The sequence below is a fragment of the Nocardia nova genome (assembly GCF_002933465.1).
In the GTDB taxonomy this organism is placed as follows: Bacteria; Actinomycetota; Actinomycetes; order Mycobacteriales; family Mycobacteriaceae; genus Nocardia; species Nocardia nova_B.
Map to the genome: position 1 here is coordinate 230,055 of NZ_PSZE01000003.1, position 115,343 is coordinate 345,397.

The window sequence follows — 115,343 nt, forward strand, 5'->3', positions numbered from 1 at the left end:
GCAGGTAGCCGACGGCGGCACCGCCCGCGCGATAGCGCTCGACCTGCGCATCGATACACGAGACGTCGATGATGCGATCGTGCAGCGGCTGGATCACCAGAATCGGGCAGTGCGGGGTGTGCTTCCCGAGCCGCATATCGTCGAACATGTCCCACATCGCGGGGGTGCTCAGTACCTCTTCCAGCGGGTGATCGAGGTATTTGCCGAAGTCGTGGCCGGCGAGCCGAGCCAGCGCCACGATCGGTGGCAGCTGAGCCGCGCGTTCCAGCAGGCATTCCCCGGCGCTGGTGATGTGCTTGTCGAGTACGTCCTCGAGCGCCGGATACACCTGGCGCAGCGCCGAGATCACGATGGCGGGGAAACCGGCGTACCGGCCGCCGTTCAGCCGGATGAACACCTCACCCGGATCGCCGACCGGTGCGCCCAGTACCGCACCGGCGATGGTCAGTTCGGGCGCGTAGATGGGAGCCATCTCGACCAGCCAGGAGCCGGCCATCCCGCCACCGGAGTAGCCCCAGACCACGACGGGGGTGTCGGTGCTCAGCCCCAGCGGACGGAAGTGCATCGCGGCGCGAATGCCGTCGAGCGAGCGGTAGCCCGGTTCCCGGGGCGCGCCGAAACGGCCGTCCGGTCCCTCGTGATCGGCGATGCTGACCGCCCAGCCGCGCCGCAGTGCGTTGGCGACGAGCAGCAGTTCGAGCTGCGTGATCGATCCGGGGACGACGGCCCCGCGGCGGAGGGCATAGGAGGGGGCGCATCGCTCGGTGACGGCGTCGATCGCCGATTCGAAGGCCAGCAACGGGCGGCGTTCGGCCGGATCGGCATCGGCGGGCAGCAGCACCGTGGTCACCGCGACCTCGGCGTCACCGTGCAGATCGTTGCTGCGGTACAGCAGCTGCCACGCCGTCACCCGCTGCGGAATCAGGCCCAGCAGCGCGATCTGCACGGGCCGGCTGCGCAAGACGGTTCCGGGTGCGTGCGCGGCCGCGTCGGCGGGTGCGCGATAGAAGGGGTCCTGCGACGGCGGCAACGGCCGTTCGTTCTTCGTCGCGACGGCGGCGCCGTCGTTACCGATGACGTCCACGCTGACGCTCATCGCAACCTCCTTCGGATCCACGGGCCGGCGCACAGGCGCACGGCCGACCAGGGTCCACACCGCCGAGGCCGCGCACCGGCGGTGCCGCCGGCGGCTTCAGCGTAGGTGATCGAATCCGTGACCCGTTATTTCACCACTGTCGAATTGTGCTGTGCCACAAGCACAACCACCGTTTCACCGGAAAGATTCCCAATTCCGCGCCAATTGCCGCTCATCTGCGGTAATCGTCGAGCCGCAGGACATCGTCGCCGGTCACGGGCTCGGACAAGCGGTTTCATGTGATCGATTACACATCGCTGTGGGGCGCAACGACGGTCGGGCGTGCCGGTGAAAATCCGGTCGGTGCCGACAACCGCCGTGCCTTCTGACAGAATTTGCCGCCGGAAGGGGGATCATCCGTGTCGAGAGCCACTGCAACCAGCGCTTCGCCGGGCTTCGTGAACGATCACGGCGGGCCCGCACCGGAACTCGAGCAACTCATCGCCACAGTGCGCGTCGGCGCCGGGTCCGCACCGGGCATCGCCGATCAGCTGGCGAGCGCGGCCGTGGCCTTCCGGCGGCCGCTGCGGATTCAGGTGACCGGCCGGGCCGGTGCCGGAAAAACGACGTTGTTGCGGGCGTTGGCCCTGATGTCGGCGGAGGAGACCGCGCCGGTGGATCAGCCGGGCGTGCCGAATCCGCTGCTCGACGCCGATCTCGTCGTCTATGTGCTGGCGGGTTCGCTGCAGGCCGCCGATCGCCGCGTCCTCGAATCCTTGCGGCCCGAGACCACGATCGTCGTACTCAACAAGGCCGATGCCGTGGGCTCGCGCTGGGGCGATGCGGTGGTGGCCGCCGACCAGGCGGCCCATGTGCTGGGTGCTCCGGTGGCGCCGATGGTCGCCGAACTGGCCGTCCGCACCCGCGCCGGCACACCGAGCGACGACGATCTGCGCACGCTGCGCCGCCATGCGGCCGGTGGCAGCGCGGCGCTCACGCTCTCCCCGGAACTGTTCGTCGACCAATCGGCCGGGCCCGATGTGGCCGATCGCCGGGCGCTGCTGGAGCGCTGGGGCCTGCACGGGGTGAGCTGTGCCCTGGTCGCACTGCGTCACGAACCGGAGTTGGGACCGCAGCAGTTGCTGCAGCTGCTGCATGCCGTGAGCGGGATCGATCCGGTGCACGCGCGCCTGCACCAGCGCTACGAGCAGATCGCGGCCTTGCGCGGCGGCGATCTGCTCGACGATCTGGCTCGCATCGCTGCCCGCGCGATCCCGCAGGGTGACCGTGGGCGCGCCCGCGACCTGATCGAGGATTACCTGGCCGGTGACGAAGCGCTGTGGACCGCGCTGCAGGCCGGACTGGCTCGCCCGGAGGTCCGTCATCTCGCGGCCGGATATCCGTCCGCGACGCCGACGGACGCCGACGACGCGCTGGTTCGCGCGCAACGCTGGCGCGCGGTGGCCGCCAGCGATATGCCGGCCGCGGCCCGCCGCGCCGCGATCCGGCTGCACAACGGATATATGCGGATGTGGGAGCGGATGAGTAGTGCCGGACTGTGAGGTACCCGGAGCGCCGGCCGAGCTGAACGGTCGGCGGGCGGGCGGCCTGGATCCCGAGGTGCTGGCCGTCGTCGAGCGATGGAATCCACAGGGCGGCGCGCTGCTGCGCGCGGTTCCGGCCGCGCCGGGCCCGAATCCCGCCGCGCCGAACGGAGTCACGGCGGCACATGCGGAACTCAGTGCGGCACAACTCGTTTCGGTCACCGTCATCGGTACGGACGACGCCAACACCACCCTGCTGCGCACCGAACTGGCCCGTTTCGAACCGCGCGTGGCACTCACCGATCCGGTCACCGACCCGGCAACCCTGGTCGCAGCCACCGATTTCGGCCCCGGCAGCGGCCCGCCGGTGGCGCTGGTGCTGGTGGACCCCGGCGCCGCCATGGGTGCCGCACTGCTCGATCCGGTCGCCCGCTTGCAGGCGGTGGGAACGCGAATCCTGTTCGCCATGAACGGCATTCACGCCCATCCCGACTGGCGCACGATACTGGATCGCGATACCGCCATGCTCGCCCAGGCGCTCGGCACCGAGCCCGAGATCCTTCCGGTCTCGGCGCGCCTGGCCGTGGCCGCGCGCGGCAACGGCGACGCCGCGCTGCTGGACCGCTCCGGCCTGGCCGCCCTGCACGCCAAGCTCAGCGCCGCTGTCGGGGCCCGGGTCCGCCCCGACGAACTGGCCGGAGTCACCGCTCGGGTGCTCGCCGACACCCGCGCCCGGGTGCTGAGCCAGATCGAGGCGCTGCGCTCGGGCAGCGCGGTCGCCGCCCTGCGCGCCGAACGTACCGCCGCGCTGGCCGGGCGCGACGGTGGGCGCGCCCAGGCCCTGGCCACCCTGCGCAATCGGCTGCAGTTGGCCCGGGTCGATCTGACGCACGAGGTCGGCGCTCGCGTCCGCACCGTGAACGCCACCGCCCGTGCCGATGTGGACCGGCTCGACCGCCGCTCGGTGCGCGGTTATCCCGAGCTGCTGCAGGCGGCGGTGAATCAGGCCACCGCCGAACTCGACGGCGTGGTCCGCCATCGCCTCGCCGAACTCGCCCGCCAGATCGAGGCCGTGGCGGGTTCGGAACCACAGCCCACGCTCGCCGCACCGCCGACCGATCCCGCACCCCGGGTCGGCTCCGATCCGGAGGGCCGCCATCGCGGTGTCGAGGATCAGCTGATGATCGCCCTGGGCGCGTCGGCGGGTTTCGGCCTCGGCCGGTTGATCGTTGCGCCGTTGTCGCTGGTGCCGGCGTTGGATTACGCGACCGTGCCGATCACCCTGGCACTCGGCGCGGGCGTGGCGTGGTGGGTGGTGCGGGCCCGGGGACATCTGGCCGATCGGGCACATCTGCGGCAATGGGTGACCGATGTGCTGGTCAATGTGAAGGCCCAGCTGGAGCAGCGGGTGGCGACGGCCCTGGTGGAGGCCGAGTCCGAACTAACCGAGCGGGTGGTGCGCGCGAGCACCGCCCGCATGGTCGAGGCCGATCGCCGGGTCGCGGAGCTGGAGGGGCAACTGCGCCGCATGGCCGCCGAACAGCCTGGTCGAGTGGCCGCCTGCGAACGCGATCTGGCGATCCTTCAGGCCGCGGTCGCCGGGTGATTCGGCCCCGGGCGCGGTTTGCTCACTCCGCACAGCGGCGGGCCCGCCGAGGTGGGAAGGTTTCGACCGGGTCCCGAGTGAGCAACCCCATTCCGTACCGACCGTCACATCGCGTTAACCTCTTTACTTAAGGAATCCGGGTGTCCGTCTCGTTCTCGTACGCCGCCCAGCCGGGGCGCGCTGTTCGGCGAGCCGGGCGGATATCCACAGCCAACGGCGGCCTTCCTGGTGTTGAAAGCTGTTTCGGCAGCTCTCTGGCCCGCCGCTCATCTCAGGAGAGTTTTCATGACCTCAGCGACCATTCCTGGTCTTCACGGATCCGATGGCACCGCGCCGACCAAGCATGCCGGACTGCTCGCCTGGGTGCAGGAGGTCGCAGAGCTCACCCAGCCGGAGCGGGTCGTCTGGGCCGACGGTTCCGATGAGGAATGGGACCGGCTGACCACCCGACTGGTCGAGGCCGGCACCTTCCAGAAGCTCAACGAGCACAAGAAGCCGAATTCCTTCCTCGCGCTGTCGGACCCCTCCGACGTCGCCCGCGTCGAGTCGCGCACCTTCATCTGTTCGCGCACCGAGGCCGACGCCGGCCCGACCAACAACTGGGTCGACCCGAACGAGATGCGCGCCACCATGACCGAGCTGTACCGCGGCAGCATGAAGGGCCGCACCATGTACGTGGTGCCGTTCTGCATGGGCCCGCTGGGCGCCGCTGACCCGAAGCTGGGCGTCGAACTCACCGACTCCGAATACGTCGTGGTGTCGATGCGCGTGATGACCCGCATGGGCAAGGCCGCGCTGGAGAAGCTGGGCACCGATCGCCCGTTCGTGAAGGCGCTGCATTCGGTCGGCGCGCCTTTGACGGGCGACGTGGCAGATGTCCCCTGGCCGTGCAACGACACCAAGTACATCACCCACTTCCCCGAGGACCGCGAGATCTGGTCCTTCGGTTCGGGCTACGGCGGCAACGCGCTGCTGGGCAAGAAGTGCTACTCGCTGCGCATCGCCTCGGCGATGGCGCACGACGAGGGCTGGCTGGCCGAGCACATGCTGATCCTCAAGCTCATCTCCCCGGAGAACAAGAACTACTACGTCGCGGCCGCGTTCCCGAGCGCCTGCGGTAAGACGAACCTGGCGATGCTGCAGCCGACTGTCCCGGGCTGGCGTGCGGAGACGCTCGGTGATGACATCGCGTGGATGCGCTTCGGCGAGGACGGCCGCCTGTACGCGGTGAACCCGGAGTTCGGCTTCTTCGGCGTCGCCCCCGGCACCAACCACAAGTCGAACCCGAATGCGATGGCCACGCTCGAGGCCGGCAACACCGTCTACACCAACGTCGCGCTGACCGACGACCAGGACGTCTGGTGGGAGGGGCTCGAGGGCGAGCCCGACCACCTGATCGACTGGAAGGGTAACGACTGGTACCTGCGCGAGACCGAAACCCTTGCCGCGCATCCGAACTCGCGCTACTGCACGCCGATGTCGCAGTGCCCGACCCTCGCTCCGGAATGGGACGACCCCCAGGGCGTGCCGATCTCGGCGATCCTGTTCGGCGGCCGCCGCAAGACCACGGTCCCGCTGGTGACCGAGTCCTTCGACTGGCAGCACGGCGTATTCATGGGCGCCACAATGTCTTCCGAGCAGACCGCCGCGGCCGAGGGCAAGGTCGGCAACGTGCGCCGCGATCCGATGGCCATGCTGCCGTTCATGGGCTACCACGTCGGTGACTACATGAACCACTGGATCAACCTGGGCAAGAACGCCGACGCCACCAAGTTGCCGAAGATCTTCTACGTCAACTGGTTCCGCCGCGGCGACGATGGCCGCTTCCTGTGGCCGGGCTTCGGTGAGAACTCCCGCGTGCTGGAGTGGATCGTCAACCGGATCGAGGGCAAGGCCGAGGCCGAGGCCACCGCGATCGGCAATGTGCCCACCGCCGGCGATCTGGACCTCGAGGGTCTGGACGTGGACCCCGCCGACATCGACGCCTCGCTGAAGGTCGACCTCGACGAGTGGCGCAGGGAGATCCCGCTGATCGAGGAGTGGTTCGAATTCGTCGGCGACAAGCTGCCCTCCGGCGTGCGTGACGAATTCGAGGCGCTCAAGCAGCGTCTGGGCTAGTCGGACGACGCCGTTCCATCGAACGACGAAAGCGAGCCGCCCGCACCGTCTTTGCGACGGGGCGGGCGGCTCGTTATTTCGGCGGTTCCGCGTGTGGAATGGCGCGCTTGTCCTATTCTGAATGTGTTCTGCATCTCACGAATACTCCCTGTGGTTGCGGGGAATTAACTACTCGGCTGAACTGACTGCGTGCAGGTGCTCGTGGATCCGTTGTCTGGCCGACCGGTCGGGGTATGTGGGAGGTGGGCATGACCGAACTCGAGTTCGATGCTGTCTCGGGATCAGCCGGCGCACGGTGGGCCGATCCGGGAATGGACTTCGCGCCGACGGCGGTGAGTACGCCGCTGCAGCGTGCCGCGGCCCGGTTGCAGGCCGTACTACCGCCCGGATGGCAGGTCGACATCGACCTCGCGGCACCGCGCCCGCACGGCGATCCACAGCCGGTGCTGCGAGTTCGCTTGTCCGAGAACTGATTCGACGCACAGTCCCTGGTGTCCCGTACTGCGCGCAGCGGACATCCCGGACCGATCGCCCAGTCGAGAGGCGCGAAACCCTACCTCGCGGTTCGCTTTTCGCAAAACGCACTATTGCGTTTCCCGTGATTGCAGAGCATGCTTAGAGCAAACATTGTCGGACGATTTTACAAATGCAATCGCAGGGGAGTCCGAATCATGGCGGTGCACGTGGTCGGCCGATCGCTGATGACCAGTGATCAGACCCCACATCAGGCAAGGTCCGTCGGTACCGGGGGCTGGGTGGTGTCCTTTCTGCCCGGCCGGACCTTGACGCTCGAACAGGCGACGGCGGCGCTGCAGGCGGCCGAGGCGGTGGCGGCGGTCCGCTCACTCGCCGACCGCGTCGGCCTGACCCCGCTGGAAACCGTCGGCCTGGCCATGCAGGAGCCGCCGTGGAGCGAACCAGCGCGGCGCACGCGCCGGCGGGGGTGGCTGGAGTAGATCCCGGACGCGGTTCAGCGGAGGGGTTTGGCCGCGACGACGACCAGGTTGCTGACCAGTAGTTCCCGCGCGCCCGGTATGCGCGTCACCCACCACGCCCAGCGAGGGTGGTAGCGGGGGAAGGTGGCGAGGATCTGGGCCCGGCCGCCGGTTTTGCGCGCCCATCGCAGCCCGTCGGCGGCGGTGACGGCGAACAGTGAGCTGCCGAAGCGGTTCTTGGGCTGCTTTCCGGTGCGGCGGGTGTAGCGCCGGGCCGCGAACTCACCGCCGAGGTAATGCCACGGGCCCGTCTCGTGTCCGCCGAACGGCCCCAGCCACACCGTGTAGGACAGCACCATCAGACCGCCCGGTTTGGTGATGCGCAGCATCTCGTCGGCCATCACCCACGGCTGCGGCACATGTTCGGCGACGTTCGAGGAAAGGCAGATGTCGACGGCGTCGTCGCGGATGGGCAGCGCCATTCCGGACCCGCGGACCGCGCCCGCCACGGTGAGTCCGGCCGCGTGCATTTCGGCCGGATCGGGTTCGATCGGCAGATAGCGCGCGCCCGCCGCCGCGAATTCGTCCGCGAAGTAGCCGGGACCGCCGCCGACGTCGACGATGACGGTGCCGGTCAGGTCCCGCCCGGTCAGATCACGATAGAAATCGGCTATCAAATCGGCGGTGTCGGCGGCGATACCCCCGTAGAACCGGCCCGGATCGGTTTGCTCGAAGCGGAAGCTGCCCAAAAGGCGCAGGGAGCGGCGGAGGGTGGCCCGGCGCGCGAAGCGTGGACGCGGTCCGGTTGCGTCGGATCGAAGCATGGCCGCGCCAGTCTATGCGGCCACAGCAGCGACCCGGAACGGTCATCGGCGACTATGGTGGAGCCCACTGTCGTCCGACCTGAGCGATCTGGAGAACTGCCTTGCCCGGAACCGGCCCCCGCGAGCGCGCCACCCTGGCGCGGCGCTGCGGACTCGATGCCGGTGGGAGCGAGATGCGGGCCGCGAATGCGGACGTGCGGGAAGTCCTGCTGCTGTGCTGGCGCGATACCGGACATCCGCAGGGTGGCGGGAGTGAGCGGTATCTGGAGCAGGTAGGTGCGCAGTTGGCGGCACGCGGGGTGAAAGTGACGCTGCGGACCGCGCACTATCCGGGCGCGGCGCGGCGCGAGCACATCGACGGCATCGAGATCAGCCGGGCCGGCGGGCGCTTCACGGTCTATCCGCGAGCGCTGGCCGCCATCGCGGCCGGTCGGCTGGGTTTCGGCCCACTGCGCGGGATGCGGCCGGATGCGGTCATCGACACCCAGAACGGCATTCCGTTCTTCGCCCGGACGGTCTCCGGGGCGCCCTCGGTGGTCCTGGTGCATCACGGCCATCGGGAGCAGTGGCCAGTGGCGGGTCGTGTGGTCGGGCGAATCGGCTGGTGGATCGAATCGCGACTGTCGCCACGGGTCCATCGGCGCGACCAATATCTGACGGTATCGCTGCCCTCCGCGGAGGAACTCGCCTCGCTCGGGGTCGATGCGACGCGAATCGCGGTGGTGCGCAACGGTGCCGAACCTGTGCCCGCACAAGCACCGACCGGTGCCGAATCGACCCGCACCCCGTATCCGAGCATCGTCGTGCTGTCGAGGCTGGTACCGCACAAGCAGATCGAGGACGCGCTCGACGTGGTCGCGGGTCTGCGTGAGCGCCTGCCCGGCCTGCGCCTGGACGTGATCGGCGACGGCTGGTGGGCCGACAATCTGAAAGACCGCGCGCATCGCTCGGGTATCGCCGACGCGGTGGATTTCCACGGCTTCGTCGACGAAGCGCGCAAGCACGAATTGCTTTCCCGCGCTTGGGTTCAGGTGCTGCCCTCCCGCAAGGAAGGGTGGGGTCTCGCGGTGATCGAGGCCGCGCAGCACGGCGTCCCGACCATCGGCTACCGCAGTTCACGGGGGCTCACCGACTCCATCGTCGACGGCGTGACCGGGGTGCTGGTGGACGACTCCAGCCAGCTCACCGAAACCGTGGGGGAACTGCTCGCCGACTCCGAGGCACGAATTGTCATGGGGGAGAAGGCTCGTACGCGAGCTCGCGAGTTCTCCTGGGAACAGACGGGTAACGGAGTCAATGAGGTCCTGGCCGCCGCCGCCCGGGGACAATTCGTCTCGGGGCTGGTGACGGGCCGTGCGACGGTGGCGGCGGCGACGTCGGCGCCGCTCCCGGACGACTGCGTCACCCCGACTCTCCGCTGATCGGCAGGCTATCTGCCGGCCTGGCGATGGCGCGACTGTCGATCCGTGCGAGTCATCTCCGCCGTCGCCGGTCGGCCAGGACCGCGGCGAGGCCGGCCAGAAGCAGGGCTGCCCACAGAGCGTGCGCGACGATGGCTGCGGTGCGGTCGGTGGCGGTGGCGCCGGCCACGTCCCGTGCGCCCGGTACGCGGTACAGCGTCAGATCGGCGTCGGAGTACACCGGCTGTAGCCGGCTCAGTGTGGTCTTCGCATCGCCGACCGCTCCCGGCGTGCGGTGTTCGACGAGAATCCACCCGATGCCCTGGGCGGCGAGGTCGGCGGGCGCCGCGCCCCGGAGCAGAAGGTTCTCCACTCGCTGGGCCCGTGCCCCCTCGCCCGCCACCACTCGGCCCCGGACCGGCAGCACCCCTGTCTGCAAGACATCCGACCGCAGCATGCGAGGTGCTGGATCCAGCACCGGAACCCTTCCGCTGTAAGGAAATACGCGGAACATCCCGGCGGGCAGCACGGCGACGTCGCCGGGACCGTCGACCACCGCGGCCACCCGCTGCCACGCCGGTGGGTAGTGCACCGGTCGCAGTGCCCCACCCACTCCCCAGGCCAGGTCGGGAAGGGTGAGGATCAGCGCGGCGATGAACAGCAGTGCGGTAAGAGGTTGCGAGGCACCAGGATCGTTCTGTACCGGCCCGCTGCCGCTCGTCGATGGTTGGTCCGCATCCGCCGCCGGCCGTGCCTGTGGTGCTGCTGCAGGGCTGCGGGTGTGAGTCGTAGCTTCCTGTGGCGCAGCGTGTTTCGTCGGCCACGCGGTGTGTCGTCGGCCGAGTGCGGCGAGCGCGTGGCAGCCCGCCGCCGCGCAGAGGGCGTACGCGGGCATGGCCAGGGCGACGTATTTCTGGGTGTCGCGCAGGAGTCCGGCGCCGGGGATGCGCGCGATCAGGGATTCGCCGATGGCGATGCCCCACCCCGTCGCCCCCAGAGCCGGCAGCAGGATGCAGACGGCGGCCAGCACCAGCAACATCCGCCGTGTACGACGCGTGGACCGCTCACCCCGGGCTGCCACCGCTCGCACGCCCGAGACGACGATCGCCAGCAGAACGAGCGTCGACAGGACCGCGAAAAGCGTTGTCCGCGAATCGGGAACGGCCTCGCCGTTCCAGATTCCGCCCAGTCCGGCCAGGCTCCCCAAGGTGCCGAGCCCCGGTTCGGCCCGCGCGGCGAAGGCCGCCACGCCCGCCGGATCGGACGGTTCGGCTCCGCTACCGGACAGCACCGTTGCCACCAGCCACGGACTGGCGCTGATCAGCCACAACGCCACCGTGCCGACAAGGTTTCGCCGTCCCACCGTAAGAACGGCCACCAGGCCCGCCAGCAGCGAACCGGTCGGGGTCAAACCCGCCGCGGCGAGTACGCCGCCCAGCATCAACCACGGCCCGAGCGGCCCGCGCCGCGGCCGGTGATCGACAGCGCCGGCGTGCTCCGGCGCATCACCCAACGGCATCCGGGCCGAACCGGCCCTTATCCGCTGTGTGAGGACAACGGTCCAGGGCAGCGCAGCGTATCCGGCCAGCAGGCTCCAATGACCCTGGAGAAGTCGTTCGGCGACATAGGGATTCCAGATCGCGACTGTCGCGGCGACGAGCTGCGGTGCCAGGGACGCCCGCAGCAGGGTGCGGGTGAGCCGGGCCGCGCCCCACCCGGCGGCGGTGAGCGCCAGCACCATAATCGCCTTGACGACGATCCCCCCGTCCACCACCACCGACAGTGCGGCCAGCAATCCGTCCTGCGGTACCGCTCGCGGCGCCGCGTCCCCCAAACCCAAGGCCGCATCGGTCGCGTACGACCGGGGCGTGCTCACCCCATCGCGCAGCAGCAGATAGCCCGGCCCCAACAGCGGCCCGACGACGATCAGCGCGAGGACGAGGCTGTAGACCAGGGGCACGAGCCGGGCCCACATCGGCGCAGCGCCTGCCGATCGCAGCTGCGAGTGTCTGGTGTCGTCGCCGCGTTCTCGAGCCCCGGTCACGCTGAGTCACCCTACGTCGGCCGGAATGACGGCGGCGGCCGTCCGGCGTAACCTACATCCGCACAAGTTCGTCCACGGTCAAGGTGGCATCGGGAAGCGCGCGGAAGTAGTCGAGCGGAAATGTGCGGCAGTCCGGCACGGTGAACCGGGTGCGGGCCGCGAAAGCCGGGAGGGTGCGATCACGCGGCGAGACGAGGGGTTGTCCATGGATCGATGCGCCGAATGCGGCTTCGAGTACCGGCCGGCCGAGTCGGCGCAGGCCGCGGGCGCGATCGTCGCGGGCGTCGCCGAGTTGGCGGCGACGGTGAACGACTGCCCCGGCGCGGGGCGTCGCCGCCTTCCACAGCTGTGGTCGCCGCTGGAGTACGGCTGCCATGTCCGCGACGTACTGCTCGTGCAGCGAGAACGGATCCTGCTGGCGCGCCGCGCCGACCGCCCGGCCCTGGTCACCATGGGCCGCGACGAACGTGCCGATCACGACGGCTACGCCGACCAGGACCCCGCCGACGTGGCACAGGAACTACTCGTGTCGGCGCGACTGCTCGCGAATGTGCTCGACCGCCTCGCCGAGGCCGACTGGGACCGCCGCGTTCTGTACAACTACCCCGATCGCGTCGAGCGCGAACTGCGCTGGGTGGCGGCCCACACCGTCCACGAGGTCCGCCACCATCTGCTCGACGTGCGGCGCCAGCTGGCGGACGAGGACTGAGAACACCCGCTCTACGGCACCGCGGGCGCGTACCGGCGGGCCTCGGCTGTTCCGGGCTGCGACGAGGTGGGAGCATGGCGGGATGCCTGCCCTGCGTCGTCTACCCGTGGTCGCGGATATGACCCTGGTGACCGCTGGAGCCATGACCGCGAATATCGCCGGCTATCTGCTGCAACTGCTGGCCGGGCGCTGGCTGGGCGTGGCCGGCTACAGCGCCTTCGCGAGCCTGCTGGCCGTGCAGTTGCTGGCCGCGGTGCCGGCGTTGGCGCTGCAGAATGTGGTCGCGCGGGAGCTGGTGCGCGGCGCCGCGGTGGCGACGGTGCGCGGTTTGACCCGGCGCTGCGCGATGATCGTGGCGGTCGTCGCACTCGCGCTCATACCCCTGGTCGCGGTGCTGTTGCACGTGCGAGCACCCGCCGCGGGCGGGGCGCTGATCGCGGCACCGGTGCTGGTGCTGCTCTCCGGGGAGCAGGGCATTCTGCAGGGAACGAACCGATTCCGTTCGCTCGCCACCGTTCTCGGTGGTTCGGCGGTAGCCCGGGTAGCTCCGGCGCTGATCGCGCTGGCCGTCGGGGCGGGTGCCGCTACCGCGCTCTGGGGCGCGGCCCTCGGCCTGCTGGTGGCCACCGTTGCGGCGAACCGGATCGCGCGCATCGCACACTCGGTGACCGATGCCGGGTCTCACCCGCTGCCGCCGGACGCGGCCGAAGTCGCGCGGGTCCCGGTCGCCGTCGAGGTCGGCAGAACGGGTGCGCGGATCGGGGCGGTGCGGGCCGCCGACGTGGCCGCGGTCCTGCGTGCCGCGCAGGTCCAAGCCGCCTTGATGGCGCTGTCGTCCGCGGATCTGATCGTCGCCCGCATCGTGCTCGACGAGGCGGACGCCAGCCGTTACGCTCTCGGCGCGATCGCCACCAAGATCGCGTTCTGGCTGCCGCAGGCCGTCGGTGTCGTGCTGTATCCGCGCATGGCGCAACCGCAGCATTCCGTGCGTGCGCTGCGTTCCGCGCTGGGCGTGCTGGCGGTGGTCGGCCTGGTCGCCGTGGCGGGTGCGGCCGTGCTGGCGCCGCTGGCCCCGCTGTTCGCCGGCCGTGACTACGCGCCGATCGAGGATCTGCTGTGGCTGTTCGCGCTGGCCGGCGCGCTGTTGGCCGTGCTGCAGGGAGCCCTGCTGTCGGCCATCGCCGCCGACCGTACGGCACCGGCCGTCGTGATCTGGGCCGGACTGGCGGTCGAAGTGGGCGTCGCCGTGCCGTTCGTGCGCAGCCTGCCGGTGTTGATCGCGCTGGCCACCGGAGTCGCCGCGACGGTCACCGCGCTCGTGGTCGCCGTCGTGCTCCGGACCGTACGCCGCGGCCCGGAAGCTACTACCGATGACGCTGTGGGAGAACGACTTTCGCCGCTGTCGGCCGAGTGACTACGAGGTGGGCGCGGCGGGCGCGGTCTATGCGTCCGATTCCGTGACGTCCTCGGCGGTGATGTCCTCGGCGGCGCGCTGGTACGCCGTCCATGTCACGGCGCTGTGCCCCGGCGTCACCGCGACCGCGTCCCGGACCGCCGTCGATGTACCGCCGTGGCTGGTGCAGTCGCCCGAGGATGTGGTGCGCCCGGGCGCGAAAAGCGCCGGCCCGCAATGAAGGCCCGATCGTGCTCACCAGCCGCGCCAACCGGCTGTGGACCACCGCCATGCGGCTGCTGCCGCGCCGAACAGCTCTGACCCTGCTCGCCGATCGAGGAGAACACCATGTCCACCACCACCGACACCGCTGCCATCCGCGCCCTCATCGAGCGCAGCCGGGACCTAGCGGTTCTTACTGATGTCGATCTGCTGCGTCGGAGCCTCCGAGAACGGCTGCCCCGGCTTGTCGCTCGGCGGAGTGGTCTGCGGCTTCTTGACCAGACGGCCCGGCTTCGAGGAGCCGTCGCCGCCGCGCAGGCCCAGGATCAGGCCGGCGATCAGCGAGATCGCGCCCAGCACACCGAAGGTGATCGGCAGGGTGCGACCGTAGAGCGACAGCTGATCCATGTACTTGCGGGCCTCGTCGGCCTGCGAGCGGATGGTGCCGGGATCGAAGGTCAGCGTGGTGTTGATCGCGGTGACCTCGGGCTTGTCCGCGCTGCGCGCGTAGTACTGGTGCAGCTGCTCGGAGCCGTTCACGACGGTGCCGGTCTTCGGCTCCACCCACACGTCGCGGGTGTTGGTGTAGTAGCGGTTCATCGTGACGTCACCCTCGCCTGGGACGCCCCACTTGGCGGCCGGGAAGGTGAGCCGGTTGGTCGGCGCGGAGGTGACCTTCGACAGATCGGTGGGCGGCACCTGCTGGCGGAAGTGGTAGACCTTCAGATCGTTGATCTCGGTCTCTTCCACGAACTTCATATCGAACGACTTGCGGGCGTTGATGTCGAAGTACGGGTAGGTGGTCTTCTCGGTGCCGAGCGGGAAGCGGTACTGGAGGCCGGTGTGCTGCACCGGATCCGCGACGCTGTTGCCCTTGCTGTCGACGGTGGTGGCGATCGAGCCGTTGGGGTCGTCGTCGATCGGCCGGCCGGTCTTGCGGTTGATGGTGACGCGGTCGATGATCGCCGACAGCAGGCCGGTGTCACCGGTCTTGTCCTTGCGGCGCAGCGTCTGACCGGCCTGGATCGTCATGTTGGTCTTGCCCGACGGATCCTCGACGGTGAGGAAGCGCTGTGAGATGAGCCCGACGTTCTTGTCGATCTGCACCGGGCCCTCGCCGGAGAGGAGGGATTTCGCGTCCAGCACCTCGCTCGGGGCGTCGGGCTTGTTGGATGCGATGGTGGTGATCTCGAGGTCGAGGGGAGTTTTGGCCAATTGGCTCACGCCGTACGTCGGGACCAGTATCGCTGCGACGATCAACAGCGCACCGAGTCCCACGAGCAGGCAGGCCACCGTCCTCTTGGTACCGGCACTGAGTGCCATGCAAACTCTCCTCGTCGTCGAACAAGCCTCGTCCGGGTGCGCTCACAACCGGGTGCGGTCATAACACAAGCACTCGTGAGCCCCGACACTAACAGTCCGGCACCTTAACGCGGCGAGCTGAGTGCGGAAAACACTCCGAAAACTACGAGCGTCCGGCGAGTCGCGGCTCAGGGCCGCGACGCGGGGAGCCGCACGAGGCGCCGGCGAACCCGGCAGGGCACACTGGATCGCGATGACCGCAACGCCAGAAATCGCCACATCCAGCACCGACGTGCCGGCTGCCGCGGCGTCGCATCCCGCTCCGGCGGTTCCCGGAACCCGGAAATTCGTTCCCGCGCTGGAAGGGCTGCGCGGACTGGCCGCCCTCGGCGTGGTGCTGACGCACGTGGCCTTCCAGACCGGCGCCACCGCGGCGCCGGTGATCGGGCGGGTGTGGGAACGGTTCGACATGGCCGTCGCCGTATTCTTCGGTCTCTCCGGTTTCCTGCTGTGGCGCCCGCACGCCGCAGCGGCCCGCGGCCTGGGCGCCGCCCCTCGGGCCGGGCGATATCTGCTGCACCGGGCCGCTCGCATCCTGCCCGCCTACTGGGTCGTGGTCTGCGTGGCGCTCACACTGCTGCCGTCGGCGGCGCATTCGGCCGGGCTGCGGGTATGGGGGGCGAATCTGATATTGGTGCAGGTGTTCGTCCCGCTGACGCTGACCGACGGTCTCACCCAGATGTGGAGTCTGTCGGTGGAGGTGGCGTTCTATCTGGTGCTGCCGCTGCTGGCCTGGGCGCTGGTCCGGTTGCGCGGCTCGGCGGCACGGCAGCGGGTGTTCGCGGTGACCGCGATCGGATTGCTGTGCCTGGGCTGGAACTTCCTTCCGGTGCCGACCCCGGATGCCATCCACGCCGACAACTGGCTGCCCGGATATCTGCCGTGGTTCGCGGCGGGCATGGTGCTGGCCGAACTGGCCGAGGTCCTGGCCACGCGGTCCCGCAACGGCGAGGTGGCCCCGCGCTGGCAGCGCCTGCTCGGCGACCGCCGGCTGATGTGGTCGGTCGCCGCGGTCGCGTTCGCGCTCTCGGCCACCGACCTGGCCGGTCCCGCCGGACTGGCCCGCGCCGCGTCGTGGCAGTACGCGATGAAAATGGGTCTAGGGGCCTTGATCGGTTTCGGCCTGCTCGCCCCGCTCGTCGTCGGGGTCACGAGGCACCGCTTTCTGGAGAGCCGCCTGGCGCTGACGATCGGACGCTGGTCCTATGGCATCTTCATCTGGCATCTGGTGGTGTTGGCGATGATGTTCCCGATCTTCGGATTCATCCCGTTCAACGGCGGGTTCCTGCATGTGCTGGCATTGACGGTCGCCTTCACGATGCCGCTGGCCGCCGCGAGTTACGCGCTGGTCGAAGAACCGGTGCGGCAGTGGGTCAAACGCCGGTTCGGTTAATGGAACGCGCCCGCCACACCGGTGCGCGCGCGGGCAGTGCGGCGACGCTCACGGCGACCACGGCCACCAGCGCCGGGAACTGCGCCCACAGCGAGCTACCCATATAGACCTCGGCCGAACGCCACGGCCCGGTCGAGAGTGCGGCTTCACCCAGAATCGTTGCCGCCCCGGCGAGGACCGCGAGCACGAGCGGCGCTCGCGGCAGGACCCGTACCGCCACCAAACCTGTTGCGGCGCATAGTGTTCCGATCGGCCCGGAGATGAGTGAGGCGGCAATCGCGATACCGGCCGCGCCCAGCCACCAGCTGTCCCAGGTCCGAGGCGGGGGGTCGTAGTGGACGGCCGAGGAGGCCGGATCGGGGATGGCTGCCATCAGTTCGTCGGCGTGCCCGTTCGATACGTCGGCAGCGCCGTGCTGCCGGTTCGCCTTGTCGTCGCCGGGTACCTGTGCCGCTGGTTCGGCCGTTAGACGGCGATCGTCGTTGTGCCACAACCGTTTACGCAGTCGTCTCGGAACCGGCAGGGCCAGCAGCGCCAGCGGGATCAGCAACAGCAAACCGCCGAAGATGGCCAGGCGATACCAGCGGTCGATCGGAAATCCCACGGTCACCGGGCCGTGCGCGTCGGCGGGAATCACCCACCCCTGCTTCCAGCCGTCGACCACGACGGGCCGCAACGCGTGGCCGTCCCCGGTATGCGCGGTCCAGCCGACATTGGTACTGAGCGGCAGGACCAGCAGGTGATCGCCGGCCGGCGCATCGATGCCTGCCGGGCGACCCTCGTCTTCGGGCGAGGCGGTCGCGGGGACTTCGGCGGCGGGCGAGGCGGAGGCGTCCGCCGCGAAAGCCGTATTGTCCAAGCGCAGTTCATCGACGGAGAACAGTTCCGTCGGGGCGACGGTGACGTCGACGGAACCGGCCGGAAGGTCGACCGTGCTCGGGGCGCCGCCGTCGCCGGTATCGCCGGGCGCGCACACGGTGGCGGAAACCGGCTTTCCCGTGCGCAGTGCATCGGCCGTCGCGGTCACGCTCGTGTGCAACACCCGCCCGGCGACCGCGATGGTCGGGCCGTGGTCGCAGTCCACCGTCACCGGCCGATCGCCGGGGGCGGGCGCCGGGTAGCCCGGTCCGAGTACGGACATCTCCGCAAGGCCCGGCGGTTGCTCCTGGGTGAGCCCGAGCGCGGTGCGGTCCAGCACCGGCTTCCAGGTATCGATGCTGATCTCGATGTGGTCGGTGACCTGCGGATGCAACTCCAGCCGCACCGGAGTCGGCGGCGCCGACATCGGCGCGGGGGTGTCGGTCGACTTCGGCTGCGGGGCGGGCGCGTCCCGCGGCGGTGTGGCGGTCGGCGAGGTACGGCCCGGTGAGTCGGGCGTCGCCTCCGGATCGCGTCCCTTCGGTGCGGGCGGAACCTCACGAACCTGCGGGCCGTCCCCGAGATTGACCGCGATCGAGGTCGGTCGCGCGGGCAGTGCGCCCATCGGTGGGGTGACCTCGAGGCCGGTCACCAGTTCCGGTCGCGGAAGCTGAATCGTCAGTGTCGGTTTGGCGCCGGTGCGACTGCGCACGGTGTCCTCGGGCGCGATCCAGCTGGTACGTGGATCGCCGTCGGTCGCCGCGAAGGCCGAACCGCGCAGATCGCCGACATCGGCCTTGCCGCGGGCGATGGGCCGCTCCGGATCGGTCAGCAGGCCTTCCAGCGCCGGGCCCTGCCGGGTGCGCAGCGTCAGCCGCGGTGCGGCCGTCACCGGGTCCGGGACACCGAGAGTGCGTTCGAAGGCGCCCGGCTCCTCGGCCGGCAGCGCGAGGCCCTTACTGCAGCGCACCCGATCCGGCGCGTCGAAACATCCGCTGCGGCCGGGGAATTCTTGCCCGAGGTTCCAGCCGCGCACCGGCGTTCCGGCCGGAACGGGCGGTAGCACCGCGCGGTGCCGAATCGTCACGGGTGTCGGCGCGTCACGGTTCGAATAGTCGAACAGCTGAACTTCGCTGATACCGAATTGGCCGCCGCCGGTACCGTTCTCGGTGCGGGTCGCGGTGATGGTGAGCCAGTCGGTACGGCCCGGCGGCAACGAAACCGACACCGGCGCACCTGGTTCCGATATCCGTGCGGCCACCGTGCCGTTGGCGGTGCGCACCTCGATCCACTTCACCGGGTCGCCGATCGCGGCGGGGCTCGTGGTCACCTGCAGTGCGCCGGCTTCGATGGGATGGTCGAGGTCGAGTCGCAGCCATTGTCCGACAGCGTGTTCGGCGCTGGTGCTCAACCACGCGGTGCTCGGATCGCCGTCGAAGGCCGCGGCGGTCGAACTACCGGGCGCCGCTCCGCCGAGCTGAGTGGCATCGGCCGCGGAACTGGAGGCCGTGACGGTGGCGCCGGACCACTGCCCCTCCACCGGTTGGGCGCCGGGCACGGGGTAGTCGGGGACGAGGTTGTGGGTGCGACGGGCGTCGGTGGGCGCGCGCAGCGCCGAATTGTGGTTGTCCACCCGTCCGAAATCGGCCTCCCGATCCATCGGGGTATCGGTGATCGTGGTCGCGACCGGAGTCAGTCCGGCGCGCGCGGCATCGGCGGCCAGCAGCGTGGGCCCGCTCGCGCCGGAACCGCTGCGACGCAGCCGTTCCAGCACTTCGGGACCGCCCTGTACGACCGGCACCGAATTCAGCGGCACGGTCCGTGCCCCGGGGAAATTCGCGGGAGCGCCGGGGCCACTGCGGATCTCGGCCGGTTGCCCGCGGTCGCCGCCGCTCACCCGGTAGATCTCGATCGCCGGATACGTCGGGCGCAGATCACCGTCGCCGACCAGGCCATCACCGTGGCCCACTTCGATCGGGTTGCCGAATTCGGCGACCTTGCTGATGCCGGGCGAACCCTCGATCGCCGCGTGCGCCAGCATCGGCCGGGTGGAGCGGGAGGTATCGGGGTCGAGATCGTTGCGCAGCACCAGAATTCCGATGCCTTGATCGATCAGTGTCGGTGCGAGCCCGGTCGAGGGCCGGCCGTCGGCGATCAGCCGCTGCACCGAATCCATCGCCCGGATCGCGCCCGGCGGCGTGAGCGGCACGGCATCACGCACCGCCCACGGCGTGCGGGCCAGGGCCTGCAGTGGTTCGTCGCGGGTCAGGCCCCAGATCTGACTGCCGAACGGCGCTCCGGGCACCACCAGCGCCCGGGTGTCGGAAGCATTGCGCGCCAGCCAGTCGGCGGTCTGCTGCCAGTAGGCCGGCACCTTGTCGTAGGCGCCGCGCGGGGCGAGTTTGCCGGTCCATGCCAGCGAGGTCGACAGCGCCAGCGCGGCCAGCAGCAGCGCCGCCACCGCGACCATCCGATTGCGTTCGGGATGCGCGAAGGCGCTGCGCCACACCGGCATCGGCACCGTGGCGGGCAGCGGCACCCGTCGCAGCAGATGGGCGAGCCCGATCACCAGCGGGATCCGGATCAGTGGTTCCAGCTTGTGCACATTGCGCAGCGGGGCGCCGCCGGAATCCAGGAAGATCCGCACGGATTCGGCGAACGGCCCACCGAGCTGTCCGGCGTATCCGGCGCAGATGCCGACCAGGCCGGCGATCAGCACGAGCGTGAACCGTCCGCGCCCCGGCATCGATCGCAGCGCCAGCCCGGCCATTCCGGCCGCCGCGAGCACTCCGGTCGCCAGCACTGCCGCGGGCTGGGTGACCAGCACCGCACCCGCGATCCGCTCCGGTGAGACGTACGGCGTCCAGCTGTCGGTGCCGCGCAACACCTCACCCAGTGACGCCCACTGGGTGGTCACGCCGGAGGATTCGATGTAGTCCAGGAACGGCGGGCTCACCTTGCCGAGCACCAGCAGCGGCACCACCCACCAGAAGGTGCCCAGGATCAGCAGCGGAATCCAGGCTCGGGTGAACCGCCACCAGGTGCGATTCGGGCGATACGATGCCCACCACAGTGCCGCGGGCAGAAAGGCGGCCACGGTCGCGACCGCGTTGACCGACCCCATCAGCGCCAGCGCGAGGGCGCTCGCCGCCGGCGAGGTCGCACCTCGCATCGATACCGATTCGGCGGTCGGCCGGTGCGGCAGCAGTCGCCGCCATCCGGACCGGGCGGCATGGATTCGCGGCATCCCGGCCACGCCCAGGGCCGCCGGTGCGAGCAGCACCCAGGGAGCCAGCATCATCGGCAGGGTTTCCGAGGAGATGGATCCGAGCGTGGTCAACACCCGCGGCGACAGCGCGAACGTGACCGCCGCGATCACCCGGGAGCCACGGGTGCCGATGCCCAGCACCTCGCACAGCCGGACGATGCCCCAGAAGCCGGCGAGAATCAGCAGCGCCCACCAGATCCGCTGCGTCACCCACGCCGGAAGGCCCAGCACATGGCCCAGCGAGAAGAAGGCGCCGTGCGGGAAGAAATATCCGTACGCCTGGTTCTGCACCTGGCCCATCGGCGCCTGACTGCTCCACAGGTGGGCGGCACGCTGCAGGAATCCGACCGGATTCTGGGCGAGGTCGTATTTGGTGTCGGCGACGGTATTGCCGGGCGCCTGCAGAAAGGTCAGCAGGAAGGCGGCGAGAACGGTACCGGCGAACCAACGCCGGCCCAGTGGTGCGGTGGCCGAGGAAAGAGAGTCGGCGGAAGGGGCAGCGGCGGGCGCAGCGTCAGCGCGCGCCGTACTCAACGTTGTTCAACAGCGATGACGACGCGTCGCCACTGCGATCCACCTCGGGTCGCGTATTCTGCGCTGTCGCCGTCACGACAATGAATACCGCGATCACACCGAGCAGCGCTCCGGCGACGGCGCTCGCAACCCCCGGGACGGCAAACTTCATCGCGTACTCCCAACATCGACACAGGCGTCTTGCGAGCCAACCTACAACATGGACGCGCCCCGGGAGGCACGCAGCACGACAACCCGCCGGGCGAGCAGCTGCGATCAGCTCGGCTGGTCCGGTACCGGGCAGGCCAGCCCGTTCAACAGAGTGCGCAGTTTCGCCGTCGTCTCGTCGAGTTCGGTGCGCGGGTCGGAGGCCGCCACGATGCCGCCGCCGCCGTAGGCCTGCACGGTGCGTCCGTCCGCGGACAATTCGGCGCAGCGGATCGCGACCACCCATTCACCGTCGCCGCGCGCATCGCACCAGCCGACCGCACCGCCGTAGAAATCGCGCGGCTCCTCGTACGCGGTGATGGTCCGCAGGGCGAGGTCGGTGGGGGTGCCACAGACCGCGGGCGTGGGATGCAGCAGCAGGGCCAGGTCGAGCGCGGTGGTGGCGGGATCGCGCAGGCGTCCGGTGATGGGTGTCGCCAGATGCCAGACCTCGGCGGTGTTGATCAGCTCGGGGCCGTCGGGGATCGCGAGTTCGGCGCAAACGGGGGCGAGTTGTTCCCGGATCCACTCGATGACGAAGGCGTGTTCGTCGCGATTCTTGGTATCGGACAACAACTCCCGCGATCGTTCGGTATCGAGGGCGGGATCGGCATGCCGGGGCAGCGTTCCGGCCAGCGGACGCAGCGTGACCGTGTCACCGTGCCGGGCGACCAGCACCTCCGGTGTGGCGCCGACCAGGTGCGCGCCGGTCCGGCCGGCGGGGGTCAGATCGACGGCGAAGACGTTGGCCCGAGGATGGCGAACCAGCAGATGCGCGGCGACCACCTCGGGCGCGAGCGGCTGCTCGGCCTCGGCGATCAGCGAGCGCGCGGCGACCACCTTGCGTAACGGCTGCGCCGGATCCGACAACTGCTCCACCAGTTTCGTCACCCGAGCCACATGCTCTGCCGGACTGGGAATTTCCGCGACGACCCGAACCTCGGGCAGCGGTGGAACGGCGGCCGGACGCCACGGGCCCGCACTGTGCCGGGCCCGCTGCGGCTCACACAGCGCGGCGGCCTCGCCCGGGTCGAACGCGAGCGCGCCGACGATCAGTTCCGCCGCACCGTCGCGCAGGGCCGTCGCTGCCCGCCGCGCATCGTCGAATGCGCGCCGGATGCCGGTCGTGCGGACCACGCCCCCCGGTTGTGCGAGCAGAAAGCCGTCCATAGTTTCCCGACCATAGTCGTGTGCGGAACCGGCGGCGCCAGGGTAGCGACGCAGATCTCATGTGGGCAGACTCATGCGGAGGGGGCGGCACCCTCACAGCTGACCGGCGAGATCGCTGACCGGTATCGGTTCCTTTCCCGGCGGCACCAGCAGAATCGGCCGATGGCAGTGTTTCAGCACCGCCTCCGCCACGCTCGAATGCAGCAGGGCGCGGATGCCGGTGGAGCCGCGCGTACCGGCGACGATGATGTCGACATTCAGCTCGTCGGCCACGTCGACGATCGCGTTCCAGATGGTCGAGGTGCATTCGGCGGTACGTGGCTCCGCATTCAATCCGGCCAATTTGGCCAACCGTACGCCCTGCGCATTGATCTGTTTCGCGTCGACGTAGGCGATATCCTCGATCTCCTCGTCCGGGAGCCATTCCGGCTGCATCACACCGGAAAGTCCGGACAGCCGCGCGGCCTGGCGCACCATCGGCTCCCATGCCGTGAGCACGACCGCCTTGGGCGCGGACAAAAACCGCCCCGCATATTCCACGGCCCGCTTCGCATTCTCGGATCCGTCGTACGCGATGAGCATCAAGTCGCAAGTCATGCCGACCTCCCGGACATCCGTGCCGTGCGCATGCGGGTTGTTCCGAAACTACCCGCGGCCCCGAGAGTACTCGCGCGATCAGCGTAAATGCGGGATGTCGATCGGTATTCGCCGATTCGATTCCGAACCGTTCCATCCGTCGCCGGATTCGGTCCGGACACGATGCGACCATTCGGTCCGGACCGGGCGGACTGTGTCCTGAACCTCACTCGTGGCTGACAATTCGCGCGTGATTCACCGAATCACGTGTAACTGCTGTGATTTCCGGTATTCACTGGAACAACCGACGAACGGAGCCGGGGCACGGCGCCGGGAGATGGACAGTGAGTGAGGTGCATCGTGCGATTGAAAGAGATTGCTACGCCACAGGATTGGGCGGACACCTACCGGGAGCTGTTCGGATTACCCTATGTGCGCGTCACCTCGCCGGGATATGTGGTGTTACCTCTCGGCGACTCGGTCGCCGCGGTGAATACACCGGAACCGCTCGGTGCGCTGGTACTCGGTGAATTGACCGTGCGCGGGATTCCGGGGCCGGTGCTGGTGCGTGAACACCCGCCGCGTCGAACGTTTATCGCGGTATTCGACGGATATCCGGATGTGGACCGGACACTGCGATTGGAACGCTACGGCGTCGATATCGGATCCCATCGCAGCAATGTCATTCTGCCCACCGGATTCGGGCGGCACACCCATGAGGGCCGGTGGTGGGCGCGCGCGCCCCAGCGCGACGAATCGCTGCCGCTGCTCTCGGAGGTCGTGGCAGCTGTGGAGCGAACCGCCGGGTAGCGCAACCGCTACACCCGCGCGAGGCAGCGCCGCGATCGCGAGACTATCGGCGAGTGCGCAGCTGGTAGCGGCGCTCGGCATAGGCCAGGTCGTCGCGCCAGAGGCGGCCCGCCGCGTGATTGATCAGCGGGCGCAGCACCGGGAGAGCGCGGTGTGCGTGCCGGAAGCCAGGACGAGGCGAGTGTGCGATGACGGCTTCGATCACCGCGGTGCGAGGCCGGCCGTCGGGGCCCGGCCCGAGCGGGGTGGCGTGGGTTTCCACCACGCTGCCCGCGCCCTCGCCGCCGACGATGCGCATGACGATCGTGCGCGGGTCGGAACAGGTGAACTCCGCTTCGACCGGAACGCCGAGACCGCGGGTGACGCGGAAGGTGACGGTGAGCAGGAAGCGATGATCGTCCTCGTCGCGGTGCTCGCGCGGGGGTGTCCGAGTGACATCCAGGCGCGTGAAGGAATACGGGTGGAGCCATCCGCCGTGCCACGGATCGAGCCGATTCGCGATGATGTCGCGAGGCTCGCAGATACCTGTCGATCGATTGACCGCGTGCACCGTGGTGTCGTCGGGCCGGGCGCCGACGACCGGCGCCTCGGTCGGTGTGTGCCCGCCTGCGGTGTCCAGGCGTACCCAGGCCAGCACTCCGTCGTCGAGGCAGGGGAACGGGGACCAACGCGGCCCGCCGTCGGCGCCGATCCGCAGGCCATGCCAGCGGCAGATCAAGGTGCCGTCCTCGACGCGACCGGTCGCGAGCGACGCACCGAGGTGTGGGCAAGCGCCGGGGCCGACCAGCAGCCTGCCGTCGAGGTCTCGCCAGGCGACGATCTCGACACCGCTCACGGTCGTGCCGAACGGCCGCCCCGCGCGGATCGCGCGACTGGCCGCGAACACGTACCAGTTTCCGCCGGGCAATCTCTGTGACCAGTCCAGGGTTGCTTCGATCAGGCCGGGATCGGCCTCGCGATAGGTGGGCCGCTGTCGCGACCACTCTTCGGCGGCGAAACGCCGCAGCGGAAGATTTTTCACCCTGCCGCTGAGCTGGAGCCGATGGTTCACGACGGATTCCTTTCCCGGAGCGCGAGGGTGCGCAGGACGGCCGAGCGGCCACGATTGGGCACCGTCTGCAGTGAATGACCGGCTGCCTGCCACTGTTGTGCCAACGTCGAAGCCGCGATCCAACCGGTCGTCGCGGCGCGTTCCATCAGGGCCACCGGAAGATCGACCCGTATTCCGTCGCCGGCCAACATCAACCGCGGATGAGGGGTGGTGATCTCCGGCCGGGCGGCGAAATCGCCCGGCGCGAAACGGGGGCAGTCCTGGCGCCACAGCGTGCGTTCGGCCACGACGCGCGCATGCCTGGACTCGGGGTAGATCTCGTGCAGTCGCGCGCACAGCCGGTCTCGCACCGCCTCCCGCACGGACGTGTCGGGTAGTTCGGGCGCAGCCGCATAGGCGTGCAGTTCGACGACGCCGCCGCCCCGTTGCCGGGCCCATCGGGCAGCAGCGCTTTCGTAGCGATCGACGACACTGATGTTGTCGATCGGGCTGAGGTTGCCCGTGGCGAGGAAGCTGGGCCGGTCGCGGCGCAACGGCCGGTCCAGCCAGAGCCGATGGACGACGAAGGCCGGGGCGAGCGCCAAGGCGGCGACTCGCTCGCGCCATTCGGCAGTACCCAATGCCGGCGACGCGGCGACGATGTCGCGCAGACCGGCCACGTCGGCGGCGAGTACGACGGCATCGGCGAACAGACCGGACCCGGTGTCGGTGTGCAGCCGGAAACCAGGGCCGTCGGTATCGATTCGGGTGACCCTGACGCCGGTGTGGAAATCGACACGGCCGGGGCGTCCGGTGACGTGCGGCGCGGTGAGATGGTCCCGCAGCGGATTCCACAGGCCCACATCGAAATTGTCCCGAATCGTGTCGAAGACCAAACCCTCGCTGGAGCCCAGGAAGTAGATGTGGAACATCGTCGCCAGTTCGGCTGCCGACATCTGCTGAGGAGCGGCGAAGAAGCTGCGAGAAAAGACGTCGAAGGCCAGATGACGCGCGGCAACCGGAAAATTGATGCGCCGCAGGAAGGTATCGGCGTCCAGGTCGTCGAGTTGCCGATAGATCCACGGCACCGACACGGCGGCCAATGGTGCCGCCGCGCAGGGGTCCATCCGGATCAGGTCGCGCAGCCGGAACGTAGGACTGCGCAACGCGAACGCCACCGCGTTCCAGGGAGGGGTGCGCGGCAGATGCCGGAAACCGTCCCGGCGGCCCTGCGCGTCGATCAGCGGATAGTCGTCGACACGTTGCCATCTGGTCAGCCCGGGATCGCTGCGCGACAACAGCTTTCGCAAATTGTAGTACTGCGGAAAGAAGGCGTGGAAACCTCGGTTCATGGCGAGCGCGGTGCCGTCGGGCAGCGTCTCGGTCCATCCGCCGACGCGTCCCCCGAGATATCGTTCGCGTTCGATCACATCGACTCGAAATCCCCGTTCGGCCAGGCCCGTGGCCGCGGCCAGGCCCGCGATCCCCGCGCCCACCACCGCCACTCGTGGTCGCGGCTGGCCGCCCTCGCCGACATCCATCCGTCCCGGCGCGGCCGGGAGCCGAACCCGCCGCGGATCCCGCCCCAGCCCGTCGTGAGCCGACCGGGTTCTCATGACGGCGATCCTTCCTGCCGTTGCCGCGCCCGCTCCCAGCAGAGCAATACCGCTGTGACCAGGGCGTATCCGAAGAAGAAGTCCTCCACCGGGATATCCCAGGGAAACCGGATTCCGAGTATGTGCTCCGGGTTGTACAGCACGATCGGCGCGTTGAGCTTCGTCAACCACCCGTCGACCGGTATCTGGAAACAGAGCACGATGACCATCGATATCCAGTAGGCGGGACGCCTCAGCAACCCGGTGCGCAGCACGGTCCATTCGGCGACCCACACCGCGGGCACCGCTGCGACAGCGGGCACGGTGTAGGCGAACAGTCCGACGCTCATCGTCTGCCTCGCAGTGCCGGGCGCCGGCCTCGTTCGCTGCCGAGCAGCGCTTCGACGGCGACGAAGGTGAACAGCCCGCAAATCGGAACAACCAGGAAAAACAGCACTTCCTCGAGCGGAATCGCGCCCGGCAGGGTGATTCCGATCAGATAACGGCTGTCGAAACTCCAGACGCCACCGGCGATCGCGAGCAGATCCCAGGTCAGGAAGAGCAGAGCGGGGGGTATCAGCGCGGCCGCCAGTAAGCGCGGCCGGCGATACACGCCGCGGCCGAAGCATTCCAGTGGCGCGGTGAGCGCCAGACAAGCCATGAGGAGGAACAGGTAATGCCAGTGCGCCATGTCGACTCCTACCGTCGTTCATCGATCCTGTGTCCGCGTTCCGTCCGGCGGCGGGCCCACGTCGCGTGCGCCAGACCGGTGGCACCGATATACGCCCGGCGAAGCTTGCCGACGGTGGCGCGCTGCCCGAACACTTCGAACCCGCCGTGTTCGATGCGATCCAGAATCTCCGAATAGAGCTGTAGAGCCGTCGCCACGCACGGGCGGGAACGGGGTGCCAAGAGTTCGATCCCGCCCCGAGCGTAGGCATACATTTCCCGGGTGCGGGCATGTTGCTCGGCCAGCGCGTCACGCACCCGGGAATCGCTGTGCCGTTGGTTCCGGCACCACATCAGCAGATCGCGGTCGACGCCGTGCGCCGCCAGTTCATTCGCGGGCAGGTAGATCCGGCCGCGCGCCAGATCCTCGTCGATATCGCGCAGAAAGTTGGTGAGCTGGAATGCCTTTCCCAAGGCGGCGGCGTAAGGCTCGGCTGCCGCCGCGGGGCCGACAGTCCCCAGTATCGGCAGCAGTTGCAACCCGATAGCCTCTGCCGACCCGTAGATATAGCGGTCGAGCGCGTTCCGGTCCGGATAGTCGGTGACCGTCAGATCGAGGCGCATGGATGCCAGGAATGCGTGGAACAGTTCGGCGCGGATGTGATGCCGGTGGGCGGTATGCAATACCGCGGCCAGCACCGGATCGGCATCGCCGTCACCGGCCTCGAGTTGCGTTGCCAACTGTGTCAAACGCGCCTCGCGGCGGTGAACGGTCCAGGCCGGATCGAATTCGTCGAGTACGTCGTCGACGCGGCGGGCGAATCCGTACAGCGCGTGCACCGCGGGGCGCTGATCGGGCGCGAGCAATCTGGTTGCCAGGAAGAACGTCTTGCCGTGGCGAGCGTTGAGCGATCGGCAATACCGATACGACTCACGCAGTCGCGGATCGGTGATGCCGGCCGCCTCGAGTTCGGTGCGGGTCACAACGCCTCCCCTCGGGGCCGGACACCGGTGGTCGTTTCCGCGAGTACGGACTCGATGGTGTCGAAGGGGGTGTGCTGTGCGATTTCCCTCGCCAATCGACGCGCCGCCACGCGATAGCCGGTGTTGCCGAAAACGCGGTCCACCGCCGCCGCGACCGCGGCCGGTGCGGGCGCGGCGCCACCGAGATCGATGCCGGCGCCGGTATAGGCCACGCGCGCGGCGACTTCCGGCTTGTCCGCGGTGTCACCCGCCACGATCACCGGGATGCCGTGGCGCAACGCATGGTGCACCCCGCCGTAACCACCGTTGGTGATCACGAGGTCCACATGAGGAAGCAACTCCGCGTAGGGAACGAAATCACGCACGTGAATATGCGCAGGCAGCGTGCCCAGGCCCGGGTCCTTCCCGCCGGTGCTGACCACCACGACCAGATCCGGGCGCCGCGCCAGCGCTGCCAGCGCGGGCCGGAGCAACTGATCAGGATCGCCGTTGTCCCAGGTGCCCTGAGTCACGTGTACGACCCGGCGGTGGTCACCGACGGACTTCCAGTCGGGGGTCGCCTCGAACCGGTTCGCCGACGCCGGAATCGGTCCGGTGAACACCACTGTGGACGGAAGATCACGCCGAGGATATTCGAAGCCGGGCACGGTGAACTGCAGTATCCGGTCGGCCAAGATCGGCCAATCGAGCAGGAAAACCGGGACCGACCGCATGCCGAGTTCGGCAAGAATGGCATTCACCCTCGCCTGCGATGTACGGAAGAGCACGCGGTGCACGAAATGATTCATCCGCGTGTAGTCGCGCCCGGCCCGTGGCTGCCATCCCACACCGAACGGCGGGCAATCGGCGCTGGAGAGCGTGAGCGGTCCGACTCCGCACACCAGCACCGGCGGTCGGGGAGCATCGGACACAAGCAGGGGTATCGCTCCGCTGAACATCGAATCCACCAGCACGGCGTCGAAATGTCCGCGGGCCAGCTCGGCGGACAGCGCCGTGTACTGAGCCGTGAGGGGCGCGAGGAAGATCGAACTCAATTCCGCCCTGCCGATCCGCAAACGCCGGCCGAGCCCGCGCCCCGATCGCGAAGCCACGGGATGAACATCGGCCACGCCCGGCAGTTCGGCCGGCGGCACGCCATGTTCGATCGCGAGTTCGCGAAATCGAGCTCCGGTGAGCAATCGGACCCGGTGCCCGCGCCGGCGAAGTTCGCCTGCGACGGTGGCCAGCGGCAGGACATGACCGGGTATGGGACTCGCGGCCAGCAAATATCGTGCCATTCCACGGTTCCTCGCTGATCGTGGCCGGATCGCCTCGGCGGCGTCCGCCCAGGATGTCGATTCGGCCTACTCCGCGCCGCGATGACAACCGCACGCGGCAGCAACGGTCACGTCGAGCTCAGTGAAGAAGCGTTCGGGTACCACATCGATCCGTGACGTGCTGCCCGTACGACACGCGATTTTACGGTAGAACGCCGGGCCGGTTCAGGCGATCGGGAACAGGCATGCGACGGCCAGTGCCAGCGCCAGGCATGGCATCGGATACGGCAGATGCGCGTACCAGCGCGCCCGCACGATGGTGATCACCGCGCCGACGAAATACAGCACGAGGCCGACGGCTGCGGCGAGGCCGATCGCCGGGATCGCCAGGCCGGCCAGCAGCCCGAGTGCACCCGCGGCCTTGATCGCCGCCAACGGCATCAGCGCCCAGTCCGGGACCCCGTAGCTGCGCATATTGCCGCGGACCCAGTCCGGGTTGACGATGTCGACGACGGTCGCCCCGAAGACGACAACGGCGGCGATGATCGTGACGGTCACGTATGCGGTGTGCATGACACCCTCCTGCTCGTTCGGCGCCCTGATCTGCGATGGTGAAGGTGTGGGCCCGAGCCCACTGCGCGGGCGAACAGGGCGGATCCGTCCCACATCGGGTTCGACGTGCGGCGACCGAGAAAGGTGACCGGTGGGCGATCGGGACGAGCTGGCACGGCGCTTCGAACGACACCGCGACCTGCTGCGCGATATCGCCTACCGCATGCTGGGCTCGCTGCACGAGGCCGAGGACGCGGTGCAGGAAGCCTGGCTGCGCCTCGACCGGGCCGCGAGCGCGACCGAGGCGAAACGCGGTGAGCGAGGTGTGGCGAGCACGGGTGTGGCGGACGGGTCCGCGGTGGACAGGGCGGCGCCGCACGGGTCTGCGGCGAACGGGTCTGCGGCGGACGGGCTCGGGATCGACAATCTCGCCGCGTGGCTCACCACCGTGGTCTCGCGAATCTGTCTGGACCAGTTGCGTTCCCGGACCGCCCGGCGGGAAGAGTTCGTCGATCCCATGGACCGATCCGCCGCGCTCGACTCCGCCGGCACCCAGGTCGGCTCTCGGTCCGGCGCCTTCACCGAACCCGAACCCGAAGCGCTACTTGCCGATTCGGTCGGCCGCGCGATGCTGGTCGTGTTGCGCACGCTGAGCCCGGACGAGCGCGTCGCCTTCGTCCTGCACGATATGTTCGCCGTCCCGTTCGACGATATCGCCCCGATCGTGGGCCGGACCACGGCGACGACGAAGAAGCTGGCCAGTCGCGCCCGGCAGCGGGTGCGCGGCGACACCTCGACACCCCCGGTCGAACTCGCCCGCCATCGCGAGGTGGTCACCGCATTCCTGTCGGCGGCCCGGGCCGGCGACCTCGGTGCCCTGCTCGCGGTCCTCGCGCCCGATGTCGTGCGCACCGCGGACCCGGCGGTTCTGCCGCCCGGCATCGCGTCGGTCGTGCGCGGCGCCGCCGCCGTGGCCGAGGAAACCGTATTGCTGCGCAACCGTTCCCAGGTCGCGGATGTGGCGCTGATCGACGGCGCGGTCGGTGTCGTCGTCGCCCCGGGCGGGCGTCTCGCCGCGGTCCTGCTCGTCACCGTGCGCGGCGACCGGGTCAGTGCCTACGACGTCGTCGCCGATGCCGAGCGACTCGCGGCGCTGGCGGTCACCGTGTTGCCCGAACCGTCGGTCGCGGTGAAACCGATTGTGTAGCAATCGTTTCGCCCCGATTGCCGCCGGGCGCAGGGGCAACCTGCCGCCGATACAGAACAGCGCCGGTTCGCCCGCAGCCGAACCGGCGCTGTCCCCTGATCGCCGAATTCCTATGTCACCGAAGTGATGTCGCGGATCAACGCTCCAGGATCGCCACCACACCCTGGCCGCCGGCGGCGCAGATGGAGATCAGCGCGCGTCCGGACCCCTTCTCCGCCAACTGCTTCGCGGTCTGGGCGACGATGCGTCCACCGGTCGCGGCGAACGGGTGCCCGGCGGCCAGCGAGGAGCCGTTGACATTGAGCTTGGTGCGGTCGATCGCGCCGAGGGCTCCGTCCAGACCCAGGCGCTCCTTGCAGTACTGGTCGGATTCCCACGCCTGCAGGGTGGCCAGCACGACCGAGGCGAACGCCTCGTGGATCTCGTAGTAGTCGAAATCCTGCAGGGTGAGACCATTGCGGGCGAGCAGTCGCGGCACCGCGTAGGTCGGCGCCATCAGCAGTCCGTCCGGACCCCAGACGTAGTCGACCGCGGCGACTTCGCTGTCGACGAGGTAGGCCAGCGGCTTCAGGTTGCGCTCGGCGGCCCACTCCTCACTGCCCAGCAGCACCGCGGAGGCGCCGTCGGTGAGCGGGGTGGAGTTGCCGGCGGTCATGGTGGCGTCGCCGAGCTTGTTGCCGAAGACCGGCTTCAGGGTGGCCAGCTTCTCCAGCGAGGAGTTCGGGCGCAGGTTGTCGTCGCGGGTCAGGCCCAGGAAGGGGGTGACCAGGTCGTCGAAGAAGCCGCGGTCGTAGGCGGCGGCCATGTTCTTGTGCGAGAGGTAGGCCAGTTCGTCCTGCGCCGCGCGGGCGATGCCGAATTCCTTGGCGGTGATCGCCGCGTGCTCACCCATCGACAGGCCGGTGCGGGGCTCGGCGTTGCGCGGGATCTCGATGCCGACCATGCTCGGGCGCAGCCGGCCGACGAGCTTGACGTAATCCTTGTTGTTGCGCGCCCGGTTGGCGTCGAGCATCCATTCGCGCATGGATTCGCTCACACCGATCGGCGCGTCGGAGGTGGTGTCGGTGCCGCCGCCGATACCGGCCTCGATCCGGCCCAGCGCGATGGCGTCGCCGACGGTGACGATCGACTGCAGGCCGGTGCCGCAGGCCAGTTGCAGATCGTGGGCGGGGGTGTAGGGCGACAGTTCGCTGCCGAGCACGCTCTCGCGGACCATGCCGTGTTCACCGACGCGCTTGAGCACCGCGCCGCCCACGACCATGCCCAGCCGCTCGCCCTGCAGCCCGAATCGGCTGACCAGGCCGTTCAGCGCGGAGGTGAACATGTCCTGGTTCGAGGCGTGCGCATAGCGGCCGTCCGAGCGAGCGAACGGGATCCGATTACCGCCGAGGACGGCGACAGGTTTGGCCTGCTTGGCCTTGTCGGCCCGGCTGCTCGATGGTGTGGTCTTCGCCGAACGGGCTTTGGTAGTCACTCGGGTCTCCTTCGGGAAACGATCGGCCGGCGGAGCTTGCGGGGCCGGCGGGCGGGTAGGCACTGTCTCGTCAGGTTTTCTGGGTCTCCGGCCGGGAATGCCGGATGCGGGGAACGGAGTAGGTACCCCCGACCGACTGCACTGCCGGCAGTTCCGTCGGTTTACATTAAACTTACTCTGGAGTAAGTTAATTGTCGATACCGTACCCCGGAGATGTGGGCTACAACGCGCGGGGTAGTGGGGAAATACGGATACGGCAGACGTCCAGATCGTCCACATTCGACACGAGGAGAAGGTAGGAACAGTGGCAGCCAGCAAGAGCAAGGGCGCTCCCAACCTTTACGGTTCGTTCGTCAACTCCGCCCCCGGCGCCTTCCTGGCCGGCAAATTGGGCCTGCCGAAGCCGGAGAAGCTGCGCCGGTACACCCCCGGCGAGCCGGCATTGCCGGGCCCGGTCCTGCTCGGCGGTAAGGGTCGCGTCGCCGACGCCGCGCGCACCCTGCTGTCGGACTACACCTTCGTCGACGCCCCCACCCAGGGCGTGAAGGTCGGCGCGCTGGTCTTCGACGCCACCGGCATCGGCACCGTGGCGGAACTGTCGCAGCTGTTCGAGTTCTTCCAGCCGGCCATGCGCTCGATCGCTCCCTCCGGCCGCGTGCTGGTCGTCGGCACCACGCCGGAACTCGCGGGCAGCGTCGACGCGCAGATCGCCCAGCGCGCGCTGGAGGGTTTCTCGCGCAGCGTGGGTAAGGAACTCCTGCGCGGCGCCACCGCCAACCTGGTCTACCTGCACCCGGAGGCCGCCGCGGCCGCCACGGGTCTGGAGTCGACCCTGCGCTTCATCCTCTCGGCCAAGTCGGCCTTCGTCGACGGCCAGGTCTTCCGGGTCGGCAAGGACGACAATGCCGCGGCCGGCATCGACTGGACCAAACCGCTCGACGGCAAGGTCGCCGTGGTCACCGGTGCCGCTCGTGGTATCGGCGCCACCATCGCCGAGGTGTTCGCCCGCGACGGCGCCACCGTGATCGCCGCCGACATCCCGGCCGCCGGGGAGGCGCTGTCGCAGACCGCCAACAAGGTCGGCGGCACGGCGCTCGCGGTCGACGTCACCGCTGCCGACGCCGCCGACAAGATCGCCGAATTCGCCACCGAGCGCTTCGGCGGCGTCGACATCATCGTCCACAACGCCGGCATCACCCGCGACAAGCTGCTCGCGAACATGGACGCCGCGCGCTGGGACGCCGTCCTCAACGTCAATCTCGCCGCGCCGCACCGCATTACCGAGGGCCTGGTGGCCAAGGGTGCGCTGAGGGAGGGCGGCCGGGTGATCGACGTGTCCTCGATCGCCGGTATCGCCGGTAACCGCGGCCAGACCAACTACGGCGCCTCCAAGGCCGGTGTCATCGGCATGGTGAACGCCGAGGCGCCCAAGCTGGCCGAGAAGGGCATCACCATCAACGCCGTCGCCCCCGGTTTCATCGAGACCGCGATGACCGCCGCCATTCCGGTCGGCACCCGCGAGGCGGGACGGCTGCTCAGCTCGCTGCTGCAGGGCGGGCAGACCGTGGACGTCGCCGAGACCATTGCCTACTTCGCCAGCCCGGCCTCGAACGCGGTGAACGGCAACATCGTTCGCGTCTGCGGCCAGGCCATGATCGGAGCCTGACATGGCAACCCGGACCATTTCGCTGAACGAGCCGCCCAAGACGGGCAGCCTGTATCTCAAGGCCGCCCTGGGTGCCGTTCCGCTGCCGCTGGTGTCGGCGCGCAAGTCCGAGATTCCGGACCGAGCGGTCGAGTGGAACGGCGTCCGCGTCGATCCCGACCACCTCGCGGCCTACTGCCACGCGACCGGGCTGCGCTTCGGCGACTCCCTGCCGCTGACCTATCCGTTCGTGCTCACCTTTCCCATGGTGATGCAGCTCGTGGTGGCGCGGGACTTCCCGTTCGTCGCGGTCGGCGCGGTGCACGCGGAGAATCTGATCGAGCGCACCCGCGAGATCTCGGTCAGCGAACCGCTCGACATTCGTGCCCACGTGGAGAATCTGCGGGAGCACCCGAAAGGTCTGCTGGTCGATGCGATCAGCGAGATCAGCGTGGGGCGTGAACCGGTGTGGCGGCAGGTCACCACCTTCCTGCACCAGCAGCGCACGTCGCTGTCCGGTGGTCCGAAGGCGGCGCCGAAGCCGGACGAGGTGCCCCCGCCGCCGCTGCGTACGCTGAGGGTCGACCAGGCGATGATCCATCGCTACGCGGCCGCCTCCGGTGACCGCAATCCGATCCATATGTCGGCGCTCGGGGCGAAGGCCTTCGGCTTCCCGCGTTCCATCGCCCACGGCATGTGGTCGGCCGCCGCGATCCTCGGCGTCATCGAGGGCCGGGTGCCCGCGAAGACGTCGTACGCGGTGAAATTCGGTAAGCCGATCCTGTTGCCGTCCACGGTCAACGTCTATGCCGACCAGACCGCTGCGGGCTGGGATCTGTCGTTGAAACATCCGAAGAAGGGCTACCCTCATCTGACCGCGACGCTGCGCTGAGCAGCGAACGGCACACGGACAGCCGCCCACCTTCTCGGCGGCCACATATCGGATCGCATGGGGGATTCGATATGTGGGAAGGCGAAAAGGCGGGCGGCTGTTGTCGATCCGGTGTTGTCGATCCGGGCCGGCGATCGGCGACTCGATCAGCAGTTACAGTCGCAGTCGCAGCAATCGCAGTCGCCGCAACTGTTGCAGCAGCTGCAGCAATCGCCACAGCCCTCGCAGTCGCAGCAGTCACAATCGCAGTCGCACCGTTCCATCCAGGCATCCCGGTGTTCCCCGCTGCACGGCCGCCGATGCCCGGCACAGCAGGCGTAGCCGGTGCAGTACACCCCGCAGATGATCCCGACTCCCTGCCAGAAGGTCGGTCGTCGCGGGGGCTCGTGCGGCGGCTCGTCCGAGGGCGGATACGGATCACTCGGCGGCCGATCACCGAACGGCGGCGGGATGTCGTCGGGCTGCACCGGACTCTCGGGATGCGGCCCCTGGTCGGGAAAGGCCGCCGGATCCACTTGCGGCCCAGTGGGATTCAGCGGCCGGGCGGCCACCGGATACCCCAGCGACCGCACCGCCGCGTCGGCGTCGGCGCCGTCGGAAAATGTTCGGCCACCGCGCTTTCCGCAGCCGCAGGCAGATTTCGCGTCGCCGCATGCTACGGCCGCGGCTCGGCCCAGCTTCCGGACGACGCCGCGCATCGGATCGAGCAGCAGCCAGCGGACGGCGGGAACGTGGGCGAGTTCGGCCTGGTGCAGGGCACGGCGGATTTCGGCGTCGGATTCGCGCAGCAGGCCGTGCGCCTCTCGGTTGCTCACACCTGTGGCGAGCAGCGGATTGAAGCGATCGCAGCGGCGGTCGTCGTCGAGATCCTCGATGGCGTCGGCCAGGTGGGCGATGCGTCCGAAATGCCATCCGACCGCCCGCAGGGCGGGCGTATTCTCCGGCCGGCCTGCGAGCACCGCGCTGTGGGCGAACAATTCGGCGGCACACGTCTGCGTCGGCTCGGTGAGGGTGGCGAGTAGCTCCAGCGGGGTGGGATCGGCTGTCTGTGATCGTATTCCGGTGCCGGAGCGCCGGGTGCGACCCTGCACGGCGCGTTCGAGTTCCGCCTGGCGGCCGATCGCGGCGATGAGCGGTTCGATATCCAGGCCGATGTCGGCGGCGTTCGTGCGAGCCGAGGCGAACCAGCGGTCGGCCACCTTCCGCATGGGCCGCCGGGCCAGTGGGCCCGCGTCGCCGTCGTCGGCATGGTCACGAACCTTGGCCGCTCCCAGCAAGAGTGACGCGGTTGTCGCCAGCCGCACTCCGGGGGATTCGGCCGCGGCGACCGAGGCCCGCCGCATGCCGCGCAGCGCACACGGTCCGGCCGCGGTCCGGGCGGACTCGCCGGCCTGTGCTTCGGTGAGCACATTCAGCACGATCGCGTCGGTATTGGTTGCGGTGCGGGCCAATTGGCCGTTCCCGTCGCGCAGGCCCAGGCACAGTCCGCACAGATGCGTGCGCCAATCTGCCGCCTCGAAGCCGTATTTCGCCGCGCTGTGCGCGCACGGCGTGAGAAGTCCGAACAATTCCGCCCCGTAGAATCCCGGCCGCATCGGTAATCCGGCCGTCTGTGCAATCCGCACTCTGGCAGGTGCCGACGGCGCCGCGCAAGTCGGACCGCGTGCTTCGCCGGTGTCTACTCGGCCTTCTTCTTTCCGGCCAGACCGCGCCAGGCCAGATCGTCCAGCAGGTCGACCGCGCTTGCGACATCCACCTCACCGCTCGTGATCCGGTCGGCGATCGCCTCGCCGGCGCCGATGACCGCCACCGCGACGATGTCGAAATCCGTTCCGGGCTCGGCATATTTGGCACTCGACTCGAGCAGTTTCGCGGTCAGTTCGATGATGCGCTCGCGACTGTTCGCGATCTCGGAGGCGAACGGCTGCTGCCCGAGGGCCTGCCGATACAGGACCGACCACGACAGCCGGTTGTTGTCCACATAGGACAGGAATGCCTCGAGGCCGGCTCGCAGCTGCTCGTGCGGGGTCAGCTTGGGGTTGCCGGCCACCGCGACGGCCTCGATGAACCGTGCGCTCTCGCGCTGAATGCAGGCCCGGAACAGTTCGTCCTTGGAGCCGTAGTACAAATACAGCATCGGCTTGGAGATCTTGGCCTCGGCCGCGATGGCATCCATCGATGTGTCGTGATATCCCTTTCGGGAGAAGACCTCGACGGCGGCGTCCAGCATCTGCTGCTCACGAACCGCCCTGGGAAGCCGCTTCGTTCCGCCTGCCATCCACACTCCTAGCCCATATCGAAACCCCTATCTTACTCCAAGGTAAGTTTCGGAGAACAACGAACTGTCACCGATTCGCTGAAGCCGGGTTCAGCAGGGGAGCTGGATGCCTTTGTACTTGGCCACCCGCAGGACGGAGTCGTCGACCTGTTTCATGGGCAGTTTTCCGTCGCGAACTTCCTGCTCGAGCCGGTCGAGCACCGAGCTGACGGCGTCGGTGCTGATCCAAAGTGCATCGTCGGCGCCGGCCTCCAGGGCGGCGGCTACCGCGTCCTCGATGCCCATCCGGGCGGTGATGGCCGCCATGCCGCTCAGGTCGTCGGTGAAGATCGGGCCGTCGTAGGGCTTGGCGTTGTAGCCGGCGCCTTGGCGCAGCAGGGCCATCGCCTGCGGGCTGATGCTCGCCGGAACGTTGGGCGTGGTCAGCCCGGGAACGTCCAGATGGCCGACCATCACCGCGGCGCCGGAGTCGATCAGATTCCGGAACGGCACCAGATCCACCTGCTGCATCTGATCCAGCGGGGGCGTGCGCACCGCGCCGGTGTGGGAATCGCCCGACCCGTGCCCGTGGCCGGGGAAGTGCTTCATCACCGCGCCGACGCCGGCATCGTGCATGGCCCGGATGTAGGCGCCGGCGTAGTCGGTGACGACCTGTGGATCTTGCGAGTATGACCGGTCGCCGATCACCGCGTCGTCGGGCTCGTCGCTGACATCCACATCCGGCGCGAAGTCGACGGTGATGCCGAGCTTCTTCATGGCCTGACCGCGGGCCAGGCTCTGCTGGTAGTACTCGTCGGCCGACATGGTCTGCGCCGCGACCCGGGCCGAGGGCGCCTGGCCGATCAGATTCCGCAACCGCGACACCCGGCCGCCTTCTTCGTCGATGGTCACCATCAGCGGTGTGCGCGCGGCGGCCTTCACCTGGTCGAGGCCCTGGCCGGACAGCATGGACTGGTCGGTCCAGCTTCCGACGAAGATGCCGCCCACCTGTTCCCCGCGCACCACCTGTTCGGCGTCGGCGGCGTTCTTGACGCCTACGGTGAGCAGCTGCGCCAGCTTCTGCCGGGTGGTGAATTGCGCGAGATAGCCTGCGGCGCAGTCCTGCTGGTTACCGGTGGTGGTGGTCGCGGCGGTGCCGCCCGTCGCGCTCGTGGTGCCCGGTGCGGCGCTGGCGCCCGTCGTAGTGGTGGAACCGGAGCCGCCACCACCGGAGCACCCCGCAAGGGCGACCGCGGCTACTGCGAGAACGATTCCGGCAACGTTGCGCATGGACCGACCGTAGCCGTTCGCGGCGCCGGAACCTACCCGTGGTCGCCGACCGCGCCCCTGCCCCGGAAGCCGCACAGCGGGCTTGGTTGCCTCGGACTACTGCGCGCTACTTGCCCGGCAGTTCGTTGTGCCCGCCGAACGCCTTGCGCATGGCCGAGAGCACCTTGTCCGCGTAGAGCGCCTCACCGCGTGAGGAGAACCGCTCGTACAGCGCGGTCGAGAGCACCGGCGCGGGCACACCCTCGTCGATCGCGGCGTGGATGGTCCAGCGGCCCTCGCCCGAATCCGACACCCGTCCACCGAAGCTGGTCAGGTCGGGATCGGCGTGCAGTGCCGCCGCGGTCAGATCCAGCAGCCAGGACGCGACCACCGAACCGCGCCGCCACACCTCGGTGACCTCCGGCACGTCGATGTCGAACTGGTAGTGCTCGGGATTCTCCAGCGGGGACACCTCGGCCGAATGCGCGTCGTCGAGCTCCTTGCCGATATTGGCCTTGTGCAGGATGTTGAGGCCTTCGGCGTAGGCGGCCATCGCGCCGTATTCGATGCCGTTGTGCACCATTTTTACGAAATGTCCGGCACCGGCGGGACCGCAGTGCAGATAGCCCTGTTCGGCGGGAGAGGGCTCACCGGTGCGACCGGGGGTGCGCTCGGCGGCGTCGACACCAGGTGCGATCGACTTGAACAGTGGCTCGAGGTGGGCGACCTGCTCGGCCTCGCCGCCGATCATCAGGCAGTAGCCGCGGTCCAGTCCCCAGACACCGCCGGAAGTGCCGATGTCGAGGTAGTGAATGCCCTTGGGCGCCAGCGCCTTGGCCCGCTGGATGTCCTCGTGGTAGCGGCTGTTACCGCCGTCGATGATGATGTCGCCCGGCTCCAGCAGTTCGGCGATCCGGTCGATGACCGCGCCGGTCGCACCGGCCGGAATCATCACCCACACCACGCGCGGCTTCTCGAGCAGCGCGATGAACGCCGGGTAGTCGGTCGCACCCCGGAAGCTGTCGCCCAGTTCGTCGGTGAATTCCTTGATCTGGTCCTCGTGCCGGGAGTAGCCGACCGCGGTGTGACCGTCCTTGACGATGCGCCGCACGATATTGGCACCCATTCGGCCGAGCCCGATCATTCCCAGCTGCATACTCTTCTCCTAGAGTCGTCCGAGCTTCGGCAGGTCCGAGCCCTGCTTGCTGCTGTGCCGCGGCGTGGGACCAGCGCCCTGCACCGCCATCGCTCTCGATTGTCCCCGCTGCCTCGATCGAGAATTTCTCCGGTGTCGAAACGATTCGTGTAACACCCCGAGCCCGATCCCGATAATCAGATCGGCTCCGTGCAGTTGCCAGACCCCCGACCCGGCAACCGCACGGAGCCGTCTTCATATTCTCCCCGGCTCCGGCTCCCGCACCGCTACAGCGGCGTCCGCATGACCACGACGTTGTACTGATTGTGCATGGTGAGCAGGAAGTACAGGTCGCTGCCGGTCTGATACGGGTAGATCATCGGCGCGTACATGGTCGGCAGATCGCGCACGTCGATCAGGACGCGCGGCGCACTCCACGGGCCCTCCGGGTTCGGCGCGGTCCGCATGACCACGGAGTCGAAAGGATCGGTGGTCAGCATCACGTACTGCCCCAGATGCGCGTTCCACTGCACCGACAGCTCGCCGACGCCGCCGACGATCGGCTTGGCGGCATTGGCGTCCTTCGGCTTCCACGCGCCGCCGTCCCAGTACTCGTAGGCGTCGATATTGGCGATATCGGCTTCCTTGACCCGCGAGATGAATCCGGGCTGGTTGCGGCCCGACGGGGTGCCGTACTTGTAGACGTAGCCGCCCGCCTTCAGGAAGGCGTTCTGCTGGAAACTCTGGAAGCCGTTCTCATTGCCGCGGCGGGTGGTCGGCAGCTGCGCCCAGGTCTGGCCGTCGTCACCGGAGACGGCCAGGGTGGAGAAGTTGGTGTCCCAGTGCCCGTCCGGGCCCCATTCCCGCACCGACATCATCGACATGTACTGCACGCCGTTGACCGAGATGCCCGCGGTCGGAATGAAACTGATCTCGATACCCGGAATCTTCGGACTGGGCAGCGGATGGTCCACGAAGCTGGTGTAGTTCACGCCCGCCGCCGGGTCCGCACCGGCCGGGCTGCGGAACAGCACGTTCGAGCGCCACGCCCAGATGCTGCCGGCCAGCACGTTCGGCACGCCGAGGCCGGCGGTGTCGCCGTAGGCGGTGATCATCTGCCCGCGCCCGTCGTCCCACATGATGCCGAGGTCGGTGCCCAGCACGTTCTGGTTCTGGGTCCGGTTCGGCGAGGCCATACCGGTGGCCTGGTAGACCGCCTGCGTCGGGCCTGGGAGCTGCGGCAATCCGTTGATGCCGTTCAGCCCGGGAATCGGATTGATGTTGTTCGGGTCGGCTCCGGCCGGCGATGCCGTCAGGCCCAGCAGCGCGACCGCCGCGCAAGCTCCAGCCAGTGCGGACAGTCGTCTCATACTCCGAATTCCTTCCATGAGTCGCGCCAGGGCATTGTGCCTGCCCTCGGCGGACGGCGTGCGGTCTACCGACGAAACCCTCGTCACATCGGCACGGCACGGCGCTGTCTCGGTTTATGTATGGCGTCCCAGACCCCGGGGTACTCCAGTGCCGACATTATTACCCGGCCTCGATCCCGGTGCAGGACCGGCGGTCCGGGCGCGCCGTCCGGATCGCCGCTCCGCCCTTCGCATTCGGAACCCGCAACGACAGCGGCCCCGCCTCCCGAATGCGAGAGGCGGGGCCGCTGTGTTTCACGTGGTGGTCGGCAAGGCGATCAGAAGGCCGCTTCGTCGAGCTCCATCACGTCGTTGTCCAGGTTGGACAGCACGGTACGGGTGGCGCTCAGCTCCGGCAGCACATTGCGGGCGAAGAACTGAGCCACGGCGACCTTGCCGTTGTAGAAGGCCTCGTCGGAACCGGTGGCGCCGTTGTCGAGGGCCTTGATGGCGACCTCGGCCTGACGCAGCAGCTGCCAACCGATCAGCAGGTCGCCCACCGCCATCAGGAAGCGGACCGAACCCAGGCCGATCTTGTACAGCTCCTTGGCGTCCTCCTGCGCAGCCATCAGGTGACCGGTCATGGTGGCGGCCATGGCCTGCACATCCTCGAGCGCGGTGGCCAGCAGCTTGCGCTCGCCCTTCAGGCGGCCGTTGCCGGCCTCGGACTCGATGAACTTCTGCACCTGGCCGGCCACATGGGCCAGCGCCACACCGCGGTCGCGGGCGATCTTGCGGAAGAAGAAGTCCTGCGCCTGGATGGCGGTGGTGCCCTCGTACAGCGAGTCGATCTTCGCGTCACGGATGTACTGTTCGATCGGGTAGTCCTGCAGGAAGCCAGAGCCACCGAAGGTCTGCAGCGATTCGGTCAGGTACTGGTAGGCCCGCTCGGAGCCGACACCCTTGACGATCGGCAGCAGCAGGTCGTTGACGCGGAACGCGAGGTCTTTGTCGGCGCCGGAGACGAGCGCAGCGATGTCCTCGTTCTGGTGGGCGGCGGTGTAGAGGTAGAGCGCGCGCAGGCCCTCGGCGTAGGCCTTCTGCATCATCAGCGAGCGGCGCACGTCCGGGTGGTGGGTGATGGTCACGCGCGGAGCGGTCTTGTCGGTCATCTGAGTCAGGTCCGCACCCTGGACACGCTGCTTGGCGTAGTCCAGCGCGTTCAGGTAACCGGTCGACAGCGTCGCGATGGCCTTGGTGCCCACCAGCATTCGGGCGTTCTCGATCACGTCGAACATCTGCGCGATGCCGTTGTGGACCTCGCCGACCAACCAGCCCTTGGCCGGAACGCCGTGGCCGCCGAAGGTGACCTCACAGGTGGCCGAGACCTTCAGGCCCATCTTGTGCTCGACGTTGGTGACGAACACGCCGTTGCGCTCGCCCAGGGTCTGGGTCTCGAAGTCGAAGTGGAACTTCGGCACGAAGAACAGAGACAGGCCCTTGGTGCCCGGTCCGGCGCCCTCGGGGCGGGCCAGCACCAGGTGGAAGATGTTCTCGAACATGTCGTCGGAGTCACCGGAGGTGATGAACCGCTTGACACCCTCGATGTGCCAGGAGCCGTCCTCCTGCCGGATGGCCTTGGTGCGGCCGGCGCCCACGTCGGAACCGGCGTCGGGCTCGGTCAGCACCATGGTGGCGCCCCAGTTGCGTTCGACGGCGATCTCGGCCCACTTCTTCTGCTCGTCGGTGGCGTTGTTCCAGAAGATCTGGCCGAACGGGCCACCGGCGGCATACATCGCGACGGCCGGGTTCGAGCCCAGGATCATCTCGTTGAGGGCCCAGACCACCGAACGCGGCGCGGGCAGGCCGCCCAGCTCCTCGTTCAGGCCGACCTTGCTCCAGCCGGCCTCTTCGTAGGCCTTGAAGGACTTCTTGAACGACTCCGGAATAGAGACGCTGTGGGTTGTGGGGTCGAACACCGGCGGGTTGCGGTCGGCGTCGACGAAGGACTCGGCGACCGGGCCCTCGGCCAGGCGGCGTACCTCGTCGATGATGTTCTTGACCGTGTCGGTGTCCAGGTCACCGTAGGCGCCGGAATCCAGCACCGAGCCGATGCCCAGCACCTCGAAGAGGTTGAACTCCAGGTCGCGGACGTTGCTCTTGTAATGGCCCATCTCTGTTACTCACTCTCCGTTGAGTCGGTGCGGGTCGGTGTGTGCCGTTCCCGCCCATGTGTCTCCACATCGGGTAGTCGAACGGAATCTCCGCCTTCTACTCGCGGGTAACTTACCCTGTATATTACCGATGAGTAATAGCCTTGGAAAGCGCTGACCGGGCGATGTGACGAGATGAACACGCGGTCGCCGACCCGAGGTGAGCGGGGATTACCGTGGACACCGTGCGCATCGAGACAGCTGCGGGGGACGCCGAGGTGCAGATCGACCGGGACGCCGGCGATCGGTTTCTACTGCTGCTCACCCACGGTTCCGGCGGCGGGGTGGAGGCCGGGGATCTGCTGGCCGTCCGTGATCGCGCGGTAGGGCTGGGCGGAGTGGTCGCGCGGGTGATTCAGCCGTACCGGGTCGCCGGTCGGCGGGCACCCGGATCGGCGACGGTGCAGGATGCGGCGTGGTTGGAGATAGTCTCGGCCCTGCGCGAGCAGGCGCCCGGGGGACCGCTGATCCAGGGCGGGCGCAGCAACGGCGCCCGGGTCGCCTGCCGGACTGCCGTCGAAGCCGACGCCAAAGGTGTGCTGGCGCTGTCATTTCCGCTGCATCCGCCCGGTAAGCCGGAGAAGACGCGGCGCGAGGAACTGCTGGCGGCGTCCACGCACACCGATGTGGTGGTGATCAACGGTGAACGCGATCCCTTCGGAATTCCGGACCCCTCCGATGCGGCCGAGGTGAAAGTGATTCCGGGCCAGCCACATTCGTTTCGCAGTGGCTTCGATCTCATCGCCCACACGGTGGAGCCGTGGCTGCGGCGATGGGCGGAAGTGGATTGATCAGCGGATAACCGCTCGCCCGATTGCCGCCGAGCTACCCACCGGCAGCGCCGGACTGTGAGGCGTCGCCACCCCGGATCACGCGTCCGGGGTGGCCGTCGCTTGCTCCTCCAGATCGGGCACGGTCGCGGTGGCCACCACCAGCGCGTCGATGGCGTCGCGTCCCTCGGTTTCGCGCAGCACCCGCTGCGCGGTGTCGATCCGAATATGTTCTGCGGCAGCGAGATCCGCCACCACATCGTCGGGCGTGAACAGGATCGCCGGATCCTGCGGTCCGCCGTAACCGTCGGAGATATTGGTGGTGTCGTGGCCGAGGACGAGAAGGGTGCCACCCGGACTCAGTCGTTCGGCCGCCGCGAGCAGCAGGCTGCGCCGCTGTGCGGCGGGCAGATGAAGGTAGACGGCGAGAATCAATTCGAACGGGCCGTCGATCCCCGCACCGGCCGGATCGGTGACGTCCGCACATTCCCAGTCGATTCTGCTGCGCACCGAACGCGACAGCCGCGAGGCGACCGTGCGGCCCTTGTCGATGCCCACCTGGGAGAAGTCGACCGCTCGCACCTGCCAGCCGTGCGTGGCCAGCCAGAGCGCGTGCCGTCCCTCGCCGCACGCCAGATCCAGGGCACGCGGTAGTTCGGGTGGCGCTTGACCGGGCGCATCGGGCACCAGCCGAATGCGCCGCTGCAAACCGGAGATGTATTCCACCACTGTCGCGTTCGGCGGTGCACCCCACACCAACTCGCTCTGCGCGTAGCGCTCGTCCCACTCGGCGGCGTCCATGGGGCGAGTCTAGCCAGGTACGGCGCGCCGCCCGGCCGAGCGGAACCGGGCCGGGCGCGGATATCCGAGACGAATTACAGCGTCGTGCGCATGAGAATGACGTTGTACTGGCTGTGCACCGTGGTGAGGAAATACAGGTCGCGCCCGGTCTGGTACGGGAAGATCGAGGGGGCGTACGCGGTGGGCAATTCACGCGTATCGATCAGCACCTCGGGCGGACTCCACGGCCCCTCCGGAGAAGACGCTCGGCGCATCACCACCGAATTCCACGGATCGGTGGTGAGCATGACGAATTGCCCGAGGTAGTCGTTCCACATCACCGATATCTCGCCGACCCCGCCGGTGATCGGGCGGGCGGCGTTCACGTCGTTCTTACGCCAGGCCCCGCCGTCCCAATACTCGTATTCGGCGAGATTCTGGATGTCGTTCTCTCGCACGCGCGCGACGTAGGCGAAGTGATTGCGGCCCGACGGCGTGCCGTATTCGTACACCCAGCCGCCGCTCTTCACGAAGGCGTTCATCTGGAAGTTGGCGTCGCCGCCCTCGTTGGGCCGGCGGGTGAAATCGAGGTCGGCCCATGTTTCCCCGTTGTCGGCGGAGGCGGCCAGACCCGAGTAGTTGGTGGTCCACTGACCGACGTCATCCCAGCTCTTCACCGACATCAGGCTCATGTACTGCACGCCGTTCACCGAGATTCCAGCGGTCGGAATGCGGCTGATCTCGATGAACGGAATCTTGGGACTGGGAATCAGATCGCGCGCCTGGCCGAACACGTCGCGCACGGCGCTGTCGAAATAGATACCGCCCGAGGGATCCTGGGTGTGACTGCGCACCAGGATATTGCTGCGCCACGCCCAGAAACTGCCGGCCAGCAGATTCGGCAGTCCCAGTCCGGCGGTATCGCCGAAGGCGGTGAGCATCTCGCCGCGGCCGTTGTCCCACATGATTCCCAGGTCGGTGCCGAGGACGTTGTAGTTCTCGGTGGCGTTAGGACTGGCCATTCCGGTTACCTGGAATATCGCGCGCGAACGCCCGACCAGATTCGGTAATCCGGTCGTGCCGTTGAGAACCGGAATCGGATTGATGGCATTCGGGTTGGCGGCCGCCGGCGCGGTCACGGTCAGAAGCACGGCCGAGGCGCCCGCTATCGCGGACAGCAGGACGGATACGGTCCTGGACAAATGCAGCCCTTCCCGTTCTCGCCGATGCGCCCCCGTTCACCGGCTTCGCTGGCAAAGTGTGAAAATGCTAACAGCGAATCGTAGGTGACTGGGTTTCCCGCTCGCGTTTTCGGGTAGATCCCGGCTCGGCCGTGTGTTCGTTTGTCCGAAACTACCGACGGCCGAGCGCTTGCCGGACCAGGAGTGGTATCTGCGTCGCCCGTTCGATTCCCAGGGTGCGGCGGGTGCCCGCGTGCCAGGTGCGCTCGAACAATTGTTTGGCGGCGGCGACGGCGGTTGCCGGGCGGGCCGCGATGCGATCGGCCAATTTCTCGGCATCGGCGCGCGGATCCTCGCTCACCTCGGTGATCAGTCCGATCCGTGCGGCATAGGCGGCGTCGACGGGATCGGCGGTCATGGTCAGCAGGAGTGCCTTGTCCACACCGATCAGGCGCGACAGCGTGACCGCGCCCGACATATCCGGAACGAGGCCGTGCGCGACTTCCATCACGGCGAAATCCGAATCCGGTGTGGCGAAACGGAAATCGGCGGCCAGAGCCAATTGCAATCCGCCGCCGAAACAATGGCCGTGCACCGCCGCGATCACCGGCTGCGGCAGCCGCCGCCACGCCCAGCACGCCTCCTGAAAAGCATTGGTGCCCAGCCACGGTAGGGGCAGGAAATTGCGCACGATACTCAGCGGGTCGCCGGTTGCCTTCGCGATATCGAGACCGCTGGAGAAACTGGGCCCGTTGCCGGCGAGGATCACGGCGCGAATCTCGTCGCGCTTTCCGATCACCCGCGCCACCCGGACGAGATCGGTCAACATGTCGATGGTGAGCCCGTTGTGCTTGTCGGGCCGGTCTAGTTCGACGTAGGCACGATCACCGTCGAAGGTCAGGGATACGTCGCTCATCGCTCACTCCGTGCTGATCGGGATCGGGCCCCTGCGGTTACCCGCCGGTAGGCACCTGCTCGAGGATTATCTTCGCGCAACCGGCCGGGTCGTCGTAGAACGGGGTGTGGCCGCTGCCCGGCAGGGTGATGTGCCGGGCCTGGGGAAGCCATTGCCGCGCCCGCCGGCTCTGCGTCCGATAGGTGAGCAGAATGTCGCGATTGCCCCAGGCGACCGTGACCGGAATGCGGGCCAGGCGGCCACCGTCGCGCAGCCGCGCCTGATCGAATGAGGCCAGGGCCGAACGGAATCCGGGGGCATCGAGGACGCCGTCCACGGTCTCGACCGCGGTCCGGCTGTCCAGCGCCCACGGTCGGCCGAACACGATGCTCAGGAAGGCGGTCCGCCCGGCCGGTGTGCCGAGGATGGCGGGCAGTTGCGCGCGCAGTCCCCGGCCCAGGGTGGCCGCGCGGCCCAGCGCCTGCTGACACCAGATGCGCCCGGCATCGGACCAGAAGCCGATCGGTGAATACGCGGTCACCGAACTCGCCACACCGCGTGCGCCGAGGTTCAGCGCGATCAGACCGCCCATCGAATTGCCGGCGAGGTGCGGTCGTTCCAGGCCCTGTTCGGTGAGGAACGCGTGCAGTGCGTCGGTGAGGGTGTCCACCGTGGTGTGTGGGAGCGGGTCGGACCCGCCGAAACCGGGCAGGTCGACCGCGATCACGTCGAACCGAGCCGACAGCGTGCCGATGACCGGTTCCCACACCTGCCAGTGACTGCCGACGCCGTGGATCAGGACCAGCGGTTCACCGGTGCCGACTCGGTGATGGTTCAACATCATTTCGAAACTCCCGCACCGAGGCTCGGACTCCGACGAGGAACGGGGACACCCTAGCAATCATTGGCGTTACGCCAACGGAGGTCGCCGCAATCGTGGCCGGCGGATCTGTGAGCGGCGCCTTTGTGAACGCTCCGTGTTCGCAAGACTCGGACTGTTGTCCGGCCGCGTGATGCGGCAGTATCACCTACGCGGTTCGTGTCCGGTTCCATCGGAACGCGCCATAGCCGATACGCCTGAGAATTGAGGAACAGTTGAGGATTTCGCTGATCGCCGCCGTCTGCATCGCCCTGCCGCTTCTGGGTGCGTGCGGTTCCGACAAGGATTCGGAGCCGACCATCACCCAGGCGGACCTGTCGAAATCCCTGCAGTCCAGCGGCCTCAAGGATGCGAAACTCGCCGATTGCGCCGCCAAACTCTATGTGGACGAAGGCATTTCGCAGGACGGCCTGCGCAAGATGACCAAGCCCGGCAGCAATGCCCAAGTGACCGACGGCTCGATGGGTGGCCTGAGCAAGGAGGACTCCGACAAGGCGCGTGCGGCGACCCAGAAGATCGCCACGACCTGCGTCGCGGCGCCGCAGTAGGTCCACGGCACGATCACCGAGCGTTCGACGAGTTCGCCGGCCCCACCGCGGCCGGACCCGATCTACCGTGGGGTATGGCTACAGCGGAGTACCGAAACCTGCTCGTCGAGCGCAACGGTGAGACCGTTCGCATCACCATGAACCGGCCGGACCGGCGCAATGCGCTCTCGGCCGATCATCTGCGGGAGCTGCTGTCCGCGTTTCGCTGGGCCGGAGGCAGCGATGCGAGCGGGATCGTTCTGGCCGCGAACGGTCCGGTCTTCTCCGCCGGGCACGATTTCGCCGATGTCGCCGCCCGTGACCTGCTCGGTGTGCGCGACCTGCTGACCCTGTGCACCGAGGTCATGTCGACCGTCGAATCCGTGCCCCAGGTCGTCGTCGCGCGCGTTCACGGCCTGGCCACGGCAGCCGGATGCCAGCTGGTCGCCTCCTGTGATCTCGCCGTCGCCGCCGAATCGGCCGGCTTCGCTCTCCCGGGCGGCAAGGGCGGCTGGTTCTGCCACACTCCGGCCGTTCCCGTGGCCCGGGCGGTCGGCCGCAAACGCCTGATGGAACTCGCCCTCACCGGCGATCCGATCGATGCCCACACCGCCGCCGACTGGGGGCTGATCAACCGAGCCGTCCCCGACGCCGATCTCGACCGGGCGGTCGCCGAGCTGCTCACCAGGGCGACGCGGGGCAGCCGGGCGAGTAAGGCGCTGGGCAAGCGCACGCTGTACGCACAGCTGGACCGTCCGGAGGACGACGCCTACGCGATCGCGCTCGAAGTCATGGCCGCCGCATCCCAGCTGCCGGGCGCCCGCGAAGGTATGGATGCCTTTCTGAACAAGCGCACGCCGATCTGGCCGGACTAGGTGACATCACAACGATGAAGCCGAATCGGCGTCGGCCTAGCGCCCCGCGGTATTCGGGTCCTGCTGGGCGAGCACGAAGGTACCCTGCCCGTCCGGGCCCAGCCCGGTGTCGAGGATCTTGTCGTCCAGGAAGTCGACGACTTGCTCATCGAGGAAGACACGCGGGCCTTCCGCATCGAGCACCTGATCCTGCTCCGACGGCCCCGCGGCTACTGCGAGCTGCAGCGTCTCCGCGCCGTCGTTCGAGGAGATGCGCAATCCCGCATCGTCGGGCATTCCGTCCGCGGAGGTGATGGTACGAACGGCCTCGATGGCAGTGGGCGTGAGCATGAGCATCTGTCTGGTTTCCTTCCGCCGTCGTCACAGGTCACGGTCGGTGCGACAGTCAGGTGCCGTGGGGCAGCCCATCCACCCGGCCACCGGTCGTTCACGGCACCCGGCACCTCAGGATGGGTAGCCACGATCCGCCCCGCCTAACCTTCGCGCCGGAATCGACCCGGTACGGCCTCGTCGTTCCGGTCTCCGCGGTAGGTGGTCCGCTGCGTTCAACGCCGCCGTGTGGTGGATCGGACGGCGTCGGGTATCAACCTCGGCGTCAGCTGACGACCCGGACAAGAGACACCGGCCGCGCCGGCAACCCGGCTGGCGGCCGATGCGTTTGCGAGACAAAGGATTTCGTTCGTGAGCCCACGGACGGTATCGCGGGGAGAAAGAGAGCCGGTGACGGGAATCGAACCCGCACTCTCAGCTTGGGAAGCTGATGTTCTACCACTAAACTACACCGGCCGGTGCGTGAGGCACTGCAGAGAAGATAGCAGAGGCCGTCCCCGAGGTCACAACTTCCCACCTAGAACGGCCTGACCCGGATGGGACCAGTCGCCGCCCGACCCGGTGGTCGCCCGGGCCGGGCGATGAAGGTGGCTACATCACGGGCAGGGGCGGCGATTTGGGGAAGACGACCGGCAACGAGGTCAGTGCCCGGTGGAACGGGCCGGGCCGCCATTCCAGTTGTGCGGCCGGGACGGCCAACTGAATTTCCGGCAGCGCGTCGAAGAGCTGGTCGATGGCGTTCTGGACCGTCAGGTAGGCCACCGATTTGGCGGGGCAGCTGTGCGGGCCGGTGCTCCAGGCCAGATGCGAACGGTTGCCGATACTGCTCGCGGCTTCGCCGCGGATCTTCGGATCGTTGTTGCACGCCGCGAGGCTGATCAGGACCGGCTGATCGGCGGGCAGCCACACGCCGTCGATCATGATCGGCTGCCGTGGATAGGTGGTGCAGAAGTTGGCCATCGGCGGGTCGTTGAACAGGATCTCGTCGAGGGCGTCGGTGGTGGACAGGTTGCGGCCGAGGATGTCGCCGAACCGGAATCGCTCATCGGTGAGGATGAGCATCAGCGCGTTGTTGATGAGGTTGCGCTGGGCCTCGAAGCCCGCGCCATAGAAGGACATCAGCTGGGCGAACACCTCGACATCGTTGAGGCCGTTCGGGTGATGGGCCAGGTGTGAGGTGACGTCGTCGCCCGGTTGCTCGCGCCGGAACGCGATCAGTTCCATGAGCGCTTCCTTGAGCATGTCCATACCCTGTTGACCTCTGACGGTGTCGAACCGGGCGGCCATGCCGTTGGCGACTCGGGTCCCGATGTCGGCCGGGCAGCCGACCATCCGGTTGAGGACCTCGAGTACGAGCGGGAACGAGTACTGCATGACGAGATCGGCGGATCCCTGCTCACAGAAGGAGTTGACCAGCGGAACGGCAACCCTTTCCACGATCGCGGGCACGCTGTGGAGGTCGATGTGGTCGATCGCGGCGACCGACGGAGCGCGGTAGCGGGCATGGGGCGCACCGGTGTTGTACCGGGCCGCCGGATACCACTCCATCATCGGGCGCACGGGTGAATCCTGCGGAATGGTTTTCTGCCAGGTGCGCGGATCGGAGGGAAAGTGGTCCGGGTCGTTGAGGATGCGAACCGCGACGGCGTAGTCGATGACCAGGGTGGCAGGCACGCCGGGGGCGAGTTCGACGGGAACGAGGGAGGGGTACTGCCGTCGCATCTCGCGATAGGCGGCGTGTGGATCGGCGACGAATTCGGCTGTGTACATCGGGAATCGGTCGTCGTCGGTATCGAAGGGCGAGCCGTGCTGGACGGGGCATATTCCGGTCGCCGTGGTGTAGGGCTCGGGAAGGGGTGACTGTGGTGTGGTCAAAGACGGGACTCCAGACGGGTGGAACAGAAATTCGACGAGAGCTCGGCGGGCGCGGCACGTGTCGCGCTCACGGTGCCTGGCGGTTCGCCCACGCAAGCAACATAGCAGCGACGCGGCGATGGTGTCTGCGAACGTGGGAGTAGCGTTGCCGCCACCCGCGTCCGGAGTCGATCGGATGTGCTTGTGGGTCAGCGTTTTCCGCTCATATCGGGCGACGGCGCCACCGCGGCCGCGGCGCCCGGGTTCGGATCGTGCTCCGAGTCCGGCGCCTGCGGCGGACGAGACGGTCGGTCGCCGCGAGATATGCCGAGCATACGGAGCATCGGTGCCGTCGACGCGGTGGTCACCAGGGCCATTATCACCAGCAGTGAATACAACTGCGTGCCGATGAGGCCGGTGGTCAAGCCCACGTTCAGAATCACCAGTTCGGTCAGGCCTCGGGTGTTGAGCAGCGCTGCCACGGCGGCGGCCGCTCGCGACTGCATCCCGGTCAGCCGACCGGCGGCGTAGACGCTGCCGACCTTTCCCACCACCGCGACACCGATGACCGCGATCAGTTCACCTATCGATGTCGCGTCGAGCGAGCCGAGATCGACGGCCAGTCCGGCGATCACGAAGAAGCCGGGCATCAGCAGGATGCACAGGATTCGCACACCGGACTCGACCGTCCGGCGGCGTTCGCGCGGGAATATGACACCGAAGGCGAAAGCACCGAAGATCAGATGCAATCCGATCCATTCGGTGATCGCGGCGAGCCCGAGTGCTCCACCCACGCCGAGCACCAGCATCGTCTGCTGGGTGCCGGATTCCGAGATCCGGGCCAGCACAGGTCGCACGAACCACCACAGCAGAGCGACCAGCGGTAGGAGCAGGACGAGCCGCCACTGGACGCCACCCGGGTGCGCGAGTGCGAGGACGACGGCGAGGACCGACCATGCCACGACGTCGACCAGCGCCGCGCAGGCCAGGCTGAGCTGTCCGATCTCCGTGCGAACGAGATTGCGGTCGTGCAGGATTCGGGCCAGCACCGGGAAGGCGGTCACCGCCATCGCGCAGCCGACGAACAGGGCGAAGTGCAGCCGGTTGCCGGTGGTGTGGCGTGCCAGAACGGTGATCGCGACCGCGCTGCCCAATGCGAAGGGAATAGCGTAGGCCGCCGCGGACACCGCGGGGATCGACCGCCGGGCGCCGCGGAATATCTCCCGATCGAGCTCCAGACCTGCGACGAACATGAACACTGCCACACCGATATTGGCGAGCAGTGTCAGATACGAGCGTCCGGCTTCGGGAAACAGGGTGACGGACAAGTGGTGTCCGATGACCGTGGGGCCGGCGAGGATCCCGGCCGCGATCTCGCCGATGACCGGTGGCTGCCCGATCTTTTCGGCCAGCCATCCGAGCAGGTGTGCGGCCGCCATGATGAGAACCAAGTCGAGTAGGACCGTGATGGTGGGAGCGGGCACTCAATTCTCCTCGGAAACATCGTCTCGCAGAGCCGGTTCCGGTAGCGAACCCGTCGTGTGTGCGGGCGGTACGACCGCGGGATGAAACACTTCGCGGATATAGCACACGGGACGGCGGCCGAGCGTCATGATGTACGCCCTGGACGCACTGGGCCGGCCGTCCGGCCACGGCCTGATGCCCGCCCAGAGCAGGCGGCGGCCCTGGGGCAGGCCGCGGGTGCGCAAGCCGTGGCCGATCGGCATCCGGACATCGTCGATGCCGCTGGCGGCAGCCGGTTGTGGCACGGCCACTACGTAATTGAGCGAGACGGTCGCCAGAGCGGGGGTGACCAGACGGGAACGCCGGACCAGCGCGCCGTCGGCATCCCGCAGCCGGAGTTCGTCGACGATGAATGCGGGCAGTGTTCGGGGCGGAACCTGATGCTGGCGCAGGACGTGCACGCTCAACGTCGTCTCGAGGATGTGTTCGAGCGCCGTGGTCGTGAAGCCGGTGCCCGACAGCAGGGTTCGGGTTGTGGGGTCGTGGAATCGCTCGATCTGCGTGGCCGGGTTCGTCCGGGGGCCCGGCCCGCTGGGCGTCGGTTCGCTCAGCGGGCCGGGGACGGATCCTGTGACGGTCACTGCCGACTCCACGTTTCGGTTCGCACCGGGAGTCCTGGTGACGTCGCCGCTAGAGGGCGGCGCCGGCGCCCTTGCGGGGCGGTTGGACCGGGAGAGTCATGGCCTCGCGCTCGGCGTCGGAGCGCGGGCGGGTGGTCAGGCCGAACACCGGTTCCGTGGTGATGCGGATTTCGCCCATCGTGGTGTCGGACAGCGGATCGCGCCAGTGGTCCCAGACCGGTGACATATCCAGGCCGCCCATGTACTTGATGTTGACCCCGTCGGTATCCGGGGCGGTGTGCAGGCGCTCCGCCTCGGCGACGATGACCTCGGTGCCGGTACGGTCCTGATCGCCGGTGGTCTCGCCGACATCGGTCAGGCCGGCCATGATCCGGGTGAACGACTGCTCGGGCGAATCGCCGTCGCGGACGTCGGTGAGCTTGTGCGCGTGCGCGAAGTATTCCTCGGAGCCGATGTAGTGCTCGTACATCCGTGAGACCAGGGAGAGGAACCGGGTGTAGCCGCGGCGGTAGGTGTACTCGTAGTACGCCAGCGCATCGGTTTCGGACATCTCACCGCGCAGCGTGGTCGCGATCGCCGCCGCGGACACGAGCCCGGAATAGGTCGCCAGGTGAACTCCGGTGGACAACAACGGATCCAGGAAGCACGCCGCGTCGCCGACGAGGACGTAGCCGGGGCCGCAGAACCGGTCGGCGACATAGGAGTAGTCCTGTTCGGCCCGCACATCGGCGATCTGCTCCGCACCCTCGAGCATTTCGCACATCGGCTTGCTCTCCCGGATGGTCTCCAGGTAGTACGACTGGCGGGAATCGTGCGCGCGCAGCTTTTCGGCGGCCAGCCGCGCCGAGACCACATAGCCGACGCTGGTACGCCCGTCGGCGAGCGGGATGTTCCAGAACCAGCCGCCCTCCTGGGTCGACACCACGTTGATCGCGCCCTCCGGGCTGTCCGGGTGCAGGTGTGCGCCCTTCCAGTACGACCAGATCGCGACGTTGCGGAAGGCCGAATGTTGGCGACGCATGCCGAAGTGCTTGGCCAGCAACCCGTCTCGGCCGGTAGCGTCGACGAGGAAATCGAACTCGGTGGTGTGGACGGTGTCGTCGCCGGCCTTGACCCATTCCGCCGCGGTCGGACGCTCACCGTCGAACAGGATGTTCTCGACGGTCGCCTGTTCGATGACCTCTGCGCCCTGGTCGGCGGCGTTGCGTAGCAGGAGGTCGTCGAAGGCGGCGCGGTCGACCTGCCAGGACCATGCCTCGGCGTCGACGAGCTTGGACCAGTCCAGCAGCCAGGTGTCGTTCTGCCATTGGAAGTAGCCGCCGCGTTTGATCTGGAAGCCGTGCGCGGCGACCCTGTCGTAGGCGCCGGATACCCGCAGCGTGGACAGGCACGAGGCCAGCAGTGATTCTCCGATGTGGTAGCGCGGGAACGTATCCCGCTCCAGGAGGGTCACCTGCACTCCGGACCGTGCGAGCAGTGCGGCCGCGGTGGACCCCGCCGGGCCGCCGCCTACTACCAGAACGCGCGGAATTTCGTTGTTCCCCATAGCAACTCCCTGGAACTGCGTACGAACGGACGGTGCGCCGGATCGGCTGCCGGACCGAGTCCGGATGGCATGTCCTACGACAAAATCCGAAACCTCCGTAGCCGCTTGTTAACTCGTACTCGGCGCACGGGGAATCAGTTTATCAGTAGTACTTGAATCATCAAGGGAAACAGCAAGTTACGATGCAAGTTCGTATCAGCAGGGAGTAGCTGAAAGATAGCTGATGTGGGTATGAAGATGCCGCTGTCTGTGATGCGCGGCTAGGGTCACGACAGGGGACGCGACGTTGCGTTACGTGAGTGCCGTTTCGGCGAGCAAAGCGGAAGGTACGGTGACGACGACCCCAGGCGGGTTTGCGGTCCCGGCTGGTCATGTCCGGCATCACCCCACTTTCACCGACTCATCCAGGGTAAGGCCTTTGTCCGGTTCCCGCGGGGCGTCCGCCGGATTCCGGCCACTCCTTCCGGGTATGCCCTGGTCGCGCGGCGTGCGAAGCAGAATCCTTGGGCCCGAACGACATTGCGGTATCCGGGTGAGGCGCCGGACGCCCAGGCGGGGCCGCGGTGCCGGCGTCAGGGCGCTGACGCACGGCACCGCGACCGTGCCGTGGTGCTATCCGGTGGTCGTCTCGGCGGTCAGTGCCGCGGTCGTCTCGGCAGCGCGCTGCGCGTCCGCAACACTGCAGCGGCCGAGACCGCACGCGGTCGCGACGCCGAACGCGGGACGACCGGCCGCCTGCTCGAACAGTCGCAGGGCGTGTGCGCTGTCGTCGGCGGAATCCGGTGACACCACCCCCGCGATGACGTTCCAGTCCGGGTCCAGCCGGCGCAGGGGGGCGTAGAACGCGGCGTCCTGTGGTGCGGGTTCGGCACCGAACGCACACGGAATATGCACCGCCGGAAAGGGAGTGCCGTCTGCGCGCAGCCGGCGTGCGGTGTGCTTCAGCAGGGTGACCGCGGGCGCCAGCGAACGCGGGCTGAGCAGCGCCTTGTGCTGATAATCTCCGTAGCACAGATGGACCACCGCCTGTGCCCCGATCTCGTGTATGCCGGTGAGTACCCCGGCCAGTTGGCGAGCCAGCAGCGGCGCCGCCGCCCATTTCGCGCCCAACTGGTCGGCCTTGACCATGCCCAGCAGCGCGAACGGTGATTCGACCTGCCAGACCACGCGATCGCCGTAGCGCGCGTTCACCTCCGCGATCTCTTGCAATGCGGCCTCGGTGAAGACCGGCAGATGCCGCAGTGCTGTCGCGATGAGATTGGAGCGGCGCAGGGCCGGGCCCAGCGGGAATCCGTTCGACACCGCCGCACCGGCGAAGACGAACATCGCCAGATCCAGCGGATTGGGTTGGCTCAGTTGCAATCTCGTCCCGTCCAGTTCGGGCCGCCCGGCGCGCACCTCGTCGAAGGCGGCTACCACGGCGCCGATGCGGTCGAGCCGGTCCATCGCCACGTGCCGCGGTTCCAGCTTCGCCCCCGGGCGCAGGCCGTAGCTCGGGAAATCGCTGTAGTCGGAGTAATCGCCGGTGCGGACGACATCGAAGACGTCCTCGTGCTCTCTGCGCCGGCGGAGGTAGTCGAGGATCCAGTCCGGATCCAGATCACAGGGCAGTCCGGTCACGGGATGGCCCGCACTGCGGTCGGCGAACCACTGCAGCACCGCAGCATCCCCGGTCATCAACTCGGCTGGAACACTTCCGACATAATGCGCACACCTGGTCATCGCACTCCTCGTAATTCCGTTTGCCCCTCTACATTCTCAGCCAGATCGTTTGCAGGTGAAAGAATTCCGGGAACCGGGAGGTAGACGCGGCGCTGCGGACGCGGATGGCTGTCGTGGCAACCGGGCGGGCGAGGCGAGCGGGTGTCGGTGGTCTACGGAACGGCGGGGCTCCCGCCGGGAGCCACCGGCAGGCCGGCCGCCTTCCACGCCCGGAACCCGCCGACCAGGTCGGTGGCGCGAGTCAGCCCGAGACGCTGCGCGTCGGCCGCGGCCAGGCTGGAGGCGTACCCCTCGTTGCAGACGATGATCACCTCGGTGTCGGAGGTCAGGTCCGGGAGCCGGTGCGAACCGTGGGGGTCGAGCCGCCATTCCAGCACGATGCGCTCGACGACGACCGCGCCGGGGATCTCACCCTCGGCGAGGCGGTTGGCGTGCGGGCGGATATCGACCACGAGCGCGCCCTCGGCCAACCGGTGCGCGGCGGTGACGGGCTCGACGCGGTTCAATCCGGCGCGTGCCTGTGCGAGCAGATCCTCGGCGCTCATACCGTCACTCCTCGGCGATCGGGCGATGTGGGTTACCGGCATGGTCACACACCGGTGAAATCCTGCAGCGAGCGGTATTCGCGGACCGGTCGCAGCGGTGGCGAGTAGGCGTGCACCGTGGCGGCCGGCCGGGCGCTGCGGTTGTGCAGCTGGTGGGCGCGTTCGGGCCCGAACGCGATCGTGTCGCCGGCGCGGCGCCGGGCCGAGCGTACGGGGCCGGTGGGGTAGCGGTAGTCCTCCTCCAGTTCACCGATCGAGACGGTGAACGAACCCGACGCGCCTCCGTGGTCGTGCGGTTCGGTGCCTTGCCCCGGCGCCCACGACAGCAGCCACAGTTCCACGCCCATCGTCAGCGCGAGCCGGGTCCACCAGCGGCGCGAGGTGTCGAACCGCACGATATCCAGCAGCGGTGTCGCCAGTTCGCTCGCCACCACCGCGGTGAGCTCGTGCAGTTCGGCCGGTGTCCACAGTGTGCGCTCGGCCACCACGGCGTCGTGGAGTAGCGGCACGTCGACGCCCGGATGAATATCTTTGGCGTGCTCGAGTCGCACAGGCACGGACGTCGTCACCACTACCCCTTCCACACCGCGGTCACGCGAATTCTTCGCCGCCACACGCGGTTTGCCACCATCCAGACTCACCGTGAGCGAAACTCCGTGGTGTCGCCGAGCTGGGTGGTGCTCCGCGCGGGGAGGCGACACGCTGAGGGGGCACGCTGAGGGGGCACGCTGAGGGGGCACGCATGAGACACCGTGTCCGATGGCCATGCGCGCCGGAATCGATTCCGGTTTATCCGCGAGCGGCCCGGCTTCGAATCATTAGGTGTCACGCCGGTGGCCGATGTGCTCGTCGTCGACCGCGTGGCCTCAGCTGCTGTCTCGCCGAATCACGCCGGTGATCCGGCCAGGGATGAGGTACTCGGATGACCAGTGCTGCCGGTATCGATGAGATGGGTCCGATCGACTATCTCGTTATCGAGTTCCCCGCGGGCCGCCCCCCGGACGGCTCGGCCCTGCCGGTGCTGCGCGATCTGGTCGGCCGGGGCATCATCCGCGTGCTGAATCTGGCGTTCCTCCGGAAAGAGGGCGACGGGTCGCTGACCGGCATCGATATCGCCGATATCGGGCTCGAGTGCGAAGCGACTGTGGCCTTGTTCGCCGAGGAGACGACGGGCGTACTCGACGACGGCGATCTGCGGGAGGCGGGAGCCGCGCTGCATCCCGGGCGTTCGGCCGCCGTTCTGATCTACGAAAACACTTGGGCCGCACCGTTGTCGGTGGCCTTGCGGCGCAACGGCGCCGAAACGGTGGCGGCCGGCCGCATTCCGGTCGAGGCGATCCTGACCACCTTGGACAGCCTCGATGACAAGAACTGACATCGAGGAGTCAACCGCCCAGGACGCGAATCCGGACCTCGTCGGTCCATTCCACGTACTCGACCTGCGTCCCGTCGGGATGGCGGGCGTAGACGACGCGGCCGGTGGGGGAGGTGACCGGCTCGCCGACGACCGTGCCCCCGATATCGGCGAGGAAGGCCGGGAGCGCGCTCAGATCGTCCACGATCACCGGGCCGACGGTGCCGCGGTACTTGTCGATCGCCGCGTCCGGTCCCGCGACGACGAGAAAGCCACCGACGGCGGCGATTTCGGCTTCCTCGAATGGGAAGCGAAGGTCGGCCGGCGCCCCGACGAGGCGCTCGTAGATCGGCAGGGCCGCGTCCATATCAGCGACGAACAGCCGGGCATAGGTTTCGAGAATCCGCATTCCTCGCACGCTACGGTCGTTCCTTACGCTGGGTAAGTACGCACTTCAAGGTGAGAGGTACGCGGTGAGCGGGACAGAGCAGGAGCGCGCAGCGGCCGTCGCGCGCCACATTTTCGCGACCCTGTCCACCAAGTGGGCCCTGGCCGTGCTGGAGGCGATCGGTGATCGCGAGCGCCGGTTCACCGAACTGCACCGCGCCGTTGAAGGCATCAGCTACAAAATGCTGACGCAGACCCTGCGGGCCCTCGAAGCCGACGGCATCGTCACCCGGTACGACCACCACACCGCGAATCAGCGGGTCGACTATTCCCTGACCCCGGCCGGTCTCGATCTGCTGGCCACCGTCCACCGACTGTGCACCTGGTCGCGGACTCATCTGGACGAGTTGCTCGACGCCCCGAACCATCCCGCTGCCCGGGCAGGGCGGTGACACTCGAATCCAGCTGCGCCGGTGAGTCTTCCCCGGAGCCGGCGGTTGTGTTCCGAGACGATCCATGTCGAAGTCGTTGCAGCACAACGCATTCTATCTGCTCGGATACGGGCGTCTGTGCGTGCCGGGACCGGTTCGGCGGCTCGGTCGAAATATCGGCGTCGATGGCGGTGTTGTTCCGGCGGTGAGTGGCGAGATGAAGATTCGGTTCGGGGTGGGTACCGGTTCGGCCGCCGACCCGCGAGAACTCGCCGAGCTCGTGGATCGGCTCGAGGCCGCGCGGGTCGATTCGCTGTGGTTCTCCGAGCTGGTGTTCGCGCCGGCCGTGGATCCGACGGTGGGGATGGCGTTCGCGTTGTCGCGAACCAGCCGATTGAAGGTCGGCACGTCGGTGGCGATTCTGCCCGGGCGGCATCCGGTGCTGGTCGCCAAGCAACTGGCATCGCTGGCCGCCCTGGCACCGAAACGGGTTTTGCCGGTGTTCGGCTTGCGCCCGGCCGGCCCCGGAGAACAGGACCTGTTTCCGGTGCCGGGGCCGCGCGGGGCGGTCTTCGACGAATCGCTGCGCCTGCTGCGCGCGATGCTGCGCGCCGACGATGTCGATTTCGACGGCGACTACTTCACCGTTCGCGGGGCGACGGTGGGCACGCGGCCGACCCGCCCACTCGACATCTGGCTCGGTGGTCGCGTACCGGGCGCCTTCCGTCGCGTCGGCCGATACGGCGACGGCTGGCTCGGTAGTTTCGTGACCCCGGCCGAGGCGGCGGCCGGGGTATCGGCGATCAATGCGGCGGCAGCCGCGGCGGGCCGGGAGATCGAAGCCGATCACTTCGGCATCACGTTGCTGCTCGCGGAGAACGGCATCCCGGCCGAGCTGGCGGCACGGATCGGCGCGCAGCGATCGGGTGCCGATCCGGGCGATGTGATCGCCGGGAGCTGGGCGGATCTGCACCGGCTGGTAAACGAATACCTCGCGGCCGGACTGAGCAAATTCGTGGTGGTGCCGGCCGACGGCGCGCTATCGGCGGAATTCGTGGACCGGTTCGTCACCGAACTGCTGCCGCGGCAGAACTGAGGGCAGGGCTGGAGGCATCAGGGCACGTCCATGACGAGCTTGCCCGTTGTGCCCCTCGTCCAGCTGTTCGTGGATCGCAACGACGCCCGGACTCCCACCAGCACCTCACCCGGCCCGGGACGCGGCGTATCGACGTCGCCAACCGTGAGTGCTTCCGGACCACCGAATTCCCGCAGCACCGCTGCACGCATGCGCATCTCCTCTTTCGAGCCCTCAGCCCGCGACACCGGCGGATGCGGTCGTGCGGGGCAGGGAGCGAATCAGTTTGCGATTGGCGAAACCGAACATGCCGAGTTCGGACAGTTCGCGACCGAAACCCGACTGCTTCACCCCGCCGAAGGGCAGATCGGCCTGCGAGGAGGTCGGGTGGTTGATCCACACCATGCCGCTGTCGATCTGCTCGGCCACCGCTCGCGCGCGGTCCGGGTCACTGCTGTACACCGTGGCGCCGAGCCCGAACTTCGAGGTGTTCGCCAACTCGATCGCCTCGCGTTCGTCACCGACGCGGTACACCACCGCGACCGGCCCGAACAGCTCCTCGGAATAGGCACGCATCTCGGGAGTGACATCGGTCAGCACTGTCGCGTCGACGAACGCGTCCCGGCGTCCCGGCGCCGGAACGTCGGGGCGGCCGCCACCGGTGACCACCGTGGCGCCCTTCTCGCGGGCATCCTGAACCTGTTCCAGCAGGTCGTCGGCGGCCTTCGGAGAGGAGAGCGGTCCGAGTGTGGTCTCCGGATCCGACGGGTCGCCCGGGCGCAGTGCGCCGAACCGCTCGGCCAGACCGACCACGAACCGGTCGTACAGTTCGTCCGGGACGATGAAACGCTTTGCGGCCACACAACTTTGACCGGTGTTGCCCAGCCGCCCGGTGGTCGCCGCATCGAGTGTGCCGTCCAGATCGTCGGCGTCGAGCACGATGAAGGGGTCACTGCCGCCGAGCTCGAGCACGCATTTCTTCACGTGCCGCCCGGCGATCTCGGCCACCGACGCACCGGCGGCGTCGCTGCCGGTGAGGGATACGCCCTGGACAGCGGGATGCGCCAAGACGTGCTCGACGTCCGAGATCCGCAGGAAGATGTTGGTGTACACCCCTTCGGGCGCGCCGGCGTCGGTGAAGATCTTCTGCAGTTCGAGCGCGGTGAGCGCGCAGATCTTGGCATGCTTGAGCAGAATCGTGTTGCCCAGCACCAGGTTCGGCGCCGCGAACCGCACCACCTGATAGAGCGGGAAATTCCACGGCTCGATGCCGAGCAGCACCCCCAGCGGCGCGTTGACGACCTGAGCTTCGCCCTCCTCGACCGGCAGTGCGGTGGGCTCCAGAATGCGCGGCCCGTTCTCGCCGTAGTACTGCAGAATGCTCGCGGCGAGGTCGACTTCGAACTCGCTCTCGGAGATGCGTTTGCCCATTTCGCGGGTGATCAGCCGGGCGAGGTCGTCCTTGCGTTCGCGCATCAGATCCGCCGCGGCGGACACCACCCGCGCACGCTGCTCGACCGGTGTCGCGCGCCACGACCGGTAGGCGTCGTCCGCGCGTTCGAGCAGCGCGTCGAGTTGCTCGGTCGCCAGATAGGGCAGTTCGGCGAGGGTTTCGCCGGTATAGGCGTCGACCGTCTCGAACGGTTCGGCGTCGGGACCCGAGGCGCTCATCGGCTGGATGTTGGTCGATGTCATCGGTCACCACTCCTCGTACGACGGAATCCGGCTCGGTCGGTGTCACAGGGGGGCTACCCGCCCACGGCGCACGAAACATCACCGGGGATCCGAGCGGCGGCGGCCCACCGGTCGGGTGGGCCGCCGATTCCTCAGGAGACCTTGACGTTGGCCTCGGTCGTGAATTCCTCGCCCGCGATGATTTGCGAGACGAAGCCGTCCGGGCCCACCGGGCGGTCGCCGACCACCGTCACCCGGTGCAGGGTCCGGGTCACGTCGAGGTGGCCGAGGTCCTGGGGGCCGAGGTGGGCGGTCGAGCGGTTGTCCCAGACGGCGACGCTGTTGGTGTCCCAGCGGAACCGAACCGTGTACTGGGGGCTGCTGAGATGGCCGAAGAACAGGTCGAGGATCTTGGCGCTCTCGACGGGCGACAGCCCGACGATGTGATCGGTGAAGCCGGGGTTGACGAACAGTGCCCGCTCACCGGTTTCGGGATGCACCCGCACCACCGGATGTTGCGAGATCAGCAGATTGTCGTTGATCCGGCGCACGTAGGCCTCGTTGTCGTCGAACTTGCGGCCTGCCGAGAATCGGTGCACCGCGGTGAGTCCGTCGGCGAACGCGCGCAGCGGCTCGGACAGGCCCTCGTATGCCGCAACGAGATTCGTCCAGGTGGTGTCGCCGCCGAATTCGGGAACCACCTCCAAGCGGAGAATCGAGATGGCCGGCGGGTTCACCGAGGCCGTCACATCGGTGTGCCAGCCGCTGTAGTAGCTGTACTGCCGCTCCTGGGAGTCCGGCCGCGCCGAGCCGTAGCGCCGCTCGTAGACCTGGGGGTCGATGGTCAGGATCTGCGGGGCGTCGCTGGGCGGTGCGTCCTCGTGCGGGTGGGCGTGGGTGAGTTCGCCGAAACGGCGGCCGAACTCGATCTGCTCGGCGTGGCCGAGGTGCTGGTCGCGGAAGAACAGCACCTTGTACTTCAGCAGCTTGCGGCGCAGCCGCGCGACGGTCTCGTCGTCGAGGGACTGACGCAGGTCCAGTCCGCGGATTTCCGCACCGATATGCCCAGCCACCCGATGCACGGTGAAAGCGCCATCTTTGCCTTCGGTCGTTTCGTTCTTTTCGACAGCCAGTGTCATTTCATCACACTCCATCGGATTCGAATGCACCCGGCCGAGAGTCGCCATTGGTGCGGGAATACCATGGGGCACAATAGCTTTCCGGTCCCCCACGATGTTCCGATGGTAATTCGCACACCGCGAGCGTCACACTTGTTGCCGTCGTCGTGATTTCAAATATCCGCGAAACTTATTTTTTCCGGCAAAGAAATTCCGGCCGGTTCTACAATGGCATCTCCACGCGTAGCTCGGCCGATGTGCCCGAGTTCGGATCACGCTGATGCGGAACGGTGCCGACCGCCGCCCGGTCTCGTAGGGTCGGCCGCAGACGTATGGGGACCAGACGGGACCGAGGCCTATGAGACCGGCGAGAGGGTGGCCGACGGCCGCGGGTGCGGTACTTCGCGCGATCTTGGAATTGGGCGGCGCGTCGCGTTCGGTTGTCGCTGCCCACGCGGGACTGTCCCCGGCGACGGTGACGAGCCGGACGCGGGCGCTGCTCGAGGCGGGGCTGGTGCGCGAAGCGCCCCAGCTGGACCGGTCGCAGCGGGTGGGCCGACCGCATTCGCCGCTGGAGCTCGATCGCCGGAATGCGGTGGCGGCCATCCATTTCGCGGCCACCCAGACCCGGGTGGCGGTGGTCGACATCGCGGGCACGATCGTCGCGAGTGCGCTGGTTCCACACCGTACGCTCGAGGGGGCGGATCTGGTCGCCGACGCGGCCGCCGCACTCGCTGCGCTGCGCCGTGATCTTCCGGAGGACACTCGCTTGTCCGGGGTCGGCGTCGCGACCGGCGGCTGGGTCGATCCGGACGCCGGCGTGGTGCTGTCGCACCCGCTGCTACGCCTCCAGGACACGCTTGTGCGGGATGTGCTGGCGCAGCTCACCGGCCTGCCGGTGGAACTCGACAGCCACGCCCGCGCGATGGTGCACGCGGAACAACTGTTCGGCGCCCTGGATTTCGATTCCTCGGCCGCCGTATTGTTCGTTGGCAATGTCATCGATGCGGCCTTCGCCGTCGACGGCCGGGTCCACTACGGCCCCGGTTCCTCGGCCGGTTCGCTGGCCACGCTCGTTCCGGCCGACCTCGGTCCGGGTGGCCCGGGACCGCTCGACACCTACTCCGACCGTTCGCTCGAACGACGTGCGGCCGGCCTGGCGCTCGTGACGGAGCCCACGATCCCGGCGCTCATCGCCGCCGCCGAGACCGATCCACGCGCGCGCGCTTTGTTCGAGGACCGGGCGCGCGGACTCGCCGCAGTGGCCGCCGCGCTGCTCGATGTGCTCAATCCGGAGACGCTGATCATCACCGACCGAGCCTTCACCACGCTGCCGGCCGTGCGTGCCACCTACATCGACGCGATCACCGCGAGAACGCAGGTGCGTTCCGCACGGCACCGCATCATCGGCACGTCGTTTCCCAGCCGCTCGCTGGAGACCGCCGCCGCGGCCGTGCTGCTGCATCGCGTCTACGCCGATCCGCTCACTGTCACCGCGGACGGTTTCGGCGTGCACCGAAAGGAGGAAGCCGCGCCGCGCTTCGAATCGCCGCGGTTCGAGTCCGGGTAATTTTAAGTCGACCGAATATTGTGGGCCGCAACATAATTCGCGACGATCGACAAATGAGAAAGCTCATCGAAGCGCGACCGTCTACGCGTAGGATGCGCCTCACCCGCAGGGTCGGCGCGGCGTCGTTCGTGGTGCTGGTCGCCGCCTGTGCCACCTCGGCCTGTGCGAACTCCGGGGGGTCGGCCGATTTCGCTAAACCCCTGCCGACCAGCGTGCCGCCGGGTACGTCGCTGAAGATTTCGGCATCCGATATGAAGGTCGCTCTGACCAGCAGCGGCCAGATCGACAAATTGCCCTTCACCGTGCCCGATTGGCCGAGTGTCTCTGCCGGCCCGGATGTGATCCAGGCTTTCAAAGGCGGCGCGGTGGAGTTGGCCAGTAATGCCGGAATTCCGTCCATCCAGGCGCATGCGCAGGGCCTCGACACCCGCATCGTCGCCGTGCTGTGGCGTAGCACCCCCAACTACGGCCTGGCCACCGCTCCGGGCAGCAATATCAAGACCCTGCGCGATCTGCGGGGTAAGAAGATCGCCTATTCTCCCGGTCAGGCGCAAGGTGGCGTGGTGCTGCGGACTCTGCAGCAGGCCGGGCTCAGCATCTCCGATGTCACCCTCGTGCAACTCAACAGCCCGCAATTCCTCACCGCGTTACAGGGCAAGCAGGTCGATGTGGCGCCGCTGGCCGAACCGTCGCTGACGAAATACCTCGCCCAGTATCGATCCGAGGGCGCCGGCACGGTGCAATCCGACGCGGTCGACGCGTTGAGCGTTCTCTGGGCACCGACCTCGGTGCTGGCCGACGACGGAAAGCTGGCGGCCGTCGCGGAATTCGTCAAATTCTGGGCGCGCGCGAAAGTCTGGGAATGGGAGAACCAGGACCGGTGGATCGCCGACTACTACGTCGAGAATCAGGGCGTGAGCGAGACCGACGGTCGCCGCATCATGGCCACGACCGAACGCCCGTATTTCCCGGACAACTGGGACGAGTCGATCGACTGGGAACAGAAGACGATCGATTTGATCACCAGCTCGGGTGCCTTCGGGAAGTCCTTCGACGCCCACCAGGTGTTCGACCGGCGTTTCGAGAAAATCGCCGCCGAAGCGGTGGCTCCGCAGTATCGCGCCAAGGCACAGGGGTGACCCATGACCGTCGTCTCCGCACATCTTCCTACGCTCGCCGCACCCGGCCGCTCGGCCGCCGGCTTCACCGCGCGACCGGCCCGTCGCCGCCTCGGTCTGCGCCGACAGATCCCGTTCGCCCGGTTGCTCGGCGTGATGCTGCTGCTCGCCGCCTGGTCCGCGGGGGCCTATTTCGGACTACTCGATCCGCGCAAATTGTCCCCACCGTGGACGGTCGTGTCGACCGCCTGGGAATTGCTCACCGACGGTCGGTTGCTCACCACTATCGCGGTGTCCATGCAGCGCGTGGCCACGGGGGTGTTCCTGGGAATTCTGATCGGCACCGCCCTCGCGTTGATCGCCGGCCTCTCCCGGATCGGAGAGTCGTTGGTGGACGGCGTGGTTCAACTCAAACGCTCGATTCCCACCCTCGGCCTGGTTCCGTTGATGATTCTGTGGCTGGGTATCGGCAACAGTTTCAAGATCGTGCTGATCATGCTCGCGGCCGCGGTCACCCTCTACGTACCCACGCATTCCGCACTGACCGGGATCGATCGGCGGCTCGTCGAATTGTCGGAGATCCAAAGCGTTTCCCGCTTCGACTTCATCAGGCAGGTAGTGATTCCCGGATCGCTGCCGGGCTTCTTTCTCGGGTTGCGGCTCGCGGTGAATACGTCCTGGCTGGTGCTGGTCGTCGTCGAGTCGGTCAACGCGACCGACGGTCTGGGGAAGATGATGCAGGACGCCCAGAACTACGGCCAGGCCGACGTCATCCTCGTCGGGCTCGCCGTCTACGGAATCTTCGGCCTGGCATGCGATTCCGGAATCCGGATCCTGGAGCGAAAGGTGCTGTCGTGGCGGCAAACTCTGGCGGACTGACCCCCGACCCCGGTGCGGGTGTGCAACTGGACGGACTGACCCGCAGATTCGGCGGCCGAGCCGTACTCGACAACGTCGATCTGACCTCCCCGACGGCCAGTTCGTGGCTCTGCTGGGCAAGAGCGGATCCGGCAAGTCCACGTTGCTGCGGGCACTGGCCGGCATCGACCACGGTGTGGCGGGCGAGGGCCTGTTGCGGGTGCCGGACCGGACATCCATGGTGTTCCAGGATTCCCGGCTGCTGCCCTGGAAACGGGTACTGCCCAACGTCCTCTACGGTCAGCCCCGTTCCCGCCGGGCCGCGGCCTCCGAGTTGCTCGGCGAAGTCGGCCTGGCCGGGCGCGAAAAAGCGTGGCCTGGAGAGCTTTCCGGTGGCGAGCAGCAGCGTGCGGCGCTGGCCCGAGCTTTGGTGGGCGAGCCGGACCTGCTGCTGGCCGACGAACCCTTCGGCGCCCTGGACGCGCTGACTCGCATCCGCATGCACGCCCTGTTGCGCCGCCTCGTCGTGGCCCATCGCCCGACGGTACTGCTGGTGACCCACGACGTCGACGAGGCCATCACCCTCGCGCAGCGGGTGCTGATCCTGGATCGCGGTCGCATCGACGTCGACATCGATATCGACATCGACGGCCCGCGCGACCCGGCGCAACCACAGTTCCAGCAGATCCGTCGCTCGCTGTTGAGCGCGCTGGGCGCACATCCGATCGCGGCCTGAGCGCCGATCATTCACTACCGGAAAGAATTTCGTCTCCCGATGACCAGAACCCTGCACTTGAACGCGTTCCTGATGTCGACCGGCCACCACGAGGCGTCGTGGCGGCTGCCGGAATCGGACCCGTTGGCGCATCTGAATATCGAGCACTACATCCGGCTGGCCGAGATCGCCGAGCGCGGACTCTTCGACTCGATCTTCTTCGCGGATTCGCCGGTGCTGCAAGGCGACCCCGGCCGCCGGCCGGCCGGTAAGCTGGAGCCGACGATCCTGCTGACCGCGATCGCCCTGCGCACCAGCCGCATCGGCCTCATCGCCACCGCGTCGACCAGCTACAACGATCCCTACAATCTGGCCCGGCGATTCGCCTCGGTGGACTGGGTGTCCGGTGGCCGGGTGGGCTGGAATATCGTCACGACCGCCGGGGCCGACGCGGCCCGCAATTTCGGCCTCGACGACGTGCCCGATCACCGGCTGCGCTACGAGAAGGCCGCCGAATTCGTCGATGTGGCGACCAAACTCTGGGACAGCTGGGACGACGACGCCTTCATCGGCGACAAGCAACTGGGCATCCACTCCGATCCCGACAAGGTGCGCGAGATCAACCATGTCGGCGAGTTCTTCCGGGTGGCGGGGCCGCTCAATGTGCCGCGGTCGCCGCAGGGCTATCCCGTTCTGGTGCAGGCGGGTTCGTCCGAGGACGGGAAGGGGTTCGCCGCCCGCTACGCCGAGGCGGTCTTCACCGCACAGCAGACCCTCGAGGACGGCAAGCAGTTCTATGCCGACCTGAAGGACCGGGCTCGCCGGCTCGGGCGTGACCCCGACACCGTCAAGATTCTGCCGGGTATCGTCCCGGTGATCGGCGACACCGAGGCGCACGCCCGCGAACTCGACGACGAACTGACCCACCTCATCCAGCCGGAATACCAGCGGCGCACTCTCGCCGAGCGATTCAAGCTGCCGGTGGAGGCGCTGGATCTGGACAGTGAGCTGCCCGCGGATCTCCCGACCGAGGACCAGATCCAGGGTGCGAAGAGCCGGTTCACGTTGATCGTCGATCTCGCTCGCCGGGAACGACTCACAGTGCGTCAGCTGATCGCGCGCCTCGGCGGCGGTCGCGGCCACCGGACATTCGCGGGCACCGCGGAACAGGTCGCCGACACCATCCAGGAGTGGTTCACCGATGGCGCCGCCGACGGATTCAACGTGATGCCGGCCGCCCTGCCCTCGGGGCTGGAGAGGTTCGTGGACGAGGTGGTGCCGATTCTGCAGGAGCGCCGACTGTTCCGTACCGAATACGAGGCGACCACGTTGCGTGGGCACTACGGATTGGCGCGTCCGGAGAACCGGTTCACTGTGGCCGCCGATGCGGCGATCGCTCAGTGAGCCGGACGGATTCGGCTGCCGGTCAGGGATGGGTGCGGTATCTGCTGCATCGGTGTCTGTCGCATCCGCGTGCCGTCGCGGGTGCGGCCATAGGCGCCCTCGGTAGTGCCGCGTCGACCGCGGTAGTACCCCTGGTGGTGCGGCATGTCGTCGATACGCTGGGCAATTCCCGAATACCGCTGGCCGCCGCCGTCACCGCCCTGATCGTCATCGGTGTGCTCCGGTTCGGGCTGTCGATGCTGCGCAGGGTGTGCTCGTCCAGGCTGTCGCTGGGCGTGCAGTTCGATCTGCGGTCGGATCTGTTCGCCGCGCTGGTGCGGATGCCCGGCCGCGAACAGATGGCGGTGTCCACCGGCCAGGTGGTGAGCCGCGCGATCAGTGACATCACGCTGATTCAGATGTTCCTGCAACTGATTCCGATCGTCACCGGCAATGCGGCGCTGCTGGTGGCGGCGCTGGTGCTGATGGCGACGATGTCATTGCCGCTGGCAGCCATCGCGCTGGTGTTGCTGCCGGCACTGTGGTTCGTCACCCGGCGCTCGCAGCGAGAACTGTTCCCCGCCAACTGGGATGCGCAAGCCCAGGCGGCGGAGGTGGCGATGCGGGTGGAGTCGGCGGTCGCCGGGGTGCGCGTGGTCAAGGGGTTCGGACAGGAGCGCCGGGAGACCGGTGAACTGGAGCGGCGTGCCCGCGACTTGTTCCGGTCACGGCTGCGTGTGGTGCGGATCACCAGCCGATTCACCCCCGCGATGGCGGCCCTGCCGGCCCTGGGACAGGTGTTCATCCTGGTGGTGGGCGGAATGCTCGCCCTCCAGCAGAGCATCAGCCTCGGCACGTTTCTGGCCTTCATGACGTATCTGGGGTCGTTCGTGAGTCCGGTGCGGCAGTTCTCGACATTGCTCACGGTGAGTCAGCAGGGGAAGGCGTCGCTGGATCGGGTGCGCGAGGTCATCGACGCGGGCCCGGGCCGGGAGGCGGCGGCCGCACCGTTCACTGCGACCGGCGCGCCGCCGCGGATCGACCTGTCCGAGGTGAGCGTGCGGATCGGCGGCACCGCGGTTCTCGACCGTCTGGACCTGATCATCCCCGCCGGTACGACGGTGGCGTTGGCGGGCGGCGCAGGGTCCGGGAAATCGACCCTCACCGCACTGCTGCCACGGCTGATCGATCCGGATGCCGGTGTGGTGCGGCTCGACGGCGCGGATGTGCGAGAGTTGCCCGATATCCGCGGTCGGGTGGCCATCGTCTTCGAGGACACCCACCTGATGGCCGATACCATCCGGGCGAATGTGACCTACGGGCGTCCGGATGCCACCGACGATCAGGTCTGGCACGCCCTGTACCTGGCGGCGGCCGACGAATTCGTCCGGCGGCTGTCCGAGCAGTTGGACACCCCGATCGGGGAACGGGGGCAACGGCTTTCGGGTGGACAGCGGCAGCGGCTGGCGCTGGCGCGCGCGTTGATCACCGACGCCCCCGTCCTGGTGCTCGACGATGCGACCTCGGCGATCGATGCGAAGGTCGAGCAGACCATCTTCGAACGTATCGCCGCCGAGGTGCGGCGCCGTACGACGGTGGTGGTGGCACACCGTGTTTCGACCCTCGCCCTGGCCGACCGGGTGGTGATCCTGAACGACGGCCGGGTCGCCGAATCAGGCACCCTTGCCGAACTCCAGGGGTCCGGCACTCTGTTCGCGACGCTGTTCACACCGCCGGATGTGGCGGAAATCAGTGCGGCCCTGCGCACGACGGCCGATGTCGTGCCAACGGAGATACTCTGGGCCGAACCCGCCGAGTACGGCGACGAGAGCCGAACCCTGGAGCAGATGGCGCGGGCGTTCTCGCACCATGCGGCCGGAGCGGGCGGTTTCGCGCGCGGCGGCGGCATGATGACCTCCGCGCCGCCCAGCGGGGATGTACAAGCGCTCATCGACGCACTGCCACCGGTGACGGGCGAACCCGACGTCTCCGAAACATTCACGCGGACAGCTGATCCCGCGTTCGGACTGCGCCGGTTACTGCGGCCGTTCGCTGGTCCGCTGCTGGCCGGTCTGGGCCTGGTCGCCCTGGATGCGATCGCGCAGATTCTGATTCCGGTGCTGGTGCGCTACGGCATAGACCGAGGAGTTCTGGTCGGCGCGCGGGACGTCCTGCTCGCCGCGGCGGCGCTCGCGGCCGGGGTGGTGCTCGTCGACTGGGCGATCAGCGTCGCGCAGGTCCGGGTGACCGGGCGGGCCGGGGAGCGGCTGCTGTTCGGCGTGCGGGTGAAGACGTTCGCCCAGCTGCAGCGGCTCGGCCTGCAGTACTACGAACGCGAACTCGGCGGCCGGATCATGACCCGCATGACCACCGATGTCGACGGGTTGTCCACCTTCCTGCAGACCGGCCTGTCGACCGCGTTGACCTCATCGCTGACCATCGGCGGCGTGGTGATCGCACTGCTGGTGATCGACGCCCGGCTGGCGGTGGTGGTGCTGGCGCTGATACCGATCCTCATCGCCTCCACGGTGTGGTTCCGGCGGATGTCGGTGCCCGCCTACAACAAGGCGCGGGACAAGGTCAGCGCGGTCAACGCCTACCTGCAGGAGAACGTGGACAACATCAAGGTCACCCAGGCCTACCGCCGGGAAGCGCTGAACCAGGACAGATTCGACCGGCTGTCGTGGGACTACCGCGACGCGCGACTGCGCAGCCAAACCCTGATGGCCGTGTTCTTCCCGTTCATCGAATTCCTGTCGGTGGTCGCGACGGCCGCTGTCCTCGCCGTGGGTGTGCACCAGGTGCGCGGCGCGGCGCTGGGCGCCGGGACGCTGATCGCGTTCCTGCTCTACATCGATCTGCTGTTCGCGCCGATTCAGCAGCTCTCGCAGGTGTTCGACAGTTATCAGCAGGCGGTGGTGGGTGTCGATCGGCTCGGCCGCTTGTTCGCGGTGGAGGTCGCCACCCCGCAGGCGGCGCGGCCGCGGGCGGTGCACCGGGTCGACGGGGCGATCGAGGTCCGGAATGTGGGGTTCCGGTACCGGCCCGAGGACACCGCCGTCCTGCACGACGTGACGTTGCGAATCGAACCTGGGCAGCGGATCGCGCTGGTGGGTGAGACCGGGGCCGGAAAGTCCACGCTGGTCAAACTCCTGGCTCGCTACTACGACCCGACCGAGGGGCGAATTCTGGTGGACGGCAGGGATATTCGCGAGTTCCGGCTGGAGGACTACCGCAAACGCCTCGGCGTGGTGCCGCAGGAGCCGTACCTGTTCGGCGACACTGTGCGCGACGCCATCGCCTACGGCAGGCCGGACGCCGATCCGGCGGAGATCGAATGGGCCGCCCGGGCAGTCGGGGCGCACGAGATGATCGCCGCACTCGGCCTCGGCTATCACCACCCGATCGGCCCGCAGGGCAGGCTGTTGTCCTCCGGGCAGCGGCAACTGCTCGCACTCGCCCGTGCCCAACTCGTCGAACCCGACATCCTCATCCTCGACGAGGCCACCGCCTCCCTCGACCTCGCCACCGAGGCCCGGGTTCGCGCGGCCATCGATGTGCTCACCGCGGGCCGCACCACGATCGTGGTGGCGCATCGGCTGGCGACCGCGGCGGACTCCGACGTCGTAGCGGTGATGGTGGGCGGGCGCCTGGCCGAGGTCGGGCCGCACGAGGACCTGCTGCGGGCGGACGGGACCTACGCGGCGCTCTGGCGGGCGTATGTGGGAGCGTCGCGAACCGATACGGATCGCGAGTCGGCGCGGTTGTAGGGGCGTGGCGCCGGTTCGCCTGCGCTCATCGCACGCTGACCGTGCGGGAATGCCATCCCGTCGCGCCGTCCGGCATCGGTGGGTGGCGCTGAGCGGCCTGGGTGGTTCCGGTGGTGTCGGTGGCGCGGACGCGGAGGGTGTGGGTGCCCGGGGCGGCCTGCCATTGGTAGGTCCATTGACGCCAGGTGTCGGGGGAGTATTCGGTGGTCAGGTCGGCGGCGAGCCAGGGGCCGTCGTCGACCTGCACCTCCACGGACGCGATACCGCGATGCTGGGCCCAGGCGACCCCGGCGACTACGACCGGGCCGGCGGGCAGGGTTGCGAAGGCGGCGGGGACATCGATGCGGGATGCGGTCTTGATCGGCGCCTGGTCGGACCATCCCCGGGTGGTCCAATACGCTTGTGCGCGATCGAATCTGGTCACTTCGAGGTCGACCACCCATTTGGTGGCGGACACGTAGCCGTAGAGGCCGGGAACCACGAGCCGCGCCGGGTAGCCGTGTTCGAGGGGCAGCGGCGCGCCGTTCATGCCGACGGCGAGCAGCGCGTCGCGCCCGTCGGTCATCGCCTGGATCGGCGTCCCGGCGGTGAAGCCGTCGGCGCTGCGGGACAACACCATATCGGCATCCGGACGCACACCCGCCTCGTGCAGCAGATCGGCCAGCCGGTAGCCGGTCCACACCGCATTGCCCGTGAGGTTGCCACCCACTTCGTTGGACACACAGGTCAGGGTGATCATGCGCGCGATCGCGGGCCGCCGACGCAGCTCGTCCATCGTGAATTCCGCTGTGCGTTCGACCATTCCGTGGATGCGCAGCCTCCACTCGGTACTGCTGACGGCGGGCACCTGCAGCGCGGTGTCGACCCGGTAGAAGTCGGCGCCGGGCGTGACGAATGCGGTGAGCCCCGGCACCGAGCGGGTCATGGCCGGGGTGACCGGCGCGGCCGCCGAAACTGCCTTGGGCACGATGAATCGCGCCCGGTCCGCGGCCACGTCCCGTAGCCGTTGTGACACGAATCGTCCCGCCGCCGCGGCGCCGACCGCGATCGCGCCGACCCCGGCCGCCATCGTCAGAAAGCGCCGCCGCGCCAATCGAGTGGCACCGGGGATATCGCCGTGGTCCGGGACGCGGTCGCGGTCCCGAGCCTCCTCGGGGTCCCGACCTTCGTCGCGCCGGCCTCCTTGTGGGACCAGTAGCCGCAAGACGATCAGCCCCGCCACCACACCGACCGCGGTCGGAATCGCGAACCACCACTGCGCATTCGGACGATGCAGTGCCGCAACGGTGATCGCGATACCCAGGACGGCGAATATCGCGCTGCCGATGCGGCGGCGACGTTCGAGCACACCGCACAGGGCGGCAAGCACCACCATCGCCGCGCCCAAAGCGGCGAACAGCACATCCTTGTCGTGACTGCCGAACCGTCGGATCGCCTGCTCGCGCAGTTGCTGCGGCGTGTGATCGACGACCGTCGCCCCGGCGGCGAAGAACGGCGAGGAGCGTGGGTCGAGGATCGCGCCCACGAGTTCGCCGATGCCCAGCACCGCCGCACCCGCCAGTATTCCGGCGAGCGCGGCAGCGGCGAATCCGAGCGTGCTGCGGTGCGCGGTGGGCCCGCGCGTATCCGTGTCGATCATGAGGTCCTCGATTCCCAGGCGGGATGAGGAATTCGTGACGCCGGTCCGCGCGGACGGCGCCGATCGTCAGCTCATCGGCATGGTGCCGATCGGGGCCGTGGTCGGGGCCGGGGAGCCGCCCGCGGGTTCGACGGTGATGGCCAGTGCGTCGCCCCCGGCGTAGGTGGCCACCATCGGCGCGGACGGACTCGGTACGTGGTCCATCACCCCGGCCGAGCGCGGCGCGCCGGTCGGCGGTACCACCCACAGCTGGTATACATGGCCCTGCGGCGCCGGCGGCATGCTCTCGAAAGCCACTGTGGCCGCACCCATTTCGTTGGACGCGTGCACCATCAGCACGCCGCCGGTACTGAGCGGCGCGCTCGCGGTGTGTGCGTCCGGTTGCCGCATGATCTGTTCCGCCATCGGTGGATTCGCGGTCTGCCCGGCGTGTTGCTGGGCGACGATGCCGCCGCCGACTCCGGCCGCCACCACTACCGCGGCCGCCGCGGCCAGCCAACGTAGCCGAGACCTCCTGGACGGTCGGGTGAGCGGAACCGCGGCGGACGGATCGGCGGGCCGCGCGCGGTCGAGTGCGGCGAGTATGCGCCCCTCCAATTCCGGCGTGGGCTCTTTCGCATCGAGGACCGACAACGCACCCATCGTCTCGCGGACTGCGCGAACCACCACCGAGAAGGCCTGGCTCGTGTCCGGGCCGGCGTCGGCGACGCGTTGTTCGATCTCGTCGCGCTCGGAATCGCCGACCGCGTCCAGAGCGTAGGGGTAGGCCAGGTCGAGCAGCTCGTGGTCGGATGTGTCAGGCATGGGAGGCCACCCCCGAAAGGCAGATCTGGAGCCGCTTCAGCGCATCCCGGATACGGCTCTTGACGGTGGGCAGTGGCGCATCGAGATGTTCGGCGACCTCTCGGTAGGTGCGTCCGCTGTAGTAGGCCAGCGCGATCGCCTCCCGCTGGGTCGCGGTGAGGGTGTCCAGGCAGCGCAGCACCGCCTGCTCTTCCAGCCGCTGACCGACCGTTTCGGCGACGGTGTCGTGGTCACGTCCCAGGTGGGCGTGACCGTAGACGCGATCGCGGGCCGTAGCCGACTCCTCGATGCGTACGCGGTCCACGGCACGCCGATGGGTGAGCATCATCAGCCACCCGATCGGGCTGGCCAGCGCGGGGTCGTAGCGTTCGGCGGTCGTCCAGGCCTGCAGATACACCTCCTGCGTGACCTCCTCGGCGGCGGTGTGACTGCGCAGGATGCGCAAGGCGAGGCCGAACACCCTCGCGCTGGTCGCCCGATAGAAGCGCGTGAACGCCTCGCGGTTGCCGGTGGCGGCGGCCGCGAGCAGAGTGGCGAGCTCACGCTGCGTTTCCGCACGCTCGCCGCCGCCCGGCGGACACGACGGAGTGTCATCGGTATCGGCCAGGCGGATCGAGGTGAACTCCGGATCGCCGGTCATGAGCGCGTCCCTGCATACATGGGAAGAGGTTCGACATGACCAGCTTGCCGGATGGGCGCGGATTTCGGGACGTTTTAGCTCGCGTGCGGTACCGCGCCGATATGGTCTCCGACCAGCGCGAACGGCCGCAGTGACAACTCAGGCGGGCGGCATCAGCACGGTGTCGATCAGATAGACCGTCGCATTCGCGGTCTTCACGCCACCGCAGACGACCGTCGCGTCGCCGACCTTGATGGTGTCGCCGGAACGAGTCACGTTCACCGTGCCGCCCTCGACCGTCTTGTGCTCACCCGCGATGGCATCGGGCGCGATCTGCCCCGGCACCACGTGGTAGCTGAGGATCTTGGTGAGGGTGGCGCTGTCGGTCTTCAGGCTGTCGACGGTGGCCGGCGCCAGCTTGGCGAAGGCGTCGTCGGTGGGAGCGAAGACGGTGAACTGGCCACCGTTCAGGGTGTCGACCAGGTTGACCTGTGGGTTCAGCTTCCCGGACACCGCGGCGGTGAGCGTGGTCAGCATCGGATTGTGGGAGGCGGCCGTCGCGACGGGATCCTGCGCCATGCCCTCGACCGAGCCGGGACCCGAGGGCACCTGCTCGGCATAGGCCTTGCAGCCGGGGCCGACCAAGCCGGCCATGGCGTCGGTGGCCGTACCGCTGGGCGCGGTCATGCTGCTGGTCCTGCTCATCGTGGTCGACGACCCCGAACCGGAGTTGTCGTCGGAAGAGCAGGCCGACACTCCCAGCAGGGCCGCGGTCGAAACAAGCGCCGCCGTGACGACGGCACGCTTCATGCTTCTCATCGGTTCATCACTTTCTCTCGGACGACCCGGCGGTCGCACGGTGTGTGGATGACAGCACGGAATTCGTGTCGCGCGGCACCGCGGATGGGTCGAATGTCGTCCCGGCTCGCTGTGCGGCTGCGAGCCCGCGAACACGGGTTACTAGGCTGACCGCCGTGCTGCTTTCCGATCGCGACATTCGTGCCGAGCTGGCCGCCGGACGGCTCGGGCTGGAACCGTTCGACGAGAAATTGGTTCAGCCGTCGAGCATCGATGTGCGGCTGGATCGAATGTTCCGGGTGTTCAACAACACTCGTTACACCCATATCGATCCCGCGCAGCGCCAGGACGAGCTGACCAGCCTGGTCGAACCCGATCAGGGCGAGCCGTTCGTCCTGCATCCGGGCGAATTCGTCCTCGGCTCGACGCTCGAGGTCTGCACCCTGCCCGACGATCTGGCCGGACGCCTGGAGGGTAAATCGAGCCTCGGGCGGCTGGGCCTGCTCACCCATTCCACGGCCGGATTCATCGACCCGGGTTTCAGCGGTCACATCACGCTGGAATTGTCGAATGTGGCGAATCTGCCGATCACGCTGTGGCCGGGGATGAAGATCGGCCAGCTGTGTCTGTTCCGCCTGAGCAGTCCCTCGGAACATCCGTACGGCAGCGTGGCGGCCGGCTCGAAATATCAGGGCCAGCGCGGGCCGACGCCTTCGCGCGCTTATATGAACTTCCCGCTGCCGGAGGATTCGATTCCGCAGCCGCTCGATTCCTGAACGAGCGCAGCACGACCTCGACGATGTTCCGGGAGCTGCTCACCTGGCATGACGGGCGGCGCGCGGACTACGAGGGGTTCTGGAGTTTCGCCGGAAATCGTAAGGTGTCGGTCGCCGGGCGCCACCCGAACCGGCGCGGCGCGCAATCGCGGCCGCGCCGGCTCGGCATCCGGCGTCAGCTGGGCGGAAGCACGTGCGCGCCTGACTTGTCCGTCGACAGTGCCAGTGAGCTGATGTATTGGATTTCGCCCTCTGGTCCCGGAACCGCGGAGGCGATCATGTCGGGACGTTCGAAGTCCATTCCGGTGACGTGGCAGGTGAGGGTTTCACCTGAAGGATTGCCGTGTTCATCGAACATGTCCAGTTCGATTCCGTCGTCGTCGCGGCGCAGGTAGTACTTGCCCTTGGTGAGGACGGCGGTGAGCGGGGTGGCCACGAAGGCGATCACGACGGCGACGATCGGCGAATACGGTTTCAATGCCGCGCCGAACACACCGAAGAAGGTCATGATCGACAGCACCGCCGACAGTCCGAAGCCGACCAGGCCGACGGGGTTGAAGTTGTAGAGCATGCCGCGCCGGAATTCGGGCTGTTTCGGCGAGAGCTTCAGCAGATACTTGTTGACCGCGATATCCGTTGCGACGGTGACGATCCAGGCGATACCGCAGTTGGCGTAGAAGCCGAGGATGTCGTTGAGAAAGTCGAACATATTGGCTTCCATCAGGATCAGCGCGATCGCCAGGTTCACCCCGAGGAATACCAGCCGGCCCGGATAGGTCTTCGTCACGCGGGTGAACGAGTTGGTCCACGCCAGCGAACCCGAATAAGCGTTGGTCACATTGATTTTGATCTGTGAGATGACCACCAGCACCACCGCGAGCGTCATCGCCAGCCAGGACGGAACCATATCGCGGTAGATTTCCAGGAATTGATGCACCGGTTGATTCGCGATGTCCTGCGCCCCCGGCAGATTCGCGATCAGATAGACCGCGAGGAACAGGCCGACGACCTGTTTGACGGCACCGAAGATCACCCAGCCCGGCCCCGCCAGCAGCATCCAGCCCCACCATTTGCGCGCGTTCTCCGGGGTTTTCGGCGGCATGAACCGCAGATAATCGATCTGCTCGGCGATCTGGGCGATCAGTGAGAGACAGACGCCGGCGGCCAGCAGTGCACCGGAAAGGCTCACGCCCGTACCGTCCTTACCGCCGTAGGCGAAGAACGAATCGATCGATTCGGGGTGGCGGATCAGCAGGAACGCGAACGGCAACACCATCAGCAGCAGCCACAGCGGCGTCGTCCACACCTGCAGTTTCGCCAGCGTATTCATGCCGTAGACGACCAGCGGAAAAATCAGCACTGTGGAGAGCAGATAACCCAGCCACAGCGGGATGTGCAGGCCCAGATTCAGCCCCTGCGCCATGATCGAACCCTCGGTGGCGAAGAAGATGAAGGTGAACGAGGCGAACACCAGGTTGGTGATCACCGAACCGTAGTATCCGAACCCACTGCCGCGAGTGATCAGATCCAGATCGATGTTGTAGCGGGCGGCGTAGTAGGCCAGCGGAAATCCGGTGATCATGATGATGATCGCGAAGATTCCGATGCCCAGCAACGCGTTTCCGGTGCCGTTCGCGATGCCGATGTTCGCGCCGATGGAGAAATCCGCGAGGTAGGCGATGCCGCCCAGCGCGGAGACGCCGACCACGGCCGGACTCCATTTGCGGTAGCTGCGGGGCGCGAAGCGCAGCGTGTAGTCCTCGAGGGTTTCCTTCGTCGCGGCGGCAGCTGTCGCCGGACGGGTTTGCACATCAACCACGATCTACTCCTCATCGTTTCCGCGCTCGGCGCGGCCTTTCGAGGGTGCAGGCTCCGTGTGGTGTCCGTTTTGCCGCTCGGTTACCGCCGTGTAACGGCCCCGCGACCTGCGACTTTGCGCTCTCCCTTTACCGTGGTGCATGACCTGTGACTCGACAGCGAAGGCGAACGACCCCGGTGCGGGCGCGGCCATCCGGCCCTCCGCGACCGACCGGATCCGCTCCTGGACGGCGCTGGTACTGGCCGCCGCGCCCACCGCCGCGATCCTCACGGTGCTGCTCTACGGGCTAGGTTTGGCGATGGGCTTCGGCACCCTCGGCATCCTCGCCATCGCGTGGCTGGCGGTGTGTGCTCTCGCCGCGGTGGTGTTCTTCCTGGGCGCCGAGCGGCGGTGGTTGACGGCGCGTTTCGGGGTGCGCGCGCCCACCTCCGCGGAGCGGCATGCGCTGACGACGGCGTGGGAGCGGCTGGCCCGGCGGTCCGGCATCGCGTCCTCCTCGCATTCGCTGTGGATCCGGGAGAGCGAGCGTGAATTGCTGCTGCCCCGGCGGATGATCGCGGTCCCCTCCGCCGTGCTCGGTGCGCCCCCACGGCAACTCGAAGCGGTGCTGGCCCGTGAACTCGGGTATCGGTCCGAGGGTCGAGTAGCGTTGTGCCAGTGCGTATTCCGGTATTTCAACCTGCCGCTGGTATGGCTGGAGCGGGTGTTGCTCGCGGGTCCGGCCGCGGCCGGAGCGTGGCTGACACGACGGATGGCGCCACCGGCGGCCCGGATTTTCGGGATCGGCTGGAGTGCGGTCAGCCGGGTGCTGGTCGCCTGCCCCGCGATCGCGGCTACCACTGTGATCGTGGGACTTCCGGCCGCGCTGCTGCTGCGAATCGCTCCGGAGGTGGCGGCCTGCGCGCTCGTGCCGGTGGTGCGCCGCATCGACTACCGGGCCGACCGCGCCGCCGTCGACTTGGGATACGGCACGGACCTCGGTGTGGCGCTGCGGGAACGGCGGGTGGAGTCCGACGACGCGGCGGCGCTGTACGCACTCTCGGTGTCGGCGTACACGCCGCGGACCGCGGTGGACGAACGCGTTCGCCACATCCGCGATCGCATGGACGAGCGGGTGCGCATCGCTGGTTACTCGGGCCCGGTGCTTCGGGAAGGCAGTGCGGCACAAGGGTTTCCTGGCACCGATCGGTGAGATGGCGGACCGGCCGGTGCGGGCATCGCCGGGGCAGCGGGTTCCTGGCCGTGGAGCGGATGCCGGGCTGAACCAGTTCAGCAGTCCTCGAATGCGGCTTTGACGTACCCCGAGGACTGATACAGGTACTGGTAGGCCCACCGCGCGACACCGATGTGCGGATGCGCGTCGACGAGGAGAATCTCACCGCCCCAGCACTTGCCGAGCACATATCGGGCGCGGGAGATGTGTGGAGTGAAGGTCACCACGATCACCCGCCGCCAGTTCTCCCGGGCGGCGCGGGTGGCCAGTTCGCGTCCCTCGCCGCGCGTGGTGCGCGGCTCGGGATCGAAGCAGCTCACGCGGAAGCTGTAGCCGCCGTGACAGATTCGATTGATCAGCGGGGAGTGGTCGTAGGGATCGGAGAACACCACCTGCGGCGCGTAACCGTCGTGGGCCAGGCGCAACGCCAGCTCCTCACGGCCGTCGTGGGCGCCGCCGAGGACCACGATGGCATCGGCCGCGCGCGGGTCGTCGGTCCGCGGGCGCACGTACACCGGCCACAGCGCCGCCACCGCGACGGCGAGCACGAGCACCGCCCCCACCGCGCCGCGCACCCACCACCGTTTTCGCACCCTGCGATGGTAGGTGGTCGGCGAATGCGCTGATCGGCGACGGTTTCTCCCTGTACACCCACTGTTGCCTGCGCCCTCGCCTCGTGGACGCGGACCGGCCATACCCGGCGCGTATCAATCGACTATGCGTCTGACGGTATTCGGGACGGGATATCTGGGAGCCACCCATGCCGCTTGCATGGCCGAGCTCGGTCACGAGGTGCTCGGGGTGGATATCGACCCCGGCAAGGTCGCCAAATTATCCGACGGCGTCGTGCCGTTCTACGAACCCGGCCTGGAGGCGGTGCTGCGCCGCAATCTCGATGCCGGGCGACTGCGCTTCACCACCTCCTACGAGGAAGCGGCCGCGTACGCCGACGCCCATTTCCTCGGTGTCGGCACCCCGCAGAAGAAGGGCGAATACGGCGCGGATCTGAAATATGTACACGCCGTGGCCGATTCGCTGGCGCCGCTGTTGGAGCGGCCGTCGGTGCTGATCGGCAAGTCGACGGTGCCCGTCGGCACGGCCGCGGAACTGGGCCGCCGGATGCGGGCCCGCGCCCGCACCGACGTCGAGGTCGCCTGGAATCCGGAATTCCTGCGGGAGGGGTTCGCGGTGCGTGACACCCTGCGGCCCGATCGGCTGGTTCTCGGTGTCGACGCCGAACGCGAGCGCGCCGAATGGGTGCGCGCGCAGGTGCGCGAGATCTACGCCGACCTGATCGCCGCGCAGGTGCCGTTCCTGCTCACCGACCTGGCCACCGCGGAACTGGTGAAGGTGTCCGCCAACGCGTTCCTGGCCACGAAGATCTCGTTCATCAATGCCGTCTCCGAGGTCTGCGAGGCGACCGGGGCCGATGTCACGATGCTGGCCGACGCGCTGGGTCACGACGCCCGCATCGGCCGGCGTTTCCTCAACGCCGGGCTCGGCTTCGGCGGCGGCTGCCTGCCCAAGGACATCCGCGCGTTCATGGCCCGCGCAGGGGAACTCGGCGCCGACCACGCGGTCGCGTTCCTGCGTGAGGTCGACAACATCAATATGCGCCGGCGCACCAAGGTGGTCGATATGGCGGCCAAGGCGTGCGGCGGCTCGCTGCTGGGCGCCAATGTGGCGGTGCTGGGTGCGGCCTTCAAACCGGAATCCGACGATGTGCGTGATTCGCCAGCCCTGAACGTGGCCGGAATGATCCAGCTGCACGGCGCCGTCGTCACCGTCTACGACCCGAAAGCGCTGGAGAACTCGCGGCGGGTGTTTCCCACGCTGAACTACGCGACCTCGGTGACGGAGGCGTGTGATCGGGCGGATGTGGTGCTCATCCTCACGGAATGGGACGAGTTCACCGCACTCTCGCCGCGCGACCTCGAGCCGGTGGTGCGCGGGCGTTCCATCATCGACGGACGCAACTGTCTCGAGCGCGCCGAGTGGACCGCCGCGGGATGGGTGTACGCGGGACTCGGCACGTCGTAGGGTGGCGGGAGCCAGGTAGAGTGGCGGCGCCCTGAGGCATGCGCATCGGGCCCGCACAGCGGCCCGGTTTCGCTCGCACGGCCCAGCGCAGGCCGTCGGGGCGGGGGCCGGGCATACCGGTCGTGAAGCGTGAACGAGATGGGCGGCAGATGAGTTCGGTACTGGGAGTTTCGGTGGGGGCCGGCGCCATTCGCGTCGCGATCCCACATCCCGGTAATTCCGCCGAACGATTCGTCTCCACCGCCTTCGACGTACAGGCGATGCCCGTCGCCGAACAGCAGTCCATGGACGATGTGGCCGCCGAAACCGTCGGCGCCGTCTTCGGTTCCGCGCCGGAGATCGCCGCGACCGCACTGGCCTATCGCAACGAACAACATGCGCGCACGCTGCGGGGCGCCCTCGCGCGCCGTCAGCTCACCAATTACGAACTCGTGCCCGAGGTCGCGGCGGCGCGGGAATTCCTGCGCGCCACCGGTGAACTGCAGGGTTATCGCACGGTCGCGCTCTACGATCTCGGCAGTTCCGGGCTCTCGGTCAGCGTGATCGACGTGGAATCCGGGAAGGTGAGCCACAGCGAGCGCACCAGCGACATCAGCGGCGACTATCTGGATTCGCTGATCCGCGAGCAGCAGATCGCGTCCGGCCGGATCGAACACCCGCCCACCGCACAGGGTTTGGCGGCCCTGGACGGCGTGTGCCGGCAGGCCAAGGAACAGCTGTCGAGCACCACGGCGGTCGCGGTCCCGTCCGAGCACGGCCTGGTGTTGCTGTCGCAGGAGAACTTCGAAGCGCTGATCATGCTCGCGGTCGAATCGTCGGCCCGTATGACCCGTGATGTGATGATGCGCTCCGAACAGGCGGTGCAGGCGGTCTTCGTGATCGGTGGGTGTGCCCGAATCCCCCTGATCGCGCGCATTCTGGAGCGGTGGATGGGCATGCCCGTGCTGGTGCCCGCCGATCCGGAGACCGTGATCGTGCGCGGCGCGGCGCTGCTCGCCCGCCCGGCGCAGGTGGCCGCACCCATCCCGCAGGCGACCGGGCCCGGATCCGCCGACGACACCGTGCAATTGGCGCCGGTGTGGTTGTCCGAGGATGCGCTGCGACGTGCCCGCAAACGGAACAAGGCGCGCGGCAAGACCGAACTCGGCGGGAAGCTCGGTGCCGTCGGCGGTGGTCGCCGCCGGGAATTGAGCGTAGCCGGGGTGGCGGTCGGTGCGTTGGTCGTCGTCGCCGCGCTCGGGATCGGACTCGGCTGGGGTCAATCGGTCCTCCGCGGTGATTCCCAGAGCAACACCTCTGCCCCCAGTTCGGTACCCGCCGCTCCGCCGAAAGCGTCCGCGGACCCCTCGGTGGCGCCGACCACCGATGCCACCAACGCTTCCCTGGCCGCGCCGACTCCCCCCTGGCAGGCGCCGACCACCACCTCGGCCCCGCCGCCGGGGCCCCCGACCATCGTCGTCCCCGGCCTGCCACCGATCGTGGTGCCCACCATTCCGCCGTTGCTGCCACCGTTCCCGCCGCGGCAGTAGGCCGTCCGCCTGTCGCGTCGGTGGTGCGCCCACCGGTTTCGGGAGCCACGGACCGGATTAGCCTGATCATCACCGAACGGCAGGTCCGAGGAGTATGCGAGATGCCCCCTGTTCAGGTCGCGGTCTGCGGGCCGCGGGACTGCACGGATGCCGAGGCCGCCATCGCGTGGGAGGTCGGCCGGCTGCTGGCTGGGGCCGGCGCAGTCGTGTTGTGCGGCGGCGGAACCGGAGTGATGGCGGCGGTCGCCGAGGGCGCGGCCGTCGAGGGGAGTCACCGGGCGGCGAATGCGGCCGAGGCGGTCGCATTCGCCGTGGCCGGCACTCGACCCGGCGGCTGACGCCGGGCTCGCCTCAGGGCGCGATGCCGGTGAGCGAGAAGAACTCCTGACGGGAGCGGGCATCTTCGCGCAGCGTGCCCAGCAGCGTCGAGGTGACCGTGGTGGTGCCCGTGGCCCGCACGCCGCGCAGGGTCACACAGGGGGTCGGCCTCCATGACCACGCCGACGCCCTGCGAACTCACGCCGGAAGCCAGGAGGGGGCGCGATCAGGCGAAGACCTCGTCCAGTGTGGTCGCGGTGAGGACACGTGCTGTCCAGGTGCGTACTTGTTCGGGGGTGCCCGTGTGAATGGTTTCGATGACGTGGGTGGGCAGTGGGCCGAATTTGAGCGTGAGCAGTTCGATCAGTGCTTCGCCGCGTCCGCGGGCTTCTTCTTCGGCGCGGAGCCGTTCGGCAGTGGTCACGATTGCCTCCTTGGCTGGCGGTCCGAGCTGATCGACCAACGGGAGAAGGTTAGCTTCGGAGGTGTCGCTGACGGTCATCACGTAGGCGATGACGGCCTGGAACTGTGCCTTCCCCTCGGGGCCGAACAGCAGTGCACGCAGGTCGTCGATCAGCAGGGGCGGCCGGCGTGATTGCTGTGGACGACCAGCGGGATCACCGCGGGCAGTGTCCGTGCCTCGGGATGCTGGCTGCGGTGCTGATTCCAGATGCCGACAAGGTATTCCAGAATGCGCAAGGCCATGAAATGGTCGCTGCGGCTTTGGTGTTCGATCAGCATGCAGATGTAGGCGGTATGGCCGTCGAGGCGAGTGCGGTAGAGCAGGTCGCTGTAGCAGGAGCGCAGGTCCGCGGAGACGAAGCTGCCCGGCTGCAAACGTAATGTGTCCCAGTCGATCCGGTCGGTGATGGCCGCCGGGAGCGCCGCGCGAAGTTCGCACGCGGCATCGGCGGGACGGCTCAGTACGCGCCGGAAGTAGGCATCGTGCGGATTCGACGGGTTGGCGGGCATGGACGCGAAGCTACCTCGAGGCTGCGACACCTCGGAGTGCTTCGTATGTAGACCATGCGCCCAGTTGGAGCGAAGCGGAGAGCGGCGAAAAGCTCTGGGAGCGAACAGTTTTCAGATATGCAGCTGTCGGCGCCTCACGCCGCGAAGCCCGAACAGGGTCGCTGAATCCGACGACGATGCTTACTCCTGGTCGAACGCGCCGCCCTTCGCATTGGTGACGAAGGCGTTCCATTCGGTAGGGGTGAAGGTGAGCGCCGGGCCGGAGGGGTTCTTGCTGTCGCGGACGCCGACCATGCCGTGGTCGAGGAAGGCGACCTCGACGCATTCCTTGCCGCCCTGGCTGCGACTGCTCTTGAACCACTTCGCGCCAGATAGGTCAACGTTCACGTTGCTCATGCTCCCTTGCCACCCACCTAAGCAGGTTCCTGCTCACCGTCTCGTCCAAGGCCGCAGCCCTGATGCTGTCGTACCGCCGATGGTAAAGCCGCACGTCGTCTTCCTTCTCAAGGTACATGTCGCCGACAGCGCCCTCGAGAAAGACCACGGGAGGCTCGACCTGTTCACCGGTCGGTGTCTCGCCGAACGTAAGAACTACGAACGGGGGCATCGATATCCCATCTGGGAAACCGGCGTCGTACCCGAGTATGCGTACGGAGACGTTGTCTCGTGTGCCGATGTCGGCAAGGTGGCGCAGCTGAGCAGCCATGGTCGAGTGACTGCCTGCGACGCGACGCAGGGCCGCCTCGCCGATCACGACGTCGAGGAGCACTGGTTGCGTCTTTCTGGTGACGACGGTCTGCCGTTGAGTCTTTATCTGGACTCGTTGTTCCCACTGTTCAGGTTTCTCATCAGGCCAGATCGACCGAACTAGAGAGCGGTTGTAGTCGGCCGTCTGAAGTAGGCCAGGAATCAAGTCGGGCTGGTAGGTGATGATTCGGCTGGCAGCGGTTTCGAGACCAACGTAGACATCGAAGTTGTTCGGGATCAAATCGCCGTACTGGTGCCACCAAGACTTCACATTCGCTTGCTGGGCCAGTCCTTTCAAAGCGACCGCCAGGTCTGGCGGTATTCCGTAGAGATCGCAAATAGCTTGGATGACAATGGATTTGATTCGACCAACCTCGCCCTTCTCCAGGCGGTTCAGGCTTGTCGCACCCATTTCCAGCAGTTGAGCCGCGCGTACCTGGGTGTACCCGGCGCGTGTGCGCCACTCGACTAGATAACGGCCCAGCTGCCGCCGCGGAAGGGTTGATCCGGTAGCGCGCTGCGGGTCTGGCATGGAATCTCCGTTTCGGTGACGATGGATTCTCCGCTTCGGTGAAATGCTCTCACCTGGTGTGGAGAGTCTGCAGGGCGTTCGGAGAACTTGATTCGGAGACCCCGTTTCGGGGTGCTCGCGTGAAGTTTCCGGTGTGTCATAGAGGGGTTCCACGCGGCCGGATCTCACCGGCGGGTCACCCAGTCAGCTGGAAGCGCCCGCCCGATGATGATCAATCATCGTGCCCGACAACATGTTCAGGTCGAAACGGTCGTACGTTTGCCTATTCGAATCGAGGGAGCGATGAATAGTGTGCTCGGAGACGTTCCGGCGAGCGCGGAGGGCGCTCCGCAGACCTGGGCGATGATCTATCGGCGTGCGTTCGGGCTCGACGCCCAGGTGCACCCGGGTTCGGGGCGGTTGTTCGTGCGGGCGGGAAAGAACCTGTCCGCCTTCACCATGCCCAGCGCGCTCGGGGTGCGTGTGCGAGGGCGCTTGGTCGACAGGACAGGGGCGGCCGGGCCGATCATCGCCCATCCGCGTTCGATGCGGTGGACCTTTCTCACTCTTCCCGCTGATGCCGATCCGACGGATCCGTTGGTGCATGCCGAGATGTTTCGGCACTACGTCGACATCGCCGGTGTGAATGCCGAGATCGCGCTTCCCTCTCCCGGATTCCTCCAGTCGGATGTGTACCGCTCGTGGACCGAGGCTCCCGTCGGCGACTATCGCCCACTGGCGGGTGAGGTACTCAGCGCTGTCCGGGAATGCGTTGCCGCGCAGGGGATGCGGTGACATGAACATGATGCTGATGATCGGGTTGTGCTTCGGCACCGTATGCCTGGTCAGGGCAGCGGTCGGTGCGAGGCTCCCGCACACGTGTCCACGCCGAATCCCGTTGCCGTCCAGGCCATCCGATACTCTTCCGCTGCCGATCGGTGTGCAGCACATCAGGGAGCGTCTGGACCTCGAAGAGCTCGGCTTGCGGTGGTGCCGGGATCGGTGTGGTGCCGGATGACGACACACATCACCGAGGTGCGTGGGCTACGTGCGATGTGGCGGCATGGCCGCGGTGGCATCGAAATTGTCGCCGTACGCGATACATCCAACGGTAGCGAGGACCCCTTTCCGCGGGGCACCGATCTCGCCGCCGCGCGGGAGCTGCGTCCGGATCTGGCGGACCTGTGGGATGTGGTTCGCCGCGAATTCTGGGATCACTACCTCACCGCTCGCGTGGTGCGCGACGATCACGGGCGGAGCAGGTGATGACGGAGCGCGACAATCGAGAGTTGTTCTCGCACTGGGCGATCGTCACCACCGGTGCCTCCTGCGGTGCCTCCTGCGCCCATGCGGGTGCCTGCCCGATCGCGGTGTGGGGACCATATCCGCTGCGTGAAGCCGAGTACGTGGTCACGACCATCGCCTCGAGTCACAACCCGCACGTCGTTCCGTTCTGGACGCGCGGAGTGGAACTCGGGGACTGCGGATGTACCTCGACGGGTTCGGGCACTACCGCGACCCGCAGCGACGACGCGAAGATCATTTCCCTGCAATCCAATTCGCGAAAGCGGCCGCGATGAACCGACCTGATCTCAGGCGGCCAGGTTGGCCAACTGCGGGAGTCGCGACACCAGCGCGTCGAGTTCCTCGCGCCAGCGGCGGTGCACATTGAGGCGCTCGGGAGCGCCGGTGTGCGGCATGCGGTAGTACACCTTGGACCACAGTGGATTGATCTTCATCTCCGAGAACATGGCCGTGCTGAAATGCTCGGCGCAGACCAGGTTCGCGGGCCGACCCGTCCATTTGTCGGCCTCGACGATGACGACCGAAGTATTGGTCAGCACGACGAAGTAATACCCGCGCACGAACAGCATCGCGAACCGCACGTAGGGCGGGTCGTCCACCCACGGGCTCGGTCCGGTGATCGCCTGGCAGGCGAGCTGCATCTGCTCACCCGGCGGGGCGAATTCGGCCAGCTTCACCGTGCCGGTGGAACGCAATGACCGCCGCCGGCTCACAGGAGAAAGGAACCGTTCAGCGGCGGGGTTCCTGCGATCATTCCTCGTAACCTGTTGTGGGCCAAGAGGGTCGGTTGCGAGGCTGGGGGTCGTGCTGGGGAGGGCGGTTCGCATCCGGTCGCGGCGGCCGGGTGGGCCAGGTCGGCCCGGGGTCGTCCTGGTGGGGGTGGCCGGACGGGACGCGTCGGTGGCCGCCGGTGTCGGCGCGGTGGTCGTCGACGCGGCGGTCGTCGACGCGGCGATGGCCCCCGGTGGCATCGGGCGAAGGGGTGGCGCGGCGACGGGTGGGCGGCTCGCCCGGACGTCCTTCGACGCGGCGATGACTGCCCGTATTCGGTCCGCCGCGGTTGTCGATGTGGTCGTGGCGGCCCGTGTGCTCGCGGCTGTCCCCGCGCCGACGGCCTCCCGCGACCTCTCCGCGCGCGGCGACGCGGCGGTGGCTGCCCGCGGTCTCGGCGGCGCTCTCCGCCCGGCGGCGGCCCGTGGCAACGGCGGCACGGCCGGGTTCGGGCTCGTAGTCGTCGAAGTCGGCGCGTTGGCCGAAGGGGCGTGCCAGTAGAACCGCGATGGCGGTGGTCAGGGGCACCGACAGCGCGAGGCAGATGCCGCCGACCGCGGAGCGGGTGATTTCGATGGCCACCGCGTCACCGGTGAGCACGTCGCGGATGGAGCGCCCGGCGACGGAGAACATCAGCAGCAGCGGAAGCGCGCCGCCGGCGTAGGCCAAAACCAGGGTGTACACCGTACTGGCGATGTGGTCGCGGCCGACGCGCATGGCGGCCGCGAAAATCTCACGCCGCGTTGCCTCCTCGTCGAGTGCGGCGAGTTCGAAAGCGGCCGCGGCCTGGGTGATGGTGACGTCGTTGAGCACACCGAGGGAGCCGATGATGAAGCCCGCGAGCAGCAGCCCGGTAATGCTGACGTGCTGGATATAGGTGGCGACGTTGGTGTTCTGCTCCTCGGACAATCCGGTCAGATTCGTCACCTCCAGCGCGACCCAGGACAGCACCGCCGCGAGCACCATCGCGCTGAGTGTGCCCAGCAGCGCCGAACTGGTCCGCAGATTGACGCCGTGCGCCAGATACAGGACCGCGTAGAGAATCAGCGCTCCCGATACGAGGGCAACCGGCAGCGCGGGTTTCCCGTCGAGCAGTGCGGGCAGCAGGAATACGACCAGCACCCCGAAGGCGAACACCAGGCCGAGCACCGCGCGCAAACCGCGCCATCGCGCCACCGCGACGATCACCACCACGAAGACGAGCGTGATCAGCAGTAGTGGCATGCCGCGCGAATAGTCGTCGAAGGAATAGATGGTGGTTCCGCTCGGATCGTCCTGGCGAACCAGCCGAATGTGGTCGCCCGCATGCAAATCGGGTTGCCCCGGCCCCGGTGCGATCTCGAGCAGCGTACGGCTGCCTTTGTTCGGCCCCGATTCGATCGAGACCAGACTGCGCTGGCAGGTGTAGGCATTCGTCGGCGGTGGTTGCGGAGTATCGGGGAACGCGCGCCCGTTGGACGGACTCCCGCACGGCCCCATATCCTGCATCGCCACGGTCCCGGCCTCGGTCTGCACCGCCCCACCGCCACCGTTCTGCATCGGCAACGGAATATCCACATGCTGCCGACTGGGCCACAACCAGATCATGGCGATCACGACGATCACCCCGATCGCGGTGAGCACTCCCACCACCACTCGAGCCGCCGTAGCCCCGATAGCAATGGGCCCGGAATGGTCATGATGGTGATGATGATGCTCGCTCACCGCAGCGAGCTTAAAGGAAGTTATTTTCAACAGCAGCGCGTACCGCGTCTCCGCGTACTTTGGCCGAATTCGAGCGCCCCGCGCCGCATCGACAAAGAACCCCGCACCTGAATCAGGCCGAAATTCGCGGAGAGGCGGGAGTGCGGGCGGCGGAGAGCAGGGGGATGTCTCCGCCGCCCGAAAGGGATCCGACGGCCCAGGGGGGTAGGCGGTCGAATCCAGGGCCGAGCGGCCCAGGGGGGGTAGGCGGCTCGGCCGGGCACTGTGAGTGCCGAGGACTACTGTACACAAAAGTTCGAAGTTTGCGCCAGTGAAGTCTTCAAAAACCTACTTTTCCAAACTCCCGGTTTGTTTTACTTCCGGCCCCGACTACTGGCGATAGCTGGACAGGAAGTTGCCGAAGCGCTCGATCGCCACGGCCAGATCCCGGGCCCAGGGCAGCGTCACGATGCGCAGGTGATCGTGCTGCGGCCAGTTGAAACCGGTGCCCTGCACCATCAGGATCTTCTCCTGAAGCAGCAGGTCGAGCACCAGTTTTGCGTCGTCGTGGATGTCGTGAACCTCGGGATCCAATCGCGGGAACGCGTACAGCGCGCCCTTCGGCTTCACGCATGAGACGCCGGGGATCATGTTGAGCTTCTCCCAGGCCACATCGCGCTGCTCGAGCAGCCGACCGCCGGGCAGGATCAGATCCTCGATGCTCTGGTAGCCGCCGAGCGCCACCTGAATCGCGTGCTGCGCGGGTACGTTCGGGCACAGCCGGGTGGAGGCCAGCAGGTCGATGCCTTCGAGGAATCCGGCCGCGTGTTCTTTGGGGCCGGTGATGACCAGCCAGCCGGATCGGTATCCGGCCACCCGATAGGCCTTCGAGAGGCCGTTGAAGGTGAGGCACAGCAGGTCGGGGGCCAGGCTGGCGAGCGAGATGTGCTTGGTGTCGTCGTAGAGGATCTTGTCGTAGATCTCGTCGGCGAGCAGCAGCAGCTGATGTTTGCGAGCGAGGTCCACCAGCTGCTGCAGCACCTCCGACGAGTACACCGCGCCGGTGGGATTGTTCGGGTTGATCACCAGCAGGGCTTTGGTCTTGTCGGTGATCTTCGATTCGATATCGGCCACATCCGGTTGCCAGCCGTTGGACTCGTCGCACAGGTAATGCACGGCGGTGCCGCCGGCCAGACTGGTCATGGCGGTCCACAGCGGATAGTCCGGTGCGGGGATGAGCACTTCGTCGCCGCTGTCGAGCAGCGCCTGCATCGTCATCGTGATCAGTTCGGAGACGCCGTTGCCCAGATAGACGTCGTCCACATCGAACTCGGGGAAGCCGGGGACCAGCTCGTACCGGGTCACGATCGCGCGCCGCGCGGGCAGGATGCCCTTGGATTCGGAGTAGCCCTGCGCGTACGGCAGCGCGGCGATCATGTCGCGCATGATCACATCGGGCGCGTCGAATCCGAACGGCGCCGGGTTGCCGATGTTCAGCTTGAGGATGCGATGGCCCTCGGCCTCCAGTCGTGCCGCATGTGCGTGGACCGGCCCACGGATTTCGTAGAGAACGTTCTGGAGCTTCAGGGACTGCTCCAGAATCCGGGGCGGCTGATGCGGTGACTGACTGGTAGGGCTCACCTGTTCAATGGTGCCACCGCCCCGCAACTGCATATCCGAGGCATCGCCAGCGCGCCGTATCGGCGTTGTGCCGGTCACATCGGGGCCGGTGCGGCCGCCGTTCAGGTCGACGGATTGGCCGGCAGCATCCCGGTGGCGACCGTGGTGCCGCAGAACTCCTCGATCCGTTCGTCCAGGCGGCGCGCCTCGACCGCGTCGCGGAAGCGGGGAGTGGCGATGCGACGGCGCAGTCCGGTGAGCCGTTCCTCGAGTTGCGCGATGCGGCGGTCCTCGGAGAGCTCGAGTACCGGGCTCAGTGCGTCGCCGGCGCCGTCGAGACTGCCGTTGATCAGCTGGGCCGCCGCATTGTCGACCCGCGCGAGCGCCTCGGCCCCGTACGACCGCTGTTCACGCGGGCCGCCGCTGTACAACTCGATGGTGCGCTGGGTTTCGGCCAGGGCCGGCTCGGCCTGGCCGAGATGGATGTAGGTGGCGCCGGCGTAGTAATGGCTCTTGGCCTCCGGAAAGCCGAAGACCCCGCCGGTCTCGTCGTGCAGCCCGTCGGTGCCGGTGCCCCCGCGCGCGGCCTCGGCGGCGCGGATGCAGCGTTCGGCGTCCGTGGCGCTTCCGAGTTTGGACCAGATGCGCGCCTCGATGTTGTGCAGCCGGACCTTCGCGGTCACCGAGTCCGCGTACTGCTGACCGTTCTGCGCCAGGGCCACCGCCCGGCGCGGCCGCTCGGACCAGTATTCGATCAGCGCCTGCATGCCGCGCGTCCACGCGCGTAATCCGTTGTGGCCGCACAGTTCCGCATAGGCCCAGGCCGCGCGGGCCTGTTCTCCGGCCGCGTCGAGATGTCCGAGATCGGTACTGGCGTTGGCCAGCAGACCCGACAGCGTTCCGGCCAGCAGATACAAATGGCTTGTGTCCGCGGGCTTCTGGTGGCCTTCGAGCAGCCGGTACACCCGCCGGCGCACCCGCAGCATCTCCACCATCATCGGAACCGGCGGCACGTGGACATACTCTCTGGCGATGCGGGTGGCATCGGCGTCGAGCTGTTCCAGCGCGGAGGCGCCGACGTTACTCGCCTCGGCGCGACCGGCGTGCTCGCTGGCTTCGTGGGCAGCCGCCATGATCAGATCCCTCTCCGAAATCTCGGCTAACGCATCACCTCTCATCGCACCTGCGTCTACGAGTGCCAAAAGTTCCGCGTCGCTCGAATACTTGCTGCGCGTCGAATGACCTTGACGCACCTCGAATTCCGATTCCGGCCGATCGACGACGGGCTGATCGATCATGGCCGCGAACCGTGCCCGCACGACTTCGTCGGACCTGGCGAGTGATGTGTCCAGCGCGGCCTGGTTGACCGGGCGCGGATGCACCCGGGCACCGCCTGCCTCCCACTTCGACACCAGGCGTTCGTGCACACCGAGATGGGCCGCGAACTCCCTGATGCTCATGCGTTTGGCATCGCGGAGGGCACGGGCTTCCTTACCTGACCACTGCCGGACCACGATGTCATCCCTTCCGCGCGAACTGGTCTCCAGAGTACGAGCGGGCGGTGATCACGGCCACATCCGAAATCGAGCTGGTACACGGGAATTGGCTGGTCTCGGCGGTTTGGGCAGTGAAAGGGCAGTGCAGGGCGCGTGTGGGGGCGTTTCGGAGACGTCGCCGTGGCGGGAGCCTTGAAGATATCGAGAGAGTCGCCGTGAAGGTCGGGAAACTGTGAACGTCGAGAAGCTCAGAACCGCCGACGACTGGGTGATGTTCTATCGGCATCACGCCGGTCTGGCATGTATCCAGCGTGGGGGATTCGTCACGCTGCCGGTGAGCGGCGTCGTCGGTGTCGTGCATCTGCCGGCCGACCGCGCCGAAGCGGTGTGCCGATCGCTGACCGAACACGGCGGGTGCGGGCCGGTGCTGGCTCGGCGCGTGCGCTGGAGCTTTCTCGTATTTCCCGACAGCCGACCCGGTGGGCAGATCGCGGAGATTCTGCAGCGTCTCGATATCGGCATCCCGGCCGACGGCGGCGAGATCATGATGCCCACCAGCCTGGGTCGATGGACCCGCGAGGGTTGTCACTGGATCGTTGCGCCTGGGCCGGACCTGGAACTTCCACCCCTTTCGATAGTCGTCACGACGGCGCTGGCGGTGGGAAGAGGCGGCGAGGACTGAACCCGCAGACCGGTCCTCGCCGCTGCCGATCCGGGTCCGCCTCGTTGCCTGTCGGGGGCGGACCCGGATTCGGAACATGGATGCGAACTCACATCTGGAACGGTCCTTCTTCAGATCTGGCCAATTTGTGACATGCGGACGTTTAAGATTGCCGGATGAAGCTCCAGCGCCTTACCGCGATATCCGCACTGGTCGTCGGCGCCATCACCGCCGGAACCACTGCCGCGCAGGCCGACCCGGCCGCCGCACCCCAACCAGCGGCGATCAAGTACTCCATGAAACTCGTCGACAAGACCGTGGTGACCACCCTGCAGGGCGGCGCCTTCCGGATCGCCGCGGACGGCAAGTCCTATGCCATCACCCATCCCCGCGGCGTCACCGTCGTGTCACTCCCGACCGAGGTACGCGTCGCCGGGACCGAGGTGCCGGTGAAGCCGGTGGTCGACAACGACGGGACAGCCCTCGAGTTGACGTCGCAGCGCACCGCCACCGTTGACGAACCGGTCACCGTCCAGGTGATCGCCTCGCCGATGGAAAACCATCGAGCGATGAACGAATTCGAAACCAATTTCGGCGTCGCGACCGCCGTCGGCACTTTTCTCGGCACCGCGGTCGGCGCCATCGTCGGTGGTGTCACCGGCTGCATCCTGGGCCTGCCGCTGCTCGGCGTCGGCTGCATCCCCGCCGCGGTCGCCGGAGCCGGCATCGGCGGCATCCTCGGCACCATCGCCGTCGGTGGCCCCGCGCTCGGCATCGCGGGAATGGATCTGATCAACACCCTGCAGGCCGCCCCCGGAACCACCAAGTGGGCCGAGGACTCCGCGGGCAACTAGGAGTTACGCACCGTCGAAGGCCGGTCGCTCGCGCAGCGGCCGGCCTTCGTCGTTGGCAGCGAACCTGCCGCTATCCGCTCGCCGGATACGACGAGGGGCGCCGCCTATGTCGGCAGCGCCCCTCGCGGTGAGGCGAACTACTTCTTGCGGCTGCCCGGGGCCTTCGCTCCGGACTTGAAGCCCAGGCCGCCCGGCTTGGCGGTCGGGGGCTGGACCGCACCGTTGCCGCTGTCGGCGGATTCGGTGGCGGCCGCCGTGGTCGACGCGGCTGCTTCGCTGCCGGCCGCCGCGGCCGGTGCCGCACCGTTACCGGATTCCGTTGCCGCCGGGGCGGATTCGGAAGCCGCGGGCTTGGCGGCACCCGGAGCCTTGGGACCGGGGCGCTTGAAGCCGGACTTCATCGCCAGACCCTTCGGCGCCACCGTCGGTTTGGTTTCGGTGCGGCCCGTGGACGTGGCGGTCGGAGCCGACTCGGCCGTCGGGGTTTCCGCCGGAGCCCCCGGTGCCGAAGTCTCCGGTGAAGTCTCCGAAGCAGGGGCCTCGGACGAACCCTCGGCAGGAGCTTCGGCCGGTTTGGCGCCCGGCGCCTTGGCCTTGCCCTTCATGGCGAGCCCGCCGGGCTTGGCGGTCGGTGCGGCCGGAGCCTCGGTGGCGGCCTCCGCAGCGGAGTCCTCTGCCGCGGGGGCTTCGGCGGGCTTCGGAGTTGCCTTGGCGCCCGGTGCTTTCGCCGCGCCCTTCATGGCCAGGCCCTTGCCGCCCGGCGCCTTACCGCCGCCCTTCATGGCCAGACCGCCACCGCCGGGTGCCTTGCCGCCACCCTTCATCGCCAGGCCCTTACCGGCGGCCGGGGCGGCCTGCTCGGCAGGTGCCTCGGCCGCGGCTTCGGCCACTGCTTCCTCGGCAGCCGGTGCCGCAGAGGCTTCGGCGACCGGTTCGGGAGCCTTGGGCCGCTGAACCACCTTCAGGTTCTCCGACAGCGCCGCGGGCTCGACCCGGTCGATCGACTGCAGCATCAGCTGCGCCACATCGACGACCTCGACGCCCTGGCCGACCTCACCGGAATCCTTGCGCGCGGTCACACCGTCGGTGAGCATCACGCGGCAGAAGGGGCAGCCGGTGGCGATCAACGACGGCGAGTTACCACCGTCGAGGGTGGCCAGTGCCTCGTCGGTCCGGTCGAGGTTGACTCGCTTACCGAGCTGTTCCTCCATCCACATGCGGGCACCACCGGCGCCACAGCACATCGAGCGCTCACCGTGGCGCGGCATCTCGCTGACCTTCGCGCCGGAGGCGGCCATCAGCTCACGCGGCGCGTTGTAGATCTTGTTGTGCCGGCCCAGGTAGCAGGGGTCGTGATAGGTGACCTTCTCCGACACCGGCTTCACCTGGACGAGCTTGCGCTGCCGCACCAGCCGGTTGAGCAACTGGGTGTGGTGCACGACTTCGTAGGTGCCTCCCACCTGCGGGTACTCGTTGTTGAGCGCGTTGAAGCAGTGCGCACAGGTGACGACGATCTTCTTCTTCGACGGCTCCACACCCTCGAAGACCGAATTCAGCGTCTCGATGTTCTGCATCGCCAACTGCTGGAACAGGAATTCGTTACCCGCGCGCCGAGCCGAGTCACCGGTACAGGTTTCCTCCGCACCCAGCACCATGAATTTCACGCCGGCCGTGGCGAGCAGTTCGGCGACGGCCTTCGTGGTCTTCTTGGCACGGTCCTCGTAGGCACCGGCACAGCCGACCCAGAACAGATATTCGTACCCGTCGAAAGTCTCGGCGTCCTGGCCGAATACCGGAATATCGAAGTCCAGCTCCGACATCCAGTTCAGGCGATCCTTGGCGTTCTGACCCCAGGGGTTGCCCTTGTTCTCCAGGTTCTTGAACAGACCGGCCAGCTCGGAGGGGAATTCCGATTCGATCAGAACCTGGTAGCGACGCATATCGATGATGTGGTCGACGTGCTCGATATCCACCGGGCACTGCTCGACACAGGCGCCACACGTGGTGCACGACCACAACACCTCGGGGTCGATGATGCCGTTGACATCCTCGCCGCCGACCAGCGGACGCTCGGCCTCGGCCTTGGCCGCCGCCGAGATCTTCGCCAGCGCGGCCTCGTTCGGCTTGCCCTCGGCGTCGACCAGGCCGACCTCGTCGCCGCCCATATCCTTGCGGCCACCGGCAAGCAGGTAAGGAGCCTTGGCCGCACCGTGGTCGCGCAGCGACATGATCAGCAGTTTCGGCGAGAGCGGCTTACCGGTGTTCCAGGCCGGGCACTGGCTCTGGCAACGGCCGCATTCGGTGCAGGTGGTGAAGTCCAGCCAGCCCTTCCAGGAAAAGTCCTCGATCCGCCCGGCGCCGAGGGTGTCGGTATCGGGGTCGACGTTCTCCATATCCAGGGCGCGGCCCTTGGACATCATCGGCTTGGCCGCACCCAATGCGACGCCGCCGTCGTCCTCACGCTTGAAGTAGATGTTCGGGAAGGCCGCGAACCGATGCCACGCCACACCCCAGGTGATGTTGCGACCGACGAAGTAGAGGAACGCCATGCCTGACATCAGCTTGATGAAGGCGAAGATCGACACCATCGTCGCGTTGGCGGGCAGCAACTCGGCCACACGCATGGTGAAGAAGTCCGTCGCCGGGTTGCCCTCGCCGTTCAGCGCGATCTTGCCTGCCTTGACGAAGATCATGCCCAGGCCTTCGAACAGCACGATGGCCTCGATGATGTAGGCAGGGCCGAACTTCGAACCGCTGAACCGTGACAGGCGCTGCGGTACCCGCGGGTGATTGAGCTGGCGAATCGCGATCAGCACCACAATGCCGATCACGGTACCGATGCCCAGCAACTCGTCCCAGAAGTGGTAGATGCCCCAGTTGCCGATGATGGGCCAATGGAACTCCGGATCGAAGGTCTGACCGTAGGCCTCGAACCAGAGGATCATGCCGGTGAGGAATCCGATCATCACCAGCCAGTGCGCCCAGCCGACGGTGCGGAATTTGTTCATGCGGGTATGCGCGATGAACTCGACCAGCATCGTCTTGAAGCGTGGGAAGAACGGCCGCCAGCGATCCGGCGCGGGCTGTCCGACCATGATCGCGCTGGCGATCTTCCACACGCCGCCGATGAACGACGCCCAGCACACCAGGCTGAGCACCGCTCCAATCGTGCCCAGCGTCACTGTCAGGGCATTCATGTCGCGACCTTCCTTCGGTTCCACGAGCATTCCGGCGACCGGGCTGGGGTCGCCGTCGGTTGCTCGTATCGTAACGGGCACTAAGTTACCCGCTGGTAACTTAGCTGCCCATCGTATGATGCACGAGTGGTCTATCCCAGGTTGCGGGGTCCAACCGTACTGTGGATGTGACCGTTCTCACGTGTTGTCCTGCGGTTTTGGCGTGGGCGCGGTCGTCTGACACGGTAAATCCCGGCAAAACCGGTGCTTAAGCCGGGACAGGCTTACTCGCCGCGAAGGCGAACCGTTGTGGAATTCCCGGTTAATTGTTAGTGCACATAACAATTCTCGCTTTCAGTCGGGGTATTCGACTAAGCTCACTGCGTCCTGCTTGCTGTGTGCACCTTCACACTGCTCGGGGAGGTCCGTCAGGTTTGAAATCGGGATGATGGCCTGATGGATGCGTGGGCTCTCGCGGAGAAGTTGCGTGCGGCAAACCCTGATCACGGATTGGAAACCGAATGAAACTCCGCAGAGGTACTGCGGTCGCCGCTATGGTTATCGGCGCAATGACCGTGGCGTTGGGAACTGCCAACGCCGACCCTGCACCAGCCCCGGCTCCGGCCGCCGACGCCAAGCCGGGGATCGACTACTCCACCAAGCTGGTCGACAAGACTGTCGTCACCAAGCTCAAGAACGGCACATTCGAACTCGTGGAGAAGCACGGCGCGACTCCCGACCAGAAGCAGCAGGTCGTCGACATCAAGGACCAGGCCGGCAATGTCGCCCTGGAGATGCCGATCGACTACCGGATCGCGGGCGTTCAGATTCCGATCAAGCCGGTGCTCAAGGACAACGGCACGGTGCTCGAGCTGACGCCGGACAAGCCCGCCAATGTCGACCTGACCAAGCCGGTTGCCGCGGCACCCGTGGCCGCGGTTGCCGACACGAAGGTCGACCAGCAGACGCCGATCCAGGCCGATAAGCCGGTTCTGGTCGCCAAGGACGTCGCCTCACCGATCGAGAACCAGCGCGCGATGAGCGACTTCGCCACCAAGTTCGGTCTGGCGACCGCGATCGGTGGCTTCGTCGGTACCGCCATCGGCGCCGCGATCGGTTGTGTCGCGACGCTTCCCGTCGGCTGCATCGGTGGTCTGGTCACCGGTGCCGGCGTCGGTGGCATCCTCGGCACCGTCGCGGTCGGCGGTCCGGCTCTCATCGGCGCCGGCGTCGAGCTGGTCAACACCATGCAAGCTGCCGACGGCACCACCCAGTGGTCGGATGCGGCCATGGCGGCGGCAAGCGGCCAGCCGCAGCAGGCCAACCAGCCGAAGTAATTCGCGGAGCGGAGCCGGTGATCGGCCGGCTCCGAGACGCGTACGGCCCGCCTTCCTCCCCGAAGGCGGGCCGTTGTCGTTGCGGCGGTCACTCGGCGTGCATCCGCAGCCGCCCGGTGTAGTTCACCTCGCCGAGCGGTTTGCCGAATTCGGCGAAGGACCGTTCGGCGATCTCGAAACATCCGTCCTCGCGGACCAGAAGCACTGTGCTGCAGCGAGTTCCGTGCCAGTCGTTGGCGACGAAGCGGGCCGATACCGAGCGTTCCTGATCCGGCGACAATCCGGTGTGCGGTAGTTCGGCATCGGGCGCGATGGCGCGGTCGGCCAGGATGTCGAAGTAGTCCGCCACCGCCGGCGAGCCGACGACCGCGCTCAGGGCGCGCACGCCGTCGCGCACCTTCGGCCACGCTGTGGCGCCGGTGTCGGTATGCACGCCGCCGTCTTCGGCGTTCTCGCTCCCGGCGGCGCGACGATCCGCGATCCCGGCCGGCTGTTCAGAACCGGGGAGGGCCGAACCGAGCAGGGCGGCATTGGACAGCCCATGCACTCCGGGCGGGAGAGCCAGCGGAGTGGCCTCGCTGCGATTGCTGTGCCACCACAGCGTCTCCAGATCGGAGACCACCAGGTTGTAACCGTTGTAGTCGTCCAGATCGGCCGCGGTGGTACGAACGAACTTCTCCGGGGCCGTGGCGGCGGTCAGGTAGTCCATCAGCAGGGCGCCGCGGGAGCGGGCATCGGTGCGCTTCTCGGCCGGGCCGCGCACATTGGTGACGGTCGCGAACCGACCGGCCTCGGGGACGATCCCCAGCCAGGTGCCCGGCACTCCGTTCCGAGCTCCGAGATCACGCCCGGCCAGCAGGTTCGGCCGCTCCGGCCACCAGCGCATCGATTCGGTTGGGCGCGTGTAGAACTCGTCCCGATTGGCCGCCACGATCAGCCGATACTCCGGATGCGCGCGCCACCCGATCAACACCAGACACATAACTCCAGCATGCCCCAGCCGCTGTGCCCGCGTTTCACGGCTGCGGCCACCGAGACTCGTCACCGGCGCGCGGAGGCGCCCCGCCGGCACGAACCGCAGCGGACTCCGTGCTGCCGACGAGGCGCCTCCGCGCGGCGATCAGCCGACCGGGATGGAAGGCGGATTGCAATCGGCGGTCCGCCCACCGCCCGACAGGGCGTCCAGCAGGCAGCCGATGTTGATGGGAAGGTAACCGGCGCTGCCGGACGAAACATCTGCCGTGGTCACCGGTGTGGCCGACGGATCGGCGACACCGGAACCGCTACCGGCGGATGCGATCGGAGCCGCGATGAGAAGTGAAGTGGCGCAGAACAATCCAGCGGTGAGGAGCGTCGTTCGGAACATGCGTGTGATCCTCGCAGTTCGCGACTTGCATGGAGATCCCCCAATTGCCTTGCCCCGGATTGTCGGGGCAGGGCCGGATCGCGGCGCGGATACGACGAAGGCCCGGCATTGCTGCCGGGCCTTCGACGATGCTCGAAGCGCTCAGTTGGTGCGAACCCGCAGACCCGGGTTGTCGGAGAGCACCTGGTTCACCGGCTGCGCGAACAGCTGGGGCGCATCACCGGTCAGGGCGCCGATCAGGTTCGGGATATCGCAGATCGGGTAGTCGGCCACCGAGGAGGCGCTGGAGATGCCCAGGGCCATGGTGCCGGTGACGATCGGGCCGCCCGAATCACCCGGCAACGCACAGATATTCGCCGAGAAGGCTTGGGTCAGATCGCGGTCACCGACCTGCACGGTCTGATCCACCGCGTTGACCACGCCGCAGCTGAAGCCGGTGCGCGAACCCGACTTGCAGACCGGGGCGCCGACGACGGGATCGGCCACACCGGTGATCGCGATCGGCGCGGCACCGGGGACCCGGACCAGGTTGTTGGCGAAGCGATCCCGGCTGCCGGCATCGATCGACACGATCGAGTAGTCCTGGTTGCCCAGAATCGACTTCTGGAACGAGCCCAGCTGGCTACCGATGTGGTTGCCCGGCAGCAGTTCGAACATGCCCGGCGCGTTCGCGGTACCGGCGGCGGGAATGTTCGGATCGCAGTGTCCGGCAGTGATATTCACCGGGTTGCCGTTGCGGTCCACACCGTTGAATCCGGTGGAGCAGACCAGCTGCATCTTGCCGGCCACCGAGGCGTAGGAGTCGCCGGCGGCGCGGGGAGCGTTGGGCTGTTCACCGGCAACCGGTTTCACCTGCGGGTCGGACTCCGGCGGCCCGACCGGGGGCGCGGCCATCACGATCACGTGTGCCGGGTCGACGAAGCCCGGCATCGGCACACCGGCCTTGTCCACGCGCACCGCGATGCTGTTGTTGACGGTATCGATCACGACGCCGCGCACGGCCTGCACGACCGCCTCGGGCTGGCCCGACAGCCACTGCTGGAAGGCGTTCTTCTCGCTGCGCAGCACGGTCTGGCTCTTGGCCACGTCCTTCACGCCGAATCCGGCTTCCTGGGCGGCCTTCTTCGCGTCGTCGAGGCCCTGTCCCGGAGCCAGCGCCACCACGGCCTTACCGGCGTCGTCGAGCCACGCGCCCGCGAACGCCTGCGGGAACTGACGCTGCGCCGTGGCCGTGAAGGCCGCCACATGCTGCGCCACATCGGCGCGGTGCAGGTACTCCTCCGGCGAGATCTTCAGATCGCGCTGCACGGCCGCGACGAGATCGGCGGGCAGGTTCGGGGCCGGGGCGGGCGCGGGGTCCGCGGAAGAGGTCGCCGCGAGCGGCCCGAGAACCAGAACCGCCGCCGAGGCGGCGACGGCCGCGCTGCGGAGGCGGGTGCGCGGGGCACGTCCCGCGGCGGACGAAAATCGGATGCGTGGCAGGAGCATGAGGCGACTATATGGGGTTTGCGCGGCTGTGCCTACTTGTCGCGGACTTTGGCCGAACTCACACCCGGCGTACCGGAAATCGATACTCGCTGTTCACCCGGCCCGTATCGCGACGAAGGGCACGTCCGCTCCGGCGAACGTGCCCCTCGGCGCAGCGCAAGGATCGTCAGCCCGCGTTCGGGCGCGTACGCACCGTGATGCCGGCGCCCAGGCCGCCACCGGAATTGGCGTCGATATCGCTGAGGATCTGCCGGATCGGGATGCCCAGCGTGGCGGTGCCGCCGTACTGCGCCAGATCCATGTTGGCGGCCTTGCAATCGGGTGCGTCCGCGGCGTTGGAACCGCTGGTGATGCCCAAGGCGAGGGTGCCCGAGACGATCGCACCGCCGCTGTCGCCACCGAGGGTGCACGCGGAGCTGGCGAAGCCGCGCACGGTCTTGGATGCGCCCTCGGCGGTGAACAGCGCCGTCTCGACCCGATCGGCCACCACGAATCCACAGGTGAAGGTGGACGACTGCCCCGACTTGCAAATCGGGGCGCCGGTGATCGGCTCGGCGGTTCCGGTCAGTGTGAGAGTGGTGCCGTTGGCGCCGCGCACCGAGGGCTGGTCCATGCCGGCGGTGATCGCCCGCTCGTTGAGTTTGATCACCGAATAGTCCAGTCCGGTGCTGCCGCCCAGCTGCGCCTTCACGAAGGTGCCGAACTGCGGGCTGGCCTTCAGGTTGCGCACGTTCGGCAGGTAGACCCCGGCCTCGGAGTTGGCCTTGTCCACATTCGGATCACAGTGTCCGGCACTGATATTCAGCGCGTTCCCGGCGGCGTCGATGCTGTTGAAGCCGAAGGAGCAGACGTCCACCGACTTCAGCGCGGAATCGTCGAGCGAGGTCGGAGCGCTGATGTAGGTGTCGCCGGCCATCGGTCGGTGCTCGACCGGGCCGCCGCCCTCGGGCGAGAGCACGACCTTGATGTTGGCGATCAGCGTGGGAAGGTTCAGCAGGTGACCGGCCGGGGTGTTCGCGACGCTCAGCACCAGTTGGCTGTTCAGGAAATCGATGGCGACCGAATTGATCCCGGCCGACAGTTCCCGCGGCAGCCCGCCGATCCACTTGACCAGCTGGTCGAGCGAGCTCTCCAGATTGTCGGCCGAAATCGGCGCCAGGCGAGTCTGATATCCGGCGGAGTTGGCGATGCGCGCGGCGTCGAGCGAGGTTACCGCCAGGATCGGCTTACCGTCGGCGCCGAGCCACGCCCCGGCGAAGGCCTGCGGGTGTGCGGAGCGGAAGTCGCGGGCGTAGTCGCGCAACTGCTGAGCACGGGCGGCGCGGTCCAGATACTCCGCGGGCGACATCTTCAGATCGCGGCCGATGGCCTGCACCAGTTCGGGCGGCAGCGTCTCGGCCGTCGACTGGACCGGCGCCGGATCGGCGAGCGCGGGCGATGTGGCCATCCACGGGCCGAGAAGGAGAGTCGAAGCGAGGGCGACAGCAGCAGTTTTCACCGACGCGCGTGCCACCGAGGCGCGTCCGATCGTGGCGCGACGCGCCGCCAACTTGCGCATGGAGTCCCTTCGTCAGGCACATACGTGCCGGCCACCCGTGGGCGGTAAACCATTGGGTGGCAACAGCCCTCGACCATCAAGCAGACCGCTCGTCCGGTACGACGTCCGGAACGACCGGTCAGCGCATCACTTTAGGGCACAACGGCGTGAGTTTCGCTACGAAATCATCACGGAGTCGGTGACTAGGAGAACTGCAGGGCCGGCGGCAGCGGCAATCCTGGCACGGGTTCCAGACCGTTGGGCGTGGTCGTGGTGGTGCGCGGGGTGGTCGTGGGCCGTTGCCACGTGGTCCCCGGCGTCGTGGTCGGGGTCGGAGTCACGGTCGAGGTGGGCGGCGGTGGTGGCGGAGGTGGGGTGGTGGTCGTCTCCGCCGGTGTCTCGGTGTACTCCTGCGGCGCGGGTTGCGGCGCGACGGGGGGCGGCGGGGGTGGTGCGACCGTCGTCGTCACCGGCAGCGTGGGTGCCTCCGCCCGGCCGGAAACGCCGGTCGTGGGGACCGGAGTGGTGGCGTCGTCGCGCAGCAGCAGGGCCGCCGCGATGCCACCGAGGACGAGACCGGCGGTGGCCGCGGCCGCGGCGATGAGCAGCGGGGTGCGTCGATTGCGCTTCGGTTCGGCCGGTGGCACTTCCGCCGGGGCGGCCACGGTGGCCGCGACGGTCATGGCGGGGGGCTCGGGCTCGGGTTCGGGTTCGGCAGCCGGCATCGCCGCCGAATACGCCTGAACCGTACTGTCGGAGGTTTCGACGGCGGGCAGCACATCGGTGACCACCAGTGCGTTCTCGGCGCCGGCCGGATCGGGCGGGGTGGTCCCGGCCGGGGTCGCGAGCACGGCTGCCAGGGCCGCGCGGGCCGCATCGCGAGCACGACCGCGGCTGTCGTCGGACGCGGGCAGGTCGGCCTCGCTGACCAGAACCACCGAGCGCAGCCCCAGGTAGTCGAGGGCCTCGCGCAAACCGCGCACATACTCGGCCGGCCAGTCGCCGGGATGGGTGGCGTAGAACTCGGCCGGGCCGCTCAGATGCTCGGCGGCCAGGTTGATCAGGCAGAAGATCGCCGTCGCCACCAGATCCTCGGCGCGGTAGGCCTCGCCGTCGTCGACGGTGATACCGGCGGGATCTCCGACCGCGCGGACGAATCCGGTGATCGAATGGGTATGTCCGGGCGGCGCCTCACCACCGAGCGCGGTATCGCCCTCGTCGGACATGTGCAGCACCGACTCGCGCGCGATGTACAGGGGTTCGGGCGTCTCGTCGGTTTCGCCACCGCTGGTGGCGATCGCCGCGATGCATTCGTCCTCGGCGATCCGCAGGCCCACCCCTGTGGCCATCCTCAATACCTCGCTTCGGTGTCTCGAGCGCGCCGATCACACGAGTAGCGAACCGTGTCCCATTGCGCGGAGCATCGACAATAACTCCGAACGCGATCCGGCTCCGATTCGACGTCGGATCCGCGCGACATGATGCTCCACCGTCTTCGCGGAGATGTACAGCCGAGCGCCGATTTCCCGGTACGTCAGGCCCAGCAGGACCAGTTCGGCCACCTCGCGCTCGCGCTCACTGAGGACCGAGGCCGCCGCCGGTTCGGGGGTCGCGGCGCGCGGGGCGGCCGGAGTCCGCTCGGGCGCGGCCGAGGGCCGGGAGCCGGCGCGGACCGTGCGGGCCAGTTTCAGCAGGGCGGTCGCGGTGGCGGGATCACCGGCGCTCAACGCCGCCTCACTGGCCAGCCGGGCCGCATCCCAGACCATGCCGATCGCGGCCAGCCGTCGCACCGCGGCCGTCACCCGATCCTCGGCGACCTCACCGCGCAGCACCAGCACCCAGGTGCGTCCCGCGTCGGCGAGAATCGCGGCATGCGGATCACCCTCCTGCGCAGCCGTTTTCAATAGTCGAGCGGGCGGCATCAGTTCGTCCGGGCGCTCGTGGGCGATCGCGGCCTGAATCTCGTACCAGTGGAAAACATTCGCCCAGGCCGGGGGATTTCCCGCGCTGCGCAACACATTTCGCGCCGCCTCGACCAACCGGGCTATCCGTTCCTGCTCACCGAGGCGGATGGCGGCCAGCCACAGCTCACCGATCGGCAGCAGCGCGGGCAGGTCGGCGTCGACCTCGTCGAAGGTCGGGTAGGCGGCCTCCCAGGCGCGCAGCAGGACGCCGTGGTCTCCCGCGCGGCGGGCCAGGCCGACCAGGACGCCGTGTGCGAGCAGGCGATCGCGCGGTGGCAGGGCGGTGGTGTCGACGGCCGCGACCGTTCTGGCGGCGGTCTGTTCGTCGCCGCCGAGCATCGCCGTCCACGCGGTCAGCACCCGGATCTGCGGATCGTGCGGATCGGTGCCGCGCAGGGCGTCGGCGGCGCGGCGGGGTTCACCCATACTCAGGCACAGCAGGGTCGCGAGCGCGACCGGCGCGCACGGCAGCATGCGATCCTCCGGCGCCGCGGTGCGGGCCAGCTGGATCAGGGCGGCCGCGGCGGATGTTGCGGCACTGCGGGATTCGCCGGTGATGCTCTGCGCCAGCGCGGTGGCGAAGCGGCCGGTGCGTGCATTGGATTCCGTGGGCGGCCACTGTGCCGCGGAACCCGACACCGCCTGCGCGTCGCCGACCGCTCCGGCGAGGTGGAACACCGCTGCGGCGGTCGCCCAGTCGGCGCTGGTGCGGGTGGTGCCGAGCCAGGCATACAGCTGCACCGCCCGGCCGATCAGCCCCCGGCGGGCCTGGACGCTCGCGCAGATCCGGACGGCAGCGGCGAGTTCCGCGTGGGGCGCGTCAGTGCGGGCGAGTACGGGTTCGGCCAAGCGCAGGGCGGATTCGTCGTCACCGCCGAGCGCGGCCGCGGTGGCGCGGGGGATGGCGATCCGCTGCGCTTCGTAACCGCTGGCCACGGCGGCGGTGTAGTACCGGCTCGCGTCGCTGCCCGCGTTTTCCGCTGCGGCGCGCAGGAATTCGGCCAGCCGATCGTCGCGTACCCCGGATTCGGCGAGCTGCAGGGCGGTGTGGTCGCGCAGGAGCCCGGCCTCGAGGCGGGCGGTGAGCAGGCGGCGCTGAATCGAGACGAACCGGCGTTCGCCGACCAGGGTGCGCAATGGTTCGATAGCGGGGCTCAGCAACAGGTCGGCGTCGGTGATCAGGGCCCCGGCGCGCGCCCGGTCGACGAGTCCGACCGCCGTCGTCTCGTCGGTGCCGAGCACCTCGGCCAGCTCACCCGGATCGAGGCCGGCGCCGGTGGTGGCAACCGTCAGCACCTCGAGCAGTTGCGGTTCGGTATCGTCGAGAAGCGTTCGCGCCCAGGCGGTTACGGCCTGGTCGACGGCCTCGATGCCGCCCTCGAGCCGGGTGGCGCAGGCGGCGGTGAGGGCGGCCACCACACCACCGGGGATGCCGCCGGTGTGCTGGTGAATGTGATCGGCGACCGGGCGTGGCACGGTCATTCCCAATTCGCGGGCGAACGGAGCGATATCGGCGGTGCCCAGCGGCCGGAGCTCGATCACCCGGCCGCGTCGCGACACCGCGTCCGCCAGCGCGCGCAGTGCGCTGTCGTGCGGTTGCGGCCGGGTCGCGACGATGATCGTGCGCGAATCCGATTCCACGGCGGCGCACAGCTTTTCCAGCTGTAGCTGGTCCAGGGTGTGGGCGTCGTCGACGACCACGGCGGCGCGGGTATCGGGCGGGGTGGTCGTCGCACTCACATCGTCGAAGCAGCCGACACCGCTGCGCCGCAGGCGATTTCGGACGGCGGCGAGCAGCGTGGACTTCCCGGTGCCGCACCGTCCCCGAATCAGGTAGACGAGCGGATCCGGGGAGACCGAATCCAGTTCCCGGAGAATCTCCCGCGCGCCCGGAAGGGCGCCGTATGCCACCGCGAGGTTGCCGACCACTGTCACCGATCCTCAGTTGCCTTCGTGGGGCAGCACCTTGCCCGGCGCCTGCAGCACCGTGCCGAGGGTGTTGCCTGTCTGGTCGAGACCGTCGTTCAGCGTGTTGCCCAGCGTATTTCCCAGCGAACCACCGGGAGAGCTCGGTGCGGTGGGCTGGGAGGGCACCGAGGGCGCGGACGGCGTCTGCACGGGCGTCTGCGGGGGTGCCTGCGGGGCAGGGGAATTGGGTGCCGGGGAGTTCTGCGCCGGTGTGTTCGGTGCCGCGGCGGAGGCCGGGGCCGGTGAATTCGGCGCCGGTGAATTCGGGTCGGCGGAATTCGGTGCGGCGGTCCCCGGGACCGGGGCACCCGCCGAGTTCTCGGCGGCGGCCGTGCCGGCGCGGGTGGTGCCGGTGTTGTTCGCGACCGTCACCGGGCTTCCGGCCGTCGGATGCGCGGGGTCGGTGGCGCCGGCCGGCGCCACCCCGGCCGAGGTCGCCGCCGCATGAGCCGCGGACGTGGCTGCCGCGGGGGACGGCGACGAATTCGACGGACTTCCCGCGGTGCCCAGGGCCAGGGTGCCGGTGGCCACCGCGCCCACGGCGATCGCGGCGCCGGCGATGAAGGCGACGCGGCGCCACCGGCTGGTTCCGGCCGGAGCGGCGGTATCGGCGGGCGGCGGTGCGACTATGGTCCGGTCGCCGATCGCCGGCAGGGCCGTGGTCGTGGCGTCGTCGGAAACACCGTGCGGCTCGGTCGAATCGAGCGCGAGATCGGGTACGGCCAGGGCCGCGGCGCGATGCTGCGCTTCGGTGTACAGGTCCGCGGCGAGCAACGTCGCTCCCCGGGCGCTGAGCGAACCGGGATCGGCGACGGGGGCGATCGGGATCGCGAACTCCCCGGAGATCAGTTCGGTGAGCAGTCCGATCGAGGCTCCGCCACCGGTGAGCAGGATCCGGCCCACCCGGTCGATGCCCACTCCCGCGCGCCGCACCGCCTCGTGCACGAGGTTCAGCGAATCCGCGAGCGGTCCGCGGAACAGATCCTCCACATCGTCACGCACGAGGCGCACATCGCGCGCGATACCGGCCAGACGGACCGGAACCATCGTGGCGGTCTCGGTCGAAAGCCGGTGTTTCGCATCGGCGCAACGGTTTCGCAGTATCGACAATTCGCGTTCGACGACCGGGTCGAACGGGTCGAAATCCGTTTCTCCCAACGCATTTGCCAGCACGTAGCGCATCGTCAGCAGATCGAATTCCGCGCCGGAGACCTCGGTGGAGCGAACCGGTTCGCCCAGCAGCCCCGAGTGCGGGCCCGAACCCACGACCGAAACCGTGGTACCGGTGGCGCCGGAGTCGTAGACCACGACGGGGGTGTCGGGTGGGAAGGGAGTGCTCGCCTCGAGCTGACGAAGCGCGGCGAGTGGTTCCGCGACCAGTACCACCGGCTCGGCGTCGGCACGGTCGAGCGCGCGGCGCTGTGGCTCGTCGAGCGCGCGGCGCTGTGCCTCGTCGAGCGCGCGGCGCTGTGCCTCGACGATGTGTGCGGGCCACCACGCCGGTACGGTCGCGACCACGGAAACCGGATCGAAATCGGCGACGACCTGGGAGATCGTTTCGGCCACCAGATCGGCGGCGGCGACGGAGGAGCCGTCGGGCAGGAGAATATCGACCGGATCGCCCACGCGGGACAATAGATTCTCCGACAATTCGGGCGCCGATCCGAAACGGTGGCGACGAATGTGAACAGAGACATTTTCCGGGTCGGCGCTCGCGGAAGTGGAGCCGGTCGCGGCGACTGTGCGCGACGACCCGACCGTGATGCCGAGCGTCAGGCCCTGAGTCATTCGAGAACCCCTGTCGTTGGTATTTGCGGTCGTCACGAATATTTGCGGTCGTCACGATCTATCCCACTGTCGGTTGCCGGGGGGCCGCCGTTACCCCTGAGACGGAAGGTTCGGGGAAAGTCCCCTAATGCGCCGGATTCCCCTATCGGGGCCGATACGGAAATCAGGGGATTCGCCCCGTTTCGCGTAACGCCGGGGCTTCTTAGCGTGAAAGGCAATTCGACTGCTGCGGATCGACGATGGTCCGCCGATCCAGGAGACGATCTGCGATGACCCCCAACGCCATTCTCGAATTCATCCTCAACCTGCTGCGCGACCACGAGGCCGCCGCCGGTTACTGCACCAACCCGACCGAATCGCTGTGCGCGGCCGGACTCGAGGCGGTGACGCCGGAGGATATCGCCGCCGTGGCACCGATGGTTGCCGAATCCGCCCTGGTCACGGGCGGCTCGCAGCTCGCCGCCATCGTGGCGGCCGGGGGCGGCGCGGCGGCCGGCGGTGGTCTCGGCGCGGCGGCCGGCGGCAGCGGTGGGCTCGCGGCCGGCGGCTGCGGTGGGCTCGCGGGCGGCCTGGCCGGCGAAGCGGGGGCGATCAGCGAGGCCAACCTGGGCGCCGGGGCCGCACTCGGTGGTGAAACCGGCATCGAGGCCGGTGCGGGCCTCGGCCTCGGCGCTGGGCTGGGCGCCGATCTGGGGGCGGGGCTGTCCGCCGGACTGGGCGCAGCCGCATCGGTCGGCGCGGGCGCCGCGGCCGGGCTCACCGCCGGACTGGGCGCCTTGACCGGGGTCGCGGTCGGACTCGGCGGCACGCTCTCGGGCACCGGCACGGCCGGCACCGATCTCGGCCTCTCCGCGGGAATCGAAGGCGCCGCCGACACCATCGCGCAGGCGGGCGCCGACCTCTCCACCGCAATCGGCACCGGAATCCAGGCCGGAATCACCTCCACCGCAACAGGTTTGACCGAAGCGACGGCGGGGCTCGGCGCGGGAATCTCGGGCCTCGGCGCCGGGCTCGGCGGAGCACTGAGCGGCGTGGCCGAAGCCGGTGCGGGCTTGGGAAGCGAACTCAACGGAGCGCTCGGCGGCGCGGCCGAAGCCGGTGCCGGCCTGGGCGCAGCCCTCGGAGGCGCCCTGAACGCCGGCGGTGAACTCGGCACCGGACTCGAAACGGGGCTGGGCGCAGGGCTCGGGGGTGCCTTGGGTGGTGCGGGCAACGCCGGTGCCGGTCTCGGTGGCGCGCTGGGTGGTGTTGCCGATGCGGGAGCCGGTCTCGGTGGTGCGCTGAACGCCGCCGGCGACCTGGGTGCGGGTTTGTCGGGTGCTGCGGGTGCCGCGACCGGATTGGGCTCCGAGCTGAGTGGTGCCTTGGGTGGCGCGGCCGACGCGGGCGCTGGCCTCGGTGGTGCGCTGGGTGGTGCTGCGGCGGGCGGTGCCGGACTCGGCGGGGCGCTCGGCGGCGCCGCCGATGCTGGTGCGGGACTGGAGGGTTCGCTCGGGAATTCGGTCCATGCGGGTGGCGATCTGGGTGGTGCGCTCGGTGGTGCGACGCAGGCCGGAGCCGACCTCGGTGGCGCTCTCGGGGGTGCGGCCCAAGCGGGTGCCGGACTCGGTGGAGGACTCGCGGGTGCCGCGGGTGGCGGCGCTGGGCTCGGTAGCGCACTCGGTGGAGCGGCGAATGCGGCTGCGGGCCTAGGTGGTTCACTCAGCGGGGCGGCCGACGCCGGTGCCGGGATCGGAGGCGACCTGTCGGGGGCGACACAGGCGGCCGGAGATTTGGGCGGTGCCGCGCAGGCTGGTCTCGGTGGTGCGCTGAACGGTGCCGCGAAGGCCGGAGCGGGACTGGGCGGTGCCGCGAATGCCGGTGCCGGGCTCGGTGGTGCTCTGAACGGTGCGGCGAACGCCGGTGCCGGTCTCGGTGGTGCCGCGAACGCGGGCGCCGGGCTCGGTGGTGTGCTCGGCGGTGCTGCGAATGCAGCCGCGGGACTCGGGGGAGCCACCGGTATCGGAGCCGGACTCGGCGGGGCGGTGGCTTCGGGGGCGCAGGGTGCGACCGGGTTGGAGACCGGGTTGTCCGGTGGTCTCGGCGTCGGTGTGCACACCGGCGCGGATCTGTCCGGGGCCGCGGCCTCGGGTGTGCATGCCGCCGGGGATCTGTCGTCCTCGCTGTCGGGTGCGGCGACCTCCGGTGTGCACAGCGCGACGGGCCTCGGAACCTCACTGTCCGGATCGGCGGATGCGGGAGTCCACACGGCCGGTGACTTGGCGGCCTCGCTCTCGGGCGCCGGCGCCTCGGCTGTGCACAGTGCCGGCGACTTGGGCACGTCGTTGTCCGGCGCGGGCGCGGGGGCTGTGCACAGTGCCGGCGACCTGGGGACATCGCTGTCCGGGACCGCCGCATCGGGTGTGCACAGTGCCGGTGACCTCGGAACGTCGTTGTCCGGCACCGCGGAGTCCGGCCTCCACGGTGCGGGCGACCTGTCGACCTCGCTGTCGGGCGCGGCGAATTCAGGGCTGCACGCGGGCGCCGATGCGAGCTCGGGTCTGACGGGTTCGGTCGACTCGGGACTGCACGCGGGCACGGATACATCCTCGGCACTCTCGGGTACGGCAGCCGGCACCTGGTCCGGTGTCGATGTGTCGCACGCGTTCGGCAGCGGCGTCGGCACCGATATCTCCGGCGTCGGCACCTCGGGCATCGGCGGCGGCGTGGACAGCGCCCTCGGTGCGCACGGCGGAATCGACAGCACCTTGACGGCGGGCGGCAACAGCTCGCTGTCCGGCGGGCTCGACACCGGCGGTCACACGGATTCCGGCCTGTTCGGTGACACCTCCGGCCACGCCTCGTCCGTCACCGATACGCACGCCTCCGGTGACATCACCGGCGGACTGCTGCACTGAGGGTAGCGGCGAAGCATCGGATACAGTAGCGAAACAGGTTGGGGTGCAACGAAAATGAGCAGTGTGGTTGTGGCGAACGCCGCTCCGGAGGCGCCTGCCTCTCCGCTGTCGCGGATTCTCTCGGAAACCATCACCGCCGCGCGCACCGCCGATCGCGACGATCTGGTCGGCCGGCTGGAGGTGCTGGCCGACCGGATCCGCGACCCCCGCCGCCGCATCGTGGTGGTGGGCCTGGGCAACCAGGGCAAGAGTCAATTCGTCAACGCGCTGCTGAATCTCGACATCAGCCCGGTCGGAGATGATGCGACCACCGGGGTGCCGATCGTGCTCTCCCACGGCGCGCAGGCCCGAGCCGAGACCGTCGTCACTACGCCGTCCGGTGACGAGCGGGACAGTCGGCGGATTCCGCTGCCGCTCGGCGATATTCACACCGTCACGCCGCAGTCCCCGCACGGTCGGGTGGCGCGGGTGGAGATCGAGTTGCCGAATCCGCTGCTGGCCGACGGGATCGTCGTCATCGACACCCCACCGGTCGGGGGCCACGCAACCGCGACGGCCGCAGCGGTTCTCGCCCTGGCCCCGGCCGCCGATGCGGTGCTGGTGCTCTCGGATGCCTCCACCGAACTGACCGAACCGGAGGTCGACTTCCTGCGGCAGGTGCGCGAACTGTGCCCGGCCGTGGCGCTGATACTCAGCAAGATCGATTTGTATCCGCATTGGCGTCAGGTATTGCAGGCCGACCAGGCGCATGTGGAGCGCAATCGCCTGGCGCTGCCGATTATCCCGGTCTCGGCGCTGCTGCGCAGCCACGCCATGCGGCTACAGGATCAGCAGCTGGGCCGGGAATCCGGTTTCGGTGTCCTGTTCGACTTCCTGCGGGAGCAGGTGGTCGCCCGGGACAAGGCGGCGGCGCAACGCGCGGTGGCTCTCGACATCTCCTCTGCCGCAGAACATCTCGCGCTGGCGCTGAGCAGCGAACTGGTCGCCCTGCGCGACCCCGAACGCGGTGCGGCGGCCATCCGCGAACTGCGCACCGCCAAGGCGCAGGCCGAGGAGCTGCATCGCCGGACCGCGGCCTGGCAGCAGACGCTGGGCGACGGCATCACCGATCTGGCCGGCGATATCGACCACGATCTGCGAGATCGGTTGCGCGCCATCGGCAGAACGGCCGAGGAGTGGATCGACGAGAACGATCCCGGCCGGCTGTGGGATCAATTGGAACAGTGGCTGATGCATACGACCGACACCGCCATCGGCGACAACCTGCTGTGGACGCATCATCGCGCCATCCACTTGGCCGAGCGGGTGGCCGAGCACTTTCTCGAATTCGGCGCGGTGGATCTGCCTGCGGTGCGGTCGGGTTCGGAGCTGGAGGAATCGCGCGTGGCGGCGGTGACGCTGGCCGATCTCGAGCCGGATCTCGGCATCGGCCACAAATTGCTCGTCGGTATGCGTGGTTCCTACGGCGGTATGGTGATGATCGGCCTGGCCAGTACGGTCGCGGGTCTGGCGCTGATCAACCCGGTGTCGCTGGGCGCGGGTGTGCTGCTGGGCGGCAAGGCGTTTCGCGACGACAAACGAGAACGGCTGGCACGCAAGCGCAGCGAGGCGAAGATGGCGGTGCGCCGCTACCTCGACGATGTGAGCTTCGAGGCGGGCAAGGAGTCGCGCGACCGGCTGCATCGCATCCATCGCATTCTGCGCGATCACTTCACCGGCATCGCCGACCGCAGTCTGCGTTCGATCAACGATTCGCTGCAGGCCGCGCAGGATGCCGCCGGAGTGGCCAACGCCCAGCGCACGGAGCGGTGCGCGGAACTCGAGCGGCAATTGCGAGTGGTGGCCGAACTGCGACGTCACGCCGATGCGATGCTGCCGCCGGCGGGTCCGTCCGGACGTCATGCGCGCGGGGCACAGTCGTAACCCACGGCACCGGGATTCCCAGGTTGCTCGGGTACGGTCGACGCGTGAGTTACCAGGTCAGCGACCAGACGCCGGGCATCGTGGGGGAGGCGCGCCGGTTGGTTTCGGCCGCCCGCCAGGCCTATGCGCCACGGTCGCGCCCCGCCGTGATGCTCGGTGACTGTGCGCGCCGCCTCGACCAACCGCTGCGGGTCGCCCTGGCCGGGCAGCTCAAGGCCGGTAAATCGACACTGCTCAATGCGCTGGTCGGACAGGACATCGCACCGACCGATGCCACCGAATGCACCCGGATGGTGACCTGGTATCGCCACGGCCCGGCACCGCGCGTGAGCGCCCTGGCCACCGACGGCGCGAGCGCCGATGTGGTGGTGCGGCGCACCCCCGGCGCCGACGGCCTACCCGGGGCGCACGGTTTGAGCTTCGACCTGTCGGCGCTGCGCTGGAACGCCGCCGGTGAGCATGAGGTCGACCATCTGGATGTGCAGTGGCCGGCCGCCACCCTGGCTCGCACCACCATCATCGACACCCCGGGCACCTCGTCGCTGTCGCGGGAGGTGTCGCTGCGCACCTCGCGGCTGCTCACCCCCGACGAGAATGCGGCGGTGACCGTGCCCGAGGCCGACGCGGTCGTCTATCTGCTGCGCCGGCTGGACGCCTCCGATATCGGATTCCTGGAACGCATCGGCGCCGGAGGTGTTGCCCGGCAG

The 115,343-nt window shown here is 68.2% G+C and carries 99 protein-coding genes, 1 tRNA gene and 2 pseudogenes (2 of these 102 cut by a window edge); 40 read left to right on the top strand and 62 right to left on the bottom strand.

Translation table 11 applies throughout. The annotated features are described in order from the left end of the window. Positions 1–1,096, bottom strand: the 5' portion of a protein-coding gene (locus C5E41_RS05345; RefSeq protein WP_104374860.1) for a lipase family protein. It extends 260 nt beyond the left edge of the window; 1,096 of the gene's 1,356 nt are visible here — the first part of the coding sequence; it begins with the start codon at positions 1,094–1,096; the stop codon falls past the left edge of the window. 398 nt (positions 1,097–1,494) lie between these two features. On the opposite strand from C5E41_RS05345, the gene C5E41_RS05350 reads away from it, so the two are divergent. The 5 genes from C5E41_RS05350 (at position 1,495) to C5E41_RS05370 (ending at position 7,299) form a co-directional block, all read left to right on the top strand. Then, complete coding sequence (locus tag C5E41_RS05350; protein WP_258080749.1) at positions 1,495–2,637, top strand: hypothetical protein; 1,143 nt, start codon at positions 1,495–1,497, stop codon at positions 2,635–2,637. Further along, positions 2,624–4,225 carry a hypothetical protein gene (locus tag C5E41_RS05355; protein WP_258080750.1) on the top strand — a complete coding sequence of 534 codons (1,602 nt, stop codon included), beginning with the start codon at positions 2,624–2,626 and terminating at the stop codon, positions 4,223–4,225. The genes C5E41_RS05350 and C5E41_RS05355 overlap by 14 nt, the downstream gene beginning before the upstream one ends. A gap of 285 nt (positions 4,226–4,510) precedes the next feature. Beyond that, a complete protein-coding gene (locus C5E41_RS05360; protein ID WP_104374704.1) occupies positions 4,511–6,343 on the top strand; it encodes a phosphoenolpyruvate carboxykinase (GTP) in 1,833 nt (610 codons plus the stop codon). A 248-nt stretch (positions 6,344–6,591) separates the two neighbouring features. After that, positions 6,592–6,816, top strand: coding sequence for a hypothetical protein (locus C5E41_RS05365; RefSeq protein WP_146097463.1), 225 nt, complete (start codon positions 6,592–6,594; stop codon positions 6,814–6,816). 198 nt (positions 6,817–7,014) lie between these two features. Beyond that, positions 7,015–7,299 (top strand): hypothetical protein, encoded by a 285-nt coding sequence (locus C5E41_RS05370; RefSeq protein WP_030514228.1) that lies wholly within the window; start codon positions 7,015–7,017, stop codon positions 7,297–7,299. A 14-nt stretch (positions 7,300–7,313) separates the two neighbouring features. Here the strand turns inward: C5E41_RS05370 and C5E41_RS05375 are convergent, their stop codons facing one another. Further along, positions 7,314–8,102, bottom strand: coding sequence for a class I SAM-dependent methyltransferase (locus C5E41_RS05375; RefSeq protein ID WP_104374706.1), 789 nt, complete (start codon positions 8,100–8,102; stop codon positions 7,314–7,316). 194 nt (positions 8,103–8,296) lie between these two features. Here C5E41_RS05375 and C5E41_RS05380 point away from each other — a divergent pair, with 194 nt between their 5' ends. Then, positions 8,297–9,523: a glycosyltransferase family 4 protein gene (locus C5E41_RS05380; RefSeq protein WP_104374862.1), complete on the top strand. Its 1,227-nt coding sequence runs from the start codon at positions 8,297–8,299 to the stop codon at positions 9,521–9,523. Between the two features lie 52 nt (positions 9,524–9,575). On the opposite strand, the gene C5E41_RS05385 is transcribed toward C5E41_RS05380, so the two are convergent. After that, entirely contained in the window at positions 9,576–11,477 is a 1,902-nt protein-coding gene (locus C5E41_RS05385; RefSeq protein WP_181063117.1) for a hypothetical protein, read from the bottom strand. Between the two features lie 274 nt (positions 11,478–11,751). Here C5E41_RS05385 and C5E41_RS05390 point away from each other — a divergent pair, with 274 nt between their 5' ends. The 3 genes from C5E41_RS05390 to C5E41_RS33680 all read left to right on the top strand — a co-directional run bounded on the left by C5E41_RS05390 (position 11,752) and on the right by C5E41_RS33680 (position 13,889). Beyond that, the gene (locus C5E41_RS05390; RefSeq protein ID WP_104374864.1) at positions 11,752–12,255 is read left to right on the top strand and encodes a DinB family protein; all 504 of its coding nucleotides are present in this window, start codon (positions 11,752–11,754) and stop codon (positions 12,253–12,255) included. 82 nt (positions 12,256–12,337) lie between these two features. Beyond that, positions 12,338–13,669 (top strand): polysaccharide biosynthesis protein, encoded by a 1,332-nt coding sequence (locus tag C5E41_RS05395; RefSeq protein WP_104374707.1) that lies wholly within the window; start codon positions 12,338–12,340, stop codon positions 13,667–13,669. Beyond that, entirely contained in the window at positions 13,626–13,889 is a 264-nt protein-coding gene (locus C5E41_RS33680) for a hypothetical protein (protein WP_181063105.1), read from the top strand. Before C5E41_RS05395 ends, C5E41_RS33680 begins: the two co-directional genes overlap by 44 nt. Before the next feature lie 164 nt (positions 13,890–14,053). Here the strand turns inward: C5E41_RS33680 and C5E41_RS05405 are convergent, their stop codons facing one another. Continuing rightward, on the bottom strand, positions 14,054–15,193 hold the full coding sequence (locus C5E41_RS05405; RefSeq protein WP_104374708.1) for a DUF3068 domain-containing protein: 1,140 nt from the start codon (positions 15,191–15,193) through the stop codon (positions 14,054–14,056). 232 nt (positions 15,194–15,425) lie between these two features. Here C5E41_RS05405 and C5E41_RS05410 point away from each other — a divergent pair, with 232 nt between their 5' ends. After that, positions 15,426–16,625: an acyltransferase family protein gene (locus tag C5E41_RS05410; RefSeq protein ID WP_104374709.1), complete on the top strand. Its 1,200-nt coding sequence runs from the start codon at positions 15,426–15,428 to the stop codon at positions 16,623–16,625. On the opposite strand, the gene C5E41_RS05415 is transcribed toward C5E41_RS05410, so the two are convergent. From C5E41_RS05415 to C5E41_RS05430, 4 genes are all read right to left on the bottom strand, one after another. Continuing rightward, the gene (locus tag C5E41_RS05415) at positions 16,606–21,285 is read right to left on the bottom strand and encodes an alpha-(1->3)-arabinofuranosyltransferase (RefSeq protein WP_258080751.1); all 4,680 of its coding nucleotides are present in this window, start codon (positions 21,283–21,285) and stop codon (positions 16,606–16,608) included. The two genes, C5E41_RS05410 and C5E41_RS05415, sit on opposite strands and share 20 nt — an antisense overlap. Further along, on the bottom strand, positions 21,266–21,436 hold the full coding sequence (locus tag C5E41_RS05420; RefSeq protein ID WP_082940596.1) for a DUF2613 domain-containing protein: 171 nt from the start codon (positions 21,434–21,436) through the stop codon (positions 21,266–21,268). The genes C5E41_RS05415 and C5E41_RS05420 overlap by 20 nt, the downstream gene beginning before the upstream one ends. 104 nt (positions 21,437–21,540) lie before the next feature. Continuing rightward, entirely contained in the window at positions 21,541–22,641 is a 1,101-nt protein-coding gene (locus C5E41_RS05425) for an isochorismate synthase (protein WP_104374710.1), read from the bottom strand. 93 nt (positions 22,642–22,734) lie between these two features. Then, entirely contained in the window at positions 22,735–23,238 is a 504-nt protein-coding gene (locus C5E41_RS05430; RefSeq protein ID WP_104374711.1) for a universal stress protein, read from the bottom strand. A gap of 339 nt (positions 23,239–23,577) precedes the next feature. Between C5E41_RS05430 and C5E41_RS05435 the strand changes: the two genes are divergently transcribed. After that, positions 23,578–24,027, top strand: a complete 450-nt coding sequence (locus tag C5E41_RS05435) for a hypothetical protein (RefSeq protein ID WP_146097464.1) — start codon at positions 23,578–23,580, stop codon at positions 24,025–24,027. A 43-nt stretch (positions 24,028–24,070) separates the two neighbouring features. Here the strand turns inward: C5E41_RS05435 and C5E41_RS05440 are convergent, their stop codons facing one another. The 7 genes from C5E41_RS05440 to C5E41_RS05470 form a co-directional block, all read right to left on the bottom strand. After that, a complete protein-coding gene (locus C5E41_RS05440; RefSeq protein ID WP_439956432.1) occupies positions 24,071–25,078 on the bottom strand; it encodes a DUF5914 domain-containing protein in 1,008 nt (335 codons plus the stop codon). Beyond that, a complete protein-coding gene (locus C5E41_RS05445; protein WP_104374714.1) occupies positions 25,075–26,673 on the bottom strand; it encodes an FAD-dependent oxidoreductase in 1,599 nt (532 codons plus the stop codon). The genes C5E41_RS05440 and C5E41_RS05445 overlap by 4 nt, the downstream gene beginning before the upstream one ends. Beyond that, a complete protein-coding gene (locus tag C5E41_RS05450; RefSeq protein WP_104374715.1) occupies positions 26,670–27,002 on the bottom strand; it encodes a lycopene cyclase domain-containing protein in 333 nt (110 codons plus the stop codon). The genes C5E41_RS05445 and C5E41_RS05450 overlap by 4 nt, the downstream gene beginning before the upstream one ends. After that, on the bottom strand, positions 26,999–27,343 hold the full coding sequence (locus tag C5E41_RS05455; RefSeq protein WP_104374716.1) for a lycopene cyclase domain-containing protein: 345 nt from the start codon (positions 27,341–27,343) through the stop codon (positions 26,999–27,001). The genes C5E41_RS05450 and C5E41_RS05455 overlap by 4 nt, the downstream gene beginning before the upstream one ends. A gap of 8 nt (positions 27,344–27,351) precedes the next feature. Next, the gene (locus C5E41_RS05460) at positions 27,352–28,305 is read right to left on the bottom strand and encodes a phytoene/squalene synthase family protein (protein WP_104374717.1); all 954 of its coding nucleotides are present in this window, start codon (positions 28,303–28,305) and stop codon (positions 27,352–27,354) included. Beyond that, positions 28,302–29,582: a glycosyltransferase gene (locus C5E41_RS05465; RefSeq protein ID WP_104374718.1), complete on the bottom strand. Its 1,281-nt coding sequence runs from the start codon at positions 29,580–29,582 to the stop codon at positions 28,302–28,304. Before C5E41_RS05465 ends, C5E41_RS05460 begins: the two co-directional genes overlap by 4 nt. A gap of 204 nt (positions 29,583–29,786) precedes the next feature. Continuing rightward, positions 29,787–30,134 carry a DoxX family protein gene (locus tag C5E41_RS05470; RefSeq protein ID WP_104374719.1) on the bottom strand — a complete coding sequence of 116 codons (348 nt, stop codon included), beginning with the start codon at positions 30,132–30,134 and terminating at the stop codon, positions 29,787–29,789. A gap of 130 nt (positions 30,135–30,264) precedes the next feature. On the opposite strand from C5E41_RS05470, the gene C5E41_RS05475 reads away from it, so the two are divergent. Further along, the gene (locus tag C5E41_RS05475; protein ID WP_258080752.1) at positions 30,265–31,320 is read left to right on the top strand and encodes a sigma factor; all 1,056 of its coding nucleotides are present in this window, start codon (positions 30,265–30,267) and stop codon (positions 31,318–31,320) included. A 136-nt stretch (positions 31,321–31,456) separates the two neighbouring features. Here C5E41_RS05475 and C5E41_RS05480 read toward each other — a convergent pair whose 3' ends face one another. Continuing rightward, a complete protein-coding gene (locus tag C5E41_RS05480; protein WP_104374720.1) occupies positions 31,457–32,794 on the bottom strand; it encodes an acetyl-CoA C-acetyltransferase in 1,338 nt (445 codons plus the stop codon). Between the two features lie 304 nt (positions 32,795–33,098). Here C5E41_RS05480 and C5E41_RS05485 point away from each other — a divergent pair, with 304 nt between their 5' ends. Together C5E41_RS05485 and C5E41_RS05490 are read left to right on the top strand one after the other, a co-directional pair. Next, positions 33,099–34,460: a 3-oxoacyl-ACP reductase gene (locus C5E41_RS05485; protein WP_104374721.1), complete on the top strand. Its 1,362-nt coding sequence runs from the start codon at positions 33,099–33,101 to the stop codon at positions 34,458–34,460. Position 34,461: 1 nt separating this feature from the next. Further along, entirely contained in the window at positions 34,462–35,331 is an 870-nt protein-coding gene (locus tag C5E41_RS05490) for a MaoC family dehydratase (RefSeq protein ID WP_104374722.1), read from the top strand. A gap of 146 nt (positions 35,332–35,477) precedes the next feature. Here C5E41_RS05490 and C5E41_RS34790 read toward each other — a convergent pair whose 3' ends face one another. From C5E41_RS34790 to C5E41_RS05520, 6 genes are all read right to left on the bottom strand, one after another. After that, the gene (locus tag C5E41_RS34790) at positions 35,478–36,926 is read right to left on the bottom strand and encodes a DUF5685 family protein (RefSeq protein ID WP_146097465.1); all 1,449 of its coding nucleotides are present in this window, start codon (positions 36,924–36,926) and stop codon (positions 35,478–35,480) included. Between the two features lie 83 nt (positions 36,927–37,009). Next, positions 37,010–37,609, bottom strand: a complete 600-nt coding sequence (locus C5E41_RS05500; protein WP_104374724.1) for a TetR/AcrR family transcriptional regulator — start codon at positions 37,607–37,609, stop codon at positions 37,010–37,012. Positions 37,610–37,699: 90 nt separating this feature from the next. Next, complete coding sequence (locus tag C5E41_RS05505; RefSeq protein ID WP_104374725.1) at positions 37,700–38,878, bottom strand: glycoside hydrolase family 3 N-terminal domain-containing protein; 1,179 nt, start codon at positions 38,876–38,878, stop codon at positions 37,700–37,702. Between the two features lie 106 nt (positions 38,879–38,984). Continuing rightward, positions 38,985–40,013, bottom strand: a complete 1,029-nt coding sequence (gene gnd / locus C5E41_RS05510; RefSeq protein ID WP_104374726.1) for a phosphogluconate dehydrogenase (NAD(+)-dependent, decarboxylating) — start codon at positions 40,011–40,013, stop codon at positions 38,985–38,987. Between the two features lie 266 nt (positions 40,014–40,279). Next, a complete protein-coding gene (locus C5E41_RS05515; protein WP_104374727.1) occupies positions 40,280–41,362 on the bottom strand; it encodes a DUF4185 domain-containing protein in 1,083 nt (360 codons plus the stop codon). A 317-nt stretch (positions 41,363–41,679) separates the two neighbouring features. Continuing rightward, positions 41,680–43,515 carry an acyl-CoA dehydrogenase gene (locus C5E41_RS05520; protein WP_104374728.1) on the bottom strand — a complete coding sequence of 612 codons (1,836 nt, stop codon included), beginning with the start codon at positions 43,513–43,515 and terminating at the stop codon, positions 41,680–41,682. Positions 43,516–43,739: 224 nt separating this feature from the next. Here C5E41_RS05520 and C5E41_RS05525 point away from each other — a divergent pair, with 224 nt between their 5' ends. Further along, entirely contained in the window at positions 43,740–44,345 is a 606-nt protein-coding gene (locus C5E41_RS05525) for an alpha/beta hydrolase family protein (protein ID WP_104374866.1), read from the top strand. 78 nt (positions 44,346–44,423) lie between these two features. On the opposite strand, the gene C5E41_RS05530 is transcribed toward C5E41_RS05525, so the two are convergent. From C5E41_RS05530 to C5E41_RS05545, 4 genes are all read right to left on the bottom strand, one after another. After that, positions 44,424–45,125, bottom strand: a complete 702-nt coding sequence (locus C5E41_RS05530; RefSeq protein WP_104374729.1) for a class I SAM-dependent methyltransferase — start codon at positions 45,123–45,125, stop codon at positions 44,424–44,426. A 74-nt stretch (positions 45,126–45,199) separates the two neighbouring features. Beyond that, on the bottom strand, positions 45,200–46,306 hold the full coding sequence (locus C5E41_RS05535) for a DUF4185 domain-containing protein (protein WP_104374730.1): 1,107 nt from the start codon (positions 46,304–46,306) through the stop codon (positions 45,200–45,202). Positions 46,307–46,457: 151 nt separating this feature from the next. After that, complete coding sequence (locus C5E41_RS05540) at positions 46,458–47,201, bottom strand: crotonase/enoyl-CoA hydratase family protein (protein ID WP_104374731.1); 744 nt, start codon at positions 47,199–47,201, stop codon at positions 46,458–46,460. Positions 47,202–47,238: 37 nt separating this feature from the next. Then, positions 47,239–48,024, bottom strand: coding sequence for an alpha/beta fold hydrolase (locus C5E41_RS05545; protein WP_104374732.1), 786 nt, complete (start codon positions 48,022–48,024; stop codon positions 47,239–47,241). 251 nt (positions 48,025–48,275) lie between these two features. On the opposite strand from C5E41_RS05545, the gene C5E41_RS05550 reads away from it, so the two are divergent. Further along, positions 48,276–48,608 (top strand): hypothetical protein, encoded by a 333-nt coding sequence (locus C5E41_RS05550; RefSeq protein WP_030514270.1) that lies wholly within the window; start codon positions 48,276–48,278, stop codon positions 48,606–48,608. Positions 48,609–48,682: 74 nt separating this feature from the next. Continuing rightward, positions 48,683–49,462, top strand: a complete 780-nt coding sequence (locus C5E41_RS05555; RefSeq protein ID WP_104374733.1) for an enoyl-CoA hydratase-related protein — start codon at positions 48,683–48,685, stop codon at positions 49,460–49,462. Positions 49,463–49,498: 36 nt separating this feature from the next. Here C5E41_RS05555 and C5E41_RS05560 read toward each other — a convergent pair whose 3' ends face one another. From C5E41_RS05560 to C5E41_RS05600, 9 genes are all read right to left on the bottom strand, one after another. Next, positions 49,499–49,798, bottom strand: a complete 300-nt coding sequence (locus tag C5E41_RS05560; protein ID WP_104374734.1) for a hypothetical protein — start codon at positions 49,796–49,798, stop codon at positions 49,499–49,501. A gap of 379 nt (positions 49,799–50,177) precedes the next feature. Then, a tRNA-Gly gene (locus tag C5E41_RS05565) sits at positions 50,178–50,248 on the bottom strand. A gap of 135 nt (positions 50,249–50,383) precedes the next feature. After that, entirely contained in the window at positions 50,384–51,667 is a 1,284-nt protein-coding gene (locus tag C5E41_RS05570; protein ID WP_104374735.1) for a cytochrome P450, read from the bottom strand. Between the two features lie 188 nt (positions 51,668–51,855). Beyond that, positions 51,856–53,130 (bottom strand): cation:proton antiporter, encoded by a 1,275-nt coding sequence (locus tag C5E41_RS05575; RefSeq protein WP_104374736.1) that lies wholly within the window; start codon positions 53,128–53,130, stop codon positions 51,856–51,858. After that, positions 53,131–53,751 (bottom strand): hypothetical protein, encoded by a 621-nt coding sequence (locus C5E41_RS05580; RefSeq protein WP_104374737.1) that lies wholly within the window; start codon positions 53,749–53,751, stop codon positions 53,131–53,133. A gap of 49 nt (positions 53,752–53,800) precedes the next feature. After that, a complete protein-coding gene (gene qhpG, locus C5E41_RS05585) occupies positions 53,801–55,297 on the bottom strand; it encodes a flavin-dependent monooxygenase QhpG (protein WP_104374738.1) in 1,497 nt (498 codons plus the stop codon). 612 nt (positions 55,298–55,909) lie between these two features. Beyond that, entirely contained in the window at positions 55,910–56,974 is a 1,065-nt protein-coding gene (locus C5E41_RS05590; protein ID WP_104374739.1) for a hypothetical protein, read from the bottom strand. A 197-nt stretch (positions 56,975–57,171) separates the two neighbouring features. After that, a complete protein-coding gene (locus C5E41_RS05595; protein ID WP_104374740.1) occupies positions 57,172–57,564 on the bottom strand; it encodes a rhodanese-like domain-containing protein in 393 nt (130 codons plus the stop codon). Between the two features lie 44 nt (positions 57,565–57,608). Further along, positions 57,609–58,205, bottom strand: coding sequence for a cysteine dioxygenase (locus tag C5E41_RS05600; RefSeq protein WP_258080753.1), 597 nt, complete (start codon positions 58,203–58,205; stop codon positions 57,609–57,611). Between the two features lie 281 nt (positions 58,206–58,486). On the opposite strand from C5E41_RS05600, the gene C5E41_RS05605 reads away from it, so the two are divergent. After that, complete coding sequence (locus C5E41_RS05605; protein ID WP_104374742.1) at positions 58,487–58,939, top strand: DUF6325 family protein; 453 nt, start codon at positions 58,487–58,489, stop codon at positions 58,937–58,939. 10 nt (positions 58,940–58,949) lie between these two features. Here the strand turns inward: C5E41_RS05605 and C5E41_RS05610 are convergent, their stop codons facing one another. Then, on the bottom strand, positions 58,950–59,327 hold the full coding sequence (locus C5E41_RS05610) for a VOC family protein (RefSeq protein ID WP_104374743.1): 378 nt from the start codon (positions 59,325–59,327) through the stop codon (positions 58,950–58,952). A 64-nt stretch (positions 59,328–59,391) separates the two neighbouring features. On the opposite strand from C5E41_RS05610, the gene C5E41_RS05615 reads away from it, so the two are divergent. Together C5E41_RS05615 and C5E41_RS05620 are read left to right on the top strand one after the other, a co-directional pair. Continuing rightward, positions 59,392–59,757, top strand: coding sequence for a winged helix-turn-helix transcriptional regulator (locus C5E41_RS05615; protein WP_104374744.1), 366 nt, complete (start codon positions 59,392–59,394; stop codon positions 59,755–59,757). Positions 59,758–59,953: 196 nt separating this feature from the next. Further along, on the top strand, positions 59,954–60,832 hold the full coding sequence (locus tag C5E41_RS05620; RefSeq protein ID WP_104374867.1) for a TIGR03854 family LLM class F420-dependent oxidoreductase: 879 nt from the start codon (positions 59,954–59,956) through the stop codon (positions 60,830–60,832). A gap of 17 nt (positions 60,833–60,849) precedes the next feature. Here the strand turns inward: C5E41_RS05620 and C5E41_RS05625 are convergent, their stop codons facing one another. From C5E41_RS05625 to C5E41_RS05635, 3 genes are all read right to left on the bottom strand, one after another. Beyond that, on the bottom strand, positions 60,850–61,023 hold the full coding sequence (locus C5E41_RS05625; protein ID WP_181063106.1) for a hypothetical protein: 174 nt from the start codon (positions 61,021–61,023) through the stop codon (positions 60,850–60,852). Between the two features lie 22 nt (positions 61,024–61,045). Continuing rightward, positions 61,046–62,506, bottom strand: coding sequence for an NAD-dependent succinate-semialdehyde dehydrogenase (locus C5E41_RS05630; protein ID WP_104374745.1), 1,461 nt, complete (start codon positions 62,504–62,506; stop codon positions 61,046–61,048). A 131-nt stretch (positions 62,507–62,637) separates the two neighbouring features. Next, positions 62,638–63,624, bottom strand: coding sequence for a TauD/TfdA dioxygenase family protein (locus C5E41_RS05635; RefSeq protein ID WP_104374868.1), 987 nt, complete (start codon positions 63,622–63,624; stop codon positions 62,638–62,640). A 337-nt stretch (positions 63,625–63,961) separates the two neighbouring features. On the opposite strand from C5E41_RS05635, the gene C5E41_RS05640 reads away from it, so the two are divergent. The 6 genes and pseudogenes from C5E41_RS05640 to C5E41_RS05665 all read left to right on the top strand — a co-directional run bounded on the left by C5E41_RS05640 (position 63,962) and on the right by C5E41_RS05665 (position 73,017). Further along, entirely contained in the window at positions 63,962–65,173 is a 1,212-nt protein-coding gene (locus C5E41_RS05640; RefSeq protein WP_104374746.1) for an ROK family transcriptional regulator, read from the top strand. A gap of 53 nt (positions 65,174–65,226) precedes the next feature. Then, positions 65,227–66,312 (top strand): ABC transporter substrate-binding protein, encoded by a 1,086-nt coding sequence (locus tag C5E41_RS05645; RefSeq protein WP_258080754.1) that lies wholly within the window; start codon positions 65,227–65,229, stop codon positions 66,310–66,312. 3 nt (positions 66,313–66,315) lie between these two features. Next, positions 66,316–67,170, top strand: coding sequence for an ABC transporter permease (locus C5E41_RS05650; protein WP_104374748.1), 855 nt, complete (start codon positions 66,316–66,318; stop codon positions 67,168–67,170). Further along, positions 67,146–67,885 (top strand): annotated as a pseudogene (locus tag C5E41_RS05655) (ABC transporter ATP-binding protein). The gene C5E41_RS05650 and the pseudogene C5E41_RS05655 overlap by 25 nt, the downstream one beginning before the upstream one ends. A 39-nt stretch (positions 67,886–67,924) precedes the next feature. Beyond that, positions 67,925–69,268: an LLM class flavin-dependent oxidoreductase gene (locus C5E41_RS05660; protein WP_104374749.1), complete on the top strand. Its 1,344-nt coding sequence runs from the start codon at positions 67,925–67,927 to the stop codon at positions 69,266–69,268. After that, on the top strand, positions 69,265–73,017 hold the full coding sequence (locus tag C5E41_RS05665) for an ABC transporter ATP-binding protein (RefSeq protein WP_181063107.1): 3,753 nt from the start codon (positions 69,265–69,267) through the stop codon (positions 73,015–73,017). The genes C5E41_RS05660 and C5E41_RS05665 overlap by 4 nt, the downstream gene beginning before the upstream one ends. A gap of 25 nt (positions 73,018–73,042) precedes the next feature. Here C5E41_RS05665 and C5E41_RS05670 read toward each other — a convergent pair whose 3' ends face one another. From C5E41_RS05670 to C5E41_RS05685, 4 genes are all read right to left on the bottom strand, one after another. Continuing rightward, on the bottom strand, positions 73,043–74,656 hold the full coding sequence (locus C5E41_RS05670) for a molybdopterin-dependent oxidoreductase (RefSeq protein ID WP_104374751.1): 1,614 nt from the start codon (positions 74,654–74,656) through the stop codon (positions 73,043–73,045). 66 nt (positions 74,657–74,722) lie between these two features. Further along, positions 74,723–75,460, bottom strand: a complete 738-nt coding sequence (locus C5E41_RS05675; RefSeq protein WP_104374752.1) for an anti-sigma factor — start codon at positions 75,458–75,460, stop codon at positions 74,723–74,725. Then, positions 75,453–76,100, bottom strand: a complete 648-nt coding sequence (gene sigK / locus C5E41_RS05680; RefSeq protein ID WP_104374753.1) for an ECF RNA polymerase sigma factor SigK — start codon at positions 76,098–76,100, stop codon at positions 75,453–75,455. The genes C5E41_RS05675 and sigK overlap by 8 nt, the downstream gene beginning before the upstream one ends. A 138-nt stretch (positions 76,101–76,238) precedes the next feature. Continuing rightward, entirely contained in the window at positions 76,239–76,898 is a 660-nt protein-coding gene (locus C5E41_RS05685; RefSeq protein ID WP_104374754.1) for a fasciclin domain-containing protein, read from the bottom strand. Between the two features lie 155 nt (positions 76,899–77,053). Here C5E41_RS05685 and dcd point away from each other — a divergent pair, with 155 nt between their 5' ends. After that, the gene (dcd, locus tag C5E41_RS05690) at positions 77,054–77,653 is read left to right on the top strand and encodes a dCTP deaminase (protein ID WP_104374755.1); all 600 of its coding nucleotides are present in this window, start codon (positions 77,054–77,056) and stop codon (positions 77,651–77,653) included. A gap of 175 nt (positions 77,654–77,828) precedes the next feature. Here the strand turns inward: dcd and C5E41_RS05695 are convergent, their stop codons facing one another. After that, positions 77,829–79,472, bottom strand: a complete 1,644-nt coding sequence (locus tag C5E41_RS05695) for a purine-cytosine permease family protein (protein WP_258080755.1) — start codon at positions 79,470–79,472, stop codon at positions 77,829–77,831. A gap of 139 nt (positions 79,473–79,611) precedes the next feature. Here C5E41_RS05695 and C5E41_RS05700 point away from each other — a divergent pair, with 139 nt between their 5' ends. After that, positions 79,612–80,664, top strand: a complete 1,053-nt coding sequence (locus C5E41_RS05700; RefSeq protein ID WP_104374757.1) for a hypothetical protein — start codon at positions 79,612–79,614, stop codon at positions 80,662–80,664. A 77-nt stretch (positions 80,665–80,741) separates the two neighbouring features. Here C5E41_RS05700 and C5E41_RS05705 read toward each other — a convergent pair whose 3' ends face one another. Beyond that, the gene (locus tag C5E41_RS05705) at positions 80,742–81,278 is read right to left on the bottom strand and encodes a YdcF family protein (RefSeq protein ID WP_258080756.1); all 537 of its coding nucleotides are present in this window, start codon (positions 81,276–81,278) and stop codon (positions 80,742–80,744) included. A gap of 124 nt (positions 81,279–81,402) precedes the next feature. On the opposite strand from C5E41_RS05705, the gene C5E41_RS05710 reads away from it, so the two are divergent. The 3 genes from C5E41_RS05710 to C5E41_RS05720 all read left to right on the top strand — a co-directional run bounded on the left by C5E41_RS05710 (position 81,403) and on the right by C5E41_RS05720 (position 84,592). Beyond that, complete coding sequence (locus C5E41_RS05710) at positions 81,403–82,725, top strand: UDP-glucose dehydrogenase family protein (RefSeq protein WP_104374759.1); 1,323 nt, start codon at positions 81,403–81,405, stop codon at positions 82,723–82,725. A 149-nt stretch (positions 82,726–82,874) separates the two neighbouring features. Beyond that, positions 82,875–84,254, top strand: coding sequence for an Hsp70 family protein (locus C5E41_RS05715; RefSeq protein WP_104374760.1), 1,380 nt, complete (start codon positions 82,875–82,877; stop codon positions 84,252–84,254). A gap of 101 nt (positions 84,255–84,355) precedes the next feature. Then, positions 84,356–84,592, top strand: a complete 237-nt coding sequence (locus tag C5E41_RS05720; protein ID WP_258080757.1) for a hypothetical protein — start codon at positions 84,356–84,358, stop codon at positions 84,590–84,592. A gap of 13 nt (positions 84,593–84,605) precedes the next feature. Here the strand turns inward: C5E41_RS05720 and C5E41_RS05725 are convergent, their stop codons facing one another. The 5 genes from C5E41_RS05725 to C5E41_RS05745 all read right to left on the bottom strand — a co-directional run bounded on the left by C5E41_RS05725 (position 84,606) and on the right by C5E41_RS05745 (position 86,823). Further along, a complete protein-coding gene (locus C5E41_RS05725) occupies positions 84,606–84,713 on the bottom strand; it encodes a hypothetical protein (protein WP_439956433.1) in 108 nt (35 codons plus the stop codon). Positions 84,714–84,798: 85 nt separating this feature from the next. Further along, positions 84,799–84,996: a hypothetical protein gene (locus C5E41_RS05730; protein ID WP_146097466.1), complete on the bottom strand. Its 198-nt coding sequence runs from the start codon at positions 84,994–84,996 to the stop codon at positions 84,799–84,801. A gap of 149 nt (positions 84,997–85,145) precedes the next feature. Beyond that, positions 85,146–85,544 carry an Rpn family recombination-promoting nuclease/putative transposase gene (locus C5E41_RS05735; protein WP_104374762.1) on the bottom strand — a complete coding sequence of 133 codons (399 nt, stop codon included), beginning with the start codon at positions 85,542–85,544 and terminating at the stop codon, positions 85,146–85,148. Between the two features lie 180 nt (positions 85,545–85,724). Next, complete coding sequence (locus tag C5E41_RS05740) at positions 85,725–85,931, bottom strand: DUF397 domain-containing protein (RefSeq protein WP_104374763.1); 207 nt, start codon at positions 85,929–85,931, stop codon at positions 85,725–85,727. Next, a complete protein-coding gene (locus C5E41_RS05745; RefSeq protein ID WP_104374764.1) occupies positions 85,921–86,823 on the bottom strand; it encodes a helix-turn-helix domain-containing protein in 903 nt (300 codons plus the stop codon). Before C5E41_RS05745 ends, C5E41_RS05740 begins: the two co-directional genes overlap by 11 nt. Positions 86,824–87,105: 282 nt before the next feature. On the opposite strand from C5E41_RS05745, the gene C5E41_RS05750 reads away from it, so the two are divergent. The 3 genes from C5E41_RS05750 (at position 87,106) to C5E41_RS05760 (ending at position 88,382) form a co-directional block, all read left to right on the top strand. Then, positions 87,106–87,597 carry a DNA-directed RNA polymerase subunit beta gene (locus tag C5E41_RS05750; RefSeq protein WP_104374765.1) on the top strand — a complete coding sequence of 164 codons (492 nt, stop codon included), beginning with the start codon at positions 87,106–87,108 and terminating at the stop codon, positions 87,595–87,597. A gap of 219 nt (positions 87,598–87,816) precedes the next feature. Next, positions 87,817–88,068 carry a hypothetical protein gene (locus tag C5E41_RS05755; protein ID WP_104374766.1) on the top strand — a complete coding sequence of 84 codons (252 nt, stop codon included), beginning with the start codon at positions 87,817–87,819 and terminating at the stop codon, positions 88,066–88,068. After that, positions 88,068–88,382 carry a hypothetical protein gene (locus tag C5E41_RS05760; RefSeq protein ID WP_104374767.1) on the top strand — a complete coding sequence of 105 codons (315 nt, stop codon included), beginning with the start codon at positions 88,068–88,070 and terminating at the stop codon, positions 88,380–88,382. Before C5E41_RS05755 ends, C5E41_RS05760 begins: the two co-directional genes overlap by 1 nt. A gap of 12 nt (positions 88,383–88,394) precedes the next feature. Here the strand turns inward: C5E41_RS05760 and C5E41_RS05765 are convergent, their stop codons facing one another. The 4 genes and pseudogenes from C5E41_RS05765 to C5E41_RS05780 form a co-directional block, all read right to left on the bottom strand. Next, positions 88,395–88,820, bottom strand: a complete 426-nt coding sequence (locus C5E41_RS05765) for a hypothetical protein (RefSeq protein WP_104374768.1) — start codon at positions 88,818–88,820, stop codon at positions 88,395–88,397. Between the two features lie 538 nt (positions 88,821–89,358). Then, positions 89,359–90,582 (bottom strand): annotated as a pseudogene (locus C5E41_RS05770) (YibE/F family protein); the annotation flags it as partial. A gap of 369 nt (positions 90,583–90,951) precedes the next feature. Then, positions 90,952–92,211, bottom strand: a complete 1,260-nt coding sequence (locus tag C5E41_RS05775) for a pyridoxal phosphate-dependent aminotransferase (protein WP_439956435.1) — start codon at positions 92,209–92,211, stop codon at positions 90,952–90,954. Positions 92,212–92,303: 92 nt separating this feature from the next. Continuing rightward, positions 92,304–93,641: a hypothetical protein gene (locus tag C5E41_RS05780; protein ID WP_104374770.1), complete on the bottom strand. Its 1,338-nt coding sequence runs from the start codon at positions 93,639–93,641 to the stop codon at positions 92,304–92,306. A gap of 268 nt (positions 93,642–93,909) precedes the next feature. Between C5E41_RS05780 and C5E41_RS05785 the strand changes: the two genes are divergently transcribed. Together C5E41_RS05785 and C5E41_RS05790 are read left to right on the top strand one after the other, a co-directional pair. Further along, positions 93,910–94,359, top strand: a complete 450-nt coding sequence (locus C5E41_RS05785; protein ID WP_104374771.1) for a hypothetical protein — start codon at positions 93,910–93,912, stop codon at positions 94,357–94,359. 155 nt (positions 94,360–94,514) lie between these two features. Next, positions 94,515–95,192 (top strand): hypothetical protein, encoded by a 678-nt coding sequence (locus tag C5E41_RS05790; protein ID WP_104374772.1) that lies wholly within the window; start codon positions 94,515–94,517, stop codon positions 95,190–95,192. A gap of 137 nt (positions 95,193–95,329) precedes the next feature. Here C5E41_RS05790 and C5E41_RS05795 read toward each other — a convergent pair whose 3' ends face one another. Further along, on the bottom strand, positions 95,330–98,389 hold the full coding sequence (locus C5E41_RS05795; protein ID WP_104374869.1) for a (Fe-S)-binding protein: 3,060 nt from the start codon (positions 98,387–98,389) through the stop codon (positions 95,330–95,332). Positions 98,390–98,937: 548 nt separating this feature from the next. Here C5E41_RS05795 and C5E41_RS05800 point away from each other — a divergent pair. Then, positions 98,938–99,705 carry a hypothetical protein gene (locus tag C5E41_RS05800; RefSeq protein WP_258080758.1) on the top strand — a complete coding sequence of 256 codons (768 nt, stop codon included), beginning with the start codon at positions 98,938–98,940 and terminating at the stop codon, positions 99,703–99,705. 88 nt (positions 99,706–99,793) lie between these two features. Here C5E41_RS05800 and C5E41_RS05805 read toward each other — a convergent pair whose 3' ends face one another. The 7 genes from C5E41_RS05805 to C5E41_RS05835 form a co-directional block, all read right to left on the bottom strand. Then, entirely contained in the window at positions 99,794–100,687 is an 894-nt protein-coding gene (locus tag C5E41_RS05805; RefSeq protein ID WP_104374774.1) for an NRDE family protein, read from the bottom strand. Between the two features lie 138 nt (positions 100,688–100,825). After that, positions 100,826–101,071, bottom strand: coding sequence for a hypothetical protein (locus C5E41_RS05810; protein ID WP_104380303.1), 246 nt, complete (start codon positions 101,069–101,071; stop codon positions 100,826–100,828). 141 nt (positions 101,072–101,212) lie between these two features. Continuing rightward, a complete protein-coding gene (locus tag C5E41_RS05815) occupies positions 101,213–102,559 on the bottom strand; it encodes a S1 family peptidase (protein ID WP_104374776.1) in 1,347 nt (448 codons plus the stop codon). Between the two features lie 166 nt (positions 102,560–102,725). Continuing rightward, a complete protein-coding gene (locus C5E41_RS05820) occupies positions 102,726–104,117 on the bottom strand; it encodes a S1 family peptidase (RefSeq protein ID WP_104374777.1) in 1,392 nt (463 codons plus the stop codon). A gap of 182 nt (positions 104,118–104,299) precedes the next feature. Beyond that, positions 104,300–105,445: a hypothetical protein gene (locus tag C5E41_RS05825; protein WP_146097467.1), complete on the bottom strand. Its 1,146-nt coding sequence runs from the start codon at positions 105,443–105,445 to the stop codon at positions 104,300–104,302. Between the two features lie 36 nt (positions 105,446–105,481). Continuing rightward, a complete protein-coding gene (locus C5E41_RS05830; protein ID WP_258080759.1) occupies positions 105,482–107,995 on the bottom strand; it encodes a LuxR C-terminal-related transcriptional regulator in 2,514 nt (837 codons plus the stop codon). Between the two features lie 6 nt (positions 107,996–108,001). Further along, positions 108,002–109,654, bottom strand: a complete 1,653-nt coding sequence (locus C5E41_RS05835) for an Hsp70 family protein (protein WP_181063108.1) — start codon at positions 109,652–109,654, stop codon at positions 108,002–108,004. 431 nt (positions 109,655–110,085) lie between these two features. Here C5E41_RS05835 and C5E41_RS05840 point away from each other — a divergent pair, with 431 nt between their 5' ends. The 3 genes in view from C5E41_RS05840 to C5E41_RS05850 are tightly spaced (at most 54 nt apart) and all read left to right on the top strand, a layout consistent with a single transcriptional unit that may run on beyond the window. Further along, the gene (locus tag C5E41_RS05840) at positions 110,086–112,713 is read left to right on the top strand and encodes an IniB N-terminal domain-containing protein (RefSeq protein WP_104374781.1); all 2,628 of its coding nucleotides are present in this window, start codon (positions 110,086–110,088) and stop codon (positions 112,711–112,713) included. 54 nt (positions 112,714–112,767) lie between these two features. After that, the gene (locus C5E41_RS05845) at positions 112,768–114,636 is read left to right on the top strand and encodes a dynamin family protein (protein ID WP_104374782.1); all 1,869 of its coding nucleotides are present in this window, start codon (positions 112,768–112,770) and stop codon (positions 114,634–114,636) included. A 44-nt stretch (positions 114,637–114,680) separates the two neighbouring features. Further along, a protein-coding gene (locus C5E41_RS05850) for a dynamin family protein (RefSeq protein WP_258080760.1) crosses the window boundary here: on the top strand, positions 114,681–115,343 show its beginning. Its footprint extends 933 nt past the window's final position; only the first 663 of its 1,596 coding nucleotides appear in the window; its start codon is at positions 114,681–114,683; its stop codon lies off the right edge, out of view.

Coding starts and splice junctions, on each gene's coding strand:
- C5E41_RS05605 (WP_104374742.1), top strand. CDS start 58,487: ATGACCAGTGCTGCCGGTATCGATGAGATGGGTCCGATCGACTATCTC.
- C5E41_RS05650 (WP_104374748.1), top strand. CDS start 66,316: ATGACCGTCGTCTCCGCACATCTTCCTACGCTCGCCGCACCCGGCCGC.
- C5E41_RS05640 (WP_104374746.1), top strand. CDS start 63,962: ATGAGACCGGCGAGAGGGTGGCCGACGGCCGCGGGTGCGGTACTTCGC.
- C5E41_RS05670 (WP_104374751.1), bottom strand. CDS start 74,656: ATGATCGACACGGATACGCGCGGGCCCACCGCGCACCGCAGCACGCTC.
- C5E41_RS05445 (WP_104374714.1), bottom strand. CDS start 26,673: ATGAGAACCCGGTCGGCTCACGACGGGCTGGGGCGGGATCCGCGGCGG.
- C5E41_RS05795 (WP_104374869.1), bottom strand. CDS start 98,389: ATGAATGCCCTGACAGTGACGCTGGGCACGATTGGAGCGGTGCTCAGC.
- C5E41_RS05610 (WP_104374743.1), bottom strand. CDS start 59,327: ATGCGGATTCTCGAAACCTATGCCCGGCTGTTCGTCGCTGATATGGAC.
- C5E41_RS05805 (WP_104374774.1), bottom strand. CDS start 100,687: ATGTGTCTGGTGTTGATCGGGTGGCGCGCGCATCCGGAGTATCGGCTG.
- C5E41_RS05590 (WP_104374739.1), bottom strand. CDS start 56,974: ATGACCGGGGATGCTGCGGTGCTGCAGTGGTTCGCCGACCGCAGTGCG.
- qhpG (WP_104374738.1), bottom strand. CDS start 55,297: ATGGGGAACAACGAAATTCCGCGCGTTCTGGTAGTAGGCGGCGGCCCG.
- C5E41_RS05505 (WP_104374725.1), bottom strand. CDS start 38,878: ATGCGCAACGTTGCCGGAATCGTTCTCGCAGTAGCCGCGGTCGCCCTT.
- gnd (WP_104374726.1), bottom strand. CDS start 40,013: ATGCAGCTGGGAATGATCGGGCTCGGCCGAATGGGTGCCAATATCGTG.
- C5E41_RS05530 (WP_104374729.1), bottom strand. CDS start 45,125: ATGGACGCCGCCGAGTGGGACGAGCGCTACGCGCAGAGCGAGTTGGTG.
- C5E41_RS05370 (WP_030514228.1), top strand. CDS start 7,015: ATGGCGGTGCACGTGGTCGGCCGATCGCTGATGACCAGTGATCAGACC.
- C5E41_RS05675 (WP_104374752.1), bottom strand. CDS start 75,460: ATGCCTGACACATCCGACCACGAGCTGCTCGACCTGGCCTACCCCTAC.
- C5E41_RS05700 (WP_104374757.1), top strand. CDS start 79,612: ATGACCTGTGACTCGACAGCGAAGGCGAACGACCCCGGTGCGGGCGCG.
- C5E41_RS05750 (WP_104374765.1), top strand. CDS start 87,106: ATGAATAGTGTGCTCGGAGACGTTCCGGCGAGCGCGGAGGGCGCTCCG.
- C5E41_RS05450 (WP_104374715.1), bottom strand. CDS start 27,002: ATGAGCGTCGGACTGTTCGCCTACACCGTGCCCGCTGTCGCAGCGGTG.
- C5E41_RS05490 (WP_104374722.1), top strand. CDS start 34,462: ATGGCAACCCGGACCATTTCGCTGAACGAGCCGCCCAAGACGGGCAGC.
- C5E41_RS05470 (WP_104374719.1), bottom strand. CDS start 30,134: ATGCACACCGCATACGTGACCGTCACGATCATCGCCGCCGTTGTCGTC.
- C5E41_RS05825 (WP_146097467.1), bottom strand. CDS start 105,445: ATGGCCACAGGGGTGGGCCTGCGGATCGCCGAGGACGAATGCATCGCG.
- C5E41_RS05745 (WP_104374764.1), bottom strand. CDS start 86,823: ATGCCAGACCCGCAGCGCGCTACCGGATCAACCCTTCCGCGGCGGCAG.
- C5E41_RS05385 (WP_181063117.1), bottom strand. CDS start 11,477: ATGTGGGCCCGGCTCGTGCCCCTGGTCTACAGCCTCGTCCTCGCGCTG.
- C5E41_RS05715 (WP_104374760.1), top strand. CDS start 82,875: ATGAGTTCGGTACTGGGAGTTTCGGTGGGGGCCGGCGCCATTCGCGTC.
- C5E41_RS05685 (WP_104374754.1), bottom strand. CDS start 76,898: ATGAGAAGCATGAAGCGTGCCGTCGTCACGGCGGCGCTTGTTTCGACC.
- C5E41_RS05815 (WP_104374776.1), bottom strand. CDS start 102,559: ATGCTCCTGCCACGCATCCGATTTTCGTCCGCCGCGGGACGTGCCCCG.
- sigK (WP_104374753.1), bottom strand. CDS start 76,100: ATGACCGGCGATCCGGAGTTCACCTCGATCCGCCTGGCCGATACCGAT.
- C5E41_RS05845 (WP_104374782.1), top strand. CDS start 112,768: ATGAGCAGTGTGGTTGTGGCGAACGCCGCTCCGGAGGCGCCTGCCTCT.
- C5E41_RS05810 (WP_104380303.1), bottom strand. CDS start 101,071: ATGTTCCGAACGACGCTCCTCACCGCTGGATTGTTCTGCGCCACTTCA.
- C5E41_RS05840 (WP_104374781.1), top strand. CDS start 110,086: ATGACCCCCAACGCCATTCTCGAATTCATCCTCAACCTGCTGCGCGAC.
- C5E41_RS05465 (WP_104374718.1), bottom strand. CDS start 29,582: ATGGCACGATATTTGCTGGCCGCGAGTCCCATACCCGGTCATGTCCTG.
- C5E41_RS05760 (WP_104374767.1), top strand. CDS start 88,068: ATGACGGAGCGCGACAATCGAGAGTTGTTCTCGCACTGGGCGATCGTC.
- C5E41_RS33680 (WP_181063105.1), top strand. CDS start 13,626: ATGACGCTGTGGGAGAACGACTTTCGCCGCTGTCGGCCGAGTGACTAC.
- C5E41_RS34790 (WP_146097465.1), bottom strand. CDS start 36,926: ATGCGGCCGGGATTCTACGGGGCGGAATTGTTCGGACTTCTCACGCCG.
- C5E41_RS05410 (WP_104374709.1), top strand. CDS start 15,426: ATGACCGCAACGCCAGAAATCGCCACATCCAGCACCGACGTGCCGGCT.
- C5E41_RS05625 (WP_181063106.1), bottom strand. CDS start 61,023: ATGCGTGCAGCGGTGCTGCGGGAATTCGGTGGTCCGGAAGCACTCACG.
- C5E41_RS05500 (WP_104374724.1), bottom strand. CDS start 37,609: ATGGCAGGCGGAACGAAGCGGCTTCCCAGGGCGGTTCGTGAGCAGCAG.
- C5E41_RS05560 (WP_104374734.1), bottom strand. CDS start 49,798: ATGCTCATGCTCACGCCCACTGCCATCGAGGCCGTTCGTACCATCACC.
- C5E41_RS05455 (WP_104374716.1), bottom strand. CDS start 27,343: ATGGCGCACTGGCATTACCTGTTCCTCCTCATGGCTTGTCTGGCGCTC.
- C5E41_RS05365 (WP_146097463.1), top strand. CDS start 6,592: ATGACCGAACTCGAGTTCGATGCTGTCTCGGGATCAGCCGGCGCACGG.
- C5E41_RS05780 (WP_104374770.1), bottom strand. CDS start 93,641: ATGAGCATCAGGGAGTTCGCGGCCCATCTCGGTGTGCACGAACGCCTG.
- C5E41_RS05800 (WP_258080758.1), top strand. CDS start 98,938: ATGACCGTGGCGTTGGGAACTGCCAACGCCGACCCTGCACCAGCCCCG.
- C5E41_RS05360 (WP_104374704.1), top strand. CDS start 4,511: ATGACCTCAGCGACCATTCCTGGTCTTCACGGATCCGATGGCACCGCG.
- C5E41_RS05555 (WP_104374733.1), top strand. CDS start 48,683: ATGGCTACAGCGGAGTACCGAAACCTGCTCGTCGAGCGCAACGGTGAG.
- C5E41_RS05520 (WP_104374728.1), bottom strand. CDS start 43,515: ATGGGCCATTACAAGAGCAACGTCCGCGACCTGGAGTTCAACCTCTTC.
- C5E41_RS05390 (WP_104374864.1), top strand. CDS start 11,752: ATGGATCGATGCGCCGAATGCGGCTTCGAGTACCGGCCGGCCGAGTCG.
- C5E41_RS05395 (WP_104374707.1), top strand. CDS start 12,338: ATGCCTGCCCTGCGTCGTCTACCCGTGGTCGCGGATATGACCCTGGTG.
- C5E41_RS05735 (WP_104374762.1), bottom strand. CDS start 85,544: ATGCCCGCCAACCCGTCGAATCCGCACGATGCCTACTTCCGGCGCGTA.
- C5E41_RS05660 (WP_104374749.1), top strand. CDS start 67,925: ATGACCAGAACCCTGCACTTGAACGCGTTCCTGATGTCGACCGGCCAC.
- C5E41_RS05595 (WP_104374740.1), bottom strand. CDS start 57,564: ATGAGCGCCGAGGATCTGCTCGCACAGGCACGCGCCGGATTGAACCGC.
- C5E41_RS05720 (WP_258080757.1), top strand. CDS start 84,356: ATGCCCCCTGTTCAGGTCGCGGTCTGCGGGCCGCGGGACTGCACGGAT.
- C5E41_RS05515 (WP_104374727.1), bottom strand. CDS start 41,362: ATGAGACGACTGTCCGCACTGGCTGGAGCTTGCGCGGCGGTCGCGCTG.
- C5E41_RS05710 (WP_104374759.1), top strand. CDS start 81,403: ATGCGTCTGACGGTATTCGGGACGGGATATCTGGGAGCCACCCATGCC.
- C5E41_RS05630 (WP_104374745.1), bottom strand. CDS start 62,506: ATGACATCGACCAACATCCAGCCGATGAGCGCCTCGGGTCCCGACGCC.
- C5E41_RS05545 (WP_104374732.1), bottom strand. CDS start 48,024: ATGATGTTGAACCATCACCGAGTCGGCACCGGTGAACCGCTGGTCCTG.
- C5E41_RS05820 (WP_104374777.1), bottom strand. CDS start 104,117: ATGCGCAAGTTGGCGGCGCGTCGCGCCACGATCGGACGCGCCTCGGTG.
- C5E41_RS05430 (WP_104374711.1), bottom strand. CDS start 23,238: ATGACTTGCGACTTGATGCTCATCGCGTACGACGGATCCGAGAATGCG.
- C5E41_RS05620 (WP_104374867.1), top strand. CDS start 59,954: ATGAAGATTCGGTTCGGGGTGGGTACCGGTTCGGCCGCCGACCCGCGA.
- C5E41_RS05790 (WP_104374772.1), top strand. CDS start 94,515: ATGAAGCTCCAGCGCCTTACCGCGATATCCGCACTGGTCGTCGGCGCC.
- C5E41_RS05540 (WP_104374731.1), bottom strand. CDS start 47,201: ATGAGCGACGTATCCCTGACCTTCGACGGTGATCGTGCCTACGTCGAA.
- C5E41_RS05420 (WP_082940596.1), bottom strand. CDS start 21,436: ATGAAGTTTGCCGTCCCGGGGGTTGCGAGCGCCGTCGCCGGAGCGCTG.
- C5E41_RS05635 (WP_104374868.1), bottom strand. CDS start 63,624: ATGACACTGGCTGTCGAAAAGAACGAAACGACCGAAGGCAAAGATGGC.
- C5E41_RS05755 (WP_104374766.1), top strand. CDS start 87,817: ATGACGACACACATCACCGAGGTGCGTGGGCTACGTGCGATGTGGCGG.
- C5E41_RS05425 (WP_104374710.1), bottom strand. CDS start 22,641: ATGGACGGCTTTCTGCTCGCACAACCGGGGGGCGTGGTCCGCACGACC.
- C5E41_RS05375 (WP_104374706.1), bottom strand. CDS start 8,102: ATGCTTCGATCCGACGCAACCGGACCGCGTCCACGCTTCGCGCGCCGG.
- C5E41_RS05645 (WP_258080754.1), top strand. CDS start 65,227: ATGAGAAAGCTCATCGAAGCGCGACCGTCTACGCGTAGGATGCGCCTC.
- C5E41_RS05405 (WP_104374708.1), bottom strand. CDS start 15,193: ATGGCACTCAGTGCCGGTACCAAGAGGACGGTGGCCTGCCTGCTCGTG.